The sequence below is a fragment of the Histophilus somni genome (genome assembly GCF_014202395.1).
Lineage (GTDB): Bacteria > Pseudomonadota > Gammaproteobacteria > Enterobacterales > Pasteurellaceae > Histophilus > Histophilus somni.
The window spans coordinates 1-114,950 of the sequence record NZ_JACHGQ010000006.1 but is presented as its reverse complement, the minus strand read 5'-3'; the positions used below and the strand labels follow the sequence as shown (position 1 = coordinate 114,950).

The 114,950-nt window shown below is 37.0% G+C and carries 117 protein-coding genes, 5 tRNA genes, 1 rRNA gene and 1 pseudogene (1 of these 124 running past the window's edge); 74 read left to right on the top strand and 50 right to left on the bottom strand.

What is annotated here, in order from left to right:
- The 5 genes from mnmC to HNR69_RS05490 all read left to right on the top strand — a co-directional run.
- A protein-coding gene (mnmC, locus tag HNR69_RS05510) for a bifunctional tRNA (5-methylaminomethyl-2-thiouridine)(34)-methyltransferase MnmC2/FAD-dependent 5-carboxymethylaminomethyl-2-thiouridine(34) oxidoreductase MnmC1 (RefSeq protein ID WP_075293474.1) crosses the window boundary here: on the top strand, positions 1-1,004 show its 3' portion. 1,027 nt of this gene lie to the left of the window's left edge; only the last 1,004 of its 2,031 coding nucleotides appear in the window; the start codon falls outside the window, past its left edge; it ends in the stop codon at positions 1,002-1,004.
- Positions 1,005-1,027: 23 nt separating this feature from the next.
- Positions 1,028-1,783: a Nif3-like dinuclear metal center hexameric protein gene (locus HNR69_RS05505; protein WP_041605273.1), complete on the top strand. Its 756-nt coding sequence runs from the start codon at positions 1,028-1,030 to the stop codon at positions 1,781-1,783.
- A gap of 90 nt (positions 1,784-1,873) precedes the next feature.
- A complete protein-coding gene (locus tag HNR69_RS05500; protein WP_011608818.1) occupies positions 1,874-2,662 on the top strand; it encodes an enoyl-ACP reductase FabI in 789 nt (262 codons plus the stop codon).
- 64 nt (positions 2,663-2,726) lie between these two features.
- The gene (rnb, locus tag HNR69_RS05495) at positions 2,727-4,706 is read left to right on the top strand and encodes an exoribonuclease II (protein ID WP_075293475.1); all 1,980 of its coding nucleotides are present in this window, start codon (positions 2,727-2,729) and stop codon (positions 4,704-4,706) included.
- A 124-nt stretch (positions 4,707-4,830) separates the two neighbouring features.
- Positions 4,831-5,217 (top strand): TM2 domain-containing protein, encoded by a 387-nt coding sequence (locus tag HNR69_RS05490; protein WP_075293476.1) that lies wholly within the window; start codon positions 4,831-4,833, stop codon positions 5,215-5,217.
- 65 nt (positions 5,218-5,282) lie between these two features.
- Here HNR69_RS05490 and uvrC read toward each other — a convergent pair whose 3' ends face one another.
- The 6 genes from uvrC to HNR69_RS05460 all read right to left on the bottom strand — a co-directional run bounded on the left by uvrC (position 5,283) and on the right by HNR69_RS05460 (position 10,834).
- Positions 5,283-7,112 carry an excinuclease ABC subunit UvrC gene (gene uvrC, locus HNR69_RS05485; protein ID WP_075293477.1) on the bottom strand — a complete coding sequence of 610 codons (1,830 nt, stop codon included), beginning with the start codon at positions 7,110-7,112 and terminating at the stop codon, positions 5,283-5,285.
- On the bottom strand, positions 7,105-7,875 hold the full coding sequence (kdsB, locus tag HNR69_RS05480) for a 3-deoxy-manno-octulosonate cytidylyltransferase (RefSeq protein ID WP_075293478.1): 771 nt from the start codon (positions 7,873-7,875) through the stop codon (positions 7,105-7,107). Before kdsB ends, uvrC begins: the two co-directional genes overlap by 8 nt.
- A gap of 14 nt (positions 7,876-7,889) precedes the next feature.
- Complete coding sequence (locus HNR69_RS05475) at positions 7,890-8,087, bottom strand: Trm112 family protein (RefSeq protein ID WP_011608813.1); 198 nt, start codon at positions 8,085-8,087, stop codon at positions 7,890-7,892.
- A complete protein-coding gene (gene lpxK, locus HNR69_RS05470) occupies positions 8,084-9,079 on the bottom strand; it encodes a tetraacyldisaccharide 4'-kinase (protein WP_075293479.1) in 996 nt (331 codons plus the stop codon). Before lpxK ends, HNR69_RS05475 begins: the two co-directional genes overlap by 4 nt.
- 118 nt (positions 9,080-9,197) lie before the next feature.
- Positions 9,198-10,097 (bottom strand): RimK family alpha-L-glutamate ligase, encoded by a 900-nt coding sequence (locus tag HNR69_RS05465; protein WP_012341793.1) that lies wholly within the window; start codon positions 10,095-10,097, stop codon positions 9,198-9,200.
- Between the two features lie 14 nt (positions 10,098-10,111).
- Positions 10,112-10,834 (bottom strand): YwiC-like family protein, encoded by a 723-nt coding sequence (locus HNR69_RS05460; protein WP_075293480.1) that lies wholly within the window; start codon positions 10,832-10,834, stop codon positions 10,112-10,114.
- A 110-nt stretch (positions 10,835-10,944) separates the two neighbouring features.
- On the opposite strand from HNR69_RS05460, the gene HNR69_RS05455 reads away from it, so the two are divergent.
- Positions 10,945-11,295: a RidA family protein gene (locus tag HNR69_RS05455; RefSeq protein ID WP_075293481.1), complete on the top strand. Its 351-nt coding sequence runs from the start codon at positions 10,945-10,947 to the stop codon at positions 11,293-11,295.
- A 327-nt stretch (positions 11,296-11,622) separates the two neighbouring features.
- Positions 11,623-12,933, top strand: coding sequence for a cation:proton antiporter (locus tag HNR69_RS05450; protein ID WP_011608808.1), 1,311 nt, complete (start codon positions 11,623-11,625; stop codon positions 12,931-12,933).
- Positions 12,934-13,123: 190 nt separating this feature from the next.
- On the opposite strand, the gene recN is transcribed toward HNR69_RS05450, so the two are convergent.
- Positions 13,124-14,803 (bottom strand): DNA repair protein RecN, encoded by a 1,680-nt coding sequence (gene recN, locus HNR69_RS05445; RefSeq protein WP_136122242.1) that lies wholly within the window; start codon positions 14,801-14,803, stop codon positions 13,124-13,126.
- A gap of 77 nt (positions 14,804-14,880) precedes the next feature.
- Complete coding sequence (locus HNR69_RS05440; protein ID WP_012341789.1) at positions 14,881-15,798, bottom strand: NAD(+) kinase; 918 nt, start codon at positions 15,796-15,798, stop codon at positions 14,881-14,883.
- Between the two features lie 142 nt (positions 15,799-15,940).
- On the opposite strand from HNR69_RS05440, the gene grpE reads away from it, so the two are divergent.
- Entirely contained in the window at positions 15,941-16,528 is a 588-nt protein-coding gene (gene grpE / locus HNR69_RS05435; RefSeq protein ID WP_075293483.1) for a nucleotide exchange factor GrpE, read from the top strand.
- Between the two features lie 85 nt (positions 16,529-16,613).
- On the opposite strand, the gene adk is transcribed toward grpE, so the two are convergent.
- The 5 genes from adk to udk form a co-directional block, all read right to left on the bottom strand.
- On the bottom strand, positions 16,614-17,258 hold the full coding sequence (gene adk / locus HNR69_RS05430; RefSeq protein ID WP_011608804.1) for an adenylate kinase: 645 nt from the start codon (positions 17,256-17,258) through the stop codon (positions 16,614-16,616).
- Between the two features lie 89 nt (positions 17,259-17,347).
- Positions 17,348-18,349 carry a bile acid:sodium symporter family protein gene (locus tag HNR69_RS05425; protein WP_075293484.1) on the bottom strand — a complete coding sequence of 334 codons (1,002 nt, stop codon included), beginning with the start codon at positions 18,347-18,349 and terminating at the stop codon, positions 17,348-17,350.
- A 279-nt stretch (positions 18,350-18,628) separates the two neighbouring features.
- Positions 18,629-19,822, bottom strand: a complete 1,194-nt coding sequence (locus tag HNR69_RS05420) for an AsmA family protein (RefSeq protein WP_075293485.1) — start codon at positions 19,820-19,822, stop codon at positions 18,629-18,631.
- Positions 19,823-19,836: 14 nt separating this feature from the next.
- A complete protein-coding gene (gene dcd / locus HNR69_RS05415) occupies positions 19,837-20,421 on the bottom strand; it encodes a dCTP deaminase (protein ID WP_011608801.1) in 585 nt (194 codons plus the stop codon).
- Positions 20,422-20,430: 9 nt separating this feature from the next.
- The gene (gene udk / locus HNR69_RS05410) at positions 20,431-21,072 is read right to left on the bottom strand and encodes a uridine kinase (RefSeq protein WP_011608800.1); all 642 of its coding nucleotides are present in this window, start codon (positions 21,070-21,072) and stop codon (positions 20,431-20,433) included.
- Positions 21,073-21,275: 203 nt separating this feature from the next.
- On the opposite strand from udk, the gene HNR69_RS05405 reads away from it, so the two are divergent.
- The 4 genes from HNR69_RS05405 to fbpC all read left to right on the top strand — a co-directional run bounded on the left by HNR69_RS05405 (position 21,276) and on the right by fbpC (position 26,570).
- Complete coding sequence (locus tag HNR69_RS05405; protein WP_012341786.1) at positions 21,276-22,316, top strand: ABC transporter substrate-binding protein; 1,041 nt, start codon at positions 21,276-21,278, stop codon at positions 22,314-22,316.
- Between the two features lie 27 nt (positions 22,317-22,343).
- A complete protein-coding gene (locus HNR69_RS05400) occupies positions 22,344-23,375 on the top strand; it encodes an ABC transporter substrate-binding protein (RefSeq protein WP_012341785.1) in 1,032 nt (343 codons plus the stop codon).
- A gap of 21 nt (positions 23,376-23,396) precedes the next feature.
- Positions 23,397-25,454: an ABC transporter permease gene (locus tag HNR69_RS05395; protein ID WP_012341784.1), complete on the top strand. Its 2,058-nt coding sequence runs from the start codon at positions 23,397-23,399 to the stop codon at positions 25,452-25,454.
- Between the two features lie 66 nt (positions 25,455-25,520).
- Positions 25,521-26,570, top strand: a complete 1,050-nt coding sequence (gene fbpC / locus HNR69_RS05390) for a ferric ABC transporter ATP-binding protein (RefSeq protein ID WP_075293487.1) — start codon at positions 25,521-25,523, stop codon at positions 26,568-26,570.
- 137 nt (positions 26,571-26,707) lie between these two features.
- Here the strand turns inward: fbpC and HNR69_RS05385 are convergent, their stop codons facing one another.
- A complete protein-coding gene (locus HNR69_RS05385; protein WP_136122696.1) occupies positions 26,708-27,541 on the bottom strand; it encodes a glycosyltransferase family 25 protein in 834 nt (277 codons plus the stop codon).
- Between the two features lie 121 nt (positions 27,542-27,662).
- On the opposite strand from HNR69_RS05385, the gene HNR69_RS05380 reads away from it, so the two are divergent.
- The 4 genes from HNR69_RS05380 (at position 27,663) to HNR69_RS05365 (ending at position 31,498) form a co-directional block, all read left to right on the top strand.
- Positions 27,663-28,478 carry a glycosyltransferase family 25 protein gene (locus HNR69_RS05380; RefSeq protein ID WP_183405653.1) on the top strand — a complete coding sequence of 272 codons (816 nt, stop codon included), beginning with the start codon at positions 27,663-27,665 and terminating at the stop codon, positions 28,476-28,478.
- 61 nt (positions 28,479-28,539) lie between these two features.
- Positions 28,540-29,421 (top strand): glycosyltransferase family 25 protein, encoded by an 882-nt coding sequence (locus HNR69_RS05375; protein ID WP_183405652.1) that lies wholly within the window; start codon positions 28,540-28,542, stop codon positions 29,419-29,421.
- A 14-nt stretch (positions 29,422-29,435) separates the two neighbouring features.
- Positions 29,436-30,461 (top strand): glycosyltransferase family 2 protein, encoded by a 1,026-nt coding sequence (locus HNR69_RS05370; RefSeq protein ID WP_075290652.1) that lies wholly within the window; start codon positions 29,436-29,438, stop codon positions 30,459-30,461.
- Positions 30,458-31,498, top strand: a complete 1,041-nt coding sequence (locus HNR69_RS05365) for a glycosyltransferase family 8 protein (protein ID WP_183405651.1) — start codon at positions 30,458-30,460, stop codon at positions 31,496-31,498. The genes HNR69_RS05370 and HNR69_RS05365 overlap by 4 nt, the downstream gene beginning before the upstream one ends.
- 153 nt (positions 31,499-31,651) lie before the next feature.
- On the opposite strand, the gene dsbB is transcribed toward HNR69_RS05365, so the two are convergent.
- Positions 31,652-32,185, bottom strand: coding sequence for a disulfide bond formation protein DsbB (gene dsbB, locus HNR69_RS05360; protein WP_012341776.1), 534 nt, complete (start codon positions 32,183-32,185; stop codon positions 31,652-31,654).
- A gap of 190 nt (positions 32,186-32,375) precedes the next feature.
- On the opposite strand from dsbB, the gene fadR reads away from it, so the two are divergent.
- Positions 32,376-33,095: a fatty acid metabolism transcriptional regulator FadR gene (gene fadR / locus HNR69_RS05355; RefSeq protein WP_132995453.1), complete on the top strand. Its 720-nt coding sequence runs from the start codon at positions 32,376-32,378 to the stop codon at positions 33,093-33,095.
- 44 nt (positions 33,096-33,139) lie between these two features.
- Here fadR and HNR69_RS05350 read toward each other — a convergent pair whose 3' ends face one another.
- Positions 33,140-34,354 carry a pyridoxal phosphate-dependent aminotransferase gene (locus tag HNR69_RS05350; RefSeq protein ID WP_012341774.1) on the bottom strand — a complete coding sequence of 405 codons (1,215 nt, stop codon included), beginning with the start codon at positions 34,352-34,354 and terminating at the stop codon, positions 33,140-33,142.
- A 151-nt stretch (positions 34,355-34,505) separates the two neighbouring features.
- Between HNR69_RS05350 and HNR69_RS05345 the strand changes: the two genes are divergently transcribed.
- The 3 genes from HNR69_RS05345 to menH are packed head-to-tail and all read left to right on the top strand — an operon-like array spanning position 34,506 to position 38,272.
- Positions 34,506-35,789, top strand: a complete 1,284-nt coding sequence (locus HNR69_RS05345) for an isochorismate synthase (RefSeq protein ID WP_075293492.1) — start codon at positions 34,506-34,508, stop codon at positions 35,787-35,789.
- A 5-nt stretch (positions 35,790-35,794) separates the two neighbouring features.
- Complete coding sequence (menD, locus tag HNR69_RS05340) at positions 35,795-37,501, top strand: 2-succinyl-5-enolpyruvyl-6-hydroxy-3-cyclohexene-1-carboxylic-acid synthase (RefSeq protein ID WP_075293493.1); 1,707 nt, start codon at positions 35,795-35,797, stop codon at positions 37,499-37,501.
- 12 nt (positions 37,502-37,513) lie between these two features.
- A complete protein-coding gene (gene menH, locus HNR69_RS05335) occupies positions 37,514-38,272 on the top strand; it encodes a 2-succinyl-6-hydroxy-2,4-cyclohexadiene-1-carboxylate synthase (RefSeq protein WP_075293494.1) in 759 nt (252 codons plus the stop codon).
- Between the two features lie 25 nt (positions 38,273-38,297).
- On the opposite strand, the gene acrB is transcribed toward menH, so the two are convergent.
- The 5 genes from acrB to serC form a co-directional block, all read right to left on the bottom strand.
- Positions 38,298-41,414 (bottom strand): multidrug efflux RND transporter permease subunit AcrB, encoded by a 3,117-nt coding sequence (gene acrB, locus HNR69_RS05330; RefSeq protein ID WP_075293495.1) that lies wholly within the window; start codon positions 41,412-41,414, stop codon positions 38,298-38,300.
- A 21-nt stretch (positions 41,415-41,435) separates the two neighbouring features.
- Entirely contained in the window at positions 41,436-42,650 is a 1,215-nt protein-coding gene (locus HNR69_RS05325) for an efflux RND transporter periplasmic adaptor subunit (RefSeq protein WP_075293496.1), read from the bottom strand.
- Positions 42,651-42,882: 232 nt separating this feature from the next.
- Positions 42,883-44,181 (bottom strand): 3-phosphoshikimate 1-carboxyvinyltransferase, encoded by a 1,299-nt coding sequence (aroA, locus tag HNR69_RS05320; protein WP_075293497.1) that lies wholly within the window; start codon positions 44,179-44,181, stop codon positions 42,883-42,885.
- Positions 44,182-44,243: 62 nt separating this feature from the next.
- Complete coding sequence (hisC, locus tag HNR69_RS05315; RefSeq protein ID WP_075293498.1) at positions 44,244-45,353, bottom strand: histidinol-phosphate transaminase; 1,110 nt, start codon at positions 45,351-45,353, stop codon at positions 44,244-44,246.
- Between the two features lie 58 nt (positions 45,354-45,411).
- On the bottom strand, positions 45,412-46,491 hold the full coding sequence (gene serC, locus HNR69_RS05310) for a 3-phosphoserine/phosphohydroxythreonine transaminase (RefSeq protein ID WP_012341766.1): 1,080 nt from the start codon (positions 46,489-46,491) through the stop codon (positions 45,412-45,414).
- Positions 46,492-46,680: 189 nt separating this feature from the next.
- On the opposite strand from serC, the gene HNR69_RS05305 reads away from it, so the two are divergent.
- The 6 genes from HNR69_RS05305 (at position 46,681) to manA (ending at position 51,627) form a co-directional block, all read left to right on the top strand.
- Positions 46,681-47,034, top strand: coding sequence for a DUF496 family protein (locus HNR69_RS05305; protein ID WP_011608767.1), 354 nt, complete (start codon positions 46,681-46,683; stop codon positions 47,032-47,034).
- A gap of 219 nt (positions 47,035-47,253) precedes the next feature.
- The gene (manX, locus tag HNR69_RS05300) at positions 47,254-48,225 is read left to right on the top strand and encodes a PTS mannose transporter subunit IIAB (protein WP_011608766.1); all 972 of its coding nucleotides are present in this window, start codon (positions 47,254-47,256) and stop codon (positions 48,223-48,225) included.
- Between the two features lie 11 nt (positions 48,226-48,236).
- Positions 48,237-49,037: a PTS mannose/fructose/sorbose transporter subunit IIC gene (locus tag HNR69_RS05295; protein ID WP_011608765.1), complete on the top strand. Its 801-nt coding sequence runs from the start codon at positions 48,237-48,239 to the stop codon at positions 49,035-49,037.
- 14 nt (positions 49,038-49,051) lie between these two features.
- Positions 49,052-49,888 carry a PTS mannose transporter subunit IID gene (locus HNR69_RS05290; RefSeq protein ID WP_011608764.1) on the top strand — a complete coding sequence of 279 codons (837 nt, stop codon included), beginning with the start codon at positions 49,052-49,054 and terminating at the stop codon, positions 49,886-49,888.
- Between the two features lie 57 nt (positions 49,889-49,945).
- Positions 49,946-50,425: a DUF986 family protein gene (locus tag HNR69_RS05285; RefSeq protein ID WP_075293499.1), complete on the top strand. Its 480-nt coding sequence runs from the start codon at positions 49,946-49,948 to the stop codon at positions 50,423-50,425.
- Positions 50,422-51,627, top strand: a complete 1,206-nt coding sequence (gene manA / locus HNR69_RS05280; protein WP_075293500.1) for a mannose-6-phosphate isomerase, class I — start codon at positions 50,422-50,424, stop codon at positions 51,625-51,627. Before HNR69_RS05285 ends, manA begins: the two co-directional genes overlap by 4 nt.
- Before the next feature lie 75 nt (positions 51,628-51,702).
- Here manA and rnhA read toward each other — a convergent pair whose 3' ends face one another.
- Complete coding sequence (rnhA, locus tag HNR69_RS05275) at positions 51,703-52,167, bottom strand: ribonuclease HI (protein ID WP_012341759.1); 465 nt, start codon at positions 52,165-52,167, stop codon at positions 51,703-51,705.
- Positions 52,168-52,237: 70 nt separating this feature from the next.
- Between rnhA and dnaQ the strand changes: the two genes are divergently transcribed.
- From dnaQ to HNR69_RS05255, 4 genes are all read left to right on the top strand, one after another.
- A complete protein-coding gene (gene dnaQ, locus HNR69_RS05270; RefSeq protein WP_075293501.1) occupies positions 52,238-52,996 on the top strand; it encodes a DNA polymerase III subunit epsilon in 759 nt (252 codons plus the stop codon).
- 97 nt (positions 52,997-53,093) lie between these two features.
- Positions 53,094-53,170, top strand: a tRNA-Asp gene (locus HNR69_RS05265).
- A gap of 28 nt (positions 53,171-53,198) precedes the next feature.
- Positions 53,199-53,275 (top strand) — tRNA-Asp (locus tag HNR69_RS05260).
- Positions 53,276-53,560: 285 nt separating this feature from the next.
- Positions 53,561-54,790 (top strand): YadA-like family protein, encoded by a 1,230-nt coding sequence (locus tag HNR69_RS05255; protein WP_075293522.1) that lies wholly within the window; start codon positions 53,561-53,563, stop codon positions 54,788-54,790.
- A gap of 129 nt (positions 54,791-54,919) precedes the next feature.
- Here the strand turns inward: HNR69_RS05255 and xylB are convergent, their stop codons facing one another.
- Positions 54,920-56,380, bottom strand: a complete 1,461-nt coding sequence (gene xylB, locus HNR69_RS05250; RefSeq protein WP_135026572.1) for a xylulokinase — start codon at positions 56,378-56,380, stop codon at positions 54,920-54,922.
- Positions 56,381-56,448: 68 nt separating this feature from the next.
- The gene (gene xylA / locus HNR69_RS05245; protein ID WP_075293503.1) at positions 56,449-57,768 is read right to left on the bottom strand and encodes a xylose isomerase; all 1,320 of its coding nucleotides are present in this window, start codon (positions 57,766-57,768) and stop codon (positions 56,449-56,451) included.
- Positions 57,769-58,021: 253 nt separating this feature from the next.
- Between xylA and xylF the strand changes: the two genes are divergently transcribed.
- The 4 genes from xylF to HNR69_RS05225 all read left to right on the top strand — a co-directional run bounded on the left by xylF (position 58,022) and on the right by HNR69_RS05225 (position 64,226).
- Positions 58,022-59,023 (top strand): D-xylose ABC transporter substrate-binding protein, encoded by a 1,002-nt coding sequence (gene xylF / locus HNR69_RS05240; protein ID WP_011608743.1) that lies wholly within the window; start codon positions 58,022-58,024, stop codon positions 59,021-59,023.
- 59 nt (positions 59,024-59,082) lie between these two features.
- Positions 59,083-60,597 (top strand): D-xylose ABC transporter ATP-binding protein, encoded by a 1,515-nt coding sequence (gene xylG / locus HNR69_RS05235; protein ID WP_075293504.1) that lies wholly within the window; start codon positions 59,083-59,085, stop codon positions 60,595-60,597.
- Between the two features lie 3 nt (positions 60,598-60,600).
- Positions 60,601-61,728, top strand: coding sequence for a sugar ABC transporter permease (locus HNR69_RS05230; protein WP_075293505.1), 1,128 nt, complete (start codon positions 60,601-60,603; stop codon positions 61,726-61,728).
- A 104-nt stretch (positions 61,729-61,832) separates the two neighbouring features.
- Complete coding sequence (locus HNR69_RS05225) at positions 61,833-64,226, top strand: TonB-dependent hemoglobin/transferrin/lactoferrin family receptor (RefSeq protein ID WP_075293506.1); 2,394 nt, start codon at positions 61,833-61,835, stop codon at positions 64,224-64,226.
- A gap of 77 nt (positions 64,227-64,303) precedes the next feature.
- Here HNR69_RS05225 and cpdA read toward each other — a convergent pair whose 3' ends face one another.
- From cpdA to hldE, 6 genes are all read right to left on the bottom strand, one after another.
- Entirely contained in the window at positions 64,304-65,134 is an 831-nt protein-coding gene (gene cpdA, locus HNR69_RS05220) for a 3',5'-cyclic-AMP phosphodiesterase (RefSeq protein ID WP_075293507.1), read from the bottom strand.
- 138 nt (positions 65,135-65,272) lie between these two features.
- Positions 65,273-65,893 carry an ADP-ribose diphosphatase gene (gene nudF, locus HNR69_RS05215; RefSeq protein WP_011608738.1) on the bottom strand — a complete coding sequence of 207 codons (621 nt, stop codon included), beginning with the start codon at positions 65,891-65,893 and terminating at the stop codon, positions 65,273-65,275.
- A 52-nt stretch (positions 65,894-65,945) separates the two neighbouring features.
- The gene (locus HNR69_RS05210; protein ID WP_075293508.1) at positions 65,946-66,626 is read right to left on the bottom strand and encodes a M15 family metallopeptidase; all 681 of its coding nucleotides are present in this window, start codon (positions 66,624-66,626) and stop codon (positions 65,946-65,948) included.
- Positions 66,616-67,749, bottom strand: a complete 1,134-nt coding sequence (gene dapE / locus HNR69_RS05205) for a succinyl-diaminopimelate desuccinylase (protein WP_075293509.1) — start codon at positions 67,747-67,749, stop codon at positions 66,616-66,618. The genes HNR69_RS05210 and dapE overlap by 11 nt, the downstream gene beginning before the upstream one ends.
- 112 nt (positions 67,750-67,861) lie before the next feature.
- Positions 67,862-68,206 (bottom strand): ArsC family reductase, encoded by a 345-nt coding sequence (locus tag HNR69_RS05200; protein WP_075293510.1) that lies wholly within the window; start codon positions 68,204-68,206, stop codon positions 67,862-67,864.
- A 9-nt stretch (positions 68,207-68,215) separates the two neighbouring features.
- Positions 68,216-69,646: a bifunctional D-glycero-beta-D-manno-heptose-7-phosphate kinase/D-glycero-beta-D-manno-heptose 1-phosphate adenylyltransferase HldE gene (gene hldE, locus HNR69_RS05195; protein WP_075293511.1), complete on the bottom strand. Its 1,431-nt coding sequence runs from the start codon at positions 69,644-69,646 to the stop codon at positions 68,216-68,218.
- A gap of 122 nt (positions 69,647-69,768) precedes the next feature.
- On the opposite strand from hldE, the gene HNR69_RS05190 reads away from it, so the two are divergent.
- The 3 genes from HNR69_RS05190 (at position 69,769) to HNR69_RS05180 (ending at position 71,509) form a co-directional block, all read left to right on the top strand.
- Positions 69,769-70,707 (top strand): Kdo(2)-lipid IV(A) acyltransferase, encoded by a 939-nt coding sequence (locus HNR69_RS05190; RefSeq protein WP_075293512.1) that lies wholly within the window; start codon positions 69,769-69,771, stop codon positions 70,705-70,707.
- 69 nt (positions 70,708-70,776) lie between these two features.
- Positions 70,777-71,034, top strand: coding sequence for a hypothetical protein (locus HNR69_RS05185; RefSeq protein ID WP_135026570.1), 258 nt, complete (start codon positions 70,777-70,779; stop codon positions 71,032-71,034).
- 97 nt (positions 71,035-71,131) lie between these two features.
- Complete coding sequence (locus tag HNR69_RS05180; protein WP_012341730.1) at positions 71,132-71,509, top strand: hypothetical protein; 378 nt, start codon at positions 71,132-71,134, stop codon at positions 71,507-71,509.
- A 294-nt stretch (positions 71,510-71,803) separates the two neighbouring features.
- Here HNR69_RS05180 and HNR69_RS05175 read toward each other — a convergent pair whose 3' ends face one another.
- From HNR69_RS05175 to HNR69_RS05165, 3 genes are all read right to left on the bottom strand, one after another.
- Entirely contained in the window at positions 71,804-71,971 is a 168-nt protein-coding gene (locus HNR69_RS05175; RefSeq protein WP_232451439.1) for a phage virion morphogenesis protein, read from the bottom strand.
- A gap of 750 nt (positions 71,972-72,721) precedes the next feature.
- Positions 72,722-73,702: a phage portal protein gene (locus tag HNR69_RS05170; RefSeq protein ID WP_136122185.1), complete on the bottom strand. Its 981-nt coding sequence runs from the start codon at positions 73,700-73,702 to the stop codon at positions 72,722-72,724.
- Between the two features lie 13 nt (positions 73,703-73,715).
- The gene (locus HNR69_RS05165) at positions 73,716-75,461 is read right to left on the bottom strand and encodes a terminase large subunit domain-containing protein (RefSeq protein WP_132995647.1); all 1,746 of its coding nucleotides are present in this window, start codon (positions 75,459-75,461) and stop codon (positions 73,716-73,718) included.
- 163 nt (positions 75,462-75,624) lie between these two features.
- On the opposite strand from HNR69_RS05165, the gene HNR69_RS05160 reads away from it, so the two are divergent.
- From HNR69_RS05160 to HNR69_RS05065, 21 genes are all read left to right on the top strand, one after another.
- Positions 75,625-76,449 carry a GPO family capsid scaffolding protein gene (locus HNR69_RS05160; protein WP_136122186.1) on the top strand — a complete coding sequence of 275 codons (825 nt, stop codon included), beginning with the start codon at positions 75,625-75,627 and terminating at the stop codon, positions 76,447-76,449.
- A 23-nt stretch (positions 76,450-76,472) separates the two neighbouring features.
- Positions 76,473-77,525 (top strand): phage major capsid protein, P2 family, encoded by a 1,053-nt coding sequence (locus HNR69_RS05155; RefSeq protein ID WP_136122187.1) that lies wholly within the window; start codon positions 76,473-76,475, stop codon positions 77,523-77,525.
- An 11-nt stretch (positions 77,526-77,536) separates the two neighbouring features.
- Positions 77,537-78,190 carry a phage terminase small subunit gene (locus tag HNR69_RS05150; RefSeq protein WP_136122188.1) on the top strand — a complete coding sequence of 218 codons (654 nt, stop codon included), beginning with the start codon at positions 77,537-77,539 and terminating at the stop codon, positions 78,188-78,190.
- A 103-nt stretch (positions 78,191-78,293) separates the two neighbouring features.
- Entirely contained in the window at positions 78,294-78,806 is a 513-nt protein-coding gene (locus HNR69_RS05145; RefSeq protein WP_136121919.1) for a head completion/stabilization protein, read from the top strand.
- The gene (locus tag HNR69_RS05140) at positions 78,806-79,021 is read left to right on the top strand and encodes a tail protein X (RefSeq protein ID WP_012340346.1); all 216 of its coding nucleotides are present in this window, start codon (positions 78,806-78,808) and stop codon (positions 79,019-79,021) included. Before HNR69_RS05145 ends, HNR69_RS05140 begins: the two co-directional genes overlap by 1 nt.
- Before the next feature lie 12 nt (positions 79,022-79,033).
- Entirely contained in the window at positions 79,034-79,246 is a 213-nt protein-coding gene (locus HNR69_RS05135) for a phage holin family protein (protein ID WP_041605085.1), read from the top strand.
- A complete protein-coding gene (locus HNR69_RS05130) occupies positions 79,239-79,775 on the top strand; it encodes a lysozyme (RefSeq protein ID WP_132995641.1) in 537 nt (178 codons plus the stop codon). Before HNR69_RS05135 ends, HNR69_RS05130 begins: the two co-directional genes overlap by 8 nt.
- On the top strand, positions 79,768-80,217 hold the full coding sequence (locus HNR69_RS09585; RefSeq protein ID WP_132995639.1) for a hypothetical protein: 450 nt from the start codon (positions 79,768-79,770) through the stop codon (positions 80,215-80,217). The genes HNR69_RS05130 and HNR69_RS09585 overlap by 8 nt, the downstream gene beginning before the upstream one ends.
- Complete coding sequence (gene lysC, locus HNR69_RS09755) at positions 80,105-80,344, top strand: Rz1-like lysis system protein LysC (protein ID WP_370483414.1); 240 nt, start codon at positions 80,105-80,107, stop codon at positions 80,342-80,344. The genes HNR69_RS09585 and lysC overlap by 113 nt, the downstream gene beginning before the upstream one ends.
- Entirely contained in the window at positions 80,337-80,555 is a 219-nt protein-coding gene (locus HNR69_RS05120; RefSeq protein ID WP_132995637.1) for a TraR/DksA C4-type zinc finger protein, read from the top strand. The genes lysC and HNR69_RS05120 overlap by 8 nt, the downstream gene beginning before the upstream one ends.
- Before the next feature lie 10 nt (positions 80,556-80,565).
- Positions 80,566-81,006 carry a phage tail protein gene (locus HNR69_RS05115; protein ID WP_132995635.1) on the top strand — a complete coding sequence of 147 codons (441 nt, stop codon included), beginning with the start codon at positions 80,566-80,568 and terminating at the stop codon, positions 81,004-81,006.
- A 12-nt stretch (positions 81,007-81,018) separates the two neighbouring features.
- On the top strand, positions 81,019-81,480 hold the full coding sequence (locus HNR69_RS05110) for a phage virion morphogenesis protein (protein ID WP_012340340.1): 462 nt from the start codon (positions 81,019-81,021) through the stop codon (positions 81,478-81,480).
- 309 nt (positions 81,481-81,789) lie between these two features.
- On the top strand, positions 81,790-84,240 hold the full coding sequence (locus HNR69_RS05105; protein ID WP_183405650.1) for a tape measure protein: 2,451 nt from the start codon (positions 81,790-81,792) through the stop codon (positions 84,238-84,240).
- 23 nt (positions 84,241-84,263) lie between these two features.
- Positions 84,264-84,596: a hypothetical protein gene (locus tag HNR69_RS05100; protein ID WP_136122192.1), complete on the top strand. Its 333-nt coding sequence runs from the start codon at positions 84,264-84,266 to the stop codon at positions 84,594-84,596.
- 278 nt (positions 84,597-84,874) lie between these two features.
- A complete protein-coding gene (locus HNR69_RS05095; RefSeq protein ID WP_260156873.1) occupies positions 84,875-85,486 on the top strand; it encodes a phage baseplate assembly protein V in 612 nt (203 codons plus the stop codon).
- The gene (locus tag HNR69_RS05090) at positions 85,486-85,842 is read left to right on the top strand and encodes a GPW/gp25 family protein (RefSeq protein ID WP_012340335.1); all 357 of its coding nucleotides are present in this window, start codon (positions 85,486-85,488) and stop codon (positions 85,840-85,842) included. Before HNR69_RS05095 ends, HNR69_RS05090 begins: the two co-directional genes overlap by 1 nt.
- Positions 85,826-86,740, top strand: coding sequence for a baseplate assembly protein (locus HNR69_RS05085; protein WP_075321605.1), 915 nt, complete (start codon positions 85,826-85,828; stop codon positions 86,738-86,740). The genes HNR69_RS05090 and HNR69_RS05085 overlap by 17 nt, the downstream gene beginning before the upstream one ends.
- Positions 86,730-87,284 carry a phage tail protein I gene (locus tag HNR69_RS05080; protein ID WP_012340333.1) on the top strand — a complete coding sequence of 185 codons (555 nt, stop codon included), beginning with the start codon at positions 86,730-86,732 and terminating at the stop codon, positions 87,282-87,284. Before HNR69_RS05085 ends, HNR69_RS05080 begins: the two co-directional genes overlap by 11 nt.
- Positions 87,285-87,329: 45 nt before the next feature.
- The gene (locus HNR69_RS09580; protein ID WP_260156871.1) at positions 87,330-89,699 is read left to right on the top strand and encodes a phage tail-collar fiber domain-containing protein; all 2,370 of its coding nucleotides are present in this window, start codon (positions 87,330-87,332) and stop codon (positions 89,697-89,699) included.
- Positions 89,696-90,310 (top strand): DUF4376 domain-containing protein, encoded by a 615-nt coding sequence (locus tag HNR69_RS05070; protein WP_183405648.1) that lies wholly within the window; start codon positions 89,696-89,698, stop codon positions 90,308-90,310. Before HNR69_RS09580 ends, HNR69_RS05070 begins: the two co-directional genes overlap by 4 nt.
- Positions 90,303-90,779, top strand: a complete 477-nt coding sequence (locus tag HNR69_RS05065; protein WP_183405647.1) for an enoyl-CoA hydratase — start codon at positions 90,303-90,305, stop codon at positions 90,777-90,779. Before HNR69_RS05070 ends, HNR69_RS05065 begins: the two co-directional genes overlap by 8 nt.
- 2 nt (positions 90,780-90,781) lie before the next feature.
- Here HNR69_RS05065 and HNR69_RS05060 read toward each other — a convergent pair whose 3' ends face one another.
- The 3 genes from HNR69_RS05060 to HNR69_RS05050 all read right to left on the bottom strand — a co-directional run bounded on the left by HNR69_RS05060 (position 90,782) and on the right by HNR69_RS05050 (position 91,704).
- A complete protein-coding gene (locus tag HNR69_RS05060; protein WP_012340326.1) occupies positions 90,782-90,970 on the bottom strand; it encodes a hypothetical protein in 189 nt (62 codons plus the stop codon).
- A gap of 222 nt (positions 90,971-91,192) precedes the next feature.
- Entirely contained in the window at positions 91,193-91,456 is a 264-nt protein-coding gene (locus HNR69_RS05055; protein WP_075321793.1) for a Txe/YoeB family addiction module toxin, read from the bottom strand.
- A complete protein-coding gene (locus HNR69_RS05050; RefSeq protein ID WP_012340324.1) occupies positions 91,456-91,704 on the bottom strand; it encodes a type II toxin-antitoxin system Phd/YefM family antitoxin in 249 nt (82 codons plus the stop codon). The genes HNR69_RS05055 and HNR69_RS05050 overlap by 1 nt, the downstream gene beginning before the upstream one ends.
- 284 nt (positions 91,705-91,988) lie before the next feature.
- Here HNR69_RS05050 and HNR69_RS05045 point away from each other — a divergent pair, with 284 nt between their 5' ends.
- The 6 genes from HNR69_RS05045 (at position 91,989) to HNR69_RS05020 (ending at position 95,915) form a co-directional block, all read left to right on the top strand.
- Positions 91,989-93,242, top strand: coding sequence for a phage tail sheath protein (locus HNR69_RS05045; RefSeq protein ID WP_136121938.1), 1,254 nt, complete (start codon positions 91,989-91,991; stop codon positions 93,240-93,242).
- A gap of 10 nt (positions 93,243-93,252) precedes the next feature.
- Entirely contained in the window at positions 93,253-93,762 is a 510-nt protein-coding gene (locus tag HNR69_RS05040) for a phage major tail tube protein (protein WP_132995593.1), read from the top strand.
- Between the two features lie 27 nt (positions 93,763-93,789).
- A complete protein-coding gene (locus HNR69_RS05035) occupies positions 93,790-94,098 on the top strand; it encodes a phage tail assembly protein (RefSeq protein ID WP_012340320.1) in 309 nt (102 codons plus the stop codon).
- The gene (locus tag HNR69_RS09750; RefSeq protein ID WP_221265079.1) at positions 94,017-94,241 is read left to right on the top strand and encodes a GpE family phage tail protein; all 225 of its coding nucleotides are present in this window, start codon (positions 94,017-94,019) and stop codon (positions 94,239-94,241) included. Before HNR69_RS05035 ends, HNR69_RS09750 begins: the two co-directional genes overlap by 82 nt.
- Before the next feature lie 61 nt (positions 94,242-94,302).
- Positions 94,303-94,746, top strand: coding sequence for a phage tail protein (locus HNR69_RS05025; protein WP_012340319.1), 444 nt, complete (start codon positions 94,303-94,305; stop codon positions 94,744-94,746).
- On the top strand, positions 94,743-95,915 hold the full coding sequence (locus HNR69_RS05020) for a contractile injection system protein, VgrG/Pvc8 family (RefSeq protein ID WP_136122181.1): 1,173 nt from the start codon (positions 94,743-94,745) through the stop codon (positions 95,913-95,915). The genes HNR69_RS05025 and HNR69_RS05020 overlap by 4 nt, the downstream gene beginning before the upstream one ends.
- A gap of 4 nt (positions 95,916-95,919) precedes the next feature.
- Here HNR69_RS05020 and HNR69_RS05015 read toward each other — a convergent pair whose 3' ends face one another.
- From HNR69_RS05015 to HNR69_RS05000, 4 genes are read right to left on the bottom strand one after another with little or no spacing between them, the layout of a single operon-like run.
- A complete protein-coding gene (locus HNR69_RS05015) occupies positions 95,920-97,737 on the bottom strand; it encodes a DUF2326 domain-containing protein (RefSeq protein WP_136122180.1) in 1,818 nt (605 codons plus the stop codon).
- A gap of 2 nt (positions 97,738-97,739) precedes the next feature.
- Positions 97,740-97,982: an ABC-three component system middle component 8 gene (locus tag HNR69_RS05010; protein ID WP_075321789.1), complete on the bottom strand. Its 243-nt coding sequence runs from the start codon at positions 97,980-97,982 to the stop codon at positions 97,740-97,742.
- A gap of 3 nt (positions 97,983-97,985) precedes the next feature.
- The gene (locus HNR69_RS05005) at positions 97,986-98,939 is read right to left on the bottom strand and encodes an ABC-three component system protein (RefSeq protein WP_136122179.1); all 954 of its coding nucleotides are present in this window, start codon (positions 98,937-98,939) and stop codon (positions 97,986-97,988) included.
- Between the two features lie 28 nt (positions 98,940-98,967).
- Positions 98,968-99,657, bottom strand: a complete 690-nt coding sequence (locus HNR69_RS05000; protein ID WP_136122178.1) for an XRE family transcriptional regulator — start codon at positions 99,655-99,657, stop codon at positions 98,968-98,970.
- 129 nt (positions 99,658-99,786) lie between these two features.
- Between HNR69_RS05000 and HNR69_RS04995 the strand changes: the two genes are divergently transcribed.
- The 7 genes from HNR69_RS04995 (at position 99,787) to HNR69_RS04965 (ending at position 104,051) form a co-directional block, all read left to right on the top strand.
- Positions 99,787-100,029: a transcriptional regulator gene (locus HNR69_RS04995; RefSeq protein WP_133098739.1), complete on the top strand. Its 243-nt coding sequence runs from the start codon at positions 99,787-99,789 to the stop codon at positions 100,027-100,029.
- Entirely contained in the window at positions 100,010-100,279 is a 270-nt protein-coding gene (locus HNR69_RS04990; protein ID WP_041605076.1) for a hypothetical protein, read from the top strand. The genes HNR69_RS04995 and HNR69_RS04990 overlap by 20 nt, the downstream gene beginning before the upstream one ends.
- 184 nt (positions 100,280-100,463) lie before the next feature.
- The gene (locus HNR69_RS04985) at positions 100,464-100,754 is read left to right on the top strand and encodes a hypothetical protein (RefSeq protein WP_136122177.1); all 291 of its coding nucleotides are present in this window, start codon (positions 100,464-100,466) and stop codon (positions 100,752-100,754) included.
- 15 nt (positions 100,755-100,769) lie between these two features.
- Positions 100,770-101,123: a hypothetical protein gene (locus HNR69_RS04980; RefSeq protein WP_136122176.1), complete on the top strand. Its 354-nt coding sequence runs from the start codon at positions 100,770-100,772 to the stop codon at positions 101,121-101,123.
- Positions 101,120-101,413, top strand: a complete 294-nt coding sequence (locus HNR69_RS04975) for a hypothetical protein (RefSeq protein ID WP_075321783.1) — start codon at positions 101,120-101,122, stop codon at positions 101,411-101,413. Before HNR69_RS04980 ends, HNR69_RS04975 begins: the two co-directional genes overlap by 4 nt.
- Positions 101,414-101,431: 18 nt before the next feature.
- Complete coding sequence (locus HNR69_RS04970; RefSeq protein WP_183405646.1) at positions 101,432-103,786, top strand: replication endonuclease; 2,355 nt, start codon at positions 101,432-101,434, stop codon at positions 103,784-103,786.
- Positions 103,755-104,051: a hypothetical protein gene (locus HNR69_RS04965; RefSeq protein ID WP_075321781.1), complete on the top strand. Its 297-nt coding sequence runs from the start codon at positions 103,755-103,757 to the stop codon at positions 104,049-104,051. The genes HNR69_RS04970 and HNR69_RS04965 overlap by 32 nt, the downstream gene beginning before the upstream one ends.
- On the opposite strand, the gene HNR69_RS04960 is transcribed toward HNR69_RS04965, so the two are convergent.
- The 3 genes from HNR69_RS04960 to HNR69_RS04950 all read right to left on the bottom strand — a co-directional run bounded on the left by HNR69_RS04960 (position 104,048) and on the right by HNR69_RS04950 (position 105,436).
- Positions 104,048-105,037 (bottom strand): tyrosine-type recombinase/integrase, encoded by a 990-nt coding sequence (locus tag HNR69_RS04960; protein ID WP_136121942.1) that lies wholly within the window; start codon positions 105,035-105,037, stop codon positions 104,048-104,050. The two genes, HNR69_RS04965 and HNR69_RS04960, sit on opposite strands and share 4 nt — an antisense overlap.
- Before the next feature lie 220 nt (positions 105,038-105,257).
- Positions 105,258-105,334, bottom strand: a tRNA-Arg gene (locus tag HNR69_RS04955).
- Positions 105,335-105,359: 25 nt separating this feature from the next.
- Positions 105,360-105,436, bottom strand: a tRNA-Pro gene (locus HNR69_RS04950).
- Positions 105,437-105,628: 192 nt separating this feature from the next.
- Here HNR69_RS04950 and folD point away from each other — a divergent pair.
- The gene (gene folD, locus HNR69_RS04945; RefSeq protein WP_075293515.1) at positions 105,629-106,477 is read left to right on the top strand and encodes a bifunctional methylenetetrahydrofolate dehydrogenase/methenyltetrahydrofolate cyclohydrolase FolD; all 849 of its coding nucleotides are present in this window, start codon (positions 105,629-105,631) and stop codon (positions 106,475-106,477) included.
- Between the two features lie 37 nt (positions 106,478-106,514).
- Here the strand turns inward: folD and cmoA are convergent, their stop codons facing one another.
- A complete protein-coding gene (cmoA, locus tag HNR69_RS04940; RefSeq protein ID WP_041605047.1) occupies positions 106,515-107,240 on the bottom strand; it encodes a carboxy-S-adenosyl-L-methionine synthase CmoA in 726 nt (241 codons plus the stop codon).
- A gap of 160 nt (positions 107,241-107,400) precedes the next feature.
- On the opposite strand from cmoA, the gene aspS reads away from it, so the two are divergent.
- Positions 107,401-109,167 carry an aspartate--tRNA ligase gene (gene aspS / locus HNR69_RS04935; protein WP_075293516.1) on the top strand — a complete coding sequence of 589 codons (1,767 nt, stop codon included), beginning with the start codon at positions 107,401-107,403 and terminating at the stop codon, positions 109,165-109,167.
- A gap of 61 nt (positions 109,168-109,228) precedes the next feature.
- Positions 109,229-110,341, top strand: a complete 1,113-nt coding sequence (locus HNR69_RS04930) for a hypothetical protein (RefSeq protein WP_183405645.1) — start codon at positions 109,229-109,231, stop codon at positions 110,339-110,341.
- A 75-nt stretch (positions 110,342-110,416) separates the two neighbouring features.
- Here the strand turns inward: HNR69_RS04930 and HNR69_RS04925 are convergent, their stop codons facing one another.
- The 6 genes and pseudogenes from HNR69_RS04925 to rrf form a co-directional block, all read right to left on the bottom strand.
- A complete protein-coding gene (locus HNR69_RS04925) occupies positions 110,417-110,893 on the bottom strand; it encodes a flavin reductase (RefSeq protein WP_075293518.1) in 477 nt (158 codons plus the stop codon).
- Positions 110,894-110,899: 6 nt separating this feature from the next.
- Positions 110,900-111,931, bottom strand: coding sequence for a methionine synthase (locus tag HNR69_RS04920; protein WP_075293519.1), 1,032 nt, complete (start codon positions 111,929-111,931; stop codon positions 110,900-110,902).
- 78 nt (positions 111,932-112,009) lie between these two features.
- The gene (locus HNR69_RS04915) at positions 112,010-112,990 is read right to left on the bottom strand and encodes a putative oxygenase MesX (RefSeq protein WP_075293520.1); all 981 of its coding nucleotides are present in this window, start codon (positions 112,988-112,990) and stop codon (positions 112,010-112,012) included.
- A 233-nt stretch (positions 112,991-113,223) separates the two neighbouring features.
- A pseudogene (locus tag HNR69_RS09745) lies at positions 113,224-114,470 on the bottom strand (tyrosine-type recombinase/integrase).
- 165 nt (positions 114,471-114,635) lie between these two features.
- A tRNA-Val gene (locus HNR69_RS04905) sits at positions 114,636-114,712 on the bottom strand.
- 60 nt (positions 114,713-114,772) lie between these two features.
- A 5S ribosomal RNA gene (rrf, locus tag HNR69_RS04900) occupies positions 114,773-114,888 on the bottom strand.
- Positions 114,889-114,950: the final 62 nt, after the last annotated feature.

Here is a 114,950-nt window from a genome sequence, read left to right as displayed (position 1 = left end):
TAGAATTTGAACATGAATTTTGTGGTGTAGCACTTTGTGCTTACGATCACAAAAGTGCGGTTAAATTGGCAAAAATTTCTTCTTATCAATGGTCAAAAAGCTTGTATCAGAATTTAAATAAAGAGCAGTTAAGTGAAAAAATAGGGCTTCCTTTAGATTGTGCAGGAGGTTTTATTCCGCAGGGAGCTTGGCTTGCTCCACGTCAATTTGTGCAAAATACTTTCTCTTACTTACAACAACTTGGATTAGAGATCAAAACCTCACAAAAAATTACCGCACTTGACTACCGAAATTTACAATGGGTTTTAACCAATGAACAAAATGAAACCTTTAATCATCAAGTTGTTGTACTCGCCAATGGTTATCAAATTACAGATTTTGTGCAAACAGCTAAACTTCCTCTTTATCCCGTACGAGGTCAAGTCAGCCAAATTCCGACCAGTGAAAATTTACTGAAACTTAAATCCGTACTTTGTTACGATGGCTATTTAACTCCGGCGGATAAAATGAAACAGAGTCATTGCCTTGGTGCAAGTCATATTCGCAATAACAAAGATCGCCATTTTAGCTATCAAGAACAACTGGAAAATCAGCAAAAAATTCAACAAAATCTAGCTTCTACCGATACGGATAAAAACATGGATTGGTTGCAGGATATTGATATATCAGCCAATATAGCTAGAATAGGTGTTCGTTGTTCAGTGCGTGATCGTGTGCCGATTATGGGGAATGTACCTCATTTTGAGCAACAATGTTTAGACTACCGAAACATCTTCAATTTACGTCGTCGTAAACAGCCTATTCCTGATGCAGCACAATGGAAAAATTTATATCTCATCGGTGCGTTAGGCTCAAGAGGGTTAACTTCAGCCGCTTTATTAGGTGAAACCCTTGCCTCTCTGATTTATGCAGAACCACTCCCTTTGAGCGAAGATATTCTACATAATCTCAGCCCAAATCGCAGTTGGATACGTAAGTTATTAAAAGGAACTGAAATTAAATAAAATTTAATTGGATGGATAACAATATGAATAATCTTGAACTGGAGCAACTTATCAACCAAAAACTCAATAGTGCCAATATATCCGATTATGCACCCAACGGTTTACAAATTGAAGGAAAATCCAATGTGCAAAAAATTATTACCGGTGTAACCGCAAGCCAGGCGTTAATTGATTATGCCGTTGCACAACAAGCTGATGCAATTTTGGTTCATCATGGCTATTTCTGGAAAAATGAAAATCCTTGCATCCGAGGGATGAAAGGTAAACGCATTAAAACCTTGTTGCAAAATGACATCAATATGTATGGATATCATCTACCGTTAGATACACACGCAGAGTTGGGTAACAATACACAACTTGCGAAGTTATTAGGTATTGAAAATTTACGCCCATTAGAAAATGGTAGTTTCAGTATTCCTGTTTATGGTGATTTAGTTGAGACGGTAAGCGGTGAAGAATTGGCTCAACGCATTGAAAAAGCATTAGGGCGTAAACCCTTATTTTGTGGTGAAAATGCACCGCACTTAATCCGAACTGTCGGTATTTGTACCGGCGGCGGGCAAGGTTATATTGATTTGGCTGCAACAAAAGGATTAGATGCTTTTATTACCGGCGAAGTATCGGAACAAACGATCCATTCAGCCAGAGAACAAGGCATTCATTTTTTTGCCGCCGGTCATCACGCAACGGAGCGTTATGGTATTAAGGCCTTAGGCGAATGGCTAGCTCAAGAATACGGTTTTGAAGTTGAATTTAAAGATATTGATAATCCAGCTTAAAGATCAGCGTACTCTTGCGTCTTTTGTTTTTTCTCTCATTTTGACTTATACTATGCCGACTTTTTAACTAACCGAATAAAGGGTTTTATTATGGGATTTTTAGCAGGTAAACGCATTTTAATCACTGGTTTGGCGAGCAACCGTTCTATTGCTTATGGTATTGCAACGGCAATGAAACGTGAAGGAGCTGAATTAGCGTTCACTTATTTAAACGATAAATTAAAAGCACGTGTAGAAGAATTTGCACAAGAATTTGGTTCTACTATTGTTTTACCTTTGGATGTTGCAACAGATGAAAGCATCAAGGCATGTTTTTCACAATTAAAACAGCATTGGGACAAGTTTGATGGTTTTGTGCATGCTATTGCTTTTGCTCCGGGTGATCAGCTTGACGGCGACTATGTCAATGCGGCAACTCGTGAAGGCTATCGCATTGCACATGATATTAGTGCATACAGTTTCGTTGCAATGGCACAAGCAGCCCGTCCAATGTTAAATCAAAACGCCGGCTTATTAACGTTGACTTATTTAGGTGCTGAACGTGCCATTCCAAACTATAATGTGATGTGTTTAGCGAAAGCCTCTCTTGAAGCGGCAACTCGTGTTATGGCGGCAGACTTAGGTAAAGACGGTATTCGTGTCAATGCTATTTCAGCCGGTCCAATCCGCACTTTAGCGGCATCAGGCATTAAAAACTTCAAGAAAATGCTGGCCACTTTTGAAAACACAGCCCCTCTACGTCGTACCGTAACTATTGAAGATGTAGGCAATTCAGCCGCATTCTTATGCTCAGAATTGGCTTCAGGTATAACAGGTGAAGTATTGCATGTTGATGCCGGTTTTAGCATTACTGCCATGGGCGACTTAGGTGCAGAATAATCTACATTTAATCTTTTCTAGGGATGTTCAACTGAACATCCGTTTTCATTTATAGCGTAAGAATATGTTTCAAAATAATCCCCTACTTTCCCAACTCAAACAACAAATTCGTGATAGTAAACCGCATGTAGAAGGTATTGTAAGAAGTTCTGACAAAGCCTTCGGTTTCCTTGAGTGTGATAAAAAAAGTTATTTTATTCCGCCAATGGCAATGAAAAAAGTTATGCATGGCGACAAAATTAAAGCAGTGATTGAAACGATTGGCGATAAAGAACAGGCTGAACCGGAAGAACTCATTGAACCCATGCTAACTCGCTTTATTGCCAAAGTGCGGTTCAATAAAGACAAGAAATTACAACTTGTAGTCAATCACCCCCAAATTAATCAGCCAATTGGAGCGACACAAACAAAAGCCGTTAAAGAAGAATTACAAGATGGAGATTGGGTTGTGGCACAGCTAAAAAACCATCCTTTACGTGATGATCGTTTTTTCTTTGCACACATTTCTGAATTTATTTGTCACGCTGGTGACGAACTTGCACCTTGGTGGGTAACTTTGGCACATCATGAACAATCTCGTTATCCTGTACAGGGACAAGAAAGTTACCCTCTATTGGATCAACAAGAACGTGAAGATCTCACCGCACTTCACTTCATCACTATTGATAGTGAAACAACAAAAGATATAGATGATGCTTTATATATTGAGCCAATTAGCGAAAATGAAGCTCAAGTCGGTTGGAAATTAGTCGTTGCGATTGCCGATCCAACAGCTTATATTGATGTTAATTCACAAATTGAACAAGATGCCAGACAACGTTGTTTCACTAATTACTTGCCGGGATTTAATATTCCAATGTTGCCTCGAGAGTTATCCGACGATCTTTGCTCTCTTTCCGAAAATGCTCAACGTGCCGCATTGGTTTGTTATATCACAACAGATTTACAAGGTGAAATTACCGCACCACCGCACTTTGTCTCTGCTTATGTAATGTCGAAAGCTAAACTAGCTTATGATAAAGTGTCTGATTATTTAGAACAAAAAACAGGCTGTTGGCAACCACAAGATCCTGTTACTCAACAACAAATTGCGTGGTTACATGAGTTTACCTTAGCCAGATCACAATGGCGTAAAACTCATGCTTTACTGTTTACAGAAAAACCGGACTACTCTTTTGTACTGGCAGAAAATGGTAAAGTACAAGAGATTAAAACAGAATATCGTCGCATTGCAAACCAAATTGTTGAAGAAGCAATGATTATTGCGAATATTTGTGCGGCACAATATCTGGATGAAAAAATTGGTTTTGGGATTTTTAATACTCATAGTGGTTTCGATAAAAAATTCTTGGAAAATGCACATCATTTCCTGCTGTCAAATTTAACCAACGAACAAAATCAAGCAGAATTGAAACAACGCTATTCTGTAGAAAATTTAGCAACCTTAAGTGGATACTGCAATATGCGTCATGATATTGGAGCAAGCGAAAATAATTATCTTGAATTGCGTTTACGTCGTTTCTTAACCTCAGCAGAATTTAAAACGGAATTAGCACCGCACTTTGGCTTAGGTTTGCAAGGTTACGCCACATGGACATCTCCAATTCGTAAATATTCGGATATAGTTAATCATCGCCTAATTAAAGCGAGTCTCACAACACAACAATATGAACGCCCTCAAGATAGTGTCTTACAACGTTTACAAGAGGCTCGTCGTCAAAACCGTTTAGTTGAGCGAGATATTGCAGATTGGTTATATTGTCGCTATTTAGCAGATAAAGTAGAACAAAAACAAATATTTCAAGCAGAAATACAAGATGTCATGCGTGGCGGATTACGTGTACTTCTATTGGAAAATGGTGCTTCCGTCTTTATTCCGGCATCAACCTTACATAGCAATAGAGAAGAACTTCAGGTAAATTCTGAGGAAATCGCACTTTATATTAAAGGAGAAAAAACATACAAAATTGGCGATATAATTCATGTTCAACTTGTGGACGTTAAAGAAGAAACGAGAAGCATTATTGGAAATATTGCTAACTAATTCTAGGTTGAGTACAATAAACCGCACTTTTAAGCCAATGAAAAAATTCTCTTATTCAGCTTTTTCTTCCTTGGCTTTTAAAAATTTTAATTAATTAAAACTAATAACACTAAGAGGGAATGTTATGGCTAAAATTATAAAAATTGAAGATAATATGGTGTCTATTGGTATGCCTGATGGTTCAATCAAAGTAGTACACAGAACAGCTCTTGATTTTGAGCCACATGTCAGAGATGAAGTCGATGTATTCGGTACTGATGAAGCACCTGTTATTTTAAAAACAAAAAATACCTATGCTCAAACAGCCAAAGCGGTGAATAAAATTGCTTATTGCTTACTGGCATTTTTCTTGGGTGGATTGGGTATTCATAAATTTTATGCCGGTAAAACGGGATTAGGTATTTTATATCTTTTATTCTGTTGGACTTTCATTCCCGGTTTTATCGCACTCATTGAATTTATTATCGGGCTAACAAAACCGGCAGATGATAATGGAAACATCATTCTTTGATTTTGCTGATTTTATAGATAAAACAAGGGGAAATTAAATATTTTCCCCTTTTGCTTTGTTACTGCTTATTCACTTCTTAGCGTTTCATAAATCCGTTCCGCCAACGCAGCAGAAATGCCCGGAACGGAGGAAATTTCTGCTAAAGTCGCATTTTTTACACCTTGCATGCCCCCTAAATATTTTAATAAAGCTTGTCTTCGTTTTGCTCCAACACCTTCAATGGCTTCTAGACCGCTTTGAGTAAAAGCCTGTTGACGTTTTTTACGATGACCGCCAATGGCATGATGATGACTTTCATCACGAATATGTTGAATAAGATGAAGGGCAAGGCTGTCAGGCAGTAAATTCACTTCCTTATTTTGTTTACTAATAATTAACGTCTCTAAACCTGCTTTACGATCTACCCCTTTTGCTACCCCAATTAAGAGCGGTTTATTTTTATCCCAAGAGACATTTAATTGTGCAAAAACTTGTAAAGCACGGTTTAATTGCCCCTTTCCCCCATCAATAAAAATAATATCTGGAATTTTCTCATTTTCTAATGGGCGATCATAACGTTTCAACAAAGCCTGCTCCATAGCGGCATAATCATCGCCTGCAGTAATTCCGCTTATGTTGAAACGACGATAATCTGATTTCAACGGTCCTTCAGTATCAAAAACAACGCAAGAAGCTATTGTTTGCTCTCCCATAGTATGACTGATATCAAAACATTCCATACGTTTAATGGTAGTTAAAGACAAAAGTTCTTGTAATGCCTGATAACGCTCTTGTATTAAATTAGCTTGTTTAAGCTGTGTTACTAATGCGGCTTGTGCATTCATTTGAGCCAGATGTAAAAATTTGCTTTTATTGCCTTTCACATTATCTTGAATATTTACTTTACGTCCGGCTTGTTCTGTTAATAAAACCTCAAGTTCATGTTTTTCATTCAAAACATGATCAACAATAATGGTACTTGGTATAATCCGACCTTGATGCCCCTGTAAATAAAACTGTCCGACAAACGTTTCGGTTAATTCACTTAAATCCGTATTTGCCGGCACTTTGGGAAAATAACTGCGATTACCTAATACTTTTCCCTGACGAATAAATAAAACTTGTACACAAGCAATACCAAGCTGATAAGCAATTGCCATAATATCCATATCATCTAAACGTTCGTTAGAAACAAATTGTTTTTCAATTACCGCACGAATCGCCTGAATTTGATCACGGAAATAAGCTGCCTGCTCAAAATTAAGTTGCATACTCGCTTGTTCCATTTTTTTGATCAAATGCTCCAACACTTGCTGATCTTTACCTTGTAAAAATAGCCGAGCAAAATCGACCTGTTGCTGATATTCTTCATCAGATACTAAACCATCAATACAAGGGCCACTGCAACGCCCGATTTGATACTGCAAACAAGGGCGAGAGCGGTTGTTATATACCGAGTTTTCACATTGCCGAATAGGAAATAATTTTTGCAACAAAGAGAGAGTTTCACGTACCGATCCTGCATGGGGATAAGGGCCAAAATACTCACCTTGTACTTTTTTTGAACCTCGATGCGAGGTAATTCTAGGATGACGTTCTTTCGTTAATAGAATATAGGGATAGGATTTATCATCACGTAATAAAACATTGTAACGGGGCTGAAAAGCTTTAATATAATTATGTTCAAGCAATAATGCTTCAGTTTCTGAAGCGGTGATTGTTGTTTCTATTGAATGAATATGCGAAACCAGTGCGGAAGTTTTTTTACTGTTCAAATTAGTGCGAAAATAGCTGGATAAACGCTTTTTCAAATCTTTTGCCTTACCAACATAAATCACCTGCCCTTTTTCATCAAACATTCGGTATACACCGGGCTGGTGCGTTACATTGGCAAGAAAGTTTTTGGCATCAAACATGAGATAAAATAGACCGCACTTTTTCTAAATCTTCTACCGTATCTACCCCAACGGCAGGCGCTTGTTTTGCTAATTCTACATGAATTCTTTCACCGTTCCAAAGGACACGCAATTGTTCAAGTCTTTCAATTTGTTCCAATGTTGTGGGTTGCCATTGTACATATTGTTTAATAAAGCCGGCACGATAAGCATAAATACCAATATGACGGAAATAATGTTGGTGCAATTGCAATTGAGATAAATCTGCTTTACCCAGTTGAACAAACTGATCCCGATCCCATGGAATAACTGCACGAGAAAAATATAAAACATAACCATCTTTATCTGTTAAAACTTTCACTACATTTGGATTAAATAACTCTTCCACATATTCAATTTTTACTGCAAGAGTTGCCATATTCACTTGATATTTTTGTAGATTTTGTGCAACTTGACTCACAATAACAGGGGGAACAAGAGGCTCATCACCTTGAATATTCACAATAATTTCATCATCAGGTATAGCTAATTTTTCTATCACTTCCGCCAAACGTTCTGTACCTGAATTATGCTGAGAGGAAGTTATACAAACTTCTCCATCAAAACCACGAACTGCTCGTGCAACTTCCTCATAATCTGTTGCAACGACCACTCTTGTTGCACCGGATTGTTGTGCTTTTTCCCAAACGTGTTGGATCATTGGTTTTCCAGCAATGTCAGCCAAAGGTTTACCCGGTAAGCGACTGGACGCATAACGTGCGGGAATAATAACCGTGAAATTCATGAATATTCTCCTTATTACTGATTTTGTTGCTCAGGATTGGTTAAAGATGTAGACAAACTTATGGCCTGATCGGAAAGTAAAATTGGAATACCTTGTTTAATAGGGTAAGCAATATGATCAAAGTGACAAATAAGTTGCTCATTTTCACTGTCGTATTTCAATCGCCCTTGGCAAATTGGACATGCGACAATTTCTAATAATCTTCCGTTCATTTTTTCTCCTTTATTTGTTGTGAAACAACTTGCATAAATCGTTCTACCTCTTCTCCCTGAATATCAGCCTCAACCGGCACATACCACCAATTCGCCTGTGCAAAAGGACGACATTTAACCGCATCTTTTTCCGTCATAAAGAGCGGTTGATTTGAAGAGAAATATGCGAAATGTGTTGCTTCAAAATCCTGATGGTCTTGAAAACTTTGCGTTTTTTCAAGAGTTAACGCAAAATCTCGTAACATATTAAAAAAACGTTGCGGATAACCAATACCTGCTATTGCATTGAGAGGAATACGTTGAAAATCACGTAATAGTTTTTTCTCACCACTGACTAAATTAACGGCGAATTTAGGTAATAAGATCATTAACGTATTACTATAACCTGTTAGTTTTCCATTATTAATAATTAAATCCACTTCCGCTAAACGATTTGGTAATTCTCTTAAAGGTCCTGCCGGCATAACAAAACCATTGCCAAATACCCTTTCGCCATCAATCACTACAATTTCAAAATCACGTTGTAATTTATAATGTTGTAACCCATCATCGCTAATGATTAAATCACAATTAAACTGTGCCAGTAAAAGCTCAATTGCTTGTTGTCTATTCGGGGAAATACAAACAGGTACGCCTGTACGTTGTGCGATTAACAAAGGTTCATCACCGGAAATAGTTGGATTATCATCAATTTTAACTAAATATGGATAATACTCTGCTCGGCTACCGTATCCACGTGAAATAACGCCAACTTTAATACCTCTCGACTGAAATTGTTTTACCAACCAAATCGTTACAGGTGTTTTTCCATTTCCTCCCACAGATAAGTTACCCACAATCAAAACAGGAACAGGAGAGCGGTAGGATTTCAGCCAGTTTAATCGAAATAATCTCCGACGAATAACAGAAATAAACCAAAAGACCAAAGAAAATGGGAATAACAGCCAAACAAGTAACTTAGCTATAACGTGATTTTGATACCAAAAGAACATAATTAACCTATTTATTCAGTATGTTAAGGTGTGAATCCTTTGTAAATATCGGGATTTTTTAAATTTCATTATTAAAACAAAAAACAAGGTATTTTTCTACCGCACTACGAGTAAAACATTATCTCTTAAACTGCTTTTCAATGTGAACTATCATTTGCAAGGCAATATCAATTCCACTGGTTTTTTCGATCATTTCCAATCCGGGACTGGCATTGACTTCTAGCACTAACAACCCTTGTTTAGAACGGATCAAATCGACACCTGCAACATCTAGCCCTAAACATTTCGTTGCTTTTAAAGCCAGTACTTTTTCTTGTTCGGTTAACTGAATTTTCTCTGCACTTCCCCCTCGATGAAAATTGGCACGAAATTCATCTTCTTGTCCAATACGTTGCATTGTAGCAACAACTTTATCACCAATAACAAAACAACGAATATCCGTTCCTTGTGCTTCCTGAATAAAATCCTGCATTAATAACGGTACGTCTGCTTGAGTTAAAGTTTCCATAATACTCACCGCACTTTTACGATTTTCTGCCAAAATAACGCCTATTCCTTGTGATCCGTGTAACGTTTTCAAAATCGTCGGCGATTGAATTTGCAAAATGGCTTGAGTGGCAGAAAATTCTGCACCTGACAATGCTGAATTAGGGACAGCAATACCTTGTTCAGTCAATAACTGTAAACTAAGCCATTTATCTCTAGCTTTTAAAAACGCAACATCATCATTTAAACAAAATACATTTTTTGTACGAAAATGTCGTAACACGGCACACCCCATTCTTGTGCTTGTAGAACCAAAACGAGGAATAATCGCATCATAATCCGGTAATAAATACGGTTCGCTTTTACTATTCACTTGATAATACAATTCAAAGTGCGGTGCATTTTTCGAGAGTTTTAATAAGCAACGATTAGGATCCAGAATATCTATCTGATGCCCATTATCTTCCGCACTTTCTTTTAAACGCTGACAACTGTAAAGGCGAGGTTCTCGACATAACATTAGTAATTTCATAGTAGTCCTCTTCTCTATAAAGTGGCAAAAAGAAGTTGAATAAAAAATACAAGGGCTACCGCAATCTCAATTAAACCGAGTTGTTTAGCCGAGATCTTCATCTTCGGTAAAAAATAGGCACGTATTGCCGGTATAACAAAAGCAAATGCAAGATAAAACTGTTGTATTGCAACAAAAAGAACAACACAAGCAAAATGCCACAAGTAAGAAGCCAATAAATACTTAGGATTTTTTCGTTCACGCAAACAAGATTTGACATACAAAGTAGTGCCGATGAAATACAAACTTGGCAATAAAGCAACTAACCAAATTTGTTGAGTAAAGGTAAAAGTAGAAAAATAATAGCTTGCCATACCGGCAATAGCAAAGATAATTATCCCCGCCAAATCATTAATTAATGCTCGCTCATTTTTTTGTTTTACAAAATAAATATTGATGAAGCCAAAAGGTAACATTGCGATAAGAAAATATAAAATGTGCCAATTGTAGTAAAAAACAGGTAGTGCAAATATCAAACTTGTCGTGCCATAAATCAATGTATATTTTTGATATCTTATAAAATTCGATTTTTTACCTTTGAACAAATGAAAAAAAGGATAGCTCATTAAATATAGACTAAACCAAGCCAAAAATAAAAAGGAATGCTGCCAAGTCGGTTTAGCCAAAAGCATACCATATAAAAATGGCATTAATGCCATTAAAGTTGCACCATGTTGGTTAGAAATCAGCATTTTCACACAAAATTTTCCACTACAATAATTCAAGAAAAACTTGCAGATCCTAGTCCATTTTTACAAAAATCGCTATAATCTTTATACATAATTTCATTATTCACTAAGGAGACATTATGGAAAAAATACAACGCTTTCATTCTAACGGACGGCTATCTGAAATAACAATTCACAATAATACTGCTTATTTTGCCGGACAAGTACCGGAAAATACTGATGTAGATGCCTATTTACAAACAAAAGAAGTATTAGGTCTAATTGATAAATTATTACTAGAAATCGGTTCAAATAAAAGCAACATACTCAATGCACAAATTTTTTTAGCTGATATGCAAGACTATCAAGAAATGAATAAGGCATGGGATGAATGGGTTGATTCTCATAATGCACCGACCAGAGCCACAGTGCAAAGTCAATTGGCTGACCCGAAATGGAAAGTGGAAATTGTTATTGTGGCAAAATATTAATTTTTCATTCTTCAACATATAATGGCAGAACAAACAAAATTTATTCTGCCATTACTATCCTTAAACAAGCATTTTCATATCAAAAGTGCGGTCGAAAATAACGCTATAAATTAACTATTTCTAATTATTTTATAAAAATGAACTTTATAAAAAGTAGGACTTTACTTATACTAGGCAAAAATTTTTCTTGTTACATTTTATTAACTTTCTAATGCTCAATCGCTACTTGACTATCTCAATTAGAACAAGTCAAGTCTGTTTATATTTTACTAATTTGATTAATTAATAAAATATAAACAGATTTTTAAATTTTAGAAGGTACTTCTTATGAGTATTTATACTTACATTTGTTTTCTCTCTACCATATCGATTTTAATCGGTTTTGTCACTCAAAAAATCAGTGACCGTATTCAATACACAATTGCAATCACCGCAACAGCAACTGTAGGTTCACTGATATTACTAATCGCAGGATCCACTAATTTATTCCATTTAGACGACATTGCTCAAAACGTTATGCAACGCATTGATTTTAAAGATTTCCTATTAAATGGCATCTTGGGATTTTTACTTTTTGCTGGTGCATTGGGAATTAAATTACCTGTATTAAAAAGCCAAAAATTGGAGATCACAATATTAGCTTTGTTTTCAACGATAGCATCAACTCTCTTTATTGGAGTTTTATTTTACGGAATATCTGCCTTATTAAGGCTGCATATAGATTTTATTTATTGTATTTTATTTGGCGCTCTCATTTCGCCGACAGACCCTATCGCTGTATTGGCCATCATTAAAAACTTAAAAGCACCAAAAAAATTATCCATGAAAGTAGAGGGTGAATCTTTATTTAATGATGGTGTAGGATTAGTTATTTTTACAACTATTTTTACCGTTGCATTTGGTGGACATGAGCCAACTGCAATGGAGATTACAAAACTCTTCTTAGCTGAAGCTGTTGGTGGAATTTTCTTTGGCTTAATCTTAGGTGTTATTGCTCATTTTCTGATTTCAGCTACCGATGACGGAAGTTTAGAAATCTTACTCACTTTAACCATTCCTACTGCTGGCTTTATGTTAGCAAATTTGCTTCATGTTTCTGGTGCCTTGGCAATGGTTGTAGCCGGAATTATGATTTCCAACTGGACAAGACACTCCGGTTTTTCAGAACAAAGTCAACACTATCTTGATCACTTTTGGGAAATGATTGATCATTTCTTAAATTCACTTTTATTCTTATTAATTGGCTCTGCGATGTTATTGGTGAACTTTACTTCACAAGCGATCATCTTAAGTCTAATCGCTATTCCGGTATGTTTATTTTGTCGTTATGCAAGCGTATGGATCCCATTCAAATTCTTAAGTATGAAAACTGTGTACAATCCTTATACTTTACGAATTTTAACTTGGGGAGGCTTACGAGGCGGTCTCTCTCTTGCCATGGCACTTTCTATTCCTGCAACAAGTGCATTTTTAGAAAATATCGGTATGAATGTGCGAGATTTATTTATTATTATTACTTACAGCGTTGTTCTCTTTTCAATTTTAATTCAAGGCACGACAATAGAAACAATGATCAGAAAATCCAAAGAAGCAACTTTGCAAAAACGAGGTTATATAGGGTTAAAAAATCAGACTTAAAAACATCGATGTGAAGTCCGTGCTGTATGGTTTTCTCTACCTCAGACAATAGAATTAATATAAGTGAAACAGTATCAGCTATTTACTTCATAAGCATTTTTATGTACTGAGGCTAGAGTCTGTTATTAATAGATCAGATCTAAAATCGGATACAATATAATCCGTTTTGGTGAAATACACGAAATGAAATTTAATTTATATTGACTAAATCCAACATTTCTTGTGCGTTAGCTAATGCCATTTCACCAATGCCTTGTCCCCCCAAAAGTTTTGCTAATGCAATAACTCTCTGTTCTGATGTAAGTGCGGTCATTTTAGTTATTGTTTTATTTTCTATAACCTGTTTTTCTACAGCAAAATGATTATGTCCACAGCAAGCTACTTGAGGTAAATGCGTTACACAAATGACTTGGCATTTTTCGCCCAATTGTCGCAATAATTTGCCCACAACACTGGCTGTAGCACCACTAATTCCCACATCAATTTCGTCAAAAATTAAAGTAGGAACAGCTGCTTTATCAGAGGTTAAAACCTGTATAGCCAATGCAATACGTGAAAGCTCCCCTCCGGAAGCAACCTTATTTAAAGGTTGTACTGATTGACCTAGATTTGCTCTCAAATTAAAGCAGAGTTGATCATAACCTTTACTTGTGAGTTTTTTATCCTCATCAAAAGTAATTAAGAACTCCGCATTTTCCATAGCAAGTAATTTAATAGATTGTGTCACTTGTGTTGATAATTTTATTGCCCCTTGCTGACGACTTAAGCTAAGTTTCGTTGCAATTTCTTGCACATGTTGTCGCATCTGTTCTTCTTGTTGTATCAATTGCGATTCACTTTCAGAAAAGTGAACGAGTTGCTCAAGTTCATTTTTCAGTTGTTTATGTAATTCAACTAAATCCTGTGGTTTCACATTATGCTTACGAGCGAGTTGTAACACTTGTCCCATACGCTGTTCAACAGCCTGTAACAGTTTTGGATCCTGATCAATATTTGAGGATAAATGTTGCATTTCAGACGTGGCTTCCTGAATTTGAATAAGTGCCTCTTGCAACATTGTTTGCACATCAGAATAATTAGAATCCAATTGACAAAGCTCATCAATATATTGTGTTGCTTTATAAAGCAGGCTATCAATACTCACACTCTCATTTTCACTTAATAACTGTAATGTTGACTGAGATAAAGACATCAATTCTTCACTATTTGATAAGCGAGTATGCTCTTCTTCCAACTCCAAATACTCATTTTCTTTCAAATTAAACTGATCTAACTCTTCTACTTGATATTCTAATAGCTGTTTTTTTGCTTCATTTTCAGCACATTTCTGATGAAATGTCGTTACTTTTTCCTGTAACTCTCGCCAAGTGCGGTAACTTTCTTGCATATTTTTCAATAAGTCCTCATGTCCACAAAATTGATCAATAATATGAATCTGGTAGTCACTTTTTAGCAATTGTTGAGAAGCATGTTGACCATTAATCTGAATCAGATATTGTCCAATAGCTTTGAGTTGTGAGGCTGATACTGCAACGCCATTAATAAAAGCCTTCGACCGTCCATCAGAATTAATAATTCGACGTAAAATGCAATATTCAGGGTTGTCAGAATCTTGTAACTCCTGCTCTTGTAGCCATTGATAAGCAGGATTAATGCTCTCAATATGAAATGTGGCACAAACATCCACTCTCTCTTGTCCGTCACGTAACATAGATAACTCTGTTCTTTGCCCTAAACAAAGTCCGAGTGCATCAATAGCAATAGATTTTCCGGCTCCAGTTTCGCCGGTAATAACTGACATACCTTTCGCAAATTCAATATCAAGATGATGAACAATCGCAAAGTTATTAATGGTAAGTTGAACTAACATAGCATGAATCCTTTACTGTATATAAATACAATTATATATATGTTTTTATATACAGTAAATAGACTTATAAAAATTTTTTAAGCTAAATTTTTAAGCCAACCTAATTTTGTACTTAATACATTGTAATAATTGTAATTTTTTAGATGTAACAAGCGTAATTTATCTTGGCTTTTTGTGACATGTACAATGTCATCAGGGGTAAAAGAAAGCGCTACTTGACTATCACATCCAACTTCCAATTGAGATGTATTATATTCAGCAAAACGCACCGAAATCTTACTGTCAGCATCAATAACCAAAGGTCTAGAAGATAACGTATGTGGAAACATTGACACCAAGGCAATAGCATTAAGCTGCGGAGTTAAAATTGGACCTCCTGCTGACAAAGAATACGCAGTTGAACCTGTTGGTGTGGAAATAATCAGCCCATCTGAACGCTGCGAAAATGCGAATTTATCATTAATATATACATGAAAATCTATCATATGAGCAATTTTAGCCGGATAAATAACTGTCTCATTTATTGCATTGCTTTGTGCAACAACTTCTCCATTCCGCTCAATACTTGCTTCAAGTAAAAAACGCTCCTCAACAAAAAACTCGCCTCTTTCCAAACAAGCCTCTAACTGAGCATAAGCATTTTTCGGATCAATATCAGTTAAGAACCCTAAGTTACCACGATTAATACCTATTAATGGAATATTATACTTAGCTAGGACTCTCGCCCGTCCTAACATGTTACCATCACCACCAATAACAATGGCAAGATGGGCTAAACAGCCTATTTCATCTAAATCCGCTAAATGATTTACCGACAATCCTAAACGTTCACCAATTTCTCGTTCAACTAAAACTTGATAACCACGTTCAGAAAGCCAATGAAATAAATTTTTGTGCATTTGTAAATTCACATCATGACGAGGGCGTCCTACTAAGGCAATCGTCTTAAACGAAATAATTAATTTTTTACTATCAATAAAATTTGCTGGTGTCATGGTCTTTCTACAAAGAACACTTGAATTAAATAAAAGGAGTACTATATTACACACATTCTACTCTACTTGCCAATAAGTGCGGGTGTTAATTTCTATGTTTTTTGATACAATGATACAAATCTAAAAATGGAGTAAAAAAATAATGTCAGAACAAGAAAAAGTCGAACAAGAGGAAATTTCAGCTGAACTTGAAACTCAAAATGAGCAAGAAAAACCAATGGAAGAAACCGAAATACAGAATGGAGATGCGTTGGAAAATGCTATTGCTCGTGTGCAAGAACTGGAGGAACAGCTTATTCAAGCTGTAAAAAAAGAACAAGATATTTTGTTACGCACACGTGCTGAAATTGATAATATACGCCGTCGTGCTGAACAAGATGTTGAAAAAGCACATAAATTTGCTTTAGAGAAATTTGCTAAAGATTTGTTGGAAACGATAGACAATCTAGAACGTGCACTGTCTACTCCTGCTAATGTAGAAAATGAAACCATCAAAAGTTTAGTCGATGGTGTTGAGTTAACTTTAAAAGGACTTTTATCAACTGTTGCACGCTTCGGTGTTGAACCTGTCGGTGTAATTGGCGAAACTTTTAACCCTGAATTACACCAAGCTATTTCCATGCAACCAACAGAAGGGTTTGAAAGTAATCAAATTACAGTAGTTTTACAAAAAGGCTATCTATTAAATGGGCGAGTTATCAGACCTGCCATGGTAATGGTTGCACAATAATTAGCATATTTATATTCAATGAATAAAAGCAGACCTCTATGTTCTCAGTATTAAGTAGTCATAGAGGTCTGAACTGTTTAAGCACTTAGCTCAAGATCTTGTCCAATTCTTGACTCACTTCTTCAACTTTTTGTGTACCATCTAATCGAAAGTATTTCGTGTTACCTTGTGCAGCTTCAGCTTGATAATAATCAACCAAAAGTTTAGTGGTATTATGATAAATTTTTAAACGATCTAGAACGGTTTCAGGTTTATCATCTGCACGAAGAATTAAATCTTCACCGGTTATATCATCTTTATCTTCCACTTTTGGCGGGTTATAAACAATGTGATAAGTCCGTCCAGAAGCAGGGTGAACACGACGACCACTCATACGCTCAACAATAACTTCATCCGGCACATCAAATTCCAATACATAATCAATACTGATACCAACGGATTTTAAAGCGTCTGCTTGTGGAATTGTACGTGGGAAACCGTCAAGTAAAAAACCTTTCTCGCAATCTTCTTGTGCTACACGTTCTTTCACCAAAGAAATAATCAAATCATCAGGTACCAATTGTCCCATATCCATTAAGATTTTAGCCTTTTGTCCCAATTCACTTCCAGCTTTAATTGCAGCACGTAGCATATCACCAGTAGAAATTTGAGGAATGCCAAACTTATTTGTAATAAATTGTGCTTGAGTACCTTTGCCTGCACCAGGTGCCCCCAAAAGAATGATTTTCATATTAACCTCATAAAACAATAATAAAATAAACTCGCATACATTACCTTGATTAGCTTACAAACTCAAGTGCGGTATAAATTTTTATTATTTTATTTCGTGCTATTCATTAAATTTTTAGCAGGATTGTTCTTTTGAGTTGATGTATTTTTGCGTTTATCCCACCATAAAAATAAATTTGCTAAAATTGTGCCTGAAATAGAATGCCATACGCAAGATACTGCACAAGCAATAGCAGACTCCGCATTAGTTGGGAAAAATTTTGAACTTAATCCTGTTGCCAAACCAGCATTTTGTACTCCTACTTCAATAGATAAAGTGCGTTTTTTAGCTGTACTCATTCCAAATAAACGCCCTGTAAAGAAACCTAAGATGTATCCAATAACATTATGGAAAACAATACATACAAAAATTATAAAACCGGATTCTAAAAATTTATTTCCATGTACCGCAACAACGCCACCAACAATAAAAGCAAAGTTAATAACCGCAACACCCGGCATTAATTCACGCAACTCTTGAAACCATTTTTTATTTTCAAACGTTATGTTCATAATTGAGCCAATACCAACAGGAACCAATGTTACTAACAACATAAACTTAAACATTGCCCAACCGTCCATTGCAACCGTTTCACCTACTAAATAATTCAATAAAAGTGGGGTCATTATTGGAGCTAAAATAGTAGAAACAGTAGTCATACCCACAGAGTAAGCCACATCGCCTTTACAAAGAAAGCTCATGATATTTGAAGCAACACCACCGGGACAACAACCAACCAACACTAAACCCAAAGTTAACCCTAGAGACAAATTAAAGAGTTGTGCAATAGAAATTGCAACAAAAGGCATAATACTATACTGGGCGATAGTTCCTACTAAAATATCAAAAGGACGTTTTGCAAGAATACGGTAGTCTTCTTTACCTAAGGTCATGCCCATTGATAGCATTATTAGACCAAGTACAATAATTTGTGCATCACCTTTTACCCAAGTAAAAAGATTTGGGGAATAAAAAGTAACACAAGCTAATGCAATGATAACAAGTGCGGTGTATTTTGCTAAAAGATGACTGAACTTTTTTAATAAAAACATAACTTTTTTCCTCATAAATTACTTACCCAATAATGAGGAAATTTTATGGTTAAGTCAATGTCATTTTCAGCATTTTAATTTGAATTTTTTCTTTTAAATATAATTAAATATTTATTTAATTCCAATTTTTTAATTGTTTTTAGATTTTTATCTTGAAAAGATATTTATTGGCAATAATTTTATAAAGGTAAGAAAGAAAGTGTATAGTAAATATCACTTTATTTTAAAATTGAGTTTATTTTTTCAGCACAGTACAAGACTGCATGATTAACATGAGACTTAATGGGAAAATTTTCTTTTTAGTAATTGCTTTAAATAATCTTTTGCTCGGATTTTCAATTGATACTGAGGGCGATTGCACTGATCAAAGAAATGTACAGTTAAACTGACATTTTGATATTTTTTATTGGTCGGTCGCATAACTAAATTAATATCACATTGCATCTGATCAAGATCGGAAATTCCCTTGCCTTCAATAATAATATTCTCAGTCAAAATAAATATATCTTCTAAATACAATAAGTTATTCTCCCAATTTGCGTTGAGTTGAAGATGTTCAAAAGCCATATCCCTCGGTGCATTTTCTCTATCGTAATTGATAGGTAAAATCCCACTCGCCAACTCCAACAAATTAACGCCGGATAGAGATCCTTGTTTAATCGTAATTGGCATGTCCAGTTTTTGTAACCGATTATTTTTTACTACACCACTCGCAACAATATCAGCTTTTCCTGTTATAAGTGGATCTAAATCTGCCATTTTAAGCCAATATTCAATGGGAAAATTATGACTGCTAAACTGCAAAGTTCCTTCTGTAAACACCGATGAAAGATCACGAGTTGAATTATATTCAAACTCTGCCGCACATTGCTCACAATCCCTAGCTTTAAACAAAATCTTTAGTCCCTTTTCCTCGTTTTTTGATTGATAGATCTCCGCTTTAATAAGCACAGGTTGCTGATTTATGACGATATTTCCTTCAAATTTAGGAGTCTCCATCTCATTTTGATTAAAAAATCCTTCAATAATATGAAAATTGAATGTTCTTTTATCCAAATAAACAGGTTGAGCAAATTGCAGTTCCAGCTGCACATTATCAAAGAAAATGTTGCTATTTTGTTGTGTAATTTTCCCTATCATTGTTAAGTGCTGAACAGCTGGGAAAGATGGATATGAGTGGGAAATGTTGTTTAGAACAATATTATTTACAGCAAGATTACCCGCTAATAAATTCAATACGCTTATTTCAATATTTGCCGTGTCAATATTAATGTGAGAAGGATGTTTAGAATATTGGAGATTAGTAAGCGTTATCTTTGTAGGGAAAAAATCAATAGTAATGTTGTCAACCGCTATTTGGTTAGCATTTAATCTTGCGACTAACGTTGATTGAATTTTTTCAATCTGCACATACGTGAAAATTGCTATGCCGACAAAAAAAGCGGTAATAAAAAAGAAGATTTTTTTCCACATAATCAGATATACCCTTACTTGTCCTCACTAATACGACTGGCAACCGCACTTTGCTGATGTTTATATTTTGCGTCTTTGCGACTTGTATAAGGTCTCGCAGCAGTACCACTTAATACTTCAAAACTTAATGCACCAATCACCATGTTGGGACGTAACGCCAAAGGCAATTTTCCAGAATTAAAAAACTCTAAGACAATTTTCCCCTCCCAACCCGGATCGATACGATGTGCGGTAACATGAACCATTAACCCTAAACGAGCCAGCGAAGATCGCCCATCTAACCAACCAATAATATTGGCAGGTAATTTGACTGCTTCTAATGTTGTGGCTAAGGCTAATTCACCCGGATGTAAAAAGAAAGCTTCATTCTCTCCAATAATAATTTCATCACTCATTACCGCATCAAGTTGAGCGGTTACCTCTTCTTTAGGACCGCTTAAATCAATGAAAGGTGCAGTATGTTCACGAAAAACACGAAAAGAATTTCCCAAACGAACATCAATAGTTGCACCATTAATTTTTTCGTTGCTCGGTCTAGGTGTTAAAGAAATAATACCTTGATCCAAATATCGCTCAATATCTGTATCACATAATCTCATATTTGTTCCTTATTTGTTATTTAACAAATGTTGAATTTGCACTTTTAACATATTAATCGCAACTCGATTCTTGCCACCACGAGGAACAACTATATCAGCATATTGTTTTGATGGCTCAATAAATTGTAAGAACATTGGACGAACCGTGGATTTATATTGATCAATGACAGACTGTAATGAGCGACCACGTTCTTCCATATCACGTTGTAAACGGCGAATAAAGCAAATATCCAAAGGTGTATCAACAAAAACCGACATATTTACCTCCTGACGAATACGCTCATCTGTTAATAACAAGATCCCCTCCAAAATAATTACTTTTTTAGGCTCAAACCGAGTTACTTCTTGGGTTCTTGTATGTTCAACATAGCTATAAACTGGAATATCAACGGCTTTACCCTTTTTTAGATCGCATAAATGTTGAATTAGTAAATCACGATCCATTGAATTTGGATGATCATAATTTGTTTTAATACGTTCCTCAAAAGAAAGATGCGTTTGGTCTTTGTAATAACTGTCTTCCGTCACAATCCCAATTTCCTCACAGCCTAATTCATTACACAATTCCTCATGAATAGTCGATGCAATTAAACTTTTCCCCGATGCTGACGCACCAGCAATGGCAATAATAATACAAGACTGATCTGACATGGATAATATTCCACCTAATTTAAATGAAAATTTATGCCGATTATAAAGAAAATTTACCTGTATTGACAGTCATTCTCAGAAGATTTATGTATCACTCCCTTTTATTTTGTATTGTGTGACTTTCCTCACATGATCCTATTTTTTCTTGTGTTATCATTCCTACACTGTCTTACAACAGGTATTTTTCAAACAAGGAGAACCATATGAAAATGAAAAAAATATCTTGGGCAATATCAACCGCACTTTTTGCAACAGGATTAATGGTAACGACTCAAGTTAATGCAAAGGGGCGTTTAGTTGTCTACTGTAGTGCAACTAATGAAATGTGTGAAGCTGAAACCAAGGCTTTCGGTGAAAAGTATGACGTAAAAACATCCTTCATTCGAAACGGCTCGGGCAGTACTCTAGCAAAAATTGAAGCAGAAAAAAATAATCCGCAAGCCGATGTATGGTATGGCGGTACGCTTGATCCTCAAGCACAAGCAGCAGAAATGGGATTATTAATGCCATATCGTTCCGACAATATTAATCACATTGTAGAACGTTTCCAAGATCCGGCTAAAGTGAAAGGTAATTATACCTCTGCTATCTATATGGGAATTTTAGGTTTTGGTGTTAATACGGAACGATTGAAAAAGTTAGGTATCACTGAAATTCCAAAATGCTGGAAAGATTTAACCGATCCTCGTCTTAAGGGAGAAATCCAAATCGCTGACCCACAAAGTTCAGGGACTGCCTATACAGCGATTGCAACTTTTATTCAAATTTGGGGAGAAGATAAAGCTTTTGATTATTTTAAACAGTTACACCCAAATATTTCACAGTACACAAAATCGGGAATTACCCCCTCTAATAATACCGCTCGTGGTGAAACAGCTGTGGGAATAGGTTTCTTACATGATTATGCATTGCAAAAACAACAAGGTGCACCAATAGAAATGATTGTGCCTTGTGAAGGAACAGGGTATGAATTAGGAGGTGTCAGTATTATTAAAGGTGCAAGAAACTTAGAAAATGCTAAATTGTTTGTAGATTGGGCGTTATCAAAAGAAGGGCAAGAATTAGCTTGGAAAAAAGGAAAATCATTCCAAACATTAACTAACACGACAGCAGAACAATCACCGGTAGCTTTTGATCCTAAGAAATTAAAACTTATTAATTACAATTTTGAAAAATATGGTGACGTTGCAGAACGTAAACGTTTAATTACAAAATGGATTAATGAAGTTAAATTGGCTAAATAAAAATATTTTTTACTTAGGAGAATAAGTATGAAGTTATCAAAATTTGCTTTATCTCTTTCCGCTTTATTTTTTGCAAGTTTATTTCACGCTCAAACCTTGGCAAAATCGGCAGGGAGAGTAGTGGTTTATTGTAGTGCTCAAAATGTAGTATGTGAAAAAGCCGTTCAAGGTTTTTCTGAGAAATACAATGTTAGTGCATCATTTATTCGCAATAGTTCAGGCAGCACTTTAGCAAAAATGGTAGCGGAAAAAAATAATCCTCAAGCTGATGTGTGGTTTGGCGGTCCATTCGACACGCACTTACAAGCGGTGGAACTAGGTCTGATTGAACCTTACACATCACCGAAATTGGCAGAAGTGCTTCCTCAGTTCCAAAAATTAGGAAATGGAAAGAGTTCTGTTGTATACATGGGAGTATTAGGCTTTGGTGTAAATACCGAAAGGTTAAAAAAATTAGGTATTACTGAAGTTCCAAAATGTTGGAAAGATCTCTTAGATCCACGGCTAAAAAACGAAATTCAATTAGCTGATCCTCAAAGTTCAGGTACTGCTTACACGGCAATTGCAACATTTATCCAATTATGGGGAGAAGATGCAGCGTTTAATTACTTGAAAAAACTTCATCGAAATGTATCCCAATATCCTAAAGCAGGTACAGCTCCTTCAAGAAATACAGCAAGAGGAGAAACAGCAATAGGTGTAGGCTTTTTACAAAATTACTCTTTTGAAAAAGCAAATGGAGCACCTATTGAGCTTGTTGTTCCTTGTGAAGGAACGGGCTATGAACTGGGCGGAATCAGTATCATTAAAAATGCACGTAATTTGAAAAATGCAAAATTATTTGCTGACTGGGTAATGTCAAAAGAAGCTCAAGAACTTTCTTGGCAAAAGGCACAATCCCATCATATTCCAACTAATGCTAATGCTGAACCATCGCCTTATTCACTTAAGCCAACGGAATTAAACTTAATCGATTATGATTTTGATCGATTTGGATCAAATGAAGTTCGCAGCAAGATTATTGATAAATGGGTTACAGAAGTTAAATTAGCAAAGTAATTTTTGTTTCACGGAGGTTTTATGAGTGAACAGACACGAATATTCAAAGGTAGCCTAGGATGGATTTTATTGTCGTTTATTGGATTTTTTGTGTTACCAACTATGACATTACACTATGGTATAACAGATTCTACATCTGAAGAAATTTATGACGCAATGGGATGGACTAAGTTTAATTTAAGTTGGCTTTGGTTTGGTTCATTACTCATTGTGCCAATACTTTCTCATTTATTTCAACATAGCGGGGAACAAAAACAAGGAAAAGTTGAATTTTTTGCTGTTGTAGGAATCTTCTTTTTTGTATTTTTGTCTGCTATTTTGCAAAAGTTCAGTCTTGGATATTCCATTTTTATCTTGGTTATTACGTTGGTTGCATTAGCAACCAACGCATTGGCAAAAATGAAATTTATGCAAGGAGATAAGTTCATTATATTTTCTCTAATAAGTATCATTTTACTTATATTTTTCTTTATTGTTTATCCAACTTTCGCCATTTTCCTTTCTATGTTCTACGATGGCTCGACATTTGTACCTGGCCAAGTGTTGGACATTGTGAGTAAACCCTATGTTTTACGCATCATTGGAAACTCATTAGCGGTTGCATTTACAATTGGAACTCTAGCGACATTATTTGGGTTAATTTTTGCACTTTATACTACCAGAGTTGCTAAGCGAACAGCGGTAATAGGTAAAATATTCTCTATTTTACCTATTGTTACCCCACCTTTTGTAGTCGGTCTTGGGGTAACATTAATGTTGGGACGTTCCGGTTATGTAACTTCATTTTTAGTTGAGTATTTTGGGTTTAGCAGTAACTGGCTATATGGTTTTACAGGTATTGTAATTGCTCATACTTTAGCACTTACTCCCATGTCATTTATGATTTTAGAAGGTGCACTAAAATCTATCCATCCATCTATTGAAGAGGCATCTTATACATTAAGAGCAAATCGCTATCAAACGTTTTTTAATATTATTTTTCCGTTGTTAAAGCCAGCATTAGCAAATTCATTCTTAGTTGTGGCAATTCAATCATTGGCGGATTTTAGTACGCCATTAGTTCTTGGCGGTAGCTTTGATGTGATTTCATCACAAATTTATTTTTACATTGCGGGTTCTCAATTGGATTATGCTTCAGCCAGCACGTTAGGTACGATATTACTCATATTTTCTCTTGCAATCTTTATCATTCAATATTGGTGGATAGGTAATCGTTCTTATGTAACAGTATCGGGAAAATCCTATCGAGGAGACGTACAAGAATTACCAACGACCTTAAAATATATCGTTGTCTTTACGTTAGGTTTTTGGATCCTCTTTAATGCGGTCTTATATGGCAGTATTTTTTATGGTAGCTTTACAAAAAACTGGGGCGTTGATTACACGTTCACCCTACAAAATTACATAACGTTATTTGGTCAAGGTTTCAGTGATGGTGCTTGGCCGTCATTAATTCAAACGGTTATTTTTGCGATAAGTGCGGCTCCAATTACGGCTATTTTCGGATTGCTCATCGCATATATTACAGTAAGACGAGATTTTAAAGGCAAAAAAACCTTAGAATTCTTAACCTTACTTTGCTTTGCTGTACCAGGTACCGTTGCCGGTGTTTCTTATATCATTGCATTCAATGATGCACCGATTTACCTTACAGGTACGGGACTAATTATTATTCTTTCAATGGTAATGCGTAACATGCCCGTTGGTATGCGAGCGGCGGTTGCAGGACTTGGACAATTAGATAAATCTCTAGATGAAGCTTCACTTTCTTTAAAAGGCAGTTCATTAAAAACTATTTTATTTATTGTTTTTCCATTATTAAAACCGGCATTACTTTCCGCATTGGTTACCAGCTTTGTTAGAGCAATGACAACCGTCAGTGCGATTGTTTTTTTAGTTACAGCGGATACACGAGTAGCTACTGCCTATATTTTGAATCGAGTTGAAGATGGCGAATATGGCATAGCCATTGCTTATGGTTCAATTTTAATTGTTGTAATGATGGCAATTATTTTATTCTTTGACTGGATCGTTGGTGACACTCGCATTTCCCGTTCAAAAGCGAAAAAAATGAATTAATCGGTACCGCACTTGAATAGCGAAGTGCGGTAGAAAAATAAAAAATTTTAACGAAAGGCTATAAATATGAATAATGATTTTTTAGTACTCAAAAATATCACCAAATCGTTTGGTAAATCTGTAGTAATAGATAATTTAAACTTGAGCATAAAACGTGGTTCAATGGTAACTTTATTAGGACCGTCAGGTTGTGGTAAAACAACGGTATTGCGTTTAGTCGCCGGACTTGAAAGTCCAACCGAGGGAGAAATTTTTATTGATGGTGAAGATGTAACAAAATCTTCCATCCAAAATCGTGATATTTGTATCGTATTCCAGTCTTATGCACTGTTTCCGCATATGTCCATCGGCGATAACGTTGGCTATGGCTTAAAAATGCAAGGTGTGGGTTCTGATGAACGCAAACAAAGAGTAAAAGAGGCACTAGAATTAGTTGACTTGGCAGGATTTGAAGATCGCTATGTCGATCAAATTTCAGGTGGACAACAACAACGAGTAGCACTGGCAAGAGCATTAGTATTAAAGCCGAAAGTGTTATTATTTGATGAACCTCTAAGTAATTTAGATGCCAATTTACGCCGTTCAATGCGTGAAAAAATTCGTGAATTACAACAGCGTTTAAATATTACTTCTTTATATGTAACTCATGATCAAACAGAAGCTTTTGCGGTATCTGATGAAGTCATCGTGATGAATAAAGGTAAAATCATGCAAAAAGCACCGGCAAAAGAGCTTTACAAATATCCTAACTCACTATTCTTAGCAAGTTTTATGGGAGAAAGTAGTATTTTTAATGGCTATTTAGAACAAGGCAAAATTACCATTAACGACTATCAATTTGTTTTACCTGATGCGGATAAATTCGCTTTGAACGATGGAGAATGTTTAGTGGGTATTCGTCCTGAGGCAGTCAAACTAAAATCAGAAGGTCTTGCTCAACAACATTGCATCATAAAAAGTGCGGTCTATATGGGAAGTTATTGGGAAATCATAGCTAATTGGGGCGGTAAAGATTTACTAATCAATACTAACCCAGAGAATTTTTCACAAGAAATGCACGAGGCCTACGTTCATTTTAGTGAAAATGGCGTATTTTTACTAAACAAACAAGAATAAAAAGCAACTAATCTGACAGTCTCTGTTTAACAGCTGACTGTCAGATCAATTTGAACTGGAAACTCTAATAATTTCCCTGCCTATTTTGTTTCCAGTTTTGTCTGCTCGTAAACCTAGCACTTTATCCATATCTATCATCAACAATAAAACGTCCAATAAACAAAACGCTTGATACGCTCAAGAAGTGCAAAATATTCACGTCTTAACTTAACCCAAAAAGTGCGGTTGTTTTTATTCATCGTAATCTGGCTTTGCTTAGAAAAATCGGGTTTGACACAAGGCGGATTCACGCCCAATAAAGCAACATGATTTTCATAAAAACGATCCATAAAAATATCTACATTGTAGATCCACTCTTGAGAATGCTCTAAAAACTTCTGTGCTGCTTGAGGAGTAAGATAATAACCTGTCGTGTTACTATAACCGAAATAATGTTGTTCTAATTTTGTACTATCGGGTAACGTGTGAATTAATTTTGTTCTAATTTTTGAACTATTAGAGTGCGTTAACCAAAAAAATTCAAATTGATTTTCCGCAGAAAAGCAGAACTGATAAACAGCTAAAAAATTGGGCTGCAAAATAGCATCATCTTCTAATACAATAATAGGTTGTTGTAATTGAACGCATTTTTCCCATAGTAAATAATGACTTGCATAGCAACCTAATTGCCCTAAAGTTATTTCATTTCCCTTTCGCTGATAGCGTTTCTTTTGATTGTATTTAGCAAATAAAGGATGATTTGGTTGGGTGTTTCCATTTACCCCTGTAAAAAACTGATAATTTATTACGATGTCAGGATGCTGTTCTTGAAGTGCGGTAAATTGGTGGGAAATAAAATGTTTTCTTTCAGTTGCTTTTTCTAAATTTATGACAAAAATCGCTGATTGATTGATTGATTGATTGATTGATTGATTGATTGATTGATTGATTGATTGATTGATTGATTGATTGATTGATTGATTGATTGGCATTATCTAACATAATTCACAGTAAACTCAACAAAATATTGGCTATTTTAGAAATTATTTTTTATACTGTCAATTTAATTGGGTAGCAAACCACTACATTTTATATATAAAAAATGAGTAAACTATGTTTAATTATGTTATTAGTCTAAAAAGTGCGGTCGACCGACGTCAACATATCGAAAAAGAATTTAGCCAACAACATATTCCCTATACTTTTTTTGATGCTTTTCAACTTAATGAAGAAAACGAAAATATCCTTCAACACTATGTCCCAGCTTTAAGTAAAAGCAGTCTCGCAAATAAACTAAAGAGCTGTTTTATGAGTCATGTTTTATTATGGCAAAAATGTGTGGATGAAAATCTACCGTTTATTGCCATTTTTGAAGATGATATTTTTCTCAGTTCGGTCGCCAATAAATTTTTGAGTGAATATGATTGGTTAAAAGAGCGGTTCGCTTTTAATCAATATTTTATTCTCCGCTTAGAAACAATTTATATGAAATCAGAATATTGCAAGACAAAAATTCCCGACTACCAAAACCGTAAATTTAATCGGCTAATGTCTGGACATTTTGGAATGGGAGGCTATATTCTTTCTCAAGTTGCAGCTAAAAAATTATTAGCGTTATTTAAAAATACGGATATTTTCATTGAAGAAATAGATCAAATTATTTTTAAGCAATTATTAAAAGATGAACAATATCCGGTTTATCAATGTGAGCCTGCCATTATTATTCAGGATTGTATTTTAAATAAAGATAACTGCACATTAACCAGTTCTCTTGCACCCGAGAGAGAGAGAGAGAGAGAGAGAGAGAGAGAGAGAGAGAGTAAAAATAATAAAAAAGCAAAAAAGAATTTATGGCGAAGTATATCGAAGGAAATAGGGCGATTTAGAAGAGGGATATTGAAAGGTTATCGTCGTATAAAATTCTTATAATAATATCTCTGCACATAGCATATCATTGTTAGAATACGTTATTTTATTTTTAGGAAATATAATGTTTAATCATGTTATCAGTTTAAAAAGTTCAGTTGAAAGACGTCAACATATTGAAAAATATTTTGGCGAACAAAATATTCCATATTCCTTTTTTAATGCGTTTCAACCTAATGAAGAAAATGAACATATTATTCAACAATATGTCCCTTCCTTAAATAAAACCGATCTGACAATAGGAGAAAAAGGCTGTTTTATGAGCCATGTGTTATTATGGCAAAAATGTATTGATGAAAATTTACCTTTTATCGCTATTTTTGAAGATGACATTATTCTCAGTCCAGTCGCCCATCAATTTCTTGGTCAATATGATTGGTTAAAAGAGCGGTTTGATGTGAATCAGTATTTTATTCTTCGTTTAGAAACTTATTTAATGAATTCAGCATATCGCAAAACTAAAATTAAATTTTTTCAACAGCGTTGTTTTCCTCAATTAATGTCTCAACAATGGGGAACTGCAGGATATATTATTTCACAAATTGCCGCAAAAAATTTATTAGATTTATTTAAATCTCCTTATTTTTCAGTTGAGCCAATTGATGTTATTTTATTTGAATCATTATTAAAAGAAGAACAATATCCCGTTTATCAAATTTCTCCTGCAATTGTTATTCAAGATAATGTTTTAAATCAAAACAACTGCAAGTTAACCAGCGTTATTTCAGTAGAGCGTGCAGAGAGAGAGAGAGAGAGAGAGAGAGAGAGAGAGAGAGAGAGAGAGAGAGAGAGAGAGAGAGAGAGAGAGAGAGAGAGAGAGAGAGAGAGTAAAAATAATAAAAAAGCAAGAAGGAATTTATGGCGAAGTATTTCGAAGGAAATAGGACGATTTAGAAGAAGATTAAAAAGAAAATTGAATGGTTGGCGTATTGTAAAATTCTTATAGAGAGGTTAAAAATAATGAATAACTTAGTTTCTGTACTCATTTCAGCATATAATGCAGAAAAATATATAGAAGAATGTATTCGTGCAATTATGCTTCAATCTTATAATAATATTGAAGTAATTGTAGTAAATGATGGATCTACTGATAATACTCAGGAAATTTTAAATAGATTATCACATGAATACGCTAGGGGGGGGGAATTATTAGTATTACAAAATGAAACTAATTTAGGACTTATTAAATCTCTTAATAAAGGTTTAACATATTGTAATGGAAAATATGTCGCAAGAACTGATGCTGATGATATTGTTGAACCCTTTTGGATTGAAACGATTGTAGAAAAAATGGAAAGAGAACCGGATTTGCTTGCTGTTGGCGGATTTATTACTATATTGCATGATAATGATGTTCCACTTGGAAAAGTGGGAAAATATACTAAAAATAAAGATGTGTGGAAAGGCTGTTTAGAATATGAAGAAATTTTAAGAGAATTTCCATTTAAAAATCAATTTACTCATCCCACTATGGTAATCCGAAACGATGTTTTTAAGAAATATAATCTCTTTTATGATGAAAAATATCCGCATGCAGAGGATTATAAATTATGGCTAGAAATACTTAAAAGAGGAAAAATGGCAAATATCCCTCAATCATTTACTTACTATAGGGTACACCATAATCAAATATCTTCAAAATATAGTGATATACAAGAAAAATCAGCTAGAAGAATAAGAATAGAAGCAACCAACTTTCTCTTACAAAAATTAGGCATTAACTACTCTTTCCAAGAAAACTATTGTTTTAATGATTTATCTGATTTTGCCGAATTTATTTCATCTAAAAAAAATATTTTACCAGCAAGTGATTTTAAATCGCTTAATGTTGTTCTTTTCAATATGATACTAAATTTAATTTATCAAAATTGTGGCTCTATTGAATTTCTCTTATATATTTTAAAATATAAACATTTAAATTTATTACAAAAAAGAAAAATACTGAGTAAAACATTAAAATCCTTAATAAGAAGAAGAAACAAATGAACATTCTCTTTTCATGTGATGACAATTATGCAAAATATTTAGCAGTAACTATGTTAAGTATTATTCACGCTAGAGATAAAAACAATGAGTGTTATACTATTCATTTTTATTTGTTGGATATGGGTATTTCTACTGTTGCAAAGGATTATTGCATTGAACTAGCCAATAAAAACAACTGTCGTTTGGATATTACCCCTATTAATATAAGTGATTTTGAAAAATTTCCTAGAACAATAGAATATATTTCTTTATCAACCTACGCCAGGTTAAATCTAGCAAGTTATTTAAAAAAATTTAATTTAACGAAAATTATTTATTTGGATATTGACATATTGGTCAATCATAGTCTGTTGCCGTTGTGGAATACTGATTTAGGAAACAAGGCAATCGGAGCTTGTTATGATGCTTTTATTGAATCCCAAGAAAAAAGCAAAAGAATGAGCAGTCAGTCAGTCAGTCAGTCAGTCAGTCAGTCAGTCAGTCAGTCAGTCAGTCAGTCAGTCAGTCAGTCAGTCAGTCAGTCAGTCAGTCAGTCAGATTATAAAACAAAACTTCATCTACCTAATACACATTTTTATTTTAATGCCGGCGTATTATTAATTAATGTAGTTGAATGGGAAAAATGTCATGTTTTTGAAAAATCATTACAATGGATTGAATATTGTAAACGTAATAATATTGAATTTTTATATCAAGATCAGGATATTTTAAATGCTATTTTTGCGAATAATGTAAAATATTTAGACTTAAGATATAATTTTACTGCCAATGCGTTAAATAGACTAAAAAGGGTAAGTAAAAAAGAACGGAATCAATATGAAGAAGCGACTATGCCTCTTGCTATTATTCATTATGTTGGTCCAAAAAAATCATGGCATGAAAAATGTTCAATGCTAAAAGCGAATTTATTTTGTCATTTATTCCAGCAACTTGAAAATCCACCAAAAGAATGGAAAGTTGAAAACGTACCGTTTATACGTAAGTTAAAGCGTTTTGCTAAAGATCTTAGACACAAAATAATCTATAAGATTTATTAAATCTTGATTTTCCCTACGTCTAATCCCCCTAAAGAAGAGGAATTCACGCTAGGAACAAGTAAGCTTTAAGGAATGATTTTTTAATAACATAAGTGCGGTACAAAAATAATTTATTTTAACACCGCACTTTGAGAAAAATTTCAACGAGCAGAGCTATCTAAACAGCATTCTGTTTTTTCTGACTTTTTTAAATTGGCTTATACTGAGAATAATGAAAAATAGGAAATAACATGCAAAAATAACAATAATCCATTGCACCATAGAAAATCCTAAAAAACTCCATGTAATATCACTGCAAGAACCTGAAGGCATAAATATATTAGGAAACCATTTATCCAATGGTAAGGTTTGAGGAAAATCAGGAACCATTGCACATTGATTCCAAGGGTATACGTTAAGTTGATAATCTAAGTGTTTGATTGCTAATAATAATCCTTTTACCGCACTACCTAACCCAATAAGTAAAGCTAAAATGCGTAAAACTAACCATTTTGGTGCAATACATCCAATCAATCCTGAAAACATGATACCTAAAATAGCTACACGTTCATAAATACACATCACACAAGGATTCAGCCCCATGCCATGCTGAAAATAAAGTGCGGTACTTTCTAACACTAATGCTGAAATGAACAGCAGTATCCAAGTACTACGTTTCATTGATAAATTTTTAAAAAAGATGAGCATGCCTATGATCCTTAATGTCATCAAATTAATTTCATAAAAACTCAAAACACAAAAATACAAACGCACGAGTAATATAGAATAAAACACTTATAAAGGAAAGCAAAAAACATAATTAAATGATTGTAATATAAATCGCTTTCAAGGATAATGCCCACCTAGTTATTACAGTATGTTTAACAAAAAGAGAAGTATGGATATTCTTAAAGCACAAAGTCCGGCTGCGTTAGCCGAAGAATATATTGTCAAAAGCATTTGGAATAATCATTTTCCTGCCGGCTCAGATTTACCTGCAGAACGTGAACTAGCAGACAAAATCGGTGTAACAAGAACAACATTACGTGAAGTATTACAGCGTTTGAATCGTGATGGTTGGCTAAATATTCAACATGGTAAACCAACCAAAGTAAACAATATTTGGGAAACAGCTGGCCCCAATATTTTAAAAACACTCATTCAATTATCGCCTACTCTTAAACCTACCGTCATTGCAAATGTGGTATCTTTACGTACTCGGATGGGTGAACAATTTATTCCTGAAGCAATAAAAATTAATCCTCAACAAACGTTTGAATTTTTCCAATCTTTAGATGAATTAGATGATGATGAAAAGAGTTATGCGGAATTTGACTATAACCTCTATCATCGTTTTAGCTTTATATCAGATAAGCCCGTATATACTTTGATTTTAAACAGTTTTAGAACACTTTATCATCAAGTCGCCGCACTTTTTTTTATTAATCCGCAATCACGCCAAGTTGAACTCACTTTCTATCAACAATTGAAAGAATGTTGTCGAAATGGAGATTATCAACAAGCCAGTGTTTATCTTGTGGAAAATCGTGAACGTAGTAGTGCTATTTGGAAAGGAATACTGACAAATTTACCTGAAAATTTTTGTGAAGAAGGTTAAAAGACAAAACAAGAGAGAGCAAAATGTTCTCTCTTGTTTCACAACTACTGACGATAATGCGTTAAAAATTTGGCTAATCTTCCTAAGGCGTCTTCAATTTGATTCACATAAGGCAAGGTTACAATTCTAAAATGATCCGGTTGTTGCCAGTTAAAACCACGTCCATGAACTAATAACACTTTCTCTTGACGCAATAAATCCAATACCATTTTTTCATCATCATAGATATTGAATTTTTTAGTATCAATTTTCGGAAACATATAAAGTGCTCCCATTGGCTTTGTACAACTTAACCCCGGAATTTGGTTAATCAACTCATAAGCCTTGTTCCGCTGTTCCAATAAACGCCCACCCGGCAAAATAAATTCATTGATACTTTGATACCCACCCAAAGCTGTTTGTATAGCATGTTGCATAGGATGATTGGCACATAAACGCATCGAGGCCAACATATCCAGACCTTCAATATAGCCTTTCGCTTGCTGTTTCGGTCCATTTAAAATCATCCAGCCTTGGCGAAATCCTGCTACACGATAAGATTTTGATAAGCCGTTGAAAGTAACCGTTAACAAATCCGGCGCTAATGCGGCGATATGATGATGAACAGCGTTGTCATATAAAATTTTATCGTAAATTTCATCGGCAAAAATCATCAATCCATTTTGGCGGGCCACTTCAACTATATCTAATAATAATTCTTTACTATAAACAGCTCCCGTTGGATTATTAGGATTAATAATAACAATGGCTTTTGTGCGAGAAGTAACCTTACTTTTTATATCTGCCACATCAGGAAACCAATCAGCTTGTTCATCACATAAATAATGAACCGCTTTTCCGCCGGCTAACGTTGCAGCTGCCGTCCATAATGGGTAATCAGGCATTGGGATTAACACCTCATCACCATCATTCAACAATGCTTGTAATGACATAGTAATAAGTTCAGAAACACCATTACCGATGTATACATCATTTACGGTCGCACTTAAAATATTCTTAGATTGGTAATATTGAACAATAGCTTTACGTGCAGAATATAGACCTTTTGAATCACAATATCCTTGTGCGGCAGGCAAATTACGCAAAATATCTACCAAAATCTCATCAGGAGCTTCAAAACCGAATGGTGCTGGATTACCAATATTTAATTTTAAGATCTTTTTGCCTTCTTCTTCCAAACGTAACGCCTCTTGATGTACCGGTCCACGAATATCGTAGCATACATGTTCTAACTTATCGGATTTAGGGAAAACTCGCATAGACTATCCTTTTAATAATAATGTCACTCAAAATATAGCCACACTTTACGCTTATTTTAAAAAGATGAAAAGATTTTATAAAAAAAATTTTTAAAGTGCGGTAGAATTAAGAGCTGTTTTTAACTGAATGTTTAACTTAATACGATACAAAATGGATAATTTGCACGAGATTAAGGCTGAGTTTATTCGCTTAATTAATCAATACCAATTTGACCCTAAAAACGACTTTTCCGTTCTTCGTTTGGATTTAAATGAAGAATTGAATTTACTCGGTTGGTTAAAAGCTCAACATCATTATCCGCAATTTTATCTTAATTTTCGTGATACCAATAAAAAAATCTTAGGGCTTGGAGAAGTATGTCGCTTTACGCAAGTTAAATCAGCACTAACGTTTGTGCAACAATTTAATTTATCTCTTATCGGCGGCTGTCAATTTAATGGTGAACCTCTATTTATTTTGCCACGTTTATCATTCATACAAGAACAAAAACTTGTTATTCAACTCATTATTGATAATAAAAAACCTTGGGAACAAGAAAAATATGATCTGTTGAATATTATTCATTCTTTGGAAAAACAAGTTCAATTAAACCCAATCCATCAATCAATTCAATTGATAACAACAAAAGCAAATCAAACGGAATGGTGTCTTTGGGTAGAAAAAGCATTGCATGAAATTAAGCAAAAAAATCTGACTAAAGTTGTGCTGGCAAATGAAACCGACTTTAAAACTGATAGCCCATTAAACGCTAAGGATTTCTTAGCCGAAAGTGAGAAGTACAATACAGGTTGCTATCATTTTTTGTTTGCTCAAAATAATACACAAGCATTTATAGGCTCCACGCCTGAGAGATTATATGTTCGTAAACAAAATCGCCTAATCACTGAAGCATTGGCAGGGACAGCTTTTATAACAAATGATGAACATATTAATCAGCAACAAGCTCAGTGGTTATTACAAGATCCGAAAAATATTTATGAAAACAGCTTGGTTGTAGAGGGCATTTGTCAACATCTTATACCCTATGTTGAGGAAATTACGGTGAGTGAACTGGAAATTAAGCAACTACGCCAAGTTCAACATTTAAAACGAGAAATTTCTGCCCGACTTAAAGCAGGAAATACTGATGCGGTATGTTTAAATGCAATACATCCAACCGCAGCTATTGCCGGTTTACCACAAAAAGAAGCAAAAGTGTTCTTGCAAAATACCGAAACTTTTGACCGCACTTGGTATGCAGGTGCATTGGGAATAATGACTGAAACAGAATCTGAGTTTTGTGTGACTATTCGTAGCTCATTTATTGAACAAGATTATATTCGTATATTTGCCGGTGCCGGTATTGTTGAAGGTTCTATTCCTTTATTAGAATGGCAAGAAATAGAACGTAAAGCACTAGGGCTAATATCCCTATTACAGAAAGAAACGGAGTAGAAAATATGTCAGCCAGCGTTTTTAACCGTTGTTGGTCAAAAGTGATTTTGGAAACCTTGAGCCGTCAAGGTGTTTCTCATTTTTGCATTGCACCGGGTTCACGCTCCACACCACTTACACTAGAAGCTATCCGTTTACAGGAAAATGGACGTGGCACCTGTCATGCTCATTTCGACGAAAGAGGCTTAGGATTTTTCGCATTGGGAATTGCTAAAGCGAGCAAAAAACCGGTTGCTGTAATCGTTACATCCGGTACAGCAACAGCTAATCTTTACCCTGCAATTATTGAAGCACGCCAAACAGATGTGCCATTAATTATCTTAACTGCAGATCGTCCTCCTGAATTGCTTGAGTGCGGTGCTAATCAAGCTATTTTGCAACAAAATATGTTTGCACAATACCCGATCGCCAGCATAAATCTGCCTCGTCCAAGTCAAAACTATTCTGCTCAATGGCTAATTTCAGTTTTAGATCAGGCTTGTTTCCGACAAAAGCAAGGGGGCGTTATTCATATCAATGTCCCTTTTGCTGAACCGCTCTATAATGCCAATAATGATGAAATAGATCTTCATCCTTGGCTCAGTAATATTCAATCTTGGCTAACACAAAACAAAAATTGGATTCAACATCAAGAACAACACACGGAAGTTATTACACATAAATATTGGGATCAATGGCGAACCAAAAAAGGCATAATTATTGTTGGACGCTTACCTTCCGAACAGGCAATGGGAATTGCTGAATGGGCAGACAATATGGGTTGGATAATGATTACAGACATTCAATCCCATGTTAAACCAACCCTACCTTATGCAGATATTTGGCTGGCAAACCAAACTGTCAGAAAAAAACTGTTACAAGCTGAAATCGTCATTCAATTTGGCTCAGGATTTATTGGAAAGCGAATTAATCAATTCTTAGCAGAATTTAAAGGTGAATACTGGATTATTGAAAATAATCAAAAAGCTGTTGATCCCTATCATCATGCTCATACACGTTTCAATGCTAAACCGCATCATTGGTTACGAGCCCATCCGCCAATGCGGAAAAAACCTTGGTTACTTGAGCCTTTAGCATTGGCTAAATTCTGTGCGGACTTTATCAAACAACGTGTCGGTTCAAATTTAAATGAGGCCTCATTGGCACATAATATTGAATTATTACTACCAAAATCTAATAGCGTTCTCTTTTTGGGGAACAGTTTATTTGTACGCCTTGCCGATGCACTAAGCCAACCTTCCGCCAATTATCCAATTTACACTAATCGTGGAGCAAGTGGAATTGATGGTTTGCTTGCGACTGCGGCAGGAATTGCTGTTGGTTCCGAACAAACACTGGTAGCAATGATTGGCGATACTTCCACGCTATACGACTTAAACTCTTTTGCATTATTCAAACAACTAAACCAACCGGCAATTATCTTTGTCATTAATAACAATGGTGGAGCAATCTTTGATATGCTTCCTGTTGATATCGCAGTGAAAGAAAAATATTACCGTATGTCGCACTATCTTGAGTTTTCACATATTGCGGCTATGTTCGATCTCAAATATGCTCGCCCTTATACTTGGGCTGATCTGGCTACGGTACTTAAACAAGCCTACTCACGCAGAGAAACGACCATCATCGAAATTAAAGTCAATCCGAATGACGGTAGCAATATCTATAAAGATCTTATTGACAAAATTGGTCATGCATTAATCGGTGTTTAAGAGGTATAGCGTATGATGCCGATCTTAGTTTTTTTACATGGATTACTTGGAACAAAACAAGATTGGCAATACATTATCGAAGAACTTAAAAAAAATCTACCGCACTTTTCCTCACAATCTTATCTATGTTTAGATCTGCCCTTTCATGGTGAACAAACAAACTATCACATAGAAGATTTTGAACAAAGTGCACAATATCTATCCCGACAAATTACCGCAAAAATTGCCGATAAGCCTTATATTCTCGTTGGTTACTCATTGGGGGGACGTCTTGCCTTAAATTACGCACTGCAATCTAAATATCCACAAAGTAAACTTGTTGCACTTATCTTGGAAGGTGCAAATTTAGGCGTAGAAAATGAACAACAACGCCTTGAACGCTGGCAGAATGATTTGGCTTGGGCAAAACGTTTTAGCCAAGAAACTATGTCCAAGGTTTTAAATGATTGGTATCAGCAACCTGTTTTTGCTCACCTATCTGCACGAGAGCGAAAACAATTAATTTCTCAACGAAGACATCAATCAGGTCAAAATATTGCAAAAATGCTAATCGCAACGTCACTTGCCAAACAACCATCTTTTCATCAAAAAGTGCGGTCTTTTTCTCTGCCCATTTATTATTTCTGTGGTGAAAAGGATGAAAAATTTAAGCAAATGGCACAAGAAAATCAATTAAATTTATTTTTAATTGAACGTGCCGGACACAATGCTCATTTAGAAAACCCAATTGCGTTTGCAAATAAAATAGTTGAAATAATAAACCGCACTTAAAAGTGCGGTTATTTATCGCTTGAATTTAATGATGCTGATCAGTCGCCAATGGTTTTATACTTTCATCAAACTCAGGTAAAGGTTTGTGTTCACTGGCAATATAAGAATAAATTACGGGCAATACAAACAACGTAAATAAAGTGCCTATTGAAAGCCCTGCAACTAATACGATAGCAATACTAAAACGAGATGCCGCACCGGCTCCCGATGCCAACAAGAGCGGAATTAATCCAGCAACCATTGCCGCTGTTGTCATTAAAATAGGGCGTAAACGCACTCTTGCCGCTTCAGTGATGGCATCAATTCGTGATTTACCCAAATAAAGTTGCTCTTCTTTTGCTACTTCACACATTAAAATACCATGTTTAGTAATCAATCCAACCAGTGTAATTAATCCTACTTGTGAGTAAATATTCAGGGTAACTCCTGATAACCCTAAAATTCTCATATCAGTTAATAAGCTCAAGAAGTTAAGTACCAGTAACGCTCCACTTACCGCCAAAGGCACAGAAACCATAATAACCAATGGATCCCGAATAGATTCAAACTGAATTGCCAATACTAAGAAAATAATAAGAACAGCTAACACGAAAGTTATTACTAACGCATTCCCTTCTTGTACAAGCTGACGTGCTTCGCCACGAAAATCGTAGTTATATCCTTTTGGCAGTAACTCCGTCGCTGCATCTTTCAGCCATTGAACCGCATCACCTACTGAAACTCCCGGCATTGGAACTGCTTGAATTAATGCCGAGTTTAACTGACTAAATCTTGACAATGATGTCGGTTGTGTTACCAATTCCATGCTAATTAAGCTACTCAACGGAATACTTTTTCCGTTACTTGCGGATACATAGAAATTTTTCAAACTTTCCGGTGTTAAACGATCCGCTCTTTTGACTTGTGCTATAACCTTATAAGCTCGCCCGTCTATATCAACACGACTTACCGTAGCTGCGGATAAATAGCTCCCTAAAGTGCTACTAATTTGTTGCATAGAAACACCATAACTTCCGGCTTTTTCTTTATCTATGCTAATTTGCATTTCAGCGGTATCAAACTTTAAGTCGAGATTCGTATAAACAAATCTGCCTGATTCACGCATTTTCGCTAAAAATGCTTCTGCAACCGGTGCTAAATCACGATAGTTATTTGCTGTACTAATAACAAAGCCTATCGGTGCTCCGGATTCTCCCGTATCAATTTCAGGAAAATTAAAGGCAGAAACACTCACTTCCGGAATTTGCGTTGCCTTTCGATTCAACTCTTCTATAATCTCTGACTGACTACGACCATCTTCTTTATAATCTTTCAAGGTTACAACATTTAATGTATCGCTAGAACTTGGAAAACCGGCAATAGACATTGTAAATTGTACTTCTTCGGTTTTGTTCAGCAGATCAACATACTGTTTCGTTGCCTCCTGAGCATAATCTACATTCATATTGGAAGGTGCGGAACCAATAGCGATAAATGCCCTTTTATCTTCCGCTGGTGTCAATTCACTGGAAAGGGAAGTAAACAAAAATGGTAACATGGCAAAAATAATAGCAGCAAAAGCAAGCATACACTTACGGTTATCCATAACTAAATTTAAAACATAAACATACCCATTGGTTAATCGAGTTAATGATTTTTCAATTTGCTGTTCCAAACGATTGGGTTTTGCATTATTGTTTAGTAACTTACTTGTCATCATTGGCGATAAAGTTAATGCTACAATGCCTGAAATAAAGACCGCACCTGCCAGTGTCAAAGCAAACTCTTTAAATAAAGATCCCGTAATTCCGCTCATTAGTGCCATAGGTGAATACACTGCAATCAATGCAATTGTCATAGAGATAACAGGTATTGCAATTTCACGAGTACCAATAATTGCGGCACGAAACGGTGTTTCACCGGCTTTAATATGACGATCCACATTTTCCAATACCACAATCGCATCATCTACCACTAACCCAATAGCTAAGATCATTGCCAATAGCGTCATCAAATTAATGGAGAAATCAAATAATTGCAAAATCATGATTACGCCAATTAATGAAATTGGAATAGTAATAATAGGAATTAAAATTGCACGTAAAGAACCAATAAATAGTAAGATCACAACCAAAACAATAACAGTAGCTTCAATAATAGTTTTGATCACTTCATTAATAGAACTATTGATAGCGATAGTACGATCATAAAGCAAATCAGAATACATACTGCTTGGTAAATTCTGTTTAATTTGTGCATACAATGGACGAACATTTTCCGCTACCGTTAATGGATTGGCTGTTGCAGTCGGTTCAATAGCTAAAACGACAGAATCAGCACCGTTTGCTGTTGCTCTTGTACTATCACTTTCTTTATTTAGCTCAACAGTAGCAATATCACGCAAACGTACAAGATTATCGTCTTTTGAATAAACAATTAAATTTTCTAAATCCTTAACAGAATTAGTGGTTGTCCCGACTTTATTTTTATAAACGGTATAATAACCATCCGCACTTCCAGCCGCTGTTTGCACATTGTTAGCCGATAAAGCTGACATTACAGCCAGTGCGGAAAGATTTTGTGCCGCCATTTTTTCGGGATCCAACCAAATACGCAATGCGTATTGAGCCGCCCCGAAAATTTGAGCTTTCGCTACCCCTTCAACAGTAAATAACTGAGGCTTAACAACCCTTTCGATATAATCCGTCACTTGACTGGAATCCAATTTATCAGAATAAAAACTGATATACATAATTCCTGTACCACCTGTTGAAGATGAAATCACAGGATCTTCTATATTATGCGGTAATCTTGAACGCACAGAATTCACTTTCGCCAATACATCAGCTAAAGCACCGTTAGGATCTGTATTCAGTTTCATTTTAACTGTAATTATCGAAGAATTAGCCGCACTGCTTGATGACATATAGTCAATATTATCCGCTTGGGCAATAGCCTCTTCTAAGGTAGAGGTTACAAATGCCTGCATCAAATTAGCATCTGCCCCCGGATATACCGTTGCTACAGTAATTACCGTTGTCGTCATTTTCGGATATTCACGTACACTCAATTTTGAAATTGCTTGCAACCCTAAAATAATGATAAGCAAACTGATTGACACAGCTAATACGGGACGACGAATAAATATATCGGTAAATTTCATTGGATATATTCCTACCTAAAATTAAAGATTAGTTTTCTTGGCAGGTTGTTTTGTGCCTATTGTTTCTTTATCAACAACCACCACTAAACTACCATTGGTAATAGCTTGCTGACCGCCAACCACAATTTGGTCACCCGGCTTAATATCTTGCCCTTTTAATTGTGCATAAATCCCCTGACGCTCTTTAGTAAATACAGTAGTTTGTTTTACTCGATAAACCCTGTCTATACTGTCTTTATAAGCAAATTTTTCGTTATCAAGTAATATTTTCTTGTCTTCCTCAGAAAGTGCGGTCAAAACATAGGCACTTTCACCATACATATTGTAGCTAATACCTACTTGCGGAATAACAATTTGATCTTTTTCGGTCGTCAATGCAACACGCAATCTCATAAACATACCGGATAGTAACTTACGACTGTCTTCATCCTCGAAAGTTGCTTGCACATCAATTAAACCGGTTGCTGCATTCACTGCTGGTTCAAGTGCGGTAATTTTTGCACCAAACGTTTCACCTAAACGTGCATCACTTGTTGCCGTCACTTTTTGTCCAATAAACAACTTTTCCAACTCATTTTGTGCAATAGAAAAATCAACTTTCATGGAACTTGTATCTTCAACACGTACAATAGGCGTTCCCACATTAACATATTGCCCAACATTCACTTTAACAATACCTGTAATACCGTCAAAAGGTGCAACAATTTTGCGACGCTCAATTGCTGCTTTTAAGGCGTTAATATTTGCTACCAACGACTCATAATTGGCTTTTGCATTATCCAATTCTTGCTGAGAAACACTCTTCGTTTTATACAAATTCAGATAGCGTTTATAGATTTGTTTTGCTGTGGTTAATTTTGCTTCTGATGCCTGTAAATTAGCTTGTTCAACAGAAATATCCAACTCAACCAACACATCTCCCTTTTTAACAGGTTGTCCTGATTGGATAAATATATTTGCAACAGTCCCTGGTGCTTGTGCACTCAAAACCGCACCTTGATTAGGTCTCACCAAGCCTGTTGTTTCGATAACAGGTATCCAGGTGGTTGGTACTACTGTAATTGCCGTAACCGGTGTCGTTTTTTCGGGCATACCGGCTATCATCTTGCCAATAAGCATTTTTGAAGCAACTTTTAAACCGATCATAACGACAAATAAAAGCACAATGATGCCCAAAAACAGTTTTAAGAAAAACACATGAGAACGTTTTGCTTTTATGTGAGTTTGAATACTCATGAGGACTAACTCCTAACGGAAAAAAAAATAAAATCTTTAACATTAAAAAATGTTCATCACCATACTGAATTACAGCCTCCGGCGTAGTAATTACACAAAGCGGATTTTTCGATAATCGAATAAAATATTACAAGAATTGAATAAACACTCGCCCATTTTAATGACTTTTTACTTATTACACAAATTGAATATAGAATTTAATTATAAAAAAACGGGCAATAAGCCCATTAAGCTATTGATTTTTGCTGATTTTCTCAAATTCGGAAAAATAGGTAGGAAAAGTCTTTGCAGTACATACAGGATCTAAAATAGTTACCGATGTATCTGATAATGCAATGAGCGAAAAACACATCGCAATCCGATGGTCGTTATAAGTAGCAATTTCAGCATGTTTAAATTTATCCAATGCAAGAGGCTGAATACGGATAAAATCTTCCCCCTCTTCAACCTCAGCACCGATTTTACGCAATTCAGTTGCAATCGCCGTTAGTCGATCCGTTTCTTTTACACGCCAATTGTAAATATTACGAATAACCGTTTCACCCTGAGCAAAAAGTGCGGTGATTGCAATAGTCATCGCCGCATCCGGAATGTGATTCATATCCATATCAATCCCTTTTAGCTCTGATTTTTCAACTTGAATAAAATCCTCTCCCCAAGTTACTTTTGCCCCCATTTGAGCCAAAACATCTGCAAATAAACGATCACCTTGAATGGAATTTCTGCCAATTCCCGTTACTTTAACCTTCCCTTTAATTGCTGCTGCCGCCAAAAAATAAGAAGCGGAAGAAGCATCCCCCTCAACCAAATAAGTCTGCGGAGAAATATAATATTGCTTACCTTTAATCAAAAAACGCTGATAATTATAATGCTCAACATTGATTCCGAAATCTTTCATCATTGCCAGCGTAATATCAATATAAGGCTTAGAAACCAATTCCCCCAAAATTTCAATTTCCATATCCCCCTCACCGAGAGGGGCAGCCATCAAAAGTGCGGTCAGAAATTGCGAAGAAATAGATCCGTCAATCTGTACCTTACCGCCGAAAATACCTTGATTACGAATAGCAAGAGGCGGATAACCATCATTTTCCAAATATTGAATATTTGCTCCGGTTTGCCGCAACGCATCGACTAAATGTTTAATTGGACGCTCTTTCATTCGAGGCTCACCGGTTAAAATAACCTCAGACTCCGTATCACCTTTTAGACAAAGTGCCGCTGCTAAAGGACGCATTGCCGTCCCTGCATTTCCTAAAAATAAAGATAATCCATTTTGCCATTGAAATGCACCGCCAATACCTTCAACAACACAAACCGTTTTATCATCAGATAATTGGTAATTCACACCCAATGCTTTCAGGGCATTCAACATATATCGAATATCATCGCTATCCAATAAATTTGTTACCTGTGTCGTTCCTTTTGCAAGTGCGGCTAATAACAGAGCTCGATTAGATAAGCTCTTTGAACCTGGTAAATTAATTTCGCCGTCAATGCGACTAATTGGAGATAACGTTAATTTTTCCATAAAATTATGTTGCTTTCTTAAGTTGTAAATAGGGATATTGCAAAAGTATAAATTACTTTTCTTCACCCAACAAAGACCTCGCCTAACACTTTTACTAATGCATCAAAAAACTTATCGTTTTCTTTCGGTAACCCGATACTGACGCGAAGATGATTCGGCATACCGTAACCGGCAATAGGGCGAACAATAACCCCTTTATGTAGCAATGCTTGATAAATTTCATTTGCCGGACGTTTAAAATCAATAGTAATAAAGTTACCTTTAGATGGAATATAATCTAACTTTTGTTGTCGGCAAAAATTTTCGTAACGAACCATTTCAATACGATTATTTTCAGCCACTTTTTCAACAAAAGCATCATCTTGCATCACGGCTACCGCTGAAACTAAAGCAAGAACATTGCAATTAAAAGGCTGACGTACACGATTAAGTAAATCCGCAATTTCAGGGTTCGATACCGCATAACCGATACGCAAGCCTGCCAACCCATACGCCTTGGATAATGAACGAGAAACAATTAAATTTGGATATTTTTGTAAAAGTTTAAAAGAATTTAACCGCTCTTTTTCATCTGTAAATTCTGTATAGGCTTCGTCCAGCACAACAAGCACTTTTTCAGGTACTTGAGCAAGGAAATGATCTATTTCATGTTCAGTCAAAAAATTGCCTGTCGGATTATTAGGGTTAGCGATATAAATTAACTTTGTTTTATGATTAATCGCCTGTAAAAAAGCGTCTAAATCATGTCCCCAATTTTTTGCCGGAATTTCTCGTGCAACAGCATTAATCGCTTTTGTCACCAAAGGATAGACAATAAAAGCATATTGCGAATAAATAATTTCGTCTGTTTCCGAAGCAAAAGTATGGGCAATTAATTCCAATAAATCATTTGAACCGTTACCTAAAGTAATTTGTTCTGGTTGCAAACCGAACTTTTTCGAAATCACTTGCTTAAGTTCAAACCCATTGGAATCCGGATAGCGTGTGAGATCATTTAACTGCTTTTGGATAGCTTGTTTAGCACTCTCAGGAAAACCGAAAGGATTTTCATTTGAGGCAAGCTTAACAATATTGCTAATCCCTAATTCACGTTCTAATTCTTCAATAGGTTTTCCCGCCTGGTAAGGAGACAGGGATTTTACGCCTTCGTTGGCGATGTTGATGTATTGCATAAAAATCCTTATTTGAAATTAATAACCGTTAAAGTGCGGTCGTTTTTGCTATAAAATTCTAGTTATTTTCTGCTTCAAATTTACGCATAAATTCAATTAATGCTTTAATGCCTTCAATCGGCATTGCGTTATAAATTGAAGCTCGCATTCCACCTAATACCTTATGACCTTTTAAAGCTTGCAATCCACAAGCTGTCGCTTCTGCAACAAATTTCGCATTAAGTTCATCATTATTTGTGGTAAATGTTACGTTCATTAATGAGCGATTTTTAGGTGCAACAACATTATGATAAAAATCACTCTGATCAAGAAAATCATATAATAATTTTGCTTTTTCCTGATTACGTTTTTCCATTTCTTTGACACCACCCAGTGCAAGCAAATGCTTGAATACAAGAGAACAAAGATACCAAGCAAAAGTCGGCGGCGTATTAATCATAGAACTATTTTTGCTTTGGACTTCATAATTCCAAATTGACGGTGTTTCTTTTCTTGCCTGACCAATTAAATCCTCACGCACAATCACAATAGTGATACCTGCCGGACCGAGATTTTTCTGTGCACCGGCATAAATGACGCCGAATTTACTCATATCAATTTCACGGGATAGAATATTAGAAGACATATCAGCAATCAATATCGCCTCACCTACATTTGGTACATCAACAATCTCAACGCCGCTAATAGTTTCATTCGGACAATAATGAACATAATCATATTGTGAAGCAATGTGGCTAAAATCAAGTTCCCCTACTTCTAATTTCCCATCAAGTAAAATATTAATTTCATCAACCTCTGTAAACAAACGAGCCTCTTTAGCCGCAGTTGCCGACCAATGTCCGCTGGTAAGATAAAGTGTTTTGCCTTTTTTATTAGCTAAATTCATAGGAATAGCAGCAAATTGCCCTCTTGCCCCACCTTGTAAAAATAAAACTTTGTAATTTTCCGGAATGTTATACAATTGACGAAAATCTTTTTCAGCTTGTGTAATCATTTCCATAAAATATTTACCACGATGGCTGACTTCCATCACAGAAGTACCCTGATCCAGCCAATTCAACAATTCTTGTTGTGCCTGTTCCAAAACAACTTTTGGCATCATTGCAGGTCCTGCACTAAAATTAAATACTTGCATCATATTTTTATCCTAATTGGTTTTATAAAAAGAATTTTTAATTTCTATCATCTCGTCACAGCTTAATCAACTAACTTTTAATAAATTTCTGAATTTTTTATAGCTCAAGAAAATTCCTAGAGAACACTTTGACGAATAAGGGAAAAAAAGTTAAATTAGCCGAAGTTTCATTTAATAAAAGAGAAGAAAAAAATGGAAAATATCAATAAACAATCTTTCCAAGAAGTTTTAGAGTATGTACGTATGTATCGGTTAAAAAACAAACTTTTACGCGACATAGACGACAATAATCGTAAAATTCGTGATAATCAAAAGCGTGTGTTGCTATTGGATAATCTGAATCAATATATCCGTAATGATATGAGTATTGCTGATGTGCGTGCGATTATTGAAAGTATGCGTGATGATTACGAAACTCGGGTTGACGATTATACAATTCGTAATGCGGAACTGTCTAAACAGCGTAGAGAAATTAACAATAAAATAAAAGAGCAAAAGAAAGCACATGCTGAATTATTAAAAACTCAAAAAAAACAATCTTGCTAAAGTACGTTAAATTGATTGTTTGTGCATTTTTGAATAAGTCGAGTAAAGAGTGAACTAAATCACATTTATTTGACTTTTTTTGCAATCAGCGTGATTTACATCACACTTTAAACCCAAAAAACATCTTAAAATGTGATCTGTATCACATTATTAAAATAAAACTTCCTTTAGAATACCCGCCCTTTAAATCAATTTAATACTTTTTAGGAAGGAGTCCGAATGTCCATTGCGATTATCATAGCAACGCATGGTGTTGCGGCTGAACAATTGCTTAAAACAACAGAAATGTTGATTGGTGAGCAAGAGAATGTTGCAACTATTGATTTTGTTTCAGGCGAAAACGCTGAAACGATTATGACGAAGTATCAAGAAAAATTAAGTACAACATTAGCACATTGCGATGAAGTCCTGTTTTTAGTGGATACTTGGGGCGGCAGTCCGTTTAATGCGGCAAATCGTGTAATTGGTGATAACACTAATATGGATATTGTAACCGGTGTAAATGTGCCTATGTTAGTGGAAACTTTTATGGCACGTGACGATAACCCTAGCTTACAAGAATTAGTGAGCATTGCGTTAGAAACCGGCCGTGCTGGTGTTCGTGCTTTAAAATATGAAGAAAAATCTGCTGAAACTACCGCACTTTCACAACCTGTCCCTGAACAACCTCAAATCGCAGTCAAACAACAAGAAGGCAATCTCATTGTGGGTTTAGCTCGCATCGATGACCGTTTAATTCATGGACAAGTCGCCACTCGCTGGACAAAAGAAAGTCGAGTAACACGTATTGTTGTAGTCAATGATGATGTTGCCAAAGATCAAGTTCGCTCAACCATGCTGAAAAGCGTTGCACCTCCAGGAGTTACCGCACATGTTGTGAATATAGAAAAAATGATCCGTGTATATAACAATCCTGAATATGCAAATGAACGTATGATGCTATTATTCACTAATCCTACCGATGTTCTAAGATTGTTAGAAGCCGGTGTTGATATGAAATCAATTAATGTCGGTGGTATGGCATATAAAGACGGTAAAAAAATGATTACGAGTGCGGTGGCTGTTGATGATAAAGATATTGCCGCATTCAAAGCCATTGATGCGATGGGCATTGAATTAGATGTTCGTAAAGTATCTAACGACAGTCGTCAATATATGATGGATTTACTCAAAAAAAATAATTTAATTTAAGGAAGACATAAATGGAAATTTCAACTTTACAAGTCGTACTTGTCTTTATTGTTGCCTGTATCTCTGGTATGGGATCAATTCTTGATGAATTTCAAACACATCGTCCACTAATCGCTTGTACATTAATCGGTTTAGTCTTAGGTGATATAAAAACAGGGATTATCGTGGGCGGTTCACTTGAACTCTTGGCGTTAGGTTGGATGAATATCGGTGCGGCTCTTGCACCGGATGCCGCTTTAGCCTCCGTTGTTTCAACAATCTTAGTTATTGTCGGTGGACAAGATATTAGCACCGGTATCGCAATTGCTATTCCGTTAGCCGCAGCAGGTCAAGTATTAACCTATGTTGTTCGTGCTTTAACTGTCGGCTTCCAACATGCTGCTGATAAATCAATTGAAGACGGTAACTTAACCCGCTTAGATTGGATTCATCGTAGTGCACTATTATTACAAGCAATGCGTATTGCAATCCCTGCACTTGTCGTTGCGTTGACAGCCGGAACCGATGTTGTACAAGATATGTTAAATGCTATTCCAGCAGTCGTAACAAACGGTCTAAAAATTGCCGGTGGTATTATTGCGGTTGTCGGTTATGCCATGGTGATCAATATGATGCGTGCAGGTCATTTAATGCCATTCTTCTATGCCGGTTTTGTTATTGCAGCATTTACCGATTTCAACCTTGTTGCTCTTGGTGTACTTGGTGCAATCATGGCCGCACTTTATATTCAGCTTCACCCGAAATACAATCAAAGTAAAGTGGTACAAGTTGTAGCAAATAACAATAATGATTTAGATAACAGATTAGATTAATGGGAATCCAAAAAATGACAACAGAAATGAAAAAAGTAACCCAAAGTGATTTAAATGCCGTTGTTCTTCGTTCAAACATTTTCCAAGGTTCATGGAACTTCGAACGTATGCAGTCATTAGGCTTTGCCTATTCTATGGTTCCTGTGATCAAACGTTTATATCCGGATCCAAATTCGCAAGAACGTAAAGATGCAATTAAACGTCATTTAGAATTCTTTAATACGCAACCTTTCGTTGCTGCACCGGTATTGGGCGTTACTATTGCGATGGAAGAAGAACGTGCGAACGGTAAAGAAATTGATGATGCAGCAATCAACGGTATCAAAGTAGGCTTAATGGGACCTTTGGCAGGGGTCGGTGATCCAATTTATTGGGGTACTGCAAGACCTGTATTTGCTGCTTTGGGTGCAGGTTTAGCGATCAATGGAAGTATTTTAGGTCCTATTTTATTCTTCGTGCTATTCAATTTAGTTCGTTTAGCAACACGTTACTATGGTGTTACTTATGGCTATAAAAAAGGCTTGGACGTTGTTCAGGATATGAGTGGCGGATTGTTGCAAAAACTTACGGAAGGTGCATCAATTCTTGGTTTGTTCATTATGGGGGCTTTAGTGCAGAAATGGACCAGTATTAATGTACCGTTAGTCGTATCCGTTATTGAAAAACAAGACGGCACAATTGAAACAACGACTGTACAAAATATTCTTGATAGTTTGATGCCGGGATTATTACCGTTATTGTTCACTTTTGCCTGTATGTGGTTATTACGCAACCGTATTAACGCATTATGGATTATTACCGGTATCTTTATTATCGGTATTTTAGGTGCCGCAACAGGTATCTTAGCTTAATTTATCCGAAAACTTCTCCCTGCACGGGAGAAGTTTTTCATTTTAGGAATGTAATATATGGTTAATGCCTTTCTTATTGTGGGTATTTGTTGCTTCTTTCTTTATGCCTTTTACGATCAATTTCTGATGGACTATCTTAAAGGAACAACGAAATTGAAAGTGCGGTTGAAAAAGCGAGCAAAAATAGATGCACTTATTTTTATTGTACTCGTTACCATCATTCTCTATCAAAGTTCAGGACAAATTAATACAACAACCCTCTATTTATTAGCAATGACCATTCTTCTCAGTCTTTATATTGCCTTTATTCGCTTTCCTGTTTTATTACTGAAAGAACAAGGCTTCTTCTTTGAAAATATTTATATTGATTATGCTAAAATTCGGCAAATTAATCTGCTTGAAAATAACACTCTGATTATTGAGTTAAAAAATAAAAAACATCTCATGATTTCACCAGAAAACCTACAAGATATAGAAAAAATAGTTCATTTTTTCGGCGGTTATAAGTCATTATCAAATAAAAGGACAGCAAAATGAATACCATTTATCAGCTACAAGGTCGTCTACAACACTATGTTTGGGGTGGACAAAATTACCTTCCCGAGTTGTTAAACATAGAAAAACAACACAACCAATATTATGCAGAATGGTGGCTTGGTGCTCATTCCTCCGCCCCTTCTCTATTAAATATGTCGGAAAAATCAGTGCTGTTAACAGATTTCTTACTACAAAACCCACAAGTTTTAGGGAAAGCAACCCTAACGAATTTTGGACAGGAATTACCTTATTTGCTGAAAATTTTAGATGTTGCAAAACCGCTTTCAATTCAACTTCACCCAACAAAAAAACAAGCGGAAATAGGTTTTGCACAAGAGAATCTTGCAGCCATAGATTTAAAAGATCCGAAAAGAACTTATAAAGATCGAAACCATAAACCTGAAATGATGATTGCCTTATCTGATTTCTGGCTTTTGCATGGCTTTAAACAAAAAACAAAAATTCTTGAAACCTTCAAAGCTCGTCCATCTTTGACCGCACTTGCCCAACAGCTGGAAAATCAAGACTTACACAGTTTTTATGCAACAATTATGCAAGCTGATCAAACTCAACTTTCTGCGTGGCTATCCCCTATTATGACTGAAAATCAGGTTGCTTATAGACAGGGAAAACTGGAATTAAATAATCCCGACTATTGGGTTTTATACACAATCGAAGCAATGAAAATACCGACTGACAAACTGGATGCGGGGTTAATTTGCTTCTATTTATTTAATATTGTTCATCTCAATACAGGCGAGGGAATTTATCAAGATGCAGGTATCCCACATGCTTATTTACGAGGTCAGAATATTGAGTTAATGGCATGTTCGGACAATGTCATTCGTGGCGGATTAACACCGAAACACATAAATATTGAGGAACTGCTAAAAATTGTCGATTGTAGTGAGGTTACGCCTAACATTATTCTTACCGCACCACAAGATCAAGATATCTTTACTTACACTACGCCCGCTAAAGATTTTGCCATGACAAACGTACGTTATAGCATGCAACAAAAACACCCCCTAACCTCAAGTAACGCAGAGATTTTACTCGTCATGCAAGGTGCATTAAAAATAACCGCAAATCACACCGCACTTGAATTAAAACAGGGAGAGAGTGCTTTTATTTGTGCCGAGGCTAATTATCAAATTGAAGGTCTAAAAGAGGGTTATGCAGTCATTGCAAAATTACCTTAAAAAATAAAGGCGAATATTTTGGAGTCAAATCATTTATTTCGCCTACTCTTTTTCTCCAATTTTATTTAGCCTGTTCTATTCTGTTTGATACCCAACATCTTCCAGCGTTGGGTTTTCCGCACCTTGTTTGGCAAGCTGATCACAAATTTCATTTTCTCGATGTCCATTATGTCCTTTGACCCAACGCCATTCTATTTGATGTTTTTGAATAGCTTGATCCAATGAACACCACAAATCTTGATTTTTCACCGCATTACCTGAACTGGTTTTCCAATTATTTTTTTTCCAATTGAAAATCCACTTTGTAATCCCATTTTTCATATACTGACTATCACTATACAAAATCACTGAACAGGGTTCTTTTAGACTATTTAGAGCAACAATCACCGCTCTTAACTCCATACGATTATTCGTAGTTTGAAAAAAGCCTTGATACAGTTTTTTTTCATGTTGCTTATAACGCAACAAAATCCCAATTCCACCGGCCCCTGGATTTCCCAAACAAGATCCATCGGTAAAAATTTCAATTTTTTTTAACATAATTCTCTACTAATTTTTCTCAAATGGGGTGATAATACCGCAAATTCATTTCAAGCAACAGCAAAATAGTATGACATTAGAAATCACACAAAATCGCCAAATTATCCTAGATACGGAAACGACCGGAATGAACGAATTCGGTGCACATTATGAGGGGCATTGTATTATTGAAATCGGTGCGGTTGAAATGATCAATCGTCGCTACACAGGAAGAAAACTCCATCTTTACATAAAACCGGATCGCCTCGTTGATCCTGAAGCAATTAAAGTACATGGTATTACTGATGAAATGCTGGCAGATAAACCGGATTTTTCAGCTATTGCACAGGAATTTATTGATTTTATCAAAGGGGCTGAACTCATTATTCACAATGCACCTTTCGATATCGGTTTTATGGATTATGAGTTTAAAAAACACAATTTCAATATCAATACAGCGGATATTTGCTTAATCACAGATACGTTACAAATGGCTCGTCAAATGTATCCAGGAAAGCGTAATAGTTTAGATGCACTTTGTGACAGATTAAATATTGATAACAGTAAACGAACATTGCACGGGGCATTACTTGATGCTGAAATTTTAGGTGATGTTTATTTAGCCATGACAGGGGGGCAAACCAGTTTATTTGGTGATGAAGAACATACGCCGATTATAACGATGGAAGAAAATATTCATCAACATACTACCAATACTCATAATTTCAAATTACTTTTACCCACAGAAGAAGAAAAACTGGCTCACCAAGATTATCTAAAATTGCTAAACCAAAAAAGCAAAAAAAATTGCTTATGGTTTAAGCGAAATACAAAAGAAACGATGCATTAATGTTTGCTTAATCAACACTTAGCAAAAATAAGTGCATAATAAATAAAAATAACTTGACGAAAAATCTATTCACTATTATTATGCACTCCACTTTTGCGGAGTGGTAGTTCAGCTGGTTAGAATACCTGCCTGTCACGCAGGGGGTCGCGGGTTCGAGTCCCGTCCATTCCGCCAAGCTTTCCCTTATTATTTCTTTTATTGCGGAGCGGTAGTTCAGCTGGTTAGAATACCTGCCTGTCACGCAGGGGGTCGCGGGTTCGAGTCCCGTCCGTTCCGCCAATTATCATTTCATTTTTTCTTTCTTCTTTCTACTGCATTCCATAACACAAAAACAAATGAATATTTTTTCCGTGTTCGACAAATGTTTTTTACCGTTTCAATTTTGTTAAATACGTAAATATTTTGTAAAAAATATATTGACAGTACCCCCCCCGCTTAAAATTTCGCCCGCTTTGGTAGGTCCCCTACCTCTTTTTAAGGCGTGTCATAAATTATCGCCTCTTAGTGCGGTTGTTTTTTTATGATTTTTCTATGTTAACTATTTATTTTAAGGATTTATTTCAAGTGAAAAAATGTTATTTCTCTTTAGGTGCAGTGCTTGTTTTAGCTGCTAATTCGGTTATGGCTCAAGCTCAACAATCAAGTAATGGTAATAATCATATTAAGATTGAAAAAGGTGGGGTTTATATTGGTGAAGTATCCCAAAAAGTTACCGGATTGAATCCTGGCGTTGAAGACAAAGCCGTTGCTATTGGAAAAGGCTCAAAAGTTGGCGAGTCCGCTGTTGCTGTAGGTTATGAGGCAGATGCTCATCTCGAAGGTGCAACTGCAGTAGGGCGTGGGACTAAAACTCAAGCTTATGCCGTGGCAATGGGGCATAAAGCAGAAGCAGGTGTACAAGCGGTTTCTATAGGTAAAAATTCTCAAGCAACTGAAAAATTTGCAGTAGCAGTAGGTGATGAGGCAAAAGCAACTGCGAAATTTGCTTCGGCTCTTGGACAAGGTGCTACAGCTTCTGGCACTTATAGTAATGCATTTGGTTATCAATCCAGTAGCACCAATGAATTATCTACAGCAATAGGTTGGGGAACAAAAGCCTCTGGCTGGCGTGCTCAAGCGATCGGTCCTCAAGCAAAGGCATCTGGTAAACGTGCGTTAAGTTTTGGTAGCGGTATAAATACAACTGCTGAGAATGGTGTATCAATCGGCTCTAATATTAATAATTACGCTGAGGGCTCTTTTTCTATGGGTAATAACATTCAAATAGAACAAACTTCTAAAAACACCGTTGTTGTAGGTAATAATATTAAAACCACTACTGCAAACTCCGTCTTCCTAGGCGATAGTTCCGCTTATGTGGAAAAAGGTGAGACTACCGGCGGTATCGGCAAAGTCGACGGCAATTACGCTGGCGTTGATGCGAAAGGTGTCGTTTCCGTGGGAAACAAAGGCAATGAACGTCGTATTCAAAATGTTGCTGCCGGTTTGCTTTCTCATCAATCCACTGATGCAGTCAATGGTAGTCAGCTTCATGCCACTAACCAACGTCTTGAAGAAGTCAACAAAGACGCTAAAGCCGGTATCGCCGCCGCTATGGCTTTCAAAGAAGTCCCTTTCGTCCCGGGAAAATGGTCTTATGCCGCCGGTGCCGCTCATTATAGCAGCGAAAGTGCGGTCTCTTTAAACCTCGGTAGAACTTCCAATGATGGTAAATGGGCTGTCTCCGGCGGTATGTCCTCCGACAGCCGTGGTCGAATAGGTTTCCGTGTCGGCGTCAGCGGCGTGTTTAACTAATTCATCATATAAAACTAAACCGGCGATAGCAGTGTTGTTATCGCCGGTTTTTTGTATCCAAAATATACCCCTAAAATGCGGTATTCTCACCGCACTTTTAGATCAAGAAAAGCCTTATATATCTTTGATTTACAAAGAAAACAATGATAGACCTTTTACTCGTTGATAAAGCTCTGCGAATTTCTCACGTTTAGCTTGATATTCTGCATAGCGAGCAGAATTGGGCTGATAGATTTTTTCCAATGGTAATGGTCGGCAGAAATTCGCAATATCTTGTTCTGGATTTAATGCAATTTGTGCTAATTTAGCCGCACCTAACGCCGGACCAACATCTCCACCTGTACGATATTTAAATGTTTTACCGCTAATATCAGCAAGTAATTGTCGCCAATAAGCACTTTTTGCTCCACCACCAATAAGAGCAATATTATTTGCAGTAACACCTGTTTCATGTAAAACATCAATACTCTCTGCCATAGCAAAACTCACGCCTTCGATGACGGCTTTTGCCATCGTAACTTGATTATCGCTATGGCTTAATCCCCAAAATACACCTTTCGCATAAGGATCATTATGCGGTGTACGTTCGCCTGATAAATAAGGCAGGAAAATGACATTGGACTCGGTTTGGCTTGCTTCAACTCGTTGAAATAAGGTTGGTACATCTTTAAAGCCTAGGGATTTTGCAGCCCAATCAACAGCCGAGGCTGCACTTAACATCACCGACATTAAGTGCCAGCGATCGGGCAGTGCGTGGCAAAAACTATGAACTGCTTTTTGTGGATTGGCACGGAATGTATCACTTACCACAAAGTACACACCCGAAGTACCAAGAGACAACATTGCTTGCTCTGCTTGGTAAAGTCCTATACCAATGGCACCGGCTGCATTATCACCGCCACCTGCCACAACAGGTACGGCATTTATTTTCCATTGTTGTGCAATTTCTTTGCGTAAATAACCTGTGATTTGATTACCTTCAAATAATTTCGGCATATTATTCAAATCAAGTCCACAAGCATTCAAAAGTGCTTCATTCCAACTCCGTTTACCTATGTCCAGCCACATTGTGCCTGAGGCATCAGACATATCAGAAGCGTATTCTCCCGTCATTAAAAATCGTAAATAATCTTTTGGTAACAAAACCTTACTAACTTTTTTGGCAATATCGGGCTGATGTTTTTTAAGCCAACATAATTTAGGTGCAGTAAAGCCTGGCATCATTACATTACCTGTAATTTCACGACTATTTGACACTAATTTTTCCAACTCTTCGCATTCAGCAAAGCTCCGTCCATCGTTCCATAAAATTGCCGGAGAAAGTATGTTATCTGCCTTATCCAGTAAGGTAGCACCGTGCATTTGCCCAGTTAATCCAATAGCTTTTACATGGCTTAAATTTTGCTTATCAGCTAATTCAAGCATTGCTTCGTGAGTGGCATTCCACCAATCTTGTGGATTTTGTTCAGACCATAAGGGTTGAGGGCGAGAAATAGGAAGAGATTTTTGAGTAATGGCAATAATTTTTTGATTTTCATCAAGTAAAACAACTTTAACCCCAGAAGTACCAAGATCAATTCCAATGTACATAAATACTCCTTAATCTAAAGAGCGGTCATTTTATGCAAAATTTTGCAAAAAATGACCGCTTGTCAGAATTAACGATAAAGATAGCTATTCACTAAATTTTCTAAATATTCTTGCTGCCCTGAAACAGGTTTTGGATCTAACCCTTGAGTTTCTACTATTTTAGCAAGATCCTCCAAGCTCGCTTTGCCATTTAGAATTTTCTGACCCAGCTCTTGATCCCAACCAGCATAGCGGTTATCGACCACTTTTTGTAACGTTTGGTCTTCAATCATTTTTGCAGCACGTTTGAGCGACAAAGCTAACACATCCATTGCACCGATATGGGCATGAAATAAATCATACGGGTCGGTACTTTGGCGACGAATTTTCGCATCAAAGTTGAAACCGCCTGTGGTGAAACCACCCGCTTTTAGGATTTCATACATTGCCAACGTATTTTCTTCCACGCTGTTCGGGAATTGGTCGGTATCCCAGCCTAATTGCGGATCGCCACGGTTAGCATCAATAGAACCGAAAATGCCTAATGAAGTTGCCGTTGCAATTTCATGTTGGAATGTATGCCCTGCCAAGGTTGCATGGTTAGCTTCAATATTCACTTTAATTTCATTTTCTAATCCGAATTGTTTTAAAAAACCATAAACTGTTGCAACATCATAATCGTACTGATGTTTAGTTGGCTCTTGTGGTTTCGGTTCAATTAGTAATGTACCTTGAAAGCCGATTTTATATTTATGTTCTACCACTAATTGCATAAAACGGCCAATTTGTTCACGTTCACGTTTGAGATCGGTATTCAGCAATGTTTCATACCCTTCTCGTCCGCCCCATAATACATAGTTTTCACCCCCTAAGCGTTGAGTTGCATTCATTGCAGTAAAAACTTGTGCTGCTGCCCAAGCAAATACTTCCGGATTAGGGTTGGTAGAAGCCCCTGACATATAACGAGGATTAGTAAAGCAGTTTGCTGTTCCCCATAACAACTTCACACCGGTTTCTGATTGTTTTTTCTCTAAAATATCCACAATAGTATTGAAGTTATGTAAATATTCTTTGAAATTATTGCTTTCAGGAGCAATATCTACATCGTGAAAACTATAATAAGGCACACCTAATTTTTGGAAAAATTCAAAAGCAATTTCTGCTTTTTGTTTTGCACCAACCAGCAAATCACCTGTTTTTTGCCAACTACGATCCAATGAACCGGCACCGAACATATCGTTACCTGTCCAGCAGAACGTGTGCCAATAGCAGACTGCCAGACGCAAGTGTTCCTCTACTGTTTTACCTAAAATAACTTCATTTGGATTGTAGTGTTTAAAAGCGAAAGGATTAGTGGAATTTGCTCCTTCGTAATTTACCTTTGCAATTTTGTCAAAATAATTAGACATAGCCAAGTCTCCTCTGAGATGTGATAAACATGAATACAAGGCTCATCATCTTAAAATTGAAAACAACCCTCAATTACGATATTTCGTTTTTGGATTTAGATTATTGGTTAATGTCGAACAGATCACAAAAGCGAAAAAACATAATTACATTAATAAATCTGATAATTGCACTTATTACCAAATCTCCGCAGACTTCACTCGGGGCAACTACATTATACCCTTACATCATTCTCTCAACCAAGTGAGGTATTTTATGAAACTTAAATCTAAGTTATTAGCGGTCGCAACAGCAACTTTAATGGTTTTTAGCCATTCAGTGCTAGCAAACGATCTGAAAATCGGCATGTCAATTGATGATTTACGTTTAGAAAGATGGCAAAAAGACCGAGATATTTTTGTGAAAAAAGCAGAAGCTTTAGGTGCAAAAGTATTCGTTCAATCTGCAAATGGTGATGCGACAGCTCAAATTTCTCAAATTGAGAATATGCTAAATAAAGATATTGATGTGCTAGTGATTATTCCATTCAATGGCGAAGTATTGTCAAACGTGATCGCTGAAGCCAAAAAAGAGGGGGTTAAAGTTTTAGCTTATGACCGTCTGATCAATAACGCAGATATTGATTTCTATGTTTCGTTCGATAATGAAAAAGTAGGTGAACTACAAGCACAAAGCATTATTGAGAAAAAACCGAAAGGGAATTATTTCTTAATGGGCGGTTCACCTGTTGATAATAACGCAAAATTATTTCGTAAAGGTCAAATGAAAGTATTACAACCGCACATTGACAGTGGTGAAATCAACGTGGTAGGCGATCAATGGGTTGATTCTTGGCTAGCTGAAAAAGCATTACAAATTATGGAAAATGCGTTAACTGCAAACAAAAACAATATTGATGCGGTAGTTGCTTCTAACGATGCAACTGCCGGTGGTGCAATTCAAGCATTAAGTGCTCAAGGCTTATCAGGCAAAGTAGCGATTTCAGGTCAAGATGCCGATTTAGCGGCAATCAAACGCATTCTTGACGGTTCACAAACAATGACCGTATACAAACCAATCACTAATTTAGCAGATAAAGCAGCCGAAATTTCAGTCGCGTTAGGTAAAGGTGGAAAAGTGGAATCCAACTCTCAATTAAATAACGGATTGAAAAATGTCCCTGCATTCCTATTAGAGCCTGTCGTCGTTACAAAAGAGAATATTGATGACACGGTGATTAAAGATGGTTTCCATACCAAAGAGGCTGTTTATAAATAATAGAATATTTTATGTGGCAAGATTTTATGTCTTGCCATACTAAAAAAAGGGGTGAAGTTATGACGAAATTATTAGAGATGAAGAATATCACTAAAAAATTTGGTGATGTTGTGGCATTAAATAATATTTCAATTTCCCTTGAAACCGGCGAAATACTCTCTCTATGTGGTGAAAATGGCTCAGGCAAATCAACCTTAATGAAAGTATTATGTGGTATTTATCCCTCAGGGGATTATGAGGGAGAAATTTATTTTTCCGGTGAAAAATTAACCGCTAAAAATATTAAAGATACGGAAGAAAAAGGAATTTCGATTATTCACCAAGAACTGACTTTAGTGAAAAATATGTCGGTATTGGAAAATATGTTTTTAGGGAATGAAATTACCCAAGCCGGTATTACTAATGACAACAAAATGTATCTGCGTTGTAAAACCTTATTAGAGCAGGTTCAGCTCGATATTGATCCAAATACAAAAGTGAGTGCATTGGGATTAGGACAACAACAATTAGTTGAAATTGCTAAAGCCTTGAATAAACAAGTTCGTTTATTGATTTTAGATGAACCGACCGCCTCATTAACCGAAAAAGAAACAGACATTCTACTTAATCTGATTAAAGGTCTACAAGCTCACAATATCGCATGTATCTATATTTCTCATAAATTAAATGAAGTAAAAGCAATTTCTGATAAGATCTGTGTAATTCGAGACGGTGAACACATCGGCACTCAATTAGCACAAGGGATAAGCGAAGATGACATTATTACCATGATGGTAGGACGTGAAATTACCTCATTGTATCCACACGAGCCACACGATATTGGCAAAGAAATTTTACGCGTAGAAAATTTAACTGCGTGGCACCCAACCAATACACATATTAAACGCGTTGATAATGCCAATTTCATATTACGGAAAGGAGAAATTCTTGGTGTTGCAGGATTAGTCGGTTCAGGGCGAACTGAAATGGCTCAATGTATTTTTGGTTCTTATGTAGGAAAATACCAAGGTAACATTTTTCTCAATAACCAAAAAGTTAAAATCAACAAGTGTGCGGAAGCTATCGAAAATCATATTGTCATGGTACCGGAAGATCGTAAAAAACACGGTATTATTCCTATTATGAGCGTAGGTAAAAATATTACCTTATCTTCTTTGTCTCAATTCTGCTTTGGTAAAAAAGTCATTAACGAACCGCTGGAAGAAACCATTATCAATCAATCTATTGCCAAACTGAAAGTGAAAACTTCCTCGCCTGAACTCGCAATAGGCCGGCTAAGTGGAGGTAATCAGCAAAAAGCAATTTTAGCAAAATGTCTATTATTACATCCTAACATTTTGATTTTAGATGAACCGACTCGAGGTATTGATGTCGGTGCAAAATATGAAATCTATAAATTAATCAACCAACTAGCTCAGGAAGGAATGTCAATTATTGTAATTTCCTCAGAGCTACCTGAGGTTTTAGGAATAAGCGATCGTGTATTAGTAATGCACCAAGGTAAAGTTAAAGCGGATTTAATCAACCATCATCTCACTCAAGAACAAATAATGGAAGCCGCACTTAAGGAGTAAGCTATGAATAAGTTCAAATCAATCAATTTACAAGTCTATATTATGCTGATTGCCATTATGGTGATTATGTTTTTTTTCTCAATTGCAACAGAAGGGGCTTATTTAAGTGCAAGAAATATCTCTAACTTATTACGTCAAACTGCTATCACCGGTATTCTTGCTATTGGTATGGTGTTTGTGATTATCTCTGCAGAAATTGACTTATCAGTTGGTTCACTAATGGGGCTACTCGGTGGCTTTGCGGCAATTAGTAATGTTTGGTGGGGTTGGCCGTTACCTTTAACTATCCTTGTTACATTGCTCTTAGGTTTACTAATCGGGGCGTGGAGCGGTTGGTGGGTTGCTTATCAAAAAGTACCATCTTTCATCGTTACCTTAGCAGGAATGCTTGCATTTCGGGGAATTTTGATCGGATTAACGAATGGTACTACCGTTTCCCCTATCAGCAATGATATGACAATCATCGGTCAAGGTTATCTTTCCGACACCATAGGGATAATTTTAGGGAGCATTATAATATTTTGCTTTATTGCTTGGGGAAGTTATCAGCGTAAAGCCAGACAAAACCTAAATTTACCAGTTGCCAAAATGCCCAAAGAAACAGTGAAATATGGCATGATAGCAATCCTTATTCTTGGTGCAATTTATCTGCTTAACGATTATCGAGGCATGCCAATTCCAGTATTAATTCTCTGTGGATTAGCCATTATAGGAACATTCATTTCGAAAAAAACAGCATTTGGTCGACATATTTACGCAATTGGTGGCAATATTGATGCAGCTCGCCTATCAGGTATTGCCGTGGAAAAAGTTAAATTAACCATTTTTGCTCTTAACGGCTTATTAGTGGCAATAGCCGGCTTAATTTTAAGTTCCCGTTTGGGAGCCGGAGCTCCATCTGCCGGTCAAAATGCAGAACTCGATGCCATTGCTGCTTGTGTTATCGGTGGAGCCAGTTTAGCCGGCGGTATCGGCAGTATTTTTGGCGTAGTAATCGGGGCATTTATCATCGCCTTATTGGATAACGGAATGAGTATGCTGGATGTACCGACTTTTTGGCAATATATTGTAAAAGGTGGCATTTTATTACTGGCAGTATGGATAGATACCGTCAGTAAGAAAAAGGGATAATTTTTAAATTTTTATTTCTCCAATTAGGCAAAGAATAAATAGAGATATAACAATATCTCTGCTATTATTAATGAGATTAATTCTTATTTACAATGGAGAGTATTATGTTTTTTAATAAAAATCGTCAGCAAACGTTACTGCGGTTTTCTGCTGTTACGTTGCCTTTATTTTCATTTAATGCAATCGCTCAATTTAATGATTCTGCTACATTAGATCAGATTGTTGTTGAAACGCAACAAGTATCGGCTAAAACTTCAAGCACAAATAGCCAACAAATTAGTCGAGGTTTGGTATGGAACGAACAGGATTTGGTCCGTTGGCAAACAGGTGTTACAGTCACAGAAGGAGGGCGTGGCGGTGCCAATGGTTATACTATGCGTGGTGTAGAAAGCGACCGTGTGGCGATGAGTGTTGATGGAATAAGTGCGGTCGAAAGTTATATGCCTCGCTTTTACTATATTAAAGGATTTTATAATGGTAATCGCAACAGCACGGAAATTGAAAACTTAAGTAGTGTAGAATTTAATAAAGGAGCGAATTCTTTAACACAAGGTAGCGGTGCGTTGGGCGGTAGCGTGTCGATGCGAACAAAAAATGTGCATGATTTTGTAGACTCGAATAAAACTGTTGGATTTTATGCTAAAACTGCCTATAGCTCACGTAATACGGAATATCGCCAAGTGATAGGGGGGGGGTTCAAGCAGGGTAACGCCGAGGGATTGTTGCAATACACCTATCGCCATGCACATGAAAACAAAAATTACTACAGTGGCAAACTAAAAGACGTTGCGTATTGTGGCATTTTACCAAATGGAGACCAGCGAGATATCTTTCCCCAATTATGTGGGCGTAGTCGTGTATTACCTGATAATGTGGATTATCACAGCCGATCTTGGTTGGCAAAATTAGGATATCATTTTACTCCACAACATTTTGTGCAAGGTTTTTTTGAAAATCTTGAGCAAAGCAGAAAAATTTTAGAAAAAAGTTTTTATGCTTCAAATCGTCAAGAAGCGGGCGATATAACACCTTATCAGCGATTTGGTCTTTCCTATAATTATACCCCAACGGAAAGCTGGCTAAATAAATTTAGCGTACAATTAGCCCAACAAAAAGTCTCACAACAGGCTAATTCCAATCAATATGGTGTTTCTCCGCAAGATTATAATATTATTACTGACAAGCGTTTATATAAAACAGAACAGAAGCATTATCAATTAGATGTTTCTTTTATTGCCAATGAAATTGCCGGCAAGTTTGCTCATCATCAATTATCAGGTGGATTGGGTTATCATTGGGGTAAATTAGAAAATAGAAATCAAGAGTATGGTGCTTATTCAAGGATAAAACAACGTGAATTCACTATTCAGCAACCTGTTGCCCGTCAGGCTTGGTATGCCTATGTGCAGGATTTAATCAGTATTAATCAAAAATGGGGAGCAAATGCAGGAATACGCTTCGATCACTATCGCTATAAGCCCACCACAAGTGCATTAAAATATGATCTTGCCAGTCAAAAAGTCGAAGTTTTACCCAAGAAACAATTTAGTGCGGTCAATTTTTCGTTGGGATTAAATTATTCGCTCACCGATTCCACGTTACTTAGCTATGAATTCAGCACAGGTTTTAAAGCACCGAAAATAGAAGAAATGTATTTTGATTTAAAAGGGGCAAGTGATGTCCAATATTTACCTAATATCAATTTAAAACCTGAAAAAGCACAAAATCATGAACTCTCTCTTACCACAGAAGGAGACAACTATCAATTAAGCTTGGCTGTATTTTATACAAAATATCGGGATTTTATTGATGTCGAAACAAAACCAAAAATTGGCTCTCGTCAAAGAACTAACTGGAAAACACGCCCAAAAACGACATATACTGAATATTATTTAGATGGCGTAAATTATCAGCAGATAAATATTGATAAAGCCGATGTTACCGGTCTTGATTTCCATGCCCGTGCTAACGGGAAAATAGTTGGCTTATCCAAATCTTGGTACGCCATATTAAAAGCCAGCTATGCAAAAGGGCGTAAAAATAATGGCACGGCGATGTTACCAATCCAGCCTTTTAGCGCGACGTTGGGATTAGGCTACCAAGCGGATAACGACAAATGGAATGTTCTCTTCAGCGGGCGATATGTCAGTGCTAAAAAAGCTAAAGATGCTATTGATATTCCGAATGTAAATAGCTTGCAATTGAATGTTGATAAAAACACAGGGAAAATATCCGACTTTAGACAACCCAAACCTTATCGTTTTTTAAGCAGTTCTTATGTCGTATTTGATTTAACCGCACAATATCGCCTAAACTCCCATTTCGCCTTAAACGCAGGTATCTTTAATTTATTTAATCGCAAGTACACCACTTGGGATACGTTACGACAAATTAAATATAATGGTGCATTGGGCGACGTATATAACAACGGAAAAGGGTTAGAACGCTTTACTGCTGCCGGACGTAATTTTGCTTTATCATTAGAAATGAAATTTTAACGAATGTTATTTGTTATGATTTGAACGACAAAGTGCGGTGAAAAAATCAAAAATTTCACCGCACTTTTCGCTTTTCATCAATAGCCCTCGCTCAACATATTCGGCAGAAAACTTGCCTGTTGAATCCGTTTAACTCTTGTTTCAATTCGTCCGTCATCATATAACTCAATTTCACGCCACCCCGGTTGTAATGTGTCTAAAGAAAAATGATTACTGTCAGGTTTAAATTGAATACATGTAGAAGGCGTTGCCATAATTTTATATCCCTGCCATTTTGTATCCATTGCTTGATGAATATGCCCATATAAAATGCCCCGCACTTTTCTAAAAGGTAACAACACTTGCATTAAGTCTAAGGAATTGCGTAAATTATGTTGATCCAACCAAGCCGAATTAGTGGAAACAATATGATGATGTAGAACAACTAAGGCATAGCGTTTTGGATAATCTCTCAGTTTTGCTGACAACCAATCCAATTGATATTGTCCTAGATACCCATGAGGTACGCCTGATACTTGACTGTCCAACATCAAAATTTGCCAATTTTTTCCCACTAATACATGTTTTGTCGGATAAATGTATTCTTGATATTGACTTAAAACATCAAACATTTTAGGTTGAAAATCATGATTTCCCGGAATCCAAAAAACTTTTTTATTCAACAACTTAACCGATTCAGCAAAATATTGATAACCTTCTTCACTGCTATCTTGTACTAAATCTCCCGTTGCTAAAACAAGCTCATAATCAAATTTACTTTGTAAAACCTCGCTTAATACTTGATTAAAACTATCATACGTATTAATGCCAAGTAATTCTCCATTTTTTTCTTTAAATAAATGGGGATCGGTAATCTGAATTAAACGAACTACTTTCTCTGAAGTAGGGTATTGATATGTACTGATCAAAATATTCACCCTTTATATACAACAAACGGGTTATAACTTACTGTTTTAATAAAAAATTGCATTAAAAAAATAATGAAAATGTTAACAGGATCATATTTTTATCTAATTTTTTATAAAAAATATAATCTGTATCACATTTTATAACCATTGTTGTTGCAAAGTTTTATAATTGAGTTGTAACCATTGCAATCCCATGACCGCTATACCATTATCAATTTTTCCCTCGCAGACCCATTGATAGGCAATTTCTCTGCTAATAACATGCACCTGAATATCTTCATTTTCTTCCGCCAAGCCATGAATACCTTTTGCTTTTGTACTATCAACTTTTCCGGCAAACAAATGGATACGCTCAATCACTCCGCCCGGACTATCCCACACACTTAAAACATGCTGCAAATTATCTACTTGAACGCCTGCTTCTTCTTGACTTTCTCTTAGTGCAACCTCTTCAGGCTTTTCTCCCTCTTCCACCATACCTGCAATTAATTCAAATAACCAAGGTGATGTGGTTAATTTGGGATCGTAAGCACCAATGCGAACTTGTTCGACTAAAATCACCTTATCTAAATATGGATCATACGCAATAACTGCTGATGCTGCCCCCTTATAAAGTAATTCACGAGTTACAACTCCACTAACACCACCAGCAAACAGTTTATGCTTAAATTGAATGCGTTTTAATTGAAAAAAACCTTTGTACAATGTTTCTTCATGAAGAATTTCAATATCTTGCTGAGTAAATTGCTGAACTTCCATATATACCTCTAAAATTATTAAAAATTGGATTGGCTAAAAATAGCTTAAATCATTAAATCAAAAAATCCCTAAATATTTCATCAAGATGCTTCAATAATATCTCGCTACCCGCAACGTTTTCCTCGTACCACGCTTGTGATAACAACTCAGGGCAAAATTGTTGTTGATATATATCTGCAATGGGAAAATAGCTTAAATGCCAAAGTTCATTGCCCACTTTTTTATCTTTTAACTCAAAAAATGGAAAATAAAAACCAAATTGTTGTGCATTAACTAATAACCAATTAGTTAAGCGTTGAAAATAACCACCAGTTTGATATTCCCAAGGCTCAAGTTGTAAAGATTGTCCTTTTGGCAATAAATCAGGATCAAAAATATCGATTTCCGTTCCCCAATGATGGCGACTTGCTCCCGGCATCGCAGACCAACGCAAAATCGCTTGTGCTTTTTGCCAATCGTCAAGTGCGGTTAAATCTAACGGATTTCCTTGATCATCATGAACTTTACGTTCTCCATAAAATTTTGTATTCCAAATTAAACGCTGACGTTCAAAATCACGAAAACTACTTACTGGCTGTAAATTAAAGCCAGCTTGCTTTGCAGCTTGCTGTAACTGCAAAAAAGCAGCGACAACGTCCATCTGCAAAAAATGATTAGCCGAAAGCGTATTCGGTAATGAAATTAAATGTTCACGACTTTTTCCTGTGAGGATTTTTGATAACTTATTGTTCATTAAACAATTTTTCCAAAATATAATAATAAATCTCACCGCACTTGGCTAAATCATCAATATTCACACACTCATTCACTTTATGAATAGTTTGATTGAGAGGTCCAAACTCTACAACTTCCGCTCCCATTGTGGCAATAAAACGAGCATCAGAAGTACCTCCTCCTGTATCTAAGTGCGGTCTGATTTGAGTAAATTTTTCTACTGCTTCCAGTGTGGCATTTACTAATTTTCCTTGAGGTGTTAAAAACGGTTTGCCCGATAAATTCCAGTCTATACGGTACGTTAACTTATGCTTTTCCAACATCTCAGTCACTTTAGTTTTAATAATTTCATCTGTCACCTCAGTACAATAACGCAAGTTAAATTGCACATAAAGTTCACCGGGGATTACATTATTACTACCTGTCCCTGCATGAATATTGGCGATTTGTAAACTGGTCGGCGGGAAAAATTCATTACCTTTATCCCATTGATAATGAGTTAATTCATCTAAGAATTTCAAGGCATTATGAACAGGATTATCCGCTAAATGAGGATAAGCCACATGACCTTGTACACCTTGAATATACAAATTTCCTGTAATAGAACCACGTCGTCCGTTTTTAATAATGTCGCCAAATTGCGTTGCACTGGAAGGTTCACCTACTACACAATAGTCAATCTTTTCGTTACGTTTTATTAGCGTTTCCACTACTTTTACCGTTCCATTGGTAGCCGCTGCCTCTTCATCAGAGGTAATCAACAAGGCTATTTTTCCCTGATGATTTGGCAGGTGTTTCACAAAAGTTTCCGCCGCAATAACCATTGCTGCCAAAGCACCTTTCATATCCGCAGCACCACGCCCATACAGCATATTTTCAACAATTCGGGCTTCAAAAGGCGGATAAGTCCATTGACTTTCATTACCAATCGGAACAACGTCTGTATGCCCCGCAAAAGCAATACATTTTCCTTCACCATGAGTAGCCCATAAATTTAAGGTATCACCAAAAGGTAACCACTCCAACTTAAAACCAACCGCTTGTAAACGTTCGGCAATAAGTTGTTGACAGCCTTGATCATCAGGGCTAATTGAAGGACGTTGAATAAGACTTTGAGTGAGAGTAATTATGTTATTTTTCATAAGATTTTATTTTTTTACGAACGTTTGCGTAGCATCTGTCCTTTTATCAATTCATAGTTTCATTTTGCACTATTGCAATATGCCATACGTTAAATAGAACGTTGTTAATCTTTTATTTCAATACACGTTCATATTCTTCTACACTAAACCCAATCAACGCTTTGCCGTCTTGTAAAATAATCGGACGTTTAACTAAAGTAGGTTGTGCAAGTAAGGTTTTAAGTGCGGTCTGTTTAGTCAGATTTTGTTTGATTTCTTCATCTAAATTACGCCATGTCGTACTACGTTTGTTGACTAAATTTTCCCAGCCAAATTGCTGTTCCGCTTGTTCTAGCCAATATTGTTGTAAACCGTCTACACGAAAATCGTGAAGTTGGTATTCAATATTGTTATCTGCTAACCATTTCAATGCTTTTTTAACAGTATCGCAATTTTTAATACCATATACCGTAATCATAATGTTCCCTTACTCTTTTAACTGTTGAATTTTTTTAATCACATTCGTTGTAGAACAGCCATTTTCAAAATTTAACACCTTGACCTCGCCACCATTTAGCCAGACTTCTTTGCTGCCAACGATTTCCTCAGGCTTGTAATCTCCACCTTTGACTAATAAATCAGGTAATATTTCTGCAATTAAACGTTGAGGTGTATCTTCATCAAACGCAACAAGCCAATCCACAGAAGATAATCCCGCCAAAACAGCCATTCTAGTCGCTAAATCATTAATCGGACGAGTTTCACCTTTAAGACGTTTTACAGAATTATCCGTATTAACAGCGACAATTAAACGATCACCTAATTTACGTGCATTTTCTAAATAAGACACATGCCCCGGATGTAAAATATCAAAGCAACCGTTTGTCATCACTATTTTTTCTCCTCGTGCTTTTGCCAATTCCACCGCCGCTTTTAATTGACTTTCTTCCATAATGCCAAAACCTGCCGTAGTTCTGCCATGAATGGCATTTTCTAACTCAACTGTTGAAACTGTTGATGTACCTAATTTGCCAACAACAATCCCTGCCGCCACATTCGCTAAATAACAAGCCTCCTCATAACTACGCCCATCAGCAAGTGCGGTAGCTAATACGCTAATTACGGTATCGCCCGCACCGGTAACATCAAACACTTCTTTTGCTTCTGTAGGCAAATGAAATGGTGCATTGTTTGGACGTAATAATGTCATTCCTTTTTCTGAGCGAGTAACCAGCAAAGCAGATAAATCAAGATCTTTTATTAGTTGCAAGCCCTTCTCTGCAATCTCTTCTTCACTATGACATTTTCCGACAACCGCCTCAAATTCCGACATATTTGGCGTCAACAACGTCGCACTACGATAACGTGCAAAATCAGTTCCTTTCGGATCGATCAGGACAGGGATATTCACTTTACGAGCAATTTGGATCATTTTTTGTACATCATTTAATGTCCCTTTGCCATAATCAGATAAAATTAATGCACCATATTTTTGTACCGCACTTTCAAGCTTACACAATAAATCCGCACTTGTTATATTGTTGAAATCCTCTTCAAAATCAAGGCGTAATAATTGTTGATGACGTGATAGGATACGTAATTTAGTAATAGTTGGGTGCGAGTCAAGTTGAGTAAAGTCGCAATGAATACTTTGTTTTTCCAATAGCTGCATTAATGCCCTAGCTGCTTCATCTTTTCCTGTTAAACCCAATAACCGAACAGGTACATTTAACGAGGCAATATTCATAGCAACATTAGCCGCACCGCCTGCTCTTTCCTCATTTTCTTGTACTCTAACCACAGGAACCGGAGCTTCAGGTGAAATTCGATTGGTTGCCCCAAACCAATAACGATCAAGCATGACATCACCGAGCACCATTACTTTAGCTTGATTAAACTGTGCTGAATATTGCATCATTTTTCTTTTCTCTCATAAAATCACTAAAATTTCGCTGATTTTACCACAGTAAAAATGCTATTTCGTCAAATTTCCGTTAAACTACGACGCAAAATCAAAGTTGTATTAGATTAAGTAACATTATGGCAAAAACATCAATTCCACAATTTAATATTGAATTTCTTAAACCCAAATATTGGCTATTCTGGTTAGGATTTCTATTTTTCCGCCTGATTTTATTACTCCCCTACCCAATCTTGCTTAGAATTGGAAACGGTTTAGGTTCTTTATTTTCTCGTTTGAAAATCGGTCAACGCAGAACAAAAATCGCTCGCCAAAATTTACAGCTCTGTTTTCCTCATTATTCTGAACAGGAAATCAACGATATATTACAATCCAATCTTAAAGCAACAGGCATGGCAATTATTGAAACCGGTATGGCTTGGTTTTGGTCAGATAAACGAATAAAAAAATGGAGCAAAATTGAAGGGCTTGAATATTTAAAAGAAAATCAACAAGACGGTATTATTCTTGTAGGTATTCATTTTCTCACTTTAGAATTAGGTGCAAGGATTATTGGTCTATCTCATCCAGGCATTGGCATTTATCGACCGCATGATAATCCTTTAATGGATTGGTTACAATGCCGTGGACGTGCAAGATCAAATAAAGGTTTATTGGATCGCAAAGATTTACGTGCAATGATTAAAGCTATTCGTCATGGTGAAATGATTTGGTACGCTCCGGATCATGATTATGGAAGAAAAAATGCTGTTTTCGTACCTTTTTTTGCTGTACCGGAGGCGGCAACAACAACCGGAAGTTACTACTTAATAAAATCATCACCTAAGAGCAAAGTTATCCCTTTTACACCGCTTCGTAACAAAGATAACTCTGGATATACGTTGAACATTTCAGCACCTATTGATTTTTCGGATATTCGCCATGATGAAACGGCAATAGCAACACGAATGAATAAGATTGTAGAAAAGGAAATATTGCAAGATGTAACACAATATATGTGGTTACATCGCCGATTTAAAACCAGACCTGATGAACATCAACAAAGTTTATACGAATAAACTGCAAGTACCGTAACAGAAAACGAAGCTGTATTAGAGCGTAAAACACCGCCAAATATGACCGCACTTTTGTCGGTTCAAAAGATAGGCAAAGGGAAAATAGCGTTATTATCGGTACAAAATGATCCTGATGAAGTGTTAGACGGATTAGAACCGACACCGGAGAAATATCAACAATTAATGAACCCAATATTGAATCCGGTGATCAACGCATTAAACCAAGATGATTATGACACAGCACAGCAAAAACTTGCCACATTATTTGCTGATATGGATGATAATCAACCGGCAATGCTGACCAAAACTATTTTTGTCAGTGATTTATGAATGGGTCCGATCTCGAGAACAAATTATTAATATGTTGAAATAAGATTGACAACGTAGAAAAAATAAACAAAGATACACAAAAAACACAGGGGTTTTTATGCGACACGATGAATTAAAGTATGAAAATTTTACTTTTTTTTGGGTTACTCATTTGTACTACATCAGTGCTATGTTTACCGTTATTGTGTTGTTTGGTATTTCGCTAAGGATGAGTTGGGAAACCTTATCTGTCATTCATTTTTTCAGTTCCTTGCTTATTTCCGTTTTTTTGCTTTCTATCCCTGTCGGTATAGGTTGCGTGTTATTCACGTTTGCATTAACGCCTTTGATGTTACTTTTGGATACAGTGCTAATGGCAATTCAAAAGAAATCCGGACGTTATCATGCTAAAGAACAGGTCGATTATCAATTTAGCCTTGAATGGGGCATAAGTGCCATCATTCTTATTGCGGTTATTTGCTATTTTTTAATATAAAAAGACAATAACGACAAAAACTACGGTGGTTCTATGAAAAGTAAATTGACTGTTAATGATTTTATCGACCTTATTTTTGTGTTAATTGTCGCGTGTCCTTACCTTATTTGTTATTTTTATTTTGATTTAAGCGTTGGGCTGACGTTTATTTTTGGCAGTGTTGCTTTATTTTTTATCTTTGTGTTGTTTTATGATACGTCCAATCGTGATAAAAATTGTTGCCACTGCAAAAATAAGAATTTAGATGATGACATCTAATCAATATTTTCACTCAATGCGTTGATCACAAACGCTTCAATCCTGCTCTGTAAGGCCTAGTAATTCACGCTTGGCGTATTGTACTTTGTGTTCTTTGTGTCGTTCTACTCTTGCTCTTAATCCATATTGATGAATAGTGGCGATGTAGGCGGTATTTCCGCTAAACCCTAGTTCTATACCGTCTTTTTGGCGGCGTAGCTTCATGTGCCTTGCTTGGGTGATTTTTTTAAACATGGCTTGGGTTTTAATTCTGCTGTTTGGTACACTTTTTTTGTTTTTGGATCAGTTTTTGGTAACAGTTAAATTCTGTAATCGGTTCTTTTAGATCATAATTTATACTGTATATAAATACAATACTTTGTTTTGAGATAGCAAAAAATACTTGTTTTTTAAGCTGTTGTTAGTTTAGATCATTGGAGCTGTAGTTGGTTGGTTGTTAGAGGAATTTAAGAAATGGCACGCCCTATTGATACCATAATAACTAAAAAAACAAAAGATTGCGTTTTGTTTGATACAGTGAGGATCATTTGCTAATTTAAAGATCTGAATTGCGTTTTTTTGCGTTGTATTGCGTTTTAAAGATCTAAATTTAAAATTATGTTAATAGTAGTAGAGAAAAAGGATTTGTTAGGATCTGATTTTGCGTTGAAACATATACTTTTAATGTGCGGGCGTGGCGTGGGGTCTGCTGCGATTTTTGGGAGTGATGATTGATTAAAAAAAAAGCTAAAATTGTTTTTTTAAGTTTTCGTGATATGTTGGTTTTATATAATATGCTTGGGGTGGTGTTTTTATTTTAGGGGGAGAGAGAGGTTAAGGGGGAAAGAGAGGCTAAATTTTATGTTAAAAAAAAAGCCTGCATAAGCAGACTTTTACATTTTAGTCATGGCTTAGTTTTTGTCATTAAGTAACTAAGTAACTCTTGGCGTCCTCCCTGTCCTAAAAGATATGGTTTCAAGACAGTAACTCATAAGGCGTAAACGTAATAACAGTTTCACCAAGCCAATAATTCAGTTCTTCTAAACGTTGTTGCAGAGGCTTAATTTCATTAATGAAAAATACCTTTCCCGCCTTTTCAACATCACCAAACCCCGCCGCATTTGTAGGAATAACACCCATTAATTGCGGAGGCACACGATGAGCTGCTAATATATCATCACGGCTAGAATTTTTAATATTCAAAAACTCATCTTTAGCGACAATATCAGAAAGCGGAATAACTTGAATCCCATCTTTCTTGCCATGTGGTGCATGAATGAACAAATTCTTAAAATTACCTTTTCCTTTTGCCTGACTTAATTGTTTCTTAATTGCTAAAATATCCTCTTCTTTTTGCAACGGATCGGTCAAATACAAAATCGCCCCGGCATGTGCCCCGTTTTGATAATATTTACGTCTAAACAACGTTGCACTTTCATTCAAAAAAGCGGATTGCAAAGAAGAAAAATAATCAGGCAACCCATAAACCTCCTGATTAATATCAGGATTGACCAAATGAAAGACCGTATCTTTCTCAAAGGCATATTCTTTCACCCCGTATAACAAATAAAAAAGCCCTCGTTCCGCCCCTTTCCGCATATACTTAGCCAACGGCACATTAAGAGCGATTGTCTGACCAAAAGAATTCGTCATTTTTTCTAAATACGCATTTCCAAAAATCAAATAATCATTAACAAACTTTTCAAGTGTCGTACGAGGCAAAAGAGCGGTCGTTTTACAGGTAGAAAGCAAAATATTTTTCTTCACCGTAATAGCACTCTGATGATGAGAAGAACAGCGATAAGCACGAGAAAGTCCGTCAAAATCAATCGGCGGTGCATAATATTTATTGTGAAGTAAAACACTTTCAAAATAATTCAACATTGAACCACCCTCTAAAACCGGCACAGGATCGCCAAAACTAAAGGCGTGAACAGTATTTTTTGTCTTATTCATATTACATTAGATCCTATTCAAAAGAAAAAACAGTAGATTGATTGCGATGATTACCACCGCCGTAATTTTCATTTAAAATACAGTGCATAATTGCCCAAGCTAAATCACCATGGCTTGCGTCTTGCGAACGATCGGATACATAAGTCATCTGTCGACCTGTCTTAGTTGCCTGACGTTTAATCGTCATAAAACTATTAATAATATCTTTACCGTCCCATTTAATCCGTCTTTTTTGCACCAAGTTTAACGTCTTCAACACCATCTCATTTTTTAAATTCACGTCATAGGTCAATCCCACCGCAGAGGGAAAGAATTTTTTTACCAACTGAAAAACCCCCTCCCCCATACCCGTTCTGTCAACGGTGATTTTGGTTACATGATAATTTTTACAATAATCGGCAATTTTGCCGGCTTGTTGCTCATAATCCAGCCCATGAAAAGTTTCATAGTGCAAAACACGAAAATCCGCCCCCTCAACTTTAGGCGGTGCGACAATAGCTAATGCAGCACGGTCGCCGGTAAACGCCGGATCGTACCCAATCCAAACCTCACGATGACCAAAAGGGCGAGGATAAAAAGGTTTAAAATCTTGCCATTCCTCATAGCTATCAACTTGACAAGCCTGTAAATCGGCAAATTTAAAAATACTCGTGTTATCATCCGCAAATTGGCATAAAAATAACTGCTCAAACTCCTCTGTGGAATTTTCAAAGCGTAATTGTTCAATATCAAACAAATTACAACCGCCCTTTTGTGCATCATAAATCGTCACAATTTGCTTCCAATGTCTATCCGCACAAAGTCGCCCGCTACATAAATAATCATGACTAATATTAAATTCCGCTTTTTCTTCACCTGCTCGCCGTTTATTAAACAGCTCACCTGACCAAAATTTAAAGGCGTCTGACGCTTTCGTTGTCGGTGTAGAAAAGTAAGTTTGACGATATTGTTTTTGTGAGGCCATAGCACTTGCTACTTTCCGCAGTTCACCGAATTTAGGCACCCAAAAATATTCATCAAAATACAAATTACCATGATAACTTTGAGCCGTTGCCGAGTTCGTCCCCAAAAAAATTAACTCCGCCCCATTGGGTAATAAAATAGTTTCGCCTTTCAGTTCTAAATCCGCTTTTTCCTTAGCATAAGCCATAATATAAGAACGAAATTGCAAAGCCTGTTTTTTACTGGCAGACAAAAAAATCTGATTACGCCCTGTTTTTAACGCATCAACAAACGCCTCACGAGCGAAATAATAGGTTGCTCCGATTTGTCGACTTTTTAAAATTTCTCTAATCCGATGTTTGCCGGCATCAAACCAATGTCGTTGATACTGAAAAATACCATCAAAAAAGCCGTTAATCAGTAATTCTTCCTGTTCCGCAGTAATCGGATTTTTGTCTTTATATTTTCGGGGTGCATTGTATCGTTTTTCTAATTTAGGGTTTAAATCAACCTCATTACCGCCACCGTTGGAATATTTCTTAATTCTTGCCATTTTTTCCATTTGGCGACCCAACAAATCAATTTCTTTAAAATCCTGACCGGTTTTATCTTCTTTTAAAATAAGTAAATTCAATCTCGCCTCTAAGGTATTTTCAACCCGACCGACAGGGGCTATATCGTCCCATTTCTCCCTGTCTTTCCAACTTGAAATCGTGGAAATAGGCACCCCTAATTTGTCGGCAATATCCGTAATCCGCCAACCTGAAAAATAAAGCAAACGGCTTTCACGCTTACTGTCTAACGTTATATCAATCATCTATCCATCCTTAATTCTCACTCACAGCATAATAAGGAAATCCAAGAAAATGCATGACCCCTGTAAACTGTCAAAAAAAAATTAACATTGATAAGCAAATGACAAGAAAAAAGAAATCAACCAGTATAAAAACAAATTGAAAAGAAAAAATAGGAATACACCCATGAAAAAATACAAATCAAAATGGTTTGTTGTTGCAACCGAGGGGGCGACCACAGACGGACGTAATATTTCACGAGTTTGGATTGAACAAATGGCAGAAAGCTATAATCCTAAAACCTATGGAGCACGTATTAATTTAGATCACATCAAATCTTATCTTTACCGAGAAGAAGAACCGCATGCTCAAGCTTACGGTGATGTCATCGCCTTAAAAACCCAAGAAAGCGAAGGAAAATTACAACTCTTAGCACAAATTGACCCCACAGAAGAACTCATTGCGTTAAACAAAAAACGTCAAAAAGTGTATACCTCAATTGAAATCGATACCAATTTCAGCGACACGGGAAAAGCCTATTTAGTAGGTCTTGCAGTCACGGATAACCCGGCAAGTTTAGGGACGGAAATGTTACAGTTTGCCTCATCGGCACAAGCCAACCCCCTTAATGCACGCAAATTAAAAACGGAAAATTTGTTTACTGAAGCCGTAGAAGTCTGCTTAGAATTTAACGACGTGGAGCCGGAAAAACCTACTCTCTTTGAACGCATTACAGCGATGTTTAGCCAAAAAGAGCGGACAGATAAACAACGTTTTAACGATATAGATCAAGCGGTCATGTTACTTTCAAAAGAAGTACAACATCTCCATCAAAAAACCACCGCACTTGAAACGGAAAATCAAACGCTAAAACAAACGCTAAATGAATACACAGAAAAAACAAACGAACACAGCGAAAAATTCGCCGTGTTAGAAAAAAAACCGCATACCAACTATACCGAACGCCCTTTAATTAGTGGCGATAGTATGAATGATGGACGTTTCTTTTAATCAATTATCAGGACTTAAACACGATGAAAAAAACCACCGCACAAACATTAATGAATTACATTCAAGGTATTTCAAACGATAACCAAGAGGATTTCTCAAGAATTGCAAGAGGGGCGAAATTTAATGTGACGCCAAGTGTACAGCAACGTCTTGAAAATGCAGTACAAGAGAGCTCGGATTTCCTAAAACTGATCAACATTGTACCGGTAGATGAACAACAAGGTGAAATCTTAGGGTTAGGCGTATCAGGTACCATTGCAGGAACAACAGATACCAATTCTGCCGGACGTAAAACGCAAGCCATTCATGCGTTAAACAAAATTCCGTATCACTGCCAACAAATTAACTATGATACACATCTCAAATATGCCATCTTGGATATGTGGGCAAAATTCCCTGATTTCGCTAAACGCATCGGCACATTAAAAGCCGAACGAATGGCACTGGATAGAATTATGATCGGTTTTAACGGAACAAGTCGTGCAGCAACCTCTAACAGAAAGACAAACCCATTATTACAAGATGTCGCTGTAGGCTGGTTGAAAAAAATTGAAGACAATGCACCTGAACGTGTCATGACAGAAGACAAAAAGAGCAGCGGAAAAATTGAAGTCGGGGAAGGAAAAACATACAAAAATTTAGATGCCCTTGTGTTTTCTGCCGTCAGCGATTTAATCGCACCTCAATTCCAAGATGACACGAAATTAGTCGCCATTATGAGCCGTGATTTGCTGGCTGATAAATACTTCCCTCTGCTCAATCAAAGCAAGGCGAGTGAACAAGTTGCCGGTGATATTATTATGAGTACAAAACGAGTGGGCGGATTACAAGCCGTTCAAGCCCCTTTTGTACCAAAAGGCACCATCTTAATTACCCGACTTGATAACCTGTCAATCTATTACCAAGAAGGGGCAATGCGTCGAACATTAAAAGATAATGCAGAATATGACCGCTACGAAGATTACACCTCTTCTAATGATGACTTTGTCGTCGAAAACTATGAAAGTGTGGCATTGTTAAAAAATATCAACATGATAGACGCCCCTGAAGACATCAAAGCGAAAAAAGCTGAATAAGGAAAGTGTGAATGCGTCCAACAAGAAGGCATTTTCTAGAAGTTTCAGCGAAAAAGGCACATATGCAAGAAGAACGCATACTTAGCGAAGCGACGGAATACGAAAGAATGTTGTATCTTCTTGCACGCCATAAAAAGGATTTAAAACAAATTCATTCTATGGCGTTAAAAGCGGACTACAAAAAGAACATTTTACCGGATTATTTACCTTGGATAGAGGGAGCGTTAAGTAGTGCAAGTGGCAAACAAGATAACGTCTTAATGACATGGCTAATTTGGTCAATAGACTGTGAGCAATATCACCTCGCATTACAAATTGCCGACTATGCTATACATCAAGGATTAGTATTGCCCGAAAACTTTAACCGCACCTTATGTTCTGCCCTAGCGGAAGAATTTGCCGATAAAGCCAAAATTGCACAAAAACTTAACCGCCCTTTTGACGTGGCTTATTTAGAACGAGTAGCGAACCTCACTGATGACCAAGATATACCGGATGAAAGTAGAGCGAGACTTTATAGAGAAATCGGACTATTAAAGCTCACATCAGCACCGCAAACCGCCTTAGCCTACTTGGAAAAGGCATTAGAACTGAATTTAAATATTGGCGTTCAAGGGGATATAAAAAAATTGCGAAAACAATTAACGCAAGAAAATCCCCGCTGAACACGAAACAGAGCAACCTAGCCCAAGCCAAGCGAGGCGGAAAGTAAAGGTTTTTTGCCTCATCACTTTCCTCACCTCGCTTTTTTACAGTTAAAGGAACATCATGCATAACAGCATCGCCATCAAAAAAGTCAAAAATTACGCCATGGACGACTTAAAACGACAGGCGGAAGAACAAGCAACAGATAACGAAACAATCCAAAACAACGGCTTTTTCCCTGATATTCATTTACTTGATGTAAGAAATGCAATGCGAATAGACGGAACGGTAACGAATGAACGGTTGAAAATGGAAGTCATCGAAGCCATGGCAACCGCTAACAACGCCTTAAAACATTACCAAAAAACCCTAAAAGAAAAACACATTCATCGCCTTGAAGACATGGATGACGAAAAAATCAACGGCGAAAATATCGTAATACAACGCTACAAAAGAGCGGTGTATTGTTTCGCCTTAGCCAATTTAAACGAACGCTATCGCTCATACGACACCACCAAACAAGGGGCGGAAAAAGCACAGGACTTTGAACAAAGCGTAGATGATTTAAGACGTGACGGACGCTTTGCTATCCGCGATATAGTAGGACAACACAGAATGATAGTAGAGTTAATCTAATGGCAAGAATGGTTTATGCAAAACAAAACGACACACTAGATAGCATTGTCTATCGTTATTTTGGGAAAACGCTTGGCTTAGTAGAACACGTATTGGAGCTAAACCCAACATTAGCCAACTTACCAATCCTCGCCATTGGTACCGTCGTTATCTTGCCTAATAGTGAAGATATACAAACGACCACCAACAAAAATACATTGAGTTTATGGGATTAAATGAGGTTTAACATGTTAAAAAATAGTGAAACAACAGGGGCGTATGTCGGATCTGCCATCGCCATTTATAGCGGCTTTACCTTGGCAGACTGGGCAGCTATCTTTGGTATTTTATTCGGCTTATTTACCATGCTGATTAACTGGTATTACAAAAACAAAGAAATCAAATTAAAAGAAACCGCACTCAAACAAAAGATTGACTTAAAGGAAGGCGACCATGAATAAATTCACAAAATGGGGAACAGGGGCTATTTGTAGCGTAGTTGCCATCATTGCCCTTGTCAAAACAAACCATCAAGAGTTACGCATAAGTCAACAAGGATTAGCCCTTATAGGAAATGTAGAAGGTTGCAGAAGAGACCCCTATCACTGCCCTTCCGATGTGTTAACTGTCGGTATTGGGTCTACCATGGCTGACGGACAAACTATTGACCCGAAAAAACGTTACAGCGACATAGAAATAGCCCAACGTTGGGCAAACGATTTACGCCGAGCGGAACAATGCGTAAACCGCTATGGAAACGGCGAAAATCTACCGCAAGGGGCGTTTGATGCCTTTGTTTCCATTACCTTTAATGTAGGATGTGGAAAAATGCAAAAAAGCACCTTATTTAAACAAGCAAACCAAGGCTTTAGCCCTCAACTCTGTCACCAGTTTGAACGCTGGATTTACGCAGGCGGAAAAAAATTAAACGGCTTAGTAGCACGCAGAGCAAAAGAAAAAGCCCTCTGTTTAGGTGAATACCATGATTAACCGTGCATTATTTTTAAACACCACATTAAACAAAGTCATCATCGTTGCAGTTGCTATACTTATCAGCATCAACGGCTATTTGTATTTTAACAACCAAGTAAAAGAACAAAAGCTCATCAACGCAAACAACATCCTCAACCAAGAAAAGGAAACGACCAAACAACTAAAGGCTCAATTAGATCATGCAAAAAAACAACTCAACGACTATCAAGAACAAGTAAAAAAACTGAATGACAACCTCTTAACTCATTTACACCAAGCGGAGAAACGGACTGATGAAATTAAACAAGCGTTACAAGATGAGAGCTGGAGCGGTCAGCCTGTGCCTAATCGCATTATCCGCCTGTTCAACGAACGAACACATCAGATTAATAGAGCCGATACCGCTACTTTGCCCGACAGATCAACTATGCCAAAAACCGACAATAACACTAAAAAATAACGGCGATCTCGTCGTTGCTTTGGATAAAACACTCAATGAAATAGAAAAATGTACGCTGATAAATCAAGCACTTACACAGTGCATAGAAAACTACAACCGCACATTACAGGAAAAAAAACATGACTGATCACGTAGACAGAGCCAACGAATACACAGAAATAATGCAACAACTTGCCATCCAAAAACACCAACAAAAAACACGGAAAAAAAGCACAGTGAAATACTGTCTAGATTGCCAAGAAGAAATACCGGAGATACGCCAACAGAACGGCTATTGTCGTTGTATAGATTGTCAACGCATTATCGAAAAACACCAACGTATTTATAGAATCAGTTAAGGAAGAGAACATGTTAAAAGCAGAGCTTATCCGCAGTTTGTTACAAAGCACCTCAAAAGACCTCAATACCAACCCTGATAAATTGGAATTATTCATTGATGAAGGGGTTGTCGTTAGTGCCGGTGCGACATCTTCCTCCTATGAATTGCAATACACCTTAAATATTATCGTACGTGATTTTAGCGGATCGCCCAATATGATTTTTGCCCCGATTATGGACTTTATCCGAGAAAACCAACCTGATTTAATCCATAATCCGGACAAAAGAAAAGACGGATTCCGCTTTATCGCCGATCACAACAACCACGACAGCATAGATCTATCCATCTTCCTAAAACTCACCGAACGAATATCGGTAAAAGAAGAGAACGGAAAAAATATCATCACACATCTTGATGAACCAAGCTCACAAAAATACCAAGAAATCATAGAAAAAAAGACAGAAAAATAAAAGAGCTACAACATGGATGAAATGCTACAGGTAAAAACCGCTTTTGAACGTCTGCTTAAAAACGTTTCACCAAAACGGCTAAGACTGCTTTACCAACAAATCGGACGAGAACTCGCACGCAGTCAACGCAAACGAATTAAAGCACAGCAAAATCCGGACGGTTCAGCCTATCAACCACGCAAGCAAAAAGTGCGGTCAAAAAAAGGCAGAATTAAAACCCAAGCCATGTTTAAAAAAATCACCCAAGCAAGGCACATGAAGCTACGCCGCCAAAAAGACGGTATAGAACTAGGGTTTAGCGGAAATACCGCCTACATCGCCACTATTCATCAATATGGATTAAGAGCAAGAGTAGAACGACACAAAGAACACAAAGTACAATACGCCAAGCGTGAATTGCTCGGCTTTACGGAACGGGACAAAGAAATGATTGAAGCGTTTGTGATTAAGGCATTGAGTGAAAATATTGATTAGATGTCATCATCTAAATTCTTATTTTTGCAGTGGCAACAATTTTTATCACAATTGGACGTATCAAAATCAAAACCATAAAACAACACAAAAATAAAAAATAAAGCAACACTGCCAAAAATAAATGTCAGCCCAACGCTTAAATCAAAATAAAAATAACAAATAAGGTAAGGACACGAGACAATTAACACAAAAATAAGGTCAATAAAATCATTAACAGTCAATTTAATTTTCATAGAACCACCGTAGTTTTTGTCGTTATTGTCTTTTTATATTCATTTTCATTTAAATTGTCAATCAATAGGTAAAAAAATGAGCAATAAAAATTTAACATTACAAGTTACATTTAGTGCAATGGACAAATTAAGCACCCCAATAAAAGCCATTTGCCAAGGTTCCCAACGTTTAGCAAAACAAATTCAGGGAAGTAGTGTAGAAATTAAGAAAATGAAAGAACAATTAAAAAAAATAGACGGCTTCAATAAATTAAATTCAGAATTAAAAGCCTCTCAAAATGACTTAGTCAAAGCGAGGGAAAAAGTAAGCATTTTAGCGGAAGAAATGAAAAAAATTAAAACGCCTACAGAAGAAATGAAAAGAAAATTTTCAAAGGCTAAAGAGAGTGCAGCACGCTTAAGAGACACATTAGAGAAAAAAAGAAAAGTATTACATCTTGAAAGAAACGCATTAAAAAGTGCGGGCATTAATACAAGTAAATTAAAAACGGAAGAAATACGCTTAAACGACGCCATTAAAAAAACAAATCAGTCTATTGAAACACAAAAGAATAAATTGAAAAGTCTACAAAATATTCAAAATAAAGTTTCAAATTTAAAAAAACAGTTCAATAAATCCGTTGAATTAGGCGGAAATATCGCATTAACAGGCGTTGCCACAAAAACAGTAGGAAGATTAATATTAAATCCCACTGTAAAAATGGGAGAAGGCGTTATAGGCATGGCAAAAACAGCGGGGAAATTTGAACAATTTCAATCAATTTTAGAGGTGACGGAAGGAAGCTCAGAAAAAGCAAAAGAGAGTTTAGAATGGGTGAAAAAATTTGCAGTTGACACCCCGAGCAATCTTGATGAAGCCATGGAAGCGTTTGTCAGATTGCGTGCTTATGGCATGGATCCTACCAACGGTTTACTCAAAACATTAGGGGATACATCCGCTGCAATGGGAAAACCTGTCATGCAAGCGGTAGAAGCGATTGCTGATGCCGTCACAGGTGAAAATGAACGATTAAAAGAGTTTGGCATTAAAGGGCGGGCAGTTGGAAAAAATATTATTGAATATGAATACACCGACAAAAATGGTAAGCAACAAATCGCACGGGTGAATAAAAATAATCGTCAACAAATAGAAAAAACACTCAGCAAAATATTTAATGATAAATACGCCGGTGCAATGGAAAAACAAGCCAAAACCTTAATGGGGATTTGGTCGAAAATAGAAGACCATTGGACAACTCTGCAAGTAGACATCATGAGTTCGGGGGCGTTTGATTGGATTAAAAACAAATTACAAGGCATATTAGACACACTGGACAACATGCAAGCAAACGGCGAATTAAAAAAGTGGGCGGAAGATATAGGCACCGTTATTCAAGAAGTTGCACAAGGATTATGGGCGTTTGGAGAAATGCTATTTTCCGGCATAAAAACAGTCGCTACATTTACACGAGAAAATAAAGGCATCATTGCACAAACCATAAAATGGTCAGCGGTATTAGGCAGTCTATTAGTCGCCTTAGGTCCCGTCTTATTTTCATTAGCTTTATTTTTACCTCTTATCAAAGCGATTGGTATAGCAATTTTTGCCACTGGAAAAATGATGTTGACCAACCCTATTATTGCTGCAATCATGCTCATTATCGCAGCCGGCTATTTACTTTGGAAAAACTGGGATAAAGTCATTGCTGCACTTGTTGCAGGCTGGCAATGGCTAAAAACGGCTTGTAGCGAGGTATGGGAAAGTATAAAAAATATTGTTTTCCACGTATGGAACGGTATTTTTCAGTTTTTGGGAGGCATTTGGGAACACATCAAAGAAGCCTTTAACGGCGGAATTGGCGGCGTGAGCAAGTTGATTATAGATTGGTCGCCTGTCGGATTATTCTACAAAGCTTTTTCCGCCGTGTTAAATTATTTTGGTGTTGAACTGCCCGCCAATTTCTCTGATGTTGGTAGCTTGCTGATGGAAAAATTAAGTTCAGGCATAGTAAACGCCCTCGGCAAAGTAAAAGACACTATTAGCAATGTAGGTTCGTCAGTATGGGGGTGGTTTAAAGAAAAAATCGGCATAGACACCGACACAAAAGCCACCTTCACCACACAAACAACAACCAATCACGTTCCGCCGGTGAATAAATGGTCAGGCGGATATGCCGGAAACGGCGGAAAATATCAGCCAATGGGCGTGTTTCACGGCGGGGAATATATTATGACCAAAGAGGCAACATCACGCCTTGGCGTACCGTTGCTCAATGCCCTCAACTACGGCAAAAAAGCCATGTTGACTGCAGGAATGGGATTAAGCGTTGCCACGGCACAGCCTTTTGTTATGGATAATCGACCGCCCTTAAGTCCAACAACACATCACCTGCAAGAAACACCTCAACCTATGCAAGTGACAATCAATATTCATGCCACGGCGGGACAACGTGCGGAAGAGATTGCAAGAGAAGTGGAGAAAGCCCTAGTTAAAATAGAACAACAAAAACAAGCACGCTTGAGATCCGCATTACGAGACAGAGATTAATTGGGGGCGAATGTTTCGGGTTAATGTTTGGGGCGAATGTGATTCGCCCCTACTGTAGGGGCGGATTATATCCGCCCTTTAATATTTGTCTACCTAATAAATTAGATGCAGGGCTAGGCATGAGCTTAACGCAGGCAAAAGAAAGCTCACGCAAACTTATTGAGCGTAAGACGAAAGAGTTGGACAACCTTAACGAAAAAATGATTACATTCTCTCAAATTGTTAAAAGTGCAAAATATAAAGCTATATCGGATGAAGTGATTTCTGCTCGAATTTATCAAGGGAAAAAAAGTGTCGGTTATAGATTTAATGCTGAGCATAATTTTGATGAATTCAAAAAAGCGATATTAGCGTAAATTTTTATATTAGCTTATTCACCGCAACACCAACCCTTTCCCAAAGAAAATGATATACCTAATCCATTATTGCAACGATTAAAATAACAATTAATCAACTTACTTTTGTTTGGTGAATGTGATTGGCGAATGTGATTCGCCCCTACTGTAGGGGCGGATTATATCCGCCCTTTAATGTATTTTATTTTTTGTTATTTCCGGCTTAACAACCCGGCATACTACTCAAACACGGTTAAATTTCTCAAAATGCACTTTATTTAAGAATGTGCGAATGTGCAATGCAAGCAGAATTTAACCGAAAATTAGAAAATATTGTGCGGTATGGTGTCGTGGCAGAAGTGAACCACGAAAAACGCCGTGCCAAAGTACAAACAGGTAATATCTTAACGGATTGGTTGCCGTGGTGTGCTTCACGTGCCGGTACAACCAAAATTTGGTCGCCGATTACACCGGGTGAACAATGTATTCTTATTTCCCCTGCGGGTGAAATAAACAGCGGTTTTATTTTGAGTGCCCTCTACACGTTGGAATTTAACACCCCGAGCAATTCGCCTGATGAGCATGTAATTCAATTTGCGGATAATGCCATTATCCAATACAACCAAGCAACAAGTGAATTAAAAGTAAGCGGTATTAAAACCGCACTTATTGACGCTAATGTCAGCGTAACGCTTAACACGCCCTTAGTGCATTGTACGCAAGATATGCATATAGACGGTAACGTCAATATCAAAGGGTCAAGCAGTGTGCAAGGCTCAAGTGATGTACAAGGGTCAATACGTGTTAAAGGCAATATTAACGCACAAGGCGATGTTACCGCCGGCGGTGTATCGCTACAAACGCATACACACGCAGGAGACAGTGGCGGAACGACAGGAGTGCCTAACTAATGGATAAACACACAGGCAGATATTGCGAAAACGAAAACGCCCATTTAAAACAATCTATCACGGATATTTTATTAACGCCGATTGGGACGAGAATACAACGCCGAGAGTATGGCAGTTATATTTTTGAGCTGATCGACCGTCCCATCACAAAAGCCCTGATGTTACAACTTGCCACGGCGTCAGTGATCGCCTTGAAAAAATGGGAGCCGAGAATTGAAATTACACGTTTTAAAGTGGATATCGTGCCGGAGAAAGCACAAATCACCGCTAATATGGACTTTATCCGCAAAAAAGACAACAAAAAAATAAATTTTAATCAAATCATATTAGGGAAACGGCATGAGCGAATTAGTTAATTTATCGAAATTAGACGCCCCAAAGGTATTAGAACACCTTGATTTTGAACAGTTATTAAAACAACGCAAAGCTCAATTTATAGCACTCTACCCTAAAGAAAAACAAGCCTATTGGGAAACCGTACTCGCATTAGAAAGTGAACCGATTAACAAATTATTACAAGAAAATTGTTATTTGCAGTTATTAGAACGCAAACGCATTAACGAAGCAGCAAAAGCAACAATGTTAGCTTATGCAACAGGGAGCGATCTTGATGTGATAGCAGCTAATTTTAATGTACAGCGTCTTATCATACAAAAAGCGGACTATAGCGTAAATCCGCCAATAGAAGAAAAACGAGAAAGCGACACAGATTTACGTTTGCGTTGCCAATTAGCGTTTGAGGGGTTGTCTGTGGCGGGACCTCGTGCAGCTTATGTATTCCATGCGTTATCCGCACATGCGGAGGTTGCCGATGTCTCTGTGATATCGCCCTCACCTGCGAATGTGACTGTCACTATTTTAGCCAAAAAAGGGGACGGGCAAGCCGGTGAGGCGGTTTTAAATGCGGTGACCAAAAAACTGAATGATGAAAATATCCGCCCAATAGCGGATAGAGTAACGGTACAAAGTGCCAGTATTCATCGGTATCAAATTCATGCAAAACTGCACATCTACAGAGGACCGGAATACGAACCCATCAACAAACAGGCACAGGAAAAAATCAAAAAATACACCGAAGACAAACAGCGATTAGGACGAGATATTACCTTATCCGGTATTTATGCGTCCTTGCATATTGAAGGGGTGCAACGTGTAGAATTACTACAACCTCAAGCCGATATTGTATTACAGAATAATCAAGCCGGCTTTTGTGAAAAAATTACACTTGAATTGGTGACAGCAGATGATTATTGATGACAGGTTCCCAACCGTCCCCGCACTATTGCCTTTAGGCAGTAGCGAGCTGGAGCGTAAAGCGTCAGAGGTGTTACAGTTTGCTGTCCGCAATCCTATTATTATTGCAGACTTAATCAATCCTCAGCGTTGCCCCGTTGAGCTGTTGCCGTATTTAGCGTGGGCGTTCAGTGTAGATAGATGGGATGAGCATTGGACAGAACAAGTCAAACGTATTGCCATTCAACAGGCTTTTTTAATCCACAAATACAAAGGTACGATTAGTGCTATTCGTCGAGTGGTTGAGCCTATCGGCTATTTGGTGGAAGTCAAAGAATGGTTTGATCTGCACCCACAAGGCACACCAGGCACATTCAGCATTACGATTGAAGTTGCTGAAAGCGGATTGAATGAACAAACCTACAATGAAGTAGTCCGTCTCGTTGATGATGCAAAGCCGGTATCAAGACATTTAACACAGTTAGCTATTTCTATATCGCCTAAATGTCCATTACATCATTTTATTGGTCAATATATGGGCGAAATTATCAGTGTTTATCCATAACCCGATTAAATTAAATAACCCAATTAAACCAAATAAGGAAAAGAAATGACAAAAACCTATTATTCCGTATTAACCCAACATGGGGAACAGCTCATTACCTCAGCCATTGCCAACAAAAAACCCTTACAACTCTTAAAAATGGCAATCGGCGACGGCAACGGACAAGCGGTAACGCCGACACGTGAAGCAACAAAATTAGCAAAACAGGTTTATAGCAATAATGTAAGTGCAATATCGGTAGATCCAAGAAATCATCAGCAAGTTATCTTTGAATTACTGATCCCTGAAACAGAGGGCGGTTTTTGGATTAGAGAAATTGGCTTATTCGACAATAACGATAAATTGGTTGCTTATGCCAATTGCCCTGAAAGTTTTAAACCTCAATTATCAAGCGGTAGCGGAAAAGTCCAAATTATCCGCTTAATTTTAGCGGTATCTTCATCAGACGCCTTTGAATTAAAAATAGATAATGACGTTATTTTTGCGAAAACGGGACAGCTACAACCCAAAACCATTAATAGCAACAGTCAAAATAAAATTGATGAAGACGGTCATACTCACGAGATAACCAAAGCGAGTACAAGCCAACAAGGTATTGTGCAACTGACCAACGAGACAACCTCAGACAGCGAAACACTCGCCTTAACCGCTAAAGCGGGGAAAGAGTTAGCACAAAAGATAGAGGAATATATCCCAAAAAACCAAAAATCGGATTTAGCGGATAGTAGCTCATCCGATACTGTCGCTACATCAAAAGCGGTTAAAACTGCCTACGACAAAGCGGAAGACGCAAGAAAACTTGCTGAAAGAAAACAATCCCCAGCAGCTACATTAGCTGGCTACGGCATTACCGATTTTCAGGTTAAAACAGGTTCGGACGATGTCGATAATTACAAAACCGATGGGCATTATTATTTTGCGAGCGGTCAAAATTTGCCCGATAACAACGGAGAGTGGCATGTTGAAGTGGTGAGCGGTGGGCAAGCTACCGCCGTGCGACAAATTGCACGCAAAGCCAATGATACAAAAGTCAAAACACGGTTTTTTAACGGCTCAAAATGGACGGAATGGAAAGATATCGGCGGTGATGGTGTGCCTTTGGGGGCGATTGTGGCGTTTCCCAAAGAAATTGAACATCCCACCGGCTTTTTAAAATGCGATGGAACGACTATTGACCAACGCACCTACCCGGATTTATACCGCACTTTAAGCGAAAAAACTCGGGGTGAAGGTAATAAAAAAAGATTACCCAATTTAACTCGCTCAGATGTCGGTATGACGGCGTATTTTGCGACAGATGAGATTCCTGAGGGCTGGATTGCGTTTGATGAAATCAAGGAAAAGGTAAAAGAAGATACTTACCCTGAGTTGTATCAGTATTTGATTGAAAAATATACCAGTATAGACAACGTTCCTAAAGCGGAAGACCGTTTTTTGCGTAATGCTCATGGTGAGTTGAAAGTAGGAATGACACAACTCGGTTCCTTAATCGGTGCGGATTCGACAGACGGAAACGGGGCATTTTCGCCTTATGTGAAAGCTATTAAAAACACTTACCAAGAAACCGTTGACCAAGTAGGCTTCGATCCGTTGCTGACAGAGGACATTGGAAACGGAAGAACCGCTGTCAATAACGAACATTCTCCGGACGGCGGACAACCTGAAACCAAAAAACAATATAACGCCGGGCTTTCGTGGTCGGTAGGAACGGACAAAAATACCGACCTGAATGACCCTATTAAAAATGAAAGTAATGGCAACGGTCATTTTGTCGGCGTTACTCGCCCGAAATCTCTTGTTTTAAAACTGTGTATCAAGGCGAAAAGCAGTTTTGATGAGGTGGTATTTTGGATTAAAGCATTCGGTGCGGTGGAAAATCAAGGTGTTTTGGACGCCTCTGCTATCGTTCAAGAAATGCAGGATTTTAAACAGCAAGCCGAGGAAAAAATACAATCCATTACAGTGCAGAAAGAAGAGATTATGCACGCTATACAAGAGGAGATGGGAAAATCAGATTATTCCCTTGTTAAGGTTTGGGAGGGGAGTACAGGTTTGGGGTATAGAGATAGTTCTATTTCTGTAACATTGAGTGAACCTTGTTTTGGAACGACTGTTTTCGCATTTATTTACCGACAAAATAGAGATTTTTATCATGATAAAAAAATAGAAGTTATTACATTTGATGTAGTAAATTTAACTGATTTTCGTTTATCTATTCCAGAGATTAGCAATTTGAAAATCAATTTACCCGGAATCTTTAAAGAAAGTAGAAGAGATAGAGATTCAAATTATAATAGTACACATGTAAATATCAGCAAAGACGGATTAAGACTCGATTTTATAAATTTAAGCATTACTCATTATCATTTCCGAGAAATCTATATTAAAAAACCAAACAACAGGAAAGCAACATGAACATTTACTTTCAAAAAAAGCAATTAAGCAATTATCAAATTTTTCCAATCCCTCAGGATGTAGAGAATTGGATTGAAAAAGACGTTGACGAAAAGGAACTGGAAACGCATGTATTGGTGGAATTTAACGGCGAGTATCAATGGGTCGAGAAATCCGCCGACCCGATGACGAAATGGAACGGCAAGCAATGGGGCGTTGATGAAGAGAAAATGACCGCACATTTAACCCAAGTGCGGGCGGAAATGCGAGAGAAAATCAATGCCTTGCGAGATGAAAAAATCAATGGCGGGGTGTTTGTGGAAGCGGTGGGCAAATGGATTGATACGGACGCTACGGCGGAGCGGAATATTTTATCCGTCAAAGCCAGTTATGATTTATTCGGTGATATGGAAATTGCGTGGACTTGTGCGGATAACTCTGTATTGATGATTAACAAAGAAAAATTAATGCTGATTTGGCAGGCGTTAATGAATGCTAAAACAAGTAATCATGCGAATGCCTTGAAGCATAAAACCGCTATGGAGCAATCGGACAATCCGGCGGAATATGATTATTCCGGCGGGTGGACAACCGGTTATGGGGAGTATTTGAAGGAGTTGAAAGATGAGTAAGGTGTATTTAGCTCTGTACAAGGGGCGAGGCGGTAGTCTCTATGACCGATTTACAGATGGGTTTATTCGTCACTTCACGAAGGGTCAATATAGCCATTGTGAAATTGCGGTAGAAAAACAGGCGTTTTTAAGTGGCGATTATTATCCGTATATCACCTACGATTGCTACAGTTCAAGTCCTCGTGATGGCGGTGTGCGAAAAAAAGAGATGACACTTAAGACAGAAAAATGGGATTTAATTCCGCTTGATAATCTCACTGAAGAACAAGTGAAAGCCTATTTTAAGAAGACAAAAGGGGCTAACTATGATTGGCAAGGCGTGTTTGGCTTAGTATTGGGTTTTCGTGAGAAGAAAAGTAAATTCTTTTGCTCGGAATGGTGTTTTAATGCCATATTCAGAAGCGAAAAGGGCTGGCGGTTTAATCCCAATCAGTTGGCTCAAATAGTGGCTGATTTTAAACGGATTTAACACTAAGCGACCTTTTTTGTTTCGGCAAACAGTTTAATTCCTTGTGTGACAATTTGGGTTTTAGAAAGTCCTGTTTGCTCCGACAGTTCAGAAAGTAGAGCAATAATATCTTCGTGAAGTTTGTAGGATTGCAACCGAACACCACGCTTAGCATCGCTTTTTGCTTGAATTTCTTGTTTTGTCATTGCCATAGTGTTTTCCTTTGATTAAATAAATTGTTGATTTTTAATAGCTGTGGTTGTAATATTTAGGAACTGCCTAGCAGAGATGGCAGTCTCTGCCAGGACTTTTAGATTACTTCCTTAGTAAGCTGGCAGGCTCACTAATAAGAAGATTACTAGGATTAACAACTTAAAATACATAATCCAGTTCCTTTTAGTTACCGCTCTCAACAAGGGCGGTTTCTTCATTTCTCAAAATTCATAATGTGTCCACAAGCTAATTATTTTTACCGTTTGTTTTTCCTCTAAAACGGCATAAACAAGGCGGTGTTTAATATTAATACGCCGTGAATAAGCCCCTTGTAAATCGCCTAGCAGTTTCTCATAAGGCGGGGGTGTCTGATAGGGATTTTCACGGATAAGGTCTATCAATGCCTTCGCTTTTTTCTCCAATTTTGCCGATTTGAGCTTAGGTATATCATCAGCTGCTTTTTTCGTATAAACGATGGAATACATTACCACTGTACCTCGTTTTCTGACAGGCATTCATCAAGTGGCGTTTGTAATCCCTCTATGATGTTTTCTTTCATCGTTGGAATAGAAGAAAGATACAGTGTTTCCATCAGATCGTTATAATCTTCTTCACTGATAATAACAGCATTGCCGTCTTTCGTACTCACATTGACCGGTTCGTTATATTTAATCGTCTGCTCCAACAGTGAAAAAATATTTTTTCTAAAATTCGTGATATTTGTATTTAGCATCTAGGAACCTCTCTATTTTATTTTTATGTACATTATAATGTACGCTTTATGGTTGTCAATGCGATATGGTTGATTGACGTATCCACTAAAACAGAAAATAAAATACATTAAAGGGCGGATGTAATCCGCCCCTACTGTAGAGGCGAATCACATTTGCCCAATGACATTCGCTAACAATGTAGATTTATTTTTCACATTTACAATAACTAGACCGCACTTTTTAGAGCTTGCAAAATATCCAAGATTTCTGAAATTTCCCTTAACTTAACCGAAAGGATTTTAATATGGATTATTTGCATGGTGTGCGTGTTATTGAGATTAACGAAGGTACTCGCACAATAAAAACCGTGGCAACGGCAGTTATCGGTGTTGTTTGTACCGCAAATGATGCTGATGAAAAAGCGTTTCCACTTAATACCCCTGTTTTATTAACGAATCCGTTGACTGCGATTGCTAAAGCGGGCAAGACGGGTACGTTGGCAAAAACCCTTGAAGCAATTAGTGATCAGGTCAATACGTTGACTGTTGTAGTGCGTGTAGAAGAAGGCAAAAAAAGCAAACCCAAAACCACGAGAAGAGGCGGTAGCGATGGTGAGAGCGATGTCCAAGACGAAAGCGTCAGCGACACTGAAACTGATAATGCACAAACCACGGCAAATATTATCGGTACGGTAACAGACAAAGGACAGTATACGGGTATGAAAGCCTTGTTAGTTGCCCAAAGTAAAATCGGCGTAAAACCTCGTATTTTGGGTGTGCCTTACTTGGATAATAAAGCCGTTGCCACAGAATTAGCCAGCGTCGCTAAAAAGTTAAATGCGTTTGCGTATATATCCGCTCATGGTTGCGAAACCAAAGAGCAAGCGGTTCAATATCAAAAAGGATTTGGACAGCGTGAAGTTATGGTTATTCATGGTGATTTCTTGGCGTTTGATGTTAATAGTAAGAAGGTTGAAAATGAAAGTGCGGTTGCTCGTGCGTTAGGATTGCGTGCGTATTTAGATAAAACTATGGGCTGGCATAAAACGATTTCTAATGTGGTTGTCGAGGGAGTGAGCGGGGTGAGTCGTGATATTACCTTTGATATTCAAGATACCAGCACGGACGCCAATTACCTGAATGAAAATAACGTCACTGTACCGATTAATTTTAATGGTTATCGTTTGTGGGGGTCTCGTACTTGTTCTGCCGATCCGTTATTCCAGTTTGAAAACTATACACGTACCGCTCAAATTTTGCGTGATACGATTGCGGAGGCTCACGCCTGGGCAATTGATAAGCCGATGACCCCAACCTTAGTGAAAGATATTATAGAGGGTGTGAATGCGAAATTTAGGGAACTTGTCGCATTAGGCTATCTTGTTGACGCCAGCTGTTGGTATGACGCTGAGATTAATAGCAAAGAAACGTTAAAAGCGGGGCGTTTGTATATTGACTATGACTATACACCGGTACCGCCGTTAGAAAATTTAAATTTCCGTCAACGTATTACCGACCGTTATTTAACTGAATTTGCATCTAAAGTCGCTGCTGCTTAGGAGATGAACTATGTCTTTACCCAATAAATTAAAATTAATGAATTTACACCAAGACGGCGAAAGTTATTTAGGACAAGTCAACGAGGTTACTCGCCCCAAACTCGCCATTAAAGCGGAAAGTTATCGTGCAGGCGATATGTTAGGCGAAGTCGATATTAATTTAGGCTTAGAAAAATTAGAGGCTGAATTAAAATTCGGTGGGCATATGGAGAATATGCGTGCTTTATTCGGTTCGGCAGAAATTAGCGGTGTACTGTTGCGTTTGTCGCAGGCTTATCAACGTGATGACACGGGCGAAGTAACCGCTGTTGAATTAGTTATGCGTGGGCGTTATACGGAAATTGATCCGGGTAATGCGAAAGTGGGCGATGATACGGAAGAAACCTTTAAGGCTTCACTCACGTATTACAAAGAAATCGTCAACGGTAAAACGCTGATTGAAATTGATTTAATTAATCATGTTTTTGTTGTCAATGGTGTAGATCGCTTAAAAGAACATCGCCGAGCCATCGGTTTATAATCGTATAGGAATTGTAAGGAAAAAAAGATGAAAAATAAAACTGTTACACTGATTCAGCCGTTAAAACGTGGCGAAACGGAAATCAATGAAATTCGTTTAATTAAGCCGAATGTTAATGCCCTTAAAGGCTTGAAGATGTTTGATGTAATGCAAATGGACGTTGACGCTTATTGCCAACTGTTGCCACGTGTAACGCAACCGTCTTTAGGGAAAATGGAAATTTTAAACCTTGATCCGATTGATTTTACCGCCCTTTGTTCGGAGGTAATCGGTTTTTTCGTCAAAACGGAAACGAACGATACGACGGAGAATACAACGGCGACACAACAGGCTTAGTTATTCCTCATTGCGTAGAAGACGCTATTGCGGATATTGCCACTATTTTTCATTGGTCGCCGGCTGTATTTGATGAAATGGATTTAGCGGAATTGATGTTGTGGCGTGAAAAAGCAAGAGAAAGAAGCCAAGTAGACACGTAAAAAGTGCGGTGAGATTTGACGAATTTCACCGCTTTTTATTAGCCCTTTGGAAGGAAAAGCAATGATTCAATCTAATGCAATGATGGCGTATGGTTTTTTTGTTTTTATGCGGTCAACGATACCCTATCAGGAGACGCAAAGAACTATTACGTGGCGACATCCGACAAATTCAGTGATAGGGGAATTACCCAAAACACAATTTACAGGAAAGGATAGCGAAACATTAACCATTAATGGCGTGTTAATGCCTGAAATTACGGGATCTACTCTCAGTATTACTGCCCTTGAAACCTTAGCGGAACAGGGGGAGCCCTTGCCGTTAATTGATGGGAGTACTTTTCTTGTTTTAGGCTGGTTTGTCATTGAGGAAATTAGCGTCGGGAAATCCTATTTTTTTGCGGACGGTGCTTCACGTCGCATTGATTTTTCAATGAAGTTAAAACGGACAAACGAAAGTTTGTTAAAAGATATTGGCGATACGTTAAAGAGTTTAATTGAACTATGAGCTATTCTGAATTTTTAGACCGCACTGTAGCAAATCATCATCGGATTCCTCATTATCGCTTGAGGGTGATAACGCAAGATGAAAACAAAAAAGACATTACTACGCTAATTAGCCATCGCTTAATGTCGATGACGATTGCTGATAACAGGGGATTTGAGGCGGATGAGATTGATATTCAGCTAAGTGATCATGATGGTAAATTGGCGTTTCCTCGCCGTGGTGCAATGCTTGAAGTAGCCATTGGTTGGCAGGGGGAGCAATTAATCCCTAAAGGTAAATTTATTGTTGATGAACTGCAATATAGCGGTAGTCCGGATAGTCTTACTCTTCGTGCAAGAAGTGCGGATTTGAGAGGCTCACTTAGCGATAAAAAAGAACGTTCCTTTGATAATATTTCATTTGAAAATTTGATTAATCAGATTGCAAAAGAAAATCAACTTGAGGGGGCTTGTGCCGAGGCGTTTAAAGAAAAAGTGATTCCGCATTTAGATCAGACCAATGAAAGCGATATTAATTTGTTAAGTCGTTTAGCGGAAAATTACGATGCCATTGCCACGGTGAAAAACGGTAAATTATTATTTATGCCTGTGGGAATGGGGGTGACTGTGAGCGGTAAAGCCTTGCCGACCATTGAGATTACAAGGCAGATGGGCGACAATTTTTCTTTTTCGTTGACAGAAAGCGACAATTATAAAGCGGTTCGTGCTTATTGGCATAATATGGACACAGGCAAAAAGGGCGTTGTGGTGATTGATGAAAATACCAAAATAGAACGCTTGGCAAAACCGACACACCCCACAGAGGAAGGCGGAACAAGCACGGAAACATCAAAAACCAAGAAAAAAGTTACGCTTGTTCACACTCAACCGGTGGAAACCGATAGCAATAAGATGAAAACCTTGAGACATACCTATAAAACAGAAGCTTATGCTATCAATGCTGCTAAAGCTGCTTTTGACAAAATGCGAAGGGGGATTGCGAGTTTGTCTATTAATTTAGCTGATGGGAATGCGTGGCTTATGCCTGAATTGCGTGTAAAAGTGCGAGGGTTTAAAGACCAAATCGACAGTAGCAATTGGATAATCAGTAAAGTTACCCATAATCTCACCACAAGCGGATTTACAACCTCGTTAGAATTGGAGTTGGATATTAATGGTGAGGTGAAATAAATATCTACCATGTTTGCATTTTAAACAGGCGACCTAAATTATTTTCCGCATCATTCAGTTTTAAGAGATATTCAGATTCTGAAATAAAATTATTATTTGTCATCTCGTCAGATAACAATGTAATAAAATGTTGAATTCCATAATTTGAGTATTCTCTAATAATTCCAATCAAATTATTTTTTGGATTGAAATCAAGCCCCTCAAAAATGCCATCGTGATATATGAATAACGGTGGGTATTTTTCTTCCGAGTAAAAACGGGCAATTGCCATATCAAACGCAATGCAGAGTAAACGGCGATAAGAATTTCCTTTCCCTTTTTCGTTTTTTGTACCTTCAGATTCAAAATAAGCATCAAACTCCAAAAAACCGTTTTTATTCTGTTCAACTTTTATAATAGCTTGTTCACCCAATACATCACGGATAATCTCAACAAAATAATTTCTTATTTTAATAAAGGTACTTTCAGAGGAGTTTAAAACATTTTGAGTAAGATTTTTTTGTATTTTTTGGATAAGATCTTCTTGTTCTCGTTTAATATCTAGCAGTTTGTTTTCCTGTTCTAGAATTTCATCAACAGATACTTTTTGTTGTTTAAGTAAAACAAGTTCTGCTTTTTTGTTATCAAGATATTTGGAGATTTTTTTGTATTTATCAAAAATATCTTTTTCATTAAGAAACGCAAGTTTATTAGCCCTTTCTGTATTTAATGATTTAAGAAGCAGTGTGATTTCACTAATTCTTTGATTAACTTTTTTTAAATCCGCTTTTAAATATTCAATCCGTTCTTCATTAATTTTTTTATTAAACCGTTTGAGCTGGTCAAAATCATGTTTTAATTGCCCATCTTTAAATAATACGCCCGCTTCTTCAAATAACGCCCACGCCGCTTCAGTATCAAAAAGAATTTTGTTGGGCTTGGTTGATTCATGTAAACGCTGTTTTTTTCCGCTCAGGTAGTAAAGCTCGTCGTTTAATGAAACTATATCATCGTCAATTTTATCTACTAACATTTTGATAGCTTCCTTATCCTCATTGGCAAAATCCAACTCGGATAATGTTTTTTCAAAAGAAGCAATTTCAGCTTCAATAAATGCAATTTGCGATTCTATTTCAGACAATCCTTTCTTATCAATTTTATTAATTTTTTTCAACAGCTTAATTTCTGCTGTCGCTGTTTTCAGTTCTTCCGCTTTTTCATATAACTGAATTAAAAGTTTATCATCAAAGCCTAGTAATCGAGCAAGTAAAGGTTTCCAATCTTTATCGCTCGATTTTGAATTTTTTCCCAATTGGAAAACACTGCCAAAGTCAGATTGATTACGCAACAAATAACCTATAAATTTGCGATATGAATAGCCTTTGATAAAGTAGAAATTTAGCAAGCTGTCTAAATAACTTATTGCATTTGCTTTTGTTTCATTAAAAATTGTCCACTCACTTTCTAACAAACCGACAAAATTTTGTAATGGCTCAGTATGTCGCTTAAAACTTATTTTAGAGGGCGTATTAACACAACGGCAAAGAGTGACATATTCGGGGGTTTCTGTTGGTTTATGTGAATTTAAATGAATTTCTAAATAAAATTCCCAGTTTTTGAATTGATTATTTTGTAATAAAAAAGAATTTTTATGGTCATTGATAAAACAAAAATCAATGATTTGTGCCAGTGTTGATTTTCCTAAATTATGAGAATGCTTTTTTTCCTCATTCAGCGAATACTTTTCGTTTTTAACCTCTCCAACAATAGCATTTACACCACTGTTAAAATCCAGTGTGGAAAAAATATGCGGATAATTAGTGTATAGTCTTGAAAGTTTCATTATTATTTACCGATGTATTCAAAGCGATCTGTTTTAGTATGATACTCAATTAAACCAAGCAAATATAGCAAATTTATTGCAGGCATAAATAATACATAATCAGAACCGGTCTTTGCTTTTACCAGTGAAAGTAAAGCGGAAAAATCCATCTGTTTATTCGTTCTTAATGCATCCAGTAATAACGCTGTGGTATACATAATCGATTTGTCAGGGTCGGTGTGTTTATCAGGTGTTATTCTTAACATTTTCTATTCCACATTTTTTCCAATATCACAATGCCAATACATATAATGTATAAGGATTTGCAGGATAATTTTTGAATTTCCTGCTTTTAAGGTTTTATCATGCTCTTCTTCATCTTGAATAATTTGATAAAGTTTCTCGTCTAAATATTCAAATTTATTTCTATAATGATGTAGCTGTAATGAAATATGTTTAGTGAGGTTTGTATAATCCCGTTTTAAATCGCTATTATCAGGGTTGGCTAACAATTTATCTATTCTAAAGAACTCGTCAGCATATTGACTGATGATAAATTGAGTGAATTCATCACTTGCATTATTCAGTTTATTTTTCTCATCCAGCGTTGTTCTATCAACTACATTTAAACTTTTTTCAGAATGGTCTAATTTTTTGGCACAAGTTTTGATTACTTTTGCAATCAAGGAATCATCAACTAGATTAAATCGTCTTCGGGCAAGTTCTATTAACCCCGATTTTTTCAATATTTGTTCATTACTTTGTAAAAAACGTACTAATTTTTCCTTTCCCCATATTTGGATATGTTGGTGAGGCAATCCTGTCATATCAGATAATCTATTTAACAGTTTGGGTAAGGAATTTGCCGTCAGCTTGCGATTTGTAGCGAGAATATAATAGCCCAATTCTCCTTCTTCCCTCAACTTTTTCAATTTGGACAATTCTTTTTCAATCAGATTATTAAACTCTCTTTCCCCTGTTGTTTTGTTATAACCATAAGTAAATTTTGCTTGGATAATAATAGCTTGACGCCCTTTAGGTTCCCAACATTCTTGTTTGCTTGGGTAGTTATTGGTTTTATGATGAAACCGTGCATCACGCCCTCCATCTTTTCCTAGAGCAAACCCCGTTACACCCTCACCTAAAATAACAGAACAGACAGCTACAATAAACTCTTCAAAATGTTCTGAATTTTCAATTAAATCAAGATAATTAAAACGCATTTTTAGTTTCCTTTTGCCCGGCTATCCCCTACAACTCCTTTGGGTTGAGGGGGACGACTCGGATAAATTTTCCGACGATTTCTGCGGTGTCGAATAATTCTTCTGTAATGTCGAAAGGGTCGTAAAGTTTGTTGTCGCTTAAGGCTCGGATTATGCCGGTGGGGAGTTGTTGGAGGCGTTTTATGTAGTCTTTGCCGTTAAGTCGAAAGGCATAAATTCCGTCGCCGGCAAAATAGGTAATATTGGTATCAATAAAAACGAGGTCTTTTGATGAGATGGTGGGTTCCATGCTGTCGGTGGGGACTTTAAAAATACAGATCCCTTTTTCACTATAACGTCCGATTATTTGCATCATACCTTCAGGGGTGAGCCAAATGCTCGAAATGGTCTCCGGGTAATCCGAGTTAATGATTCCGTCTCCGGCGGATAGGTGAAAATCATATCGGTTTATGCGGTGAGTATGCTTTTCGTCGGGTTCATTGCTCACCAATATAGAAGAATGAGGCGTAATATTGGGTTCTCCTTCGCCTGTCTTTAACCAATGCACATCAACGCCAAGTGCGGTCGCTATTTCAACTATATTTTTAGGGGAGCGAGTTTCACCACGAACAATTTTAGAAATAGCCTGCTGTGACACACCAACTTTCTTTGCAAAAGAGTTAACGGAAAGACGTTGTGCATACAATGTATCTTGAAGTCTCGTTGCTAAATTAGACATAAAATCTCCTTTGGTTATAAAAATACAACTTAAGTTATAAAAAAACAAGTTAATAATAGTTGAATGTTTTCAACTTTAGTAGTAATATAATAACAACTTTAGTTGAAATTGGGATTGAAATTAGTTTATATGAGTAAAATTTCAAATGTTATTAATATTTGTGGTAGTCAATCTGCTGTAGCCAGAATTTGCGGAGTTAGTCAAAGTGCAGTATTGAAATGGCTAAACGGCGGAAAAATGGACGTGAAATATATACCGCATATTATCAACGCCACGCAAGGCGAGGTAACGCCCGAGGATTTACGCCCTGATGTGGATTGGGAGGTTATTCGGCAATGCTGGGAGCGTAAAGATGGCAAATATGAATCATAAGTGTGCCAATTGCGGTAGTCATAGTATGCGGGTTCGTCATTCTGAATCCGTCGGTATGTTGGTGATTGAGGCAATTTGGGTTTGTAATAGTTGTTCTACTAAACATCATATTTATAGCGAAATTGTGACGGTGCAAACGCCTACTTATCATGAGCGTCCGGAGGTAAAGCGGATTAATAAACCGTTGTTACAAAGTGATACAAATACGAAGGATTTGTTTGAGGCAAGTCCAATCGACGAAGACACGTAATCTATTATTTCTTTCTTTTTAGATAAAAAATCGCTGTTTTTTAATGGCGTGGGTTTTTGCAACCTAAAAAAGGGCGGATGTAATCCGCCCCTACAGTAGGCAATCACATTCGCACAAACAGGAATTAAAGGTAGGCGGATCATATTCGCCTAAATGGAAAACAACACATATGAGGAAACACAACATGATTAAACAAAAATTTCATCAAAAATGTACTGCAATGAATAAAAAACGCATCAATCTTTTTAAGTTGGAAAAGCGTTTGGCAAATATTGAACGTAAATTTGAAATACAAAAAAAAATGAATAGGGTAAATATTGAGCTTCATCAAAGTTATCAAATCACTAATGAGGAAATTTTGCAACGTTTGAGCGAGTTGGAGCGTGTTACTTTGCCAGAAGAGAAAAAACAACCGCCGAAACCGGGTTGCGTTCGCCGTTTTTTGACGTCGTTTTGGGATTTTTTGGCTCGCTAGGCTTGAGGGGGAGTTATGGGTCATTTTGATGTGGAGAGCATTATTGTTCAGCGGTTACCCGATCATGAGGCGGTTTCTAAGGCGGGGTTTGCTTCTTTGCGGCGTATTTTAAATCAGTCGCCCAATGCTGCCGAGCGTCTTTTTGATGCCTTGCCGATGGAGCAGAAATATGCGTTGTTTGATAAGGCGAAATTAGAGACGTCGGATTTGGTCGATCCGTTGAATTATCAATATTCTAAATTGATACATTTTAATGAATCCGGGCAGAAGAAGATTTCAAATGCCATTTTTAGTACGTTGAATGCACTTTTGCCGTTCTATCATGCGGGGGTGAAAAAGCGTGATTTTATTGTGAAGGGGTCTGTATGACGGATTATATTTTTGAGCTTTCTGATTGTTATTTGTTACGAATTCGTCAGGGTGTTTATGAGATTTTAAAGGTTGAGCCGGGCGAAAAAGCGGTTTTTATGCTGGAGCAGAAAGGTAGCTCGGCTCGGCAGGTGATGTGTTGTAGAAAATTTGAGGATGTCATTGAGGCGTTAATTCGTTGTGAGTTACGCAATGAGGATGTGAATACGTTGTTTGATATTCTTAATGTGTTGCAGGCGATTTATGCGGAAGTGCGAGAGTTGAAGGCTCATATTCCGCCATCGTTTTAAGTTGTTGAGTAGGCTTTTATGGCATTCGTGACGGTATTTAAAAACGAGCAAAAGGAAACTGCGGTACCTTTTTTCCAGGTTTCCCCTCGTGTTCCTCATAAAGAGGAAAAAACAGGGACACAAGCTCAGATGGAGCTTTTTAATACTGTTCCCGAAAGCTATGTGTTTGTTGAGAAATTATTGGCGAAATTGCCACGTGAACGACAACGTGAGCATTTTCGGCGTTTGTATTTAAATGAATATCGGTCTGTTGAAGATGATGGGTCGATTTCGTTTGCTTTCGGGAATAAACAACGTAGACATGCTAATACTTGGTTGCGTGAAACCTTGGGTACTCGTTTACGCCTTGTGTTCGATCAGTATCGTTGCAATATGGCTTGGTTATTGGCATTTGATGAACGTGATCCGAAATGGTTAGCGGATTTGTCCTTTGATGTGTTGGAAAAAAAACAACCGCACAATGGGGATTTATTGCCGGTAACCGGCGAGCCGGAGGAATATGAAAGCCGGTTGTTGCGTGAGCAACATGAGATTTTGAAGTTACGCAAGAATTTTGAGCATTATAGCCGTCAAGAATGTCAACGTGCAAAAATGCCTTTTTATTTGTTGAGCGAGAAGAAGCTGGAGGAGATTGCTTATAAATTGGCTACGCTGTTTGCTAATGTTCAGCGTGGTTATATGTTGGATTTGGTGGAAAAAGGGCGGTCGGATTTAAGCGATGATGAGTTTAATGAGCATATGCGGAAGATTTATCAGTTATGCGGTGAGGCTTGTGAAAATATTGGTTTTCCTGTTTCCCATTGGGATAAGTTTAAGAAAGGAAAGCCGGTTAGATTGGATTATATTGATACGGTTTTTCATAAGATTATTTGTGAGAAATATTGGTTTAAGCGTATGCGGAAGGTGCAGAAAAAGATGGTTGAGCATGTTGCGATTGCCTGTGGCGAGGTTTGCAAACGCAGAAGCAATTATATTTCAAGAGCCGGTTTTTCTGAGTATTTGCATGAGATTAAGAAAAACTATGATTTTTTGAAACAGATGATTATTGAGAATATCGACGATCCGAATGAGCAAGCTGAGCTGTTTGATATGTATTTGAAATCTTCTGCGAATCCTGCTCAGCGTCGGATTGAGTTGATGACCCGTTTACGTGGGTTGGAAGAGTGGGCGGATGAGTCCGATCATCATGCGTTGTTTTTAACGCTGACCGCCCCTTCATCATTCCATGCAATCCATAATGACGGTACGCAAAATAAGAAATGGAAAGGGGCTAATCCTAAGCAAACGCAGGACTATTTGAATAAGATTTGGGGGCAATTCAGGGCGTTATTGAAAAAACGTAATATTGCTTTTTATGGTATGCGTGTCGCTGAACCTCATCATGACGCAACGCCCCATTGGCATTTGTTGGTTTATGTTCATGAGACGCATCGTGAAGAGGTGGTGAGATTGTTTCGTGAAAAAGCGTTGGAGCTTGACGGTGATGAAATGGGGGCTAAAAAACATCGCTGTAAAATTGAAGATTGCGATAAAACTAAGGGCTCGGCAACGGGGTATATTGCTAAGTATATTTCAAAAAATATTAATGGTTTTGCTTTAGATGGTGAGCGGTCTGATGAAGATGCCGATATGAGTTTAAAAGATAATGCTAAAAAAGCGAGAGCATGGGCGAGCCTTTGGGGTATTCGTCAGTTTCAATTTTATGGGGATAAATATGTCGGTGTGTGGCGTGAATTACGCCGTCTTGTTGCCGGTCAAGCTGATGATGAATTGGTTGAAGAGGCAAGAATTTGTGCAGATATTGGCGATTATGCCGCTTTTATGAAACGTCTTGGGGGTCCGTTGGCGTTGCGTAAGGATGTGCCGTTGTGTTTGCATTATGAGGAAAGCGAGGTTAATCAATACCAAGAGACGCATAAAAAAATAAATGGGGTGAGCAATAAATTTAGTTTAGGTGATTTTATTAAAACACGTCTTAAAAAGTGGGTCATTAAGAAAGGTGATCCGAATAGACGTAATAAAGAAATGGAGCGGAGCGACACTAAGTTGCACGTAGTGCAACCTTGGACTTGTGTCAGTAACTGTAACCTTGAAAATTTAGTAAGAAGGGAGGAAATTGTTCAAAAAATAAAAGAAGCGATACGACCAATTGGGAAACCGTTGAATGAGCATGCAATTAATCATTTGTTGAAAGGTAGATCGGTTAGATTGAATGCGATGACATCGGTAAAAATAATCAATGATGAGGTGATTATTTCGGAACATTCAGCTCCATTACGTTTTTATTACGATAATGAGCCGAGTTTTTTAGAGAAATTAAGGAATTTTAGAGGAAATTTTTATGGAAGCGATGAAAGAAGCGATAACCAATGAGGATATTTTAAGGGAGTTGCAAGCTGTGCGTGAGTTGTTGAAGGTGGCAAACTATACGCAAACTAATCAAGCTATTTGGACGGCTCAAGATGTGGCTAATTATTTTAAGATGAGCTATGAGCATACGAAACGTTCTATTATGTCAGATCCGGATTTTCCGGATGCGGTGAAGTTGCAATGTCGCACGGGTGGACGTTCTGCTAATCGTTGGATTGCAGGCGATGTGATAGCGTTTGCTCGTAAACGTCAACGAGCAAAACGTTAATCCAGTAATAAGGCAACTTTTTTCATATCCGGGGCGTAGTAGGTGTTTTGTAAGATACTTAGATCTCTATGTCCGGATATTTTCGCTAAGGTCATTACGTCGACTTTTTCCGCCAGTCTTGTTAGTGCTTCTCGTCTTGTGTCGTGAAAATGGAGATCTTCTACCATTATTCTGTTTTTTAGCTTTCTGAATAATGCATCCAGTCTTGAGGTTGTTAGTTGAAATACGCTTTCTCCCTCTGTGATTTGTTCCAATAATTTTAATATTTTTATTGCGGTTGTTGATAAGGGGACGTCTCTTGACCAGCCGTTTTTTGTTTGTGGGAGATGGGCTATTTTGTCGTTAAAATGGACGTGTTCCCATGTTAGGTTGACTATTTCTCCTGCCCTCATTGCTGTTTCTATGGCGAATAATATCGCTGCTCCTACTCTTGCAGTCGCTGTCGTTGGCGGTTCGTTCCAAGAAAAACCGGATGTATAGACTAAGGCATCTATTTCTTGTTGGCTGTAGCGTCTCGTTCTTGGTTTGGGGGCTTTCGGTTTTTTGACCCCTTTTAGGGGGTTGTTTTTGAGTAATTTCCATTCTGTGATTGCGACGTTTAGTATGTGTCCGATGACCGCCCATTCTCTTAATACTGTTGCTGAGGAGACTTTTTTTAGTCGTTCATCTCGCCATTGTTTGAAGTCGTCTTCGTTTAGGTGTCTCAGTGATATTTTGCTGATGGGTAATGCTTGGAAACGGTAGAGAAATTGTCGTTCTTTTTTTGCTCCTCGTTTTTGTGGTGTAACTTCGTGTAGGTATCTGTCTATCACTTTTTCTAGAGGGATGTTAGCCACTTCTTGATATAAATTTTCCATTATTTCCGCTTCTATTTTGTTTGCCCATGCGAACGCTTGGGCTTTTGTGCGGAATGTTTTTGTTTTTAGAACGTTCTTTTTGCGGACTATTGCTCGCCATTTGTCTCCCCGTTTTTGGTAAGTTGCCATTTCATCCCCCCTTTTTTCTTTGTTTGGTACACTTTTTTTGTTTTTGGATCAGTTTTTGGTAACAGTTAAATTCTGTAATCGGTTCTTTTAGATCATAATTTATACTGTATATAAATACAATACTTTGTTTTGAGATAGCAAAAAATACTTGTTTTTTAAGCTGTTGTTAGTTTAGATCATTGGAGCTGTAGTTGGTTGGTTGTTAGAGGAATTTAAGAAATGGCACGCCCTATTGGATTCGAACCAATGACCTACGGCTTAGAAGGCCGTTGCTCTATCCAGCTGAGCTAAGGGCGCATATAAAAAATAATAAATATAAAAATGGTCGGCGAGATAGGATTTGAACCTACGACCCACTGGTCCCAAACCAGTTGCGCTACCAAGCTGCGCTACTCGCCGATGAGGTGCATTATAATTTTCTTTCATAAACAGTCAATTACTTTTTCACTTTTTTATTTGATTGATGAAATTTCTCTCAAATTGACTTACATTTCTCGCTTTTTTTTGACACAATAGCAACGTTTTTCATGTTCAATAATTTAAATGATTGTTATGTTGCTCATTTGAGATCAAATTTGAAGGAAAGAATTAATGCCCGCACAAATTATTTCAGGTACTGAACTCTCTAAAAACATTAAATTTAATGTTGCTGAAAAAATTCAGCATTATCTTCAACAAGGGAAAAGAGCACCGGGACTAGCTGTTATTTTAGTTGGTGCTGATCCTGCCTCTCAGGTTTATGTGGGAAGTAAACGTAGAAGTTGTGAGGAACTCGGTATCTATTCAAAATCTTATGATTTACCGGCAGAAACAACTGAACAAGAATTATTAACTCTCATCGAACAACTCAATCAAGATCCGCAAATTGATGGTATTTTGGTGCAATTGCCATTACCAAAGAAAATTAATTCTACTAAAGTGATTGAACATATTTCCCCAACAAAAGATGTCGATGGTTTTCATCCGTATAATGTTGGGCGCCTTTGTCAGCGTATTCCAACCTTACGTGCTTGTACACCTTTAGGTATAATGAAATTACTGGAAACCACGGGCGTTGATCTGTACGGACAACATGCTGTTATTGTAGGAGCTTCAAATATTGTTGGTCGCCCTATGGCACTGGAATTACTGTTAGCCGGCTGTACAGTTACAGTTACTCATCGTTTTACTAAAGATTTGAAAAGTCATGTGCACCAAGCGGATATTCTAGTTGTTGCAGTAGGTAAGCCGCACATTATCCCTGGGGAATGGATTAAAGAAGGTGCAATTGTTATTGATGTTGGAATTAACCGAGTTGATGGCAAGTTAGTCGGTGACGTGCAATATGATGAAGCGAGCAAAAAGGCAAGTTTCATTACTCCAGTTCCGGGAGGTGTTGGTCCGATGACTGTTGCGATGCTTATGTTTAATACGCTACTCGCTTATGAAAGTCATAGTTAAACTTAGTCAGCCTCTTACTTCAGAGGCTGTTTTTTTGTTATTTTATCGCCACCATAGAGCCAAAATTAAAACATTGAAACCAAAGTTCTATTTGGGAGAAACCTGCTGACTTTAAGCGTTCTTTATGTGTTTCTATACTATCCGTTCTCATCACATTCTCAAGTGCGGTGCGTTTTTGACTTACTTCTAATTCACTGTAACCATTGGCTCGCTTGAATTGATGGTGTAAATCAATAAGCAAGTCGTCCATTTTTTTATTTTCAAAACGAAATTTTTCCGATAAAACCAATCCTCCGTTAGGATTAAGTCCCTGATATATTTTTTCCAGTAACAATTGACGATCTTGTTGCGGTACAAATTGTAATGTGAAATTTAAAATAACCATTGATGCATTTTCAATTTTAATATTACGAATATCATCACACAAAATTTCAACGGGAATATCACTCTGATAAGCGTTAATATGTTGACGACAACGTTCAACCATCGGTAATGAATTATCCACGCCGATAATTTTTACATTAGGCTGAGTGATATGGCGACGAGCAGATAACGTGGCTGCACCACGAGAACACCCCAGATCATACACTAGCGAGTTAGCCGTCACAAACCGTTCGGCAAACATGCCTATGGCAGTAATGATATTGGAATATCCGGGGACAGAACGCTGTATCATATCAGGGAATACTTCAGCGACATTTTCATCAAAAGTAAAATCTCCCAGTTTTTCAATGGGTGCAGCAAAAATACAATCTTTATTCATTATTTTATGGTTCATCTAAAAAAGTGTAAAAAAGTGCGGTCATTTTAGAAGAAGTTTAAGTCTCACTCAAATAAATTCCGTCCGCTCTTTCAATATAAGCGAGATTTCAGCTATAATTCGTCGACTAATTTCAGTAGTTTCAGATATAAAGGAAGTCATTATGATGCGTTCTCATTATTGCGGTGCATTGAACCGTAGCCATATTGGACAACAAGTAATATTAAGCGGATGGGTTCATAAACGTCGTGATCTAGGCGGTTTAATTTTTATTGATATGCGTGATCGTGAAGGTATTGTACAAGTTTGTTTTGATCCGAAATATCAAGAAGCATTGACGGAAGCCAGTGCATTGCGTAATGAATTTTGTATTAAAATCGAAGGTGAGGTTATTGCTCGTCCGGATAATCAAATTAATAAAAATATGGCGACGGGCGAGGTGGAAGTTGTAGCTAAAGCATTGTCTGTTTATAACGTTTCGGATGTACTTCCTTTAGATTTTAATCAGAATAATACAGAAGAACAGCGTTTAAAATATCGTTATCTTGATTTGCGTCGTCCTGAAATGGCTCAACATTTAAAAACCCGTGCCAAAATTACCGCTTTTGTACGTCGTTATATGGATGAAAACGGTTTTTTAGACATTGAAACCCCAATGCTTACCAAGGCTACGCCTGAAGGTGCACGAGACTATTTAGTTCCAAGTCGAGTACATAAAGGCAAGTTTTATGCTTTGCCGCAATCACCACAGTTGTTTAAGCAACTATTGATGATGTCCGGTTTTGATCGCTATTACCAAATTGTGAAGTGTTTCCGTGATGAAGATTTGCGTGCAGATCGTCAGCCGGAATTTACTCAAATTGATGTGGAAACTTCCTTTATGACTGCACCGGAAGTGCGTGAAATTATGGAAAAAATGGTGCATGGTTTATGGCTAAATACCATAGGCGTTGATTTAGGCAAATTTCCGACAATGACTTGGCAAGAGGCAATGAAACGCTTTGGTTCAGATAAACCGGATTTACGTAATCCATTAGAAATAGTCGATGTAGCTGATATTGTGAAAGATATAGATTTCAACGTTTTCAGCGAACCTGCAAATAGCTCGAACGGTCGTGTGGCTGTCATCCGTGTACCAAACGGTATAAATATCACTCGAAAACAAATTGACGAATATACTCAATTTGTCGGTATTTACGGTGCGAAAGGGTTAGCTTGGGTAAAAATTAATGACATCAACGCTGGATTAGAAGGCGTACAAAGTCCAATTGCAAAATTCTTAACGACAGAAAAAATCAAAGCAATTTTTGACCGCACTTCTGCCCAGAGCGGTGATATTTTGTTCTTTGGAGCGGACAAATGGCAAACCGCTACTGACGCAATGGGAGCGTTACGATTGAAACTAGGTCGTGATTTAGGTTTAACTCACTTAGATGAGTGGAAACCTCTTTGGGTTATTGATTTCCCAATGTTTGAACGTGATGAAGAAGGTAATTTAGCTGCGATGCACCATCCATTCACTAGTCCAAAAGATTTCACACCGGAGCAATTAGAAGCAAATCCGACAAGTGCGGTGGCAAACGCCTATGATATGGTCATTAATGGTTATGAAGTAGGTGGTGGCTCAGTGCGTATTTTCGATCCAAAAATGCAACAAACTGTATTTCATATTTTAGGCATTGATGAAGATCAACAGCGTGAGAAATTTGGATTCTTGCTTGATGCCTTAAAATTCGGCACGCCTCCACATGCAGGTTTAGCATTCGGCTTAGATCGTTTAACGATGTTGTTAACCGGAACAGATAATATTCGTGATGTTATCGCATTCCCGAAAACAACAGCCGCAGCTTGTTTAATGACTGACGCACCGAGTCTTGCTAATGAAAAAGCTTTGGAAGAGTTGGCGATTAAAGTCACTAGAAGTGAATAATATTGAAAAATGGTGGAAATTCTCCACCATTTTTCTCTCTAAAAAGACGGGAAATAACAATATGCTAAATCAGTCAGTCAGTCAGTCAGTCAGTCAGTCAGTCAGTCAGTCAGTCAGTCAGTCAGTCAGTCAGTCAGTCAGTCAGTCAGTCAGTCAGTCAGTCAAAAATCCTACCATTGATTTTTCACGTTTTCAAGCCAACACTCGTTCTGAAGGCTTAAGCGGTTTTATGCGATTACGTAATGAAGGAGAGTTTCTTGCTCAATCTATTGAAAGCTGGCTTCCTTTATTAGACGAATTGGTGATTGTCTATAATAATTGCCAAGACAACACTGGTGAAATTGCTGAACAATACGCAAAACTTTATCCTAATAAAATAAAAACTTTTCACTATTTACCTATTGTTTATCCTCAAGGTAGTGATAACTATAAAAATTTAGAACCTGATAATCCCCATAGTTTGGTTAATTACTATAACTTTTCATTGAGTCAAACTACGAAAAAATGGGCTATAAAAATAGACGGAGATTTAATTCTTTGTGCAGAAAAAATACCTTTGCTAAAACAGACTTATCTAGACTTAAAAGAAAATTATCCCAATGATGTATTGCCTGTTTCAGGAATTAATATTATTGATCATTGTGGTGAACTTTATATTTCTTACAGCTCGCCTTATTGTGGATTATATGGTGATCTATGTTTATTTAGGGTAGATGAAGATAGCATTTTTAAAAAAAACAAGGAAACAGAATTTTTAGACATCAGTCAAAGAAATATGAGAAAAAATATTTTCGCCTATTATCACTTAAAATTTATGAAAGCAGATTTTGGGATTGGTAACTATGAATTACAACAAAATAAACATTCTGTTTATTTGCCCAAAACTATCTCATTTTTATTCAATTTAGAATTAATCCCTTTACATAAAATATTATCTTATACTCAAATGCCGAATACTACATTGTCTGATTTCAAGTTAAATAGAAGAAGGCAATATAAATTGGAAGCAATGCAATATTTAGAACAAAGTTACCAACTCTTCTCACTAGCTCTATTAGAAAAAGAACTACATAACAGTCAACTATTGGTTAAACATCAAAAAAGAGAACAATTACTTTATAGACGTACATACAATCGTTTCAAATATTTTCTAAGAAAGTTAATAAAATCATAGCGATTTTTTCAAATTAACACCGTAACTTATCGACTTATAAGTTACGGTATAAGACTTACGATTTATTTACAAATTTCATTTAAGAATGCGGTAAGAACGATTGTGATATACCAACGCTTCTTTCTTATCACCTTGTTTAATAGCTACAATTTTACAAATCAAAATACTGTGAGTACCGACTTGCTTAATATCTGTAATTTCGCAATCAAAATTAATCAGTGCATCCTGTAACATCGGTGAGCCTGTAACCAATGTTGTCCAATAAGCATTGGCAAATCGCTCTTCTTGACTTAAGGGTGAGGCGAATACATTTGATAAAGAAGATTGTTCGGCAGTCAAAGTATTCACCATTAGCACCCTATTTTTTATAAAATGCTCATAGGCACGTGCATTGCTATTTATACAAACAAGCAAGGTAGGTGGGGAGTCAGTCACGCTACAAACGGCTGATGCTGTAAAACCATGCTGCCCTGTTTCACCACTTGTGGTCACAATATGAACTGCTGAGGCAAGTTGTGCCATTGCATCTTTAAATTGAGAGACTTCTACCATATCAGATTAACCTGCTAATTCTGCTCGAATAATTGCCGCACCTTGACTTAACGCATTGAGCTTACTGTTTGCAACTTGACGTGAGAGCGGTGCCATACCGCAGTTAGTACAAGGATAAAGATTTTTTGCGTCTACAAATTGTAGTGCTTTACGCAAAATATCCGCTACTTGTTCAGGTGTTTCTATGATATTGGTTGCTACATCAATCGCACCAAGCATCACTTTTTTACCTCTCACCAGCTCAATCAGTTCCATAGGTACACAAGAATTTTGGCACTCTAAAGAAATAATGTCAATTTTCGATTGTTGCAATTTCGGGAAGCTTTCTTCATATTGTCGCCATTCACTGCCGAGAGTCTGTTTCCAATCAGTATTTGCTTTAATTCCATAACCGTAACAAATATGCACCGCAGTTTCACATTTTAATCCTTCCGCTGCACGTTCCAATGCTGCCACGCCCCAATCATTCAATTCGTCAAAGAATACATTGAACGCGGGTTCGTCAAACTGAATAATGTCTACACCTGCTGCTTCCAGCTCTTTCGCTTCTTCATTTAAAATTTTGGCAAATTCCCATGCTAACTTTTCACGACTTTTGTAATGTGCATCATATAATGTATCTATCATTGTCATTGGACCGGGTAATGCCCATTTAATCGGCTTATCAGTATGCTTGCGTAAGAATTTTGCATCGTCTACAAATACGGAGCTTGGACGAGAAACTTCACCAATTACGCTTGGTACGTTTGCATCATAGCGGTTACGGATACGCACTGTTTTACGCTTATTGAAATCTACGCCCTCTAAATGCTCAATAAATGTAGTCACAAAGTGCTGACGAGTTTGTTCACCATCGCTGATAATATCAATCCCTGCTGCAACTTGTTCAGCAAGGGAAATTAATAGTGCATCTCTTTTAGCTTGAAAAAGTTCATCGCCCTGACATTTCCATTCAGACCAAAGTTTTTCAGGTTCAGCAAGCCACACCGGTTTTGGAAGACTACCGGCTGTAGAGGTTGGGAGAAGAATTTTGCTCATTTTGGTTTTCCTAAATAAATGTGTAGGGGCGGAATTTAACCCACCCTACGAATGTATCAAATAAAATACTGTCTTGATTTATTTTTCAGCCATCCAAGCATCTAAAATTGCTTTATATGGCTTAATAAAATGTGCTTCAGTATATTTACCTTGTTTGATTGCAAGCTGTGTACGCTCAACACGATCATATTCTACTTTGGTCACAGAGTAATCTTGATAAGTCAAGCTACCTTTATACACTTGACCTGCCACAGAATTAGCATTGTAAATTTCTGGACGGTAGATTTTCTGGAAAGCTTCCATTGTAGCAATTGTACTAATCAATTCAAGATTGGTGTAATCATTCAACAAATCTGAATTACTATCAAAATAAAACGCATAAGGTGCAACAGATTTTGGTGGCATAAAATAACGCACAGATAACCCCATTTTCGCAAAATACTCATCAGTTAAAGAATAATTATCTTGATGATATTCCACCCCTAAAATCGGATGAACATTTGTGGTTCTGCGGTAAGTACGAGTAGTTGCAACACTTAAACAAATCACCGGCGGTTTACTATATTTTTCTTTATATGCAGAGGAAGTTAACAGATATTTGAATAGCTTGCCATGCAATTCACCATAGCCTTTCGGTACGGTAAATTCTTCCTTGTTTCTGTTATGCTCTAACAACAAAACGCTGAAATCATAGTCACGCACGAAAGACGAAAAATTGTTGCCTACGATACCATCAATTTTTTTGCCAGTTTTATGGTCGATGACATAGGTTTTCAGCCATTCAAGTGCTGGAAAAAAATTACCTTTTCCCTCCATATCAATATCTATTGACACGATCTCTAACTTCACAGAATAACGATCATTAGTTGGATTATCCCAGTTTGCCAAATCGTTAAAACGCTTATCAATCATTGCAATGACATTTTGCAAATTTTCTTTGCGGTTTTCGCCACGCGCAAGGTTAGCAAAGTTGGTCGTTAAACGGGTACTCTGCATTTCTGGTTGGTAATTTTCATCAAATTCAAGCGTATGTACACGGCATTCAAATGTTGTCATCATATTAATTTTTCTCATTTTTAGAATAATGGTGTATTAAACCATAAAAATTTTTTAAGAAAAATGAGATTTTTTGCCAAGACTATGAAAATAATTCATATTTTGCCTTTACTCAGCTTTACTCAGAGGACTGACCACAACTACTATATCATCCTCGTTAGTATTGCCAAAATAAGTAGAATGAATCGATATTCATATGATATTGATAAATAAAAAACCTAGAAACATTGATTTTTCTAGGTTTTACTGTCAATTTGATTGATTAAAAAATTCTGGTGCACATACCCCCAAAGTTGCATAATTGGGCGACGCTGTTCGATGTAGTCAGCACGGTTATAGACCTGACTAACCTTATCCTATCTTGTGAGCTAAACAACTTTCAGCAAGTCTAAAATCAATCATATTGTCTTCTAAATAAGTTCTTGCAATCGTCCTTAATCCGTGGGCGTCTTGTTTACCTTGATAGCCTATTTCACGCAACGCATTAGCAATTGTGTCTTTACTCATTGTTTGATTAGGTTTTGTGAATGATGGAAATACATTTTATGATGTCCCGTTATTGGTTTCAATTGCTCTAAAATATTTTATCATTTGTCTTGATAAGGGTACAGAATGCGAAAATCTCCCCGTTCTAACCTTCTTCATTTTTTCTTTAGAAATAATAAACCAAATTTTTTATTTAAATCAATTTCACTCCATTCCACTGAAACAGCTTCGGCAGCAGGGCGTACCATTGATAACAATTACCACCTAAATAAAAATTTAGTTAATAGCTCTCTGTTAGATTGTTCAAAATCAGCCAATAATAGGGGAAGTTCAGAATAATGAATAGCAGGGTGATTTTTTTGGTGGTTCTTTGTGATATGCTTTGCTAGCTTGTAAGCAAGGATTAAATGATAAAACACCCAAATTAACAGCGTAATTTAATACTTGATTAACTAAATTTATAATGCGGTGCATAGTGCCATTTTTACCTTGCTCGTAAAGAGGCTTGACAGCATTAATTAGTAAAAAAAAGGGGGGGGGTAATATTCTCTATTGAGTAAGCCCCCAAATGAGGAAATAAATGATTATTTAATCGCTCCCAATTTTTAGCCATTGTTAGAGGTTCTATCTCTTTCACGCTTTTATCTTTCCATTACTCGGCAATTGCTAAAAGCGTCCTTTTTTTGCTCTGTTCTTGCTCTGTTCTATGTTGCTCGTTATATGCCTGTGGATCTATGTATTATGCTAATAATGCTTTAAACTCTTCTCTTTTTGCTCTTGCTTGAGCAATAGAAAAATCAGGGTAGTTACCTATGGTTAGCTTTGTTCTTTTTTGTGTTACAGGGTGATTATAGCGAAATCGCCAAATTTTTGAGACGGATGGGTATAGCTGTAAAAATAAGCCTTCACAGTCGTTTAGTTCTGCCCTGTTTCCTGTTATATACTTTGCCTTTTCTACTTGTGTATTTGTAAGAGGTTGTATAATTTTAGTACTCAATAATCAAACTAATTATAATGCGTGGGTACTAAAATGGGTGCTATTATTCAAGGTCAATGTGATTTATCCTGACGCAACTAGCGTTAATCGGATAGCAAAAAAGCCTTGTTATACAAGGCTTTTGGGTTGAAATGCGTTACTATGCGTTACATTGATTTATTCATTTGGTGCGACTAGCTGGACTCGAACCAGTGACCCCCACCATGTCAAGGTGGTGCTCTAACCAACTGAGCTATAGTCGCAAAAAACTTGTTTTGTTAGCTTACTAATATAAATAAACTAACAAAATAAAATCATAAAAAACTTGGCGGTGCCCTACTCTCACATGGGGAATCCCCACACTACCATCGGCGTTACAGCGTTTCACTTCTGAGTTCGGCATGGGGTCAGGTGGTCCCACCGCACTATCGCCGCCAAGTTAAATTCCTCTCTCTTATATCCCGTCTCTATCTCTTCTTCAATAAAAAAACAAGCCTCTAC

Excerpts from the sequence above, each read along its gene's own strand:
- HNR69_RS05505 (WP_041605273.1), top strand. The coding sequence starts at position 1,028 with ATGAATAATCTTGAACTGGAGCAACTTATCAACCAAAAACTCAATAGT.
- HNR69_RS05500 (WP_011608818.1), top strand. The coding sequence starts at position 1,874 with ATGGGATTTTTAGCAGGTAAACGCATTTTAATCACTGGTTTGGCGAGC.
- rnb (WP_075293475.1), top strand. The coding sequence starts at position 2,727 with ATGTTTCAAAATAATCCCCTACTTTCCCAACTCAAACAACAAATTCGT.
- HNR69_RS05490 (WP_075293476.1), top strand. The coding sequence starts at position 4,831 with ATGGCTAAAATTATAAAAATTGAAGATAATATGGTGTCTATTGGTATG.
- uvrC (WP_075293477.1), bottom strand. The coding sequence starts at position 7,112 with ATGTTTGATGCCAAAAACTTTCTTGCCAATGTAACGCACCAGCCCGGT.
- kdsB (WP_075293478.1), bottom strand. The coding sequence starts at position 7,875 with ATGAATTTCACGGTTATTATTCCCGCACGTTATGCGTCCAGTCGCTTA.
- HNR69_RS05475 (WP_011608813.1), bottom strand. The coding sequence starts at position 8,087 with ATGAACGGAAGATTATTAGAAATTGTCGCATGTCCAATTTGCCAAGGG.
- lpxK (WP_075293479.1), bottom strand. The coding sequence starts at position 9,079 with ATGTTCTTTTGGTATCAAAATCACGTTATAGCTAAGTTACTTGTTTGG.
- HNR69_RS05465 (WP_012341793.1), bottom strand. The coding sequence starts at position 10,097 with ATGAAATTACTAATGTTATGTCGAGAACCTCGCCTTTACAGTTGTCAG.
- HNR69_RS05455 (WP_075293481.1), top strand. The coding sequence starts at position 10,945 with ATGGAAAAAATACAACGCTTTCATTCTAACGGACGGCTATCTGAAATA.
- HNR69_RS05450 (WP_011608808.1), top strand. The coding sequence starts at position 11,623 with ATGAGTATTTATACTTACATTTGTTTTCTCTCTACCATATCGATTTTA.
- recN (WP_136122242.1), bottom strand. The coding sequence starts at position 14,803 with ATGTTAGTTCAACTTACCATTAATAACTTTGCGATTGTTCATCATCTT.
- HNR69_RS05440 (WP_012341789.1), bottom strand. The coding sequence starts at position 15,798 with ATGACACCAGCAAATTTTATTGATAGTAAAAAATTAATTATTTCGTTT.
- grpE (WP_075293483.1), top strand. The coding sequence starts at position 15,941 with ATGTCAGAACAAGAAAAAGTCGAACAAGAGGAAATTTCAGCTGAACTT.
- adk (WP_011608804.1), bottom strand. The coding sequence starts at position 17,258 with ATGAAAATCATTCTTTTGGGGGCACCTGGTGCAGGCAAAGGTACTCAA.
- HNR69_RS05425 (WP_075293484.1), bottom strand. The coding sequence starts at position 18,349 with ATGTTTTTATTAAAAAAGTTCAGTCATCTTTTAGCAAAATACACCGCA.
- HNR69_RS05420 (WP_075293485.1), bottom strand. The coding sequence starts at position 19,822 with ATGTGGAAAAAAATCTTCTTTTTTATTACCGCTTTTTTTGTCGGCATA.
- dcd (WP_011608801.1), bottom strand. The coding sequence starts at position 20,421 with ATGAGATTATGTGATACAGATATTGAGCGATATTTGGATCAAGGTATT.
- udk (WP_011608800.1), bottom strand. The coding sequence starts at position 21,072 with ATGTCAGATCAGTCTTGTATTATTATTGCCATTGCTGGTGCGTCAGCA.
- HNR69_RS05405 (WP_012341786.1), top strand. The coding sequence starts at position 21,276 with ATGAAAATGAAAAAAATATCTTGGGCAATATCAACCGCACTTTTTGCA.
- HNR69_RS05400 (WP_012341785.1), top strand. The coding sequence starts at position 22,344 with ATGAAGTTATCAAAATTTGCTTTATCTCTTTCCGCTTTATTTTTTGCA.
- HNR69_RS05395 (WP_012341784.1), top strand. The coding sequence starts at position 23,397 with ATGAGTGAACAGACACGAATATTCAAAGGTAGCCTAGGATGGATTTTA.
- fbpC (WP_075293487.1), top strand. The coding sequence starts at position 25,521 with ATGAATAATGATTTTTTAGTACTCAAAAATATCACCAAATCGTTTGGT.
- HNR69_RS05385 (WP_136122696.1), bottom strand. The coding sequence starts at position 27,541 with ATGCCAATCAATCAATCAATCAATCAATCAATCAATCAATCAATCAAT.
- HNR69_RS05380 (WP_183405653.1), top strand. The coding sequence starts at position 27,663 with ATGTTTAATTATGTTATTAGTCTAAAAAGTGCGGTCGACCGACGTCAA.
- HNR69_RS05375 (WP_183405652.1), top strand. The coding sequence starts at position 28,540 with ATGTTTAATCATGTTATCAGTTTAAAAAGTTCAGTTGAAAGACGTCAA.
- HNR69_RS05370 (WP_075290652.1), top strand. The coding sequence starts at position 29,436 with ATGAATAACTTAGTTTCTGTACTCATTTCAGCATATAATGCAGAAAAA.
- HNR69_RS05365 (WP_183405651.1), top strand. The coding sequence starts at position 30,458 with ATGAACATTCTCTTTTCATGTGATGACAATTATGCAAAATATTTAGCA.
- dsbB (WP_012341776.1), bottom strand. The coding sequence starts at position 32,185 with ATGCTCATCTTTTTTAAAAATTTATCAATGAAACGTAGTACTTGGATA.
- fadR (WP_132995453.1), top strand. The coding sequence starts at position 32,376 with ATGGATATTCTTAAAGCACAAAGTCCGGCTGCGTTAGCCGAAGAATAT.
- HNR69_RS05350 (WP_012341774.1), bottom strand. The coding sequence starts at position 34,354 with ATGCGAGTTTTCCCTAAATCCGATAAGTTAGAACATGTATGCTACGAT.
- HNR69_RS05345 (WP_075293492.1), top strand. The coding sequence starts at position 34,506 with ATGGATAATTTGCACGAGATTAAGGCTGAGTTTATTCGCTTAATTAAT.
- menD (WP_075293493.1), top strand. The coding sequence starts at position 35,795 with ATGTCAGCCAGCGTTTTTAACCGTTGTTGGTCAAAAGTGATTTTGGAA.
- menH (WP_075293494.1), top strand. The coding sequence starts at position 37,514 with ATGATGCCGATCTTAGTTTTTTTACATGGATTACTTGGAACAAAACAA.
- acrB (WP_075293495.1), bottom strand. The coding sequence starts at position 41,414 with ATGAAATTTACCGATATATTTATTCGTCGTCCCGTATTAGCTGTGTCA.
- HNR69_RS05325 (WP_075293496.1), bottom strand. The coding sequence starts at position 42,650 with ATGAGTATTCAAACTCACATAAAAGCAAAACGTTCTCATGTGTTTTTC.
- aroA (WP_075293497.1), bottom strand. The coding sequence starts at position 44,181 with ATGGAAAAATTAACGTTATCTCCAATTAGTCGCATTGACGGCGAAATT.
- hisC (WP_075293498.1), bottom strand. The coding sequence starts at position 45,353 with ATGCAATACATCAACATCGCCAACGAAGGCGTAAAATCCCTGTCTCCT.
- serC (WP_012341766.1), bottom strand. The coding sequence starts at position 46,491 with ATGATGCAAGTATTTAATTTTAGTGCAGGACCTGCAATGATGCCAAAA.
- HNR69_RS05305 (WP_011608767.1), top strand. The coding sequence starts at position 46,681 with ATGGAAAATATCAATAAACAATCTTTCCAAGAAGTTTTAGAGTATGTA.
- manX (WP_011608766.1), top strand. The coding sequence starts at position 47,254 with ATGTCCATTGCGATTATCATAGCAACGCATGGTGTTGCGGCTGAACAA.
- HNR69_RS05295 (WP_011608765.1), top strand. The coding sequence starts at position 48,237 with ATGGAAATTTCAACTTTACAAGTCGTACTTGTCTTTATTGTTGCCTGT.
- HNR69_RS05290 (WP_011608764.1), top strand. The coding sequence starts at position 49,052 with ATGACAACAGAAATGAAAAAAGTAACCCAAAGTGATTTAAATGCCGTT.
- HNR69_RS05285 (WP_075293499.1), top strand. The coding sequence starts at position 49,946 with ATGGTTAATGCCTTTCTTATTGTGGGTATTTGTTGCTTCTTTCTTTAT.
- manA (WP_075293500.1), top strand. The coding sequence starts at position 50,422 with ATGAATACCATTTATCAGCTACAAGGTCGTCTACAACACTATGTTTGG.
- rnhA (WP_012341759.1), bottom strand. The coding sequence starts at position 52,167 with ATGTTAAAAAAAATTGAAATTTTTACCGATGGATCTTGTTTGGGAAAT.
- dnaQ (WP_075293501.1), top strand. The coding sequence starts at position 52,238 with ATGACATTAGAAATCACACAAAATCGCCAAATTATCCTAGATACGGAA.
- xylB (WP_135026572.1), bottom strand. The coding sequence starts at position 56,380 with ATGTACATTGGAATTGATCTTGGTACTTCTGGGGTTAAAGTTGTTTTA.
- xylA (WP_075293503.1), bottom strand. The coding sequence starts at position 57,768 with ATGTCTAATTATTTTGACAAAATTGCAAAGGTAAATTACGAAGGAGCA.
- xylF (WP_011608743.1), top strand. The coding sequence starts at position 58,022 with ATGAAACTTAAATCTAAGTTATTAGCGGTCGCAACAGCAACTTTAATG.
- xylG (WP_075293504.1), top strand. The coding sequence starts at position 59,083 with ATGACGAAATTATTAGAGATGAAGAATATCACTAAAAAATTTGGTGAT.
- HNR69_RS05230 (WP_075293505.1), top strand. The coding sequence starts at position 60,601 with ATGAATAAGTTCAAATCAATCAATTTACAAGTCTATATTATGCTGATT.
- HNR69_RS05225 (WP_075293506.1), top strand. The coding sequence starts at position 61,833 with ATGTTTTTTAATAAAAATCGTCAGCAAACGTTACTGCGGTTTTCTGCT.
- nudF (WP_011608738.1), bottom strand. The coding sequence starts at position 65,893 with ATGGAAGTTCAGCAATTTACTCAGCAAGATATTGAAATTCTTCATGAA.
- HNR69_RS05210 (WP_075293508.1), bottom strand. The coding sequence starts at position 66,626 with ATGAACAATAAGTTATCAAAAATCCTCACAGGAAAAAGTCGTGAACAT.
- dapE (WP_075293509.1), bottom strand. The coding sequence starts at position 67,749 with ATGAAAAATAACATAATTACTCTCACTCAAAGTCTTATTCAACGTCCT.
- HNR69_RS05200 (WP_075293510.1), bottom strand. The coding sequence starts at position 68,206 with ATGATTACGGTATATGGTATTAAAAATTGCGATACTGTTAAAAAAGCA.
- hldE (WP_075293511.1), bottom strand. The coding sequence starts at position 69,646 with ATGATGCAATATTCAGCACAGTTTAATCAAGCTAAAGTAATGGTGCTC.
- HNR69_RS05190 (WP_075293512.1), top strand. The coding sequence starts at position 69,769 with ATGGCAAAAACATCAATTCCACAATTTAATATTGAATTTCTTAAACCC.
- HNR69_RS05180 (WP_012341730.1), top strand. The coding sequence starts at position 71,132 with ATGCGACACGATGAATTAAAGTATGAAAATTTTACTTTTTTTTGGGTT.
- HNR69_RS05175 (WP_232451439.1), bottom strand. The coding sequence starts at position 71,971 with ATGAAGCTACGCCGCCAAAAAGACGGTATAGAACTAGGGTTTAGCGGA.
- HNR69_RS05170 (WP_136122185.1), bottom strand. The coding sequence starts at position 73,702 with ATGAATAAGACAAAAAATACTGTTCACGCCTTTAGTTTTGGCGATCCT.
- HNR69_RS05165 (WP_132995647.1), bottom strand. The coding sequence starts at position 75,461 with ATGATTGATATAACGTTAGACAGTAAGCGTGAAAGCCGTTTGCTTTAT.
- HNR69_RS05160 (WP_136122186.1), top strand. The coding sequence starts at position 75,625 with ATGAAAAAATACAAATCAAAATGGTTTGTTGTTGCAACCGAGGGGGCG.
- HNR69_RS05155 (WP_136122187.1), top strand. The coding sequence starts at position 76,473 with ATGAAAAAAACCACCGCACAAACATTAATGAATTACATTCAAGGTATT.
- HNR69_RS05150 (WP_136122188.1), top strand. The coding sequence starts at position 77,537 with ATGCGTCCAACAAGAAGGCATTTTCTAGAAGTTTCAGCGAAAAAGGCA.
- HNR69_RS05145 (WP_136121919.1), top strand. The coding sequence starts at position 78,294 with ATGCATAACAGCATCGCCATCAAAAAAGTCAAAAATTACGCCATGGAC.
- HNR69_RS05140 (WP_012340346.1), top strand. The coding sequence starts at position 78,806 with ATGGCAAGAATGGTTTATGCAAAACAAAACGACACACTAGATAGCATT.
- HNR69_RS05135 (WP_041605085.1), top strand. The coding sequence starts at position 79,034 with ATGTTAAAAAATAGTGAAACAACAGGGGCGTATGTCGGATCTGCCATC.
- HNR69_RS05130 (WP_132995641.1), top strand. The coding sequence starts at position 79,239 with ATGAATAAATTCACAAAATGGGGAACAGGGGCTATTTGTAGCGTAGTT.
- HNR69_RS09585 (WP_132995639.1), top strand. The coding sequence starts at position 79,768 with ATGATTAACCGTGCATTATTTTTAAACACCACATTAAACAAAGTCATC.
- HNR69_RS05120 (WP_132995637.1), top strand. The coding sequence starts at position 80,337 with ATGACTGATCACGTAGACAGAGCCAACGAATACACAGAAATAATGCAA.
- HNR69_RS05115 (WP_132995635.1), top strand. The coding sequence starts at position 80,566 with ATGTTAAAAGCAGAGCTTATCCGCAGTTTGTTACAAAGCACCTCAAAA.
- HNR69_RS05110 (WP_012340340.1), top strand. The coding sequence starts at position 81,019 with ATGGATGAAATGCTACAGGTAAAAACCGCTTTTGAACGTCTGCTTAAA.
- HNR69_RS05105 (WP_183405650.1), top strand. The coding sequence starts at position 81,790 with ATGAGCAATAAAAATTTAACATTACAAGTTACATTTAGTGCAATGGAC.
- HNR69_RS05100 (WP_136122192.1), top strand. The coding sequence starts at position 84,264 with ATGTTTGGGGCGAATGTGATTCGCCCCTACTGTAGGGGCGGATTATAT.
- HNR69_RS05095 (WP_260156873.1), top strand. The coding sequence starts at position 84,875 with ATGCAAGCAGAATTTAACCGAAAATTAGAAAATATTGTGCGGTATGGT.
- HNR69_RS05090 (WP_012340335.1), top strand. The coding sequence starts at position 85,486 with ATGGATAAACACACAGGCAGATATTGCGAAAACGAAAACGCCCATTTA.
- HNR69_RS05085 (WP_075321605.1), top strand. The coding sequence starts at position 85,826 with ATGAGCGAATTAGTTAATTTATCGAAATTAGACGCCCCAAAGGTATTA.
- HNR69_RS05080 (WP_012340333.1), top strand. The coding sequence starts at position 86,730 with ATGATTATTGATGACAGGTTCCCAACCGTCCCCGCACTATTGCCTTTA.
- HNR69_RS09580 (WP_260156871.1), top strand. The coding sequence starts at position 87,330 with ATGACAAAAACCTATTATTCCGTATTAACCCAACATGGGGAACAGCTC.
- HNR69_RS05070 (WP_183405648.1), top strand. The coding sequence starts at position 89,696 with ATGAACATTTACTTTCAAAAAAAGCAATTAAGCAATTATCAAATTTTT.
- HNR69_RS05065 (WP_183405647.1), top strand. The coding sequence starts at position 90,303 with ATGAGTAAGGTGTATTTAGCTCTGTACAAGGGGCGAGGCGGTAGTCTC.
- HNR69_RS05060 (WP_012340326.1), bottom strand. The coding sequence starts at position 90,970 with ATGGCAATGACAAAACAAGAAATTCAAGCAAAAAGCGATGCTAAGCGT.
- HNR69_RS05055 (WP_075321793.1), bottom strand. The coding sequence starts at position 91,456 with ATGTATTCCATCGTTTATACGAAAAAAGCAGCTGATGATATACCTAAG.
- HNR69_RS05050 (WP_012340324.1), bottom strand. The coding sequence starts at position 91,704 with ATGCTAAATACAAATATCACGAATTTTAGAAAAAATATTTTTTCACTG.
- HNR69_RS05045 (WP_136121938.1), top strand. The coding sequence starts at position 91,989 with ATGGATTATTTGCATGGTGTGCGTGTTATTGAGATTAACGAAGGTACT.
- HNR69_RS05040 (WP_132995593.1), top strand. The coding sequence starts at position 93,253 with ATGTCTTTACCCAATAAATTAAAATTAATGAATTTACACCAAGACGGC.
- HNR69_RS05035 (WP_012340320.1), top strand. The coding sequence starts at position 93,790 with ATGAAAAATAAAACTGTTACACTGATTCAGCCGTTAAAACGTGGCGAA.
- HNR69_RS05025 (WP_012340319.1), top strand. The coding sequence starts at position 94,303 with ATGATTCAATCTAATGCAATGATGGCGTATGGTTTTTTTGTTTTTATG.
- HNR69_RS05020 (WP_136122181.1), top strand. The coding sequence starts at position 94,743 with ATGAGCTATTCTGAATTTTTAGACCGCACTGTAGCAAATCATCATCGG.
- HNR69_RS05015 (WP_136122180.1), bottom strand. The coding sequence starts at position 97,737 with ATGAAACTTTCAAGACTATACACTAATTATCCGCATATTTTTTCCACA.
- HNR69_RS05010 (WP_075321789.1), bottom strand. The coding sequence starts at position 97,982 with ATGTTAAGAATAACACCTGATAAACACACCGACCCTGACAAATCGATT.
- HNR69_RS05005 (WP_136122179.1), bottom strand. The coding sequence starts at position 98,939 with ATGCGTTTTAATTATCTTGATTTAATTGAAAATTCAGAACATTTTGAA.
- HNR69_RS05000 (WP_136122178.1), bottom strand. The coding sequence starts at position 99,657 with ATGTCTAATTTAGCAACGAGACTTCAAGATACATTGTATGCACAACGT.
- HNR69_RS04995 (WP_133098739.1), top strand. The coding sequence starts at position 99,787 with ATGAGTAAAATTTCAAATGTTATTAATATTTGTGGTAGTCAATCTGCT.
- HNR69_RS04990 (WP_041605076.1), top strand. The coding sequence starts at position 100,010 with ATGGCAAATATGAATCATAAGTGTGCCAATTGCGGTAGTCATAGTATG.
- HNR69_RS04985 (WP_136122177.1), top strand. The coding sequence starts at position 100,464 with ATGATTAAACAAAAATTTCATCAAAAATGTACTGCAATGAATAAAAAA.
- HNR69_RS04980 (WP_136122176.1), top strand. The coding sequence starts at position 100,770 with ATGGGTCATTTTGATGTGGAGAGCATTATTGTTCAGCGGTTACCCGAT.
- HNR69_RS04975 (WP_075321783.1), top strand. The coding sequence starts at position 101,120 with ATGACGGATTATATTTTTGAGCTTTCTGATTGTTATTTGTTACGAATT.
- HNR69_RS04970 (WP_183405646.1), top strand. The coding sequence starts at position 101,432 with ATGGCATTCGTGACGGTATTTAAAAACGAGCAAAAGGAAACTGCGGTA.
- HNR69_RS04965 (WP_075321781.1), top strand. The coding sequence starts at position 103,755 with ATGGAAGCGATGAAAGAAGCGATAACCAATGAGGATATTTTAAGGGAG.
- HNR69_RS04960 (WP_136121942.1), bottom strand. The coding sequence starts at position 105,037 with ATGGCAACTTACCAAAAACGGGGAGACAAATGGCGAGCAATAGTCCGC.
- folD (WP_075293515.1), top strand. The coding sequence starts at position 105,629 with ATGCCCGCACAAATTATTTCAGGTACTGAACTCTCTAAAAACATTAAA.
- cmoA (WP_041605047.1), bottom strand. The coding sequence starts at position 107,240 with ATGAATAAAGATTGTATTTTTGCTGCACCCATTGAAAAACTGGGAGAT.
- aspS (WP_075293516.1), top strand. The coding sequence starts at position 107,401 with ATGATGCGTTCTCATTATTGCGGTGCATTGAACCGTAGCCATATTGGA.
- HNR69_RS04930 (WP_183405645.1), top strand. The coding sequence starts at position 109,229 with ATGCTAAATCAGTCAGTCAGTCAGTCAGTCAGTCAGTCAGTCAGTCAG.
- HNR69_RS04925 (WP_075293518.1), bottom strand. The coding sequence starts at position 110,893 with ATGGTAGAAGTCTCTCAATTTAAAGATGCAATGGCACAACTTGCCTCA.
- HNR69_RS04920 (WP_075293519.1), bottom strand. The coding sequence starts at position 111,931 with ATGAGCAAAATTCTTCTCCCAACCTCTACAGCCGGTAGTCTTCCAAAA.
- HNR69_RS04915 (WP_075293520.1), bottom strand. The coding sequence starts at position 112,990 with ATGATGACAACATTTGAATGCCGTGTACATACGCTTGAATTTGATGAA.